This is a genomic window from Micromonospora craniellae, assembly GCF_014764405.1.
Classification (GTDB): domain Bacteria; phylum Actinomycetota; class Actinomycetes; order Mycobacteriales; family Micromonosporaceae; genus Micromonospora; species Micromonospora craniellae.
Map to the genome: position 1 here is coordinate 1,729,465 of NZ_CP061725.1, position 115,343 is coordinate 1,844,807.

Annotated in this window: 103 protein-coding genes, 1 tRNA gene and 3 pseudogenes (1 of these 107 running past the window's edge); 45 read left to right on the forward strand and 62 right to left on the reverse strand. The window is 72.3% G+C overall.

Annotated elements, in window-relative coordinates:
• A protein-coding gene (locus tag ID554_RS07855) for a GNAT family N-acetyltransferase (protein WP_117229393.1) crosses the window boundary here: on the forward strand, positions 1 to 704 show its 3' portion. Its footprint begins 445 nt before the window's first position; 704 of the gene's 1,149 nt are visible here — the last part of the coding sequence; its start codon lies off the left edge, out of view; it ends in the stop codon at positions 702 to 704.
• Positions 701 to 1,810, forward strand: a complete 1,110-nt coding sequence (locus tag ID554_RS07860; RefSeq protein ID WP_117229394.1) for a GNAT family N-acetyltransferase — start codon at positions 701 to 703, stop codon at positions 1,808 to 1,810. The genes ID554_RS07855 and ID554_RS07860 overlap by 4 nt, the downstream gene beginning before the upstream one ends.
• A gap of 93 nt (positions 1,811 to 1,903) precedes the next feature.
• Here ID554_RS07860 and hpf read toward each other — a convergent pair whose 3' ends face one another.
• From hpf to mtrA, 5 genes are all read right to left on the reverse strand, one after another.
• A complete protein-coding gene (hpf, locus tag ID554_RS07865) occupies positions 1,904 to 2,533 on the reverse strand; it encodes a ribosome hibernation-promoting factor, HPF/YfiA family (RefSeq protein WP_117229395.1) in 630 nt (209 codons plus the stop codon).
• Between the two features lie 249 nt (positions 2,534 to 2,782).
• Positions 2,783 to 3,445, reverse strand: a complete 663-nt coding sequence (locus ID554_RS07870) for a ComF family protein (protein WP_117229450.1) — start codon at positions 3,443 to 3,445, stop codon at positions 2,783 to 2,785.
• Positions 3,446 to 3,489: 44 nt separating this feature from the next.
• Entirely contained in the window at positions 3,490 to 5,286 is a 1,797-nt protein-coding gene (locus ID554_RS07875; RefSeq protein WP_117229396.1) for an LpqB family beta-propeller domain-containing protein, read from the reverse strand.
• Positions 5,283 to 7,058: an MtrAB system histidine kinase MtrB gene (gene mtrB, locus ID554_RS07880; RefSeq protein WP_117229397.1), complete on the reverse strand. Its 1,776-nt coding sequence runs from the start codon at positions 7,056 to 7,058 to the stop codon at positions 5,283 to 5,285. Before mtrB ends, ID554_RS07875 begins: the two co-directional genes overlap by 4 nt.
• 12 nt (positions 7,059 to 7,070) lie before the next feature.
• Positions 7,071 to 7,760, reverse strand: a complete 690-nt coding sequence (gene mtrA, locus ID554_RS07885; protein ID WP_117229398.1) for an MtrAB system response regulator MtrA — start codon at positions 7,758 to 7,760, stop codon at positions 7,071 to 7,073.
• A gap of 210 nt (positions 7,761 to 7,970) precedes the next feature.
• Here mtrA and ID554_RS07890 point away from each other — a divergent pair, with 210 nt between their 5' ends.
• From ID554_RS07890 to ID554_RS07910, 5 genes are read left to right on the forward strand one after another with little or no spacing between them, the layout of a single operon-like run.
• The gene (locus ID554_RS07890) at positions 7,971 to 8,816 is read left to right on the forward strand and encodes a hypothetical protein (protein ID WP_117229399.1); all 846 of its coding nucleotides are present in this window, start codon (positions 7,971 to 7,973) and stop codon (positions 8,814 to 8,816) included.
• Positions 8,813 to 9,499 (forward strand): DUF4129 domain-containing protein, encoded by a 687-nt coding sequence (locus tag ID554_RS07895; protein WP_191088750.1) that lies wholly within the window; start codon positions 8,813 to 8,815, stop codon positions 9,497 to 9,499. Before ID554_RS07890 ends, ID554_RS07895 begins: the two co-directional genes overlap by 4 nt.
• Positions 9,496 to 10,863, forward strand: coding sequence for a DUF4350 domain-containing protein (locus ID554_RS07900; protein ID WP_191088751.1), 1,368 nt, complete (start codon positions 9,496 to 9,498; stop codon positions 10,861 to 10,863). The genes ID554_RS07895 and ID554_RS07900 overlap by 4 nt, the downstream gene beginning before the upstream one ends.
• A complete protein-coding gene (locus ID554_RS07905; protein WP_191088752.1) occupies positions 10,860 to 11,846 on the forward strand; it encodes an AAA family ATPase in 987 nt (328 codons plus the stop codon). Before ID554_RS07900 ends, ID554_RS07905 begins: the two co-directional genes overlap by 4 nt.
• Positions 11,843 to 13,153, forward strand: a complete 1,311-nt coding sequence (locus tag ID554_RS07910; protein ID WP_117229400.1) for a DUF58 domain-containing protein — start codon at positions 11,843 to 11,845, stop codon at positions 13,151 to 13,153. The genes ID554_RS07905 and ID554_RS07910 overlap by 4 nt, the downstream gene beginning before the upstream one ends.
• Before the next feature lie 27 nt (positions 13,154 to 13,180).
• Here the strand turns inward: ID554_RS07910 and ID554_RS07915 are convergent, their stop codons facing one another.
• A complete protein-coding gene (locus tag ID554_RS07915) occupies positions 13,181 to 14,149 on the reverse strand; it encodes a stage II sporulation protein M (RefSeq protein ID WP_117229401.1) in 969 nt (322 codons plus the stop codon).
• 41 nt (positions 14,150 to 14,190) lie between these two features.
• On the opposite strand from ID554_RS07915, the gene ID554_RS07920 reads away from it, so the two are divergent.
• Entirely contained in the window at positions 14,191 to 15,267 is a 1,077-nt protein-coding gene (locus ID554_RS07920) for an RDD family protein (protein ID WP_117229452.1), read from the forward strand.
• Entirely contained in the window at positions 15,267 to 15,425 is a 159-nt protein-coding gene (locus ID554_RS07925) for a hypothetical protein (RefSeq protein ID WP_191088753.1), read from the forward strand. Before ID554_RS07920 ends, ID554_RS07925 begins: the two co-directional genes overlap by 1 nt.
• Before the next feature lie 104 nt (positions 15,426 to 15,529).
• On the opposite strand, the gene ahcY is transcribed toward ID554_RS07925, so the two are convergent.
• The 7 genes from ahcY to ID554_RS07960 all read right to left on the reverse strand — a co-directional run bounded on the left by ahcY (position 15,530) and on the right by ID554_RS07960 (position 24,200).
• Positions 15,530 to 17,029 (reverse strand): adenosylhomocysteinase, encoded by a 1,500-nt coding sequence (gene ahcY / locus ID554_RS07930; RefSeq protein WP_117229402.1) that lies wholly within the window; start codon positions 17,027 to 17,029, stop codon positions 15,530 to 15,532.
• A gap of 292 nt (positions 17,030 to 17,321) precedes the next feature.
• Entirely contained in the window at positions 17,322 to 18,485 is a 1,164-nt protein-coding gene (gene manA, locus ID554_RS07935; RefSeq protein ID WP_117229403.1) for a mannose-6-phosphate isomerase, class I, read from the reverse strand.
• A gap of 109 nt (positions 18,486 to 18,594) precedes the next feature.
• Entirely contained in the window at positions 18,595 to 19,791 is a 1,197-nt protein-coding gene (locus ID554_RS07940) for an SIS domain-containing protein (protein WP_117229404.1), read from the reverse strand.
• Complete coding sequence (locus tag ID554_RS07945) at positions 19,788 to 19,970, reverse strand: Trm112 family protein (protein WP_117229405.1); 183 nt, start codon at positions 19,968 to 19,970, stop codon at positions 19,788 to 19,790. The genes ID554_RS07940 and ID554_RS07945 overlap by 4 nt, the downstream gene beginning before the upstream one ends.
• 61 nt (positions 19,971 to 20,031) lie before the next feature.
• Positions 20,032 to 21,411 carry a phosphomannomutase/phosphoglucomutase gene (locus ID554_RS07950; protein ID WP_117229453.1) on the reverse strand — a complete coding sequence of 460 codons (1,380 nt, stop codon included), beginning with the start codon at positions 21,409 to 21,411 and terminating at the stop codon, positions 20,032 to 20,034.
• A 69-nt stretch (positions 21,412 to 21,480) separates the two neighbouring features.
• Positions 21,481 to 22,758 carry a hypothetical protein gene (locus tag ID554_RS07955; protein ID WP_147333513.1) on the reverse strand — a complete coding sequence of 426 codons (1,278 nt, stop codon included), beginning with the start codon at positions 22,756 to 22,758 and terminating at the stop codon, positions 21,481 to 21,483.
• 188 nt (positions 22,759 to 22,946) lie between these two features.
• Complete coding sequence (locus ID554_RS07960; RefSeq protein WP_117229407.1) at positions 22,947 to 24,200, reverse strand: aldehyde dehydrogenase family protein; 1,254 nt, start codon at positions 24,198 to 24,200, stop codon at positions 22,947 to 22,949.
• A 141-nt stretch (positions 24,201 to 24,341) separates the two neighbouring features.
• Between ID554_RS07960 and ID554_RS07965 the strand changes: the two genes are divergently transcribed.
• Complete coding sequence (locus ID554_RS07965; protein ID WP_117229408.1) at positions 24,342 to 25,778, forward strand: gamma-aminobutyraldehyde dehydrogenase; 1,437 nt, start codon at positions 24,342 to 24,344, stop codon at positions 25,776 to 25,778.
• Positions 25,779 to 25,782: 4 nt separating this feature from the next.
• Entirely contained in the window at positions 25,783 to 27,111 is a 1,329-nt protein-coding gene (gene gabT, locus ID554_RS07970) for a 4-aminobutyrate--2-oxoglutarate transaminase (RefSeq protein ID WP_223884487.1), read from the forward strand.
• Between the two features lie 48 nt (positions 27,112 to 27,159).
• On the opposite strand, the gene ID554_RS32370 is transcribed toward gabT, so the two are convergent.
• From ID554_RS32370 to ID554_RS08010, 8 genes and pseudogenes are all read right to left on the reverse strand, one after another.
• Complete coding sequence (locus ID554_RS32370; protein ID WP_191088754.1) at positions 27,160 to 27,591, reverse strand: M15 family metallopeptidase domain-containing protein; 432 nt, start codon at positions 27,589 to 27,591, stop codon at positions 27,160 to 27,162.
• Positions 27,557 to 27,703: a hypothetical protein gene (locus ID554_RS07980; protein ID WP_191088954.1), complete on the reverse strand. Its 147-nt coding sequence runs from the start codon at positions 27,701 to 27,703 to the stop codon at positions 27,557 to 27,559. Before ID554_RS07980 ends, ID554_RS32370 begins: the two co-directional genes overlap by 35 nt.
• 7 nt (positions 27,704 to 27,710) lie before the next feature.
• Positions 27,711 to 28,193 (reverse strand): annotated as a pseudogene (locus tag ID554_RS07985) (saccharopine dehydrogenase NADP-binding domain-containing protein); the annotation flags it as partial.
• Positions 28,193 to 29,611 carry an NAD(P)/FAD-dependent oxidoreductase gene (locus ID554_RS07990; RefSeq protein WP_117229409.1) on the reverse strand — a complete coding sequence of 473 codons (1,419 nt, stop codon included), beginning with the start codon at positions 29,609 to 29,611 and terminating at the stop codon, positions 28,193 to 28,195. The pseudogene ID554_RS07985 and the gene ID554_RS07990, both read right to left, overlap by 1 nt.
• Entirely contained in the window at positions 29,608 to 30,444 is an 837-nt protein-coding gene (locus ID554_RS07995; protein WP_117229410.1) for an ABC transporter permease, read from the reverse strand. Before ID554_RS07995 ends, ID554_RS07990 begins: the two co-directional genes overlap by 4 nt.
• Entirely contained in the window at positions 30,441 to 31,355 is a 915-nt protein-coding gene (locus ID554_RS08000; RefSeq protein ID WP_117229411.1) for an ABC transporter permease, read from the reverse strand. The genes ID554_RS07995 and ID554_RS08000 overlap by 4 nt, the downstream gene beginning before the upstream one ends.
• 22 nt (positions 31,356 to 31,377) lie before the next feature.
• Entirely contained in the window at positions 31,378 to 32,529 is a 1,152-nt protein-coding gene (locus ID554_RS08005) for an ABC transporter ATP-binding protein (RefSeq protein WP_117229412.1), read from the reverse strand.
• Positions 32,530 to 32,531: 2 nt separating this feature from the next.
• A complete protein-coding gene (locus tag ID554_RS08010; protein ID WP_117229413.1) occupies positions 32,532 to 33,716 on the reverse strand; it encodes a polyamine ABC transporter substrate-binding protein in 1,185 nt (394 codons plus the stop codon).
• A gap of 206 nt (positions 33,717 to 33,922) precedes the next feature.
• Between ID554_RS08010 and ID554_RS08015 the strand changes: the two genes are divergently transcribed.
• Positions 33,923 to 34,435: an Lrp/AsnC family transcriptional regulator gene (locus ID554_RS08015; RefSeq protein ID WP_117229414.1), complete on the forward strand. Its 513-nt coding sequence runs from the start codon at positions 33,923 to 33,925 to the stop codon at positions 34,433 to 34,435.
• A gap of 95 nt (positions 34,436 to 34,530) precedes the next feature.
• On the opposite strand, the gene ID554_RS08020 is transcribed toward ID554_RS08015, so the two are convergent.
• Both ID554_RS08020 and ID554_RS08025 read right to left on the reverse strand, forming a co-directional pair.
• Complete coding sequence (locus tag ID554_RS08020) at positions 34,531 to 34,716, reverse strand: DUF397 domain-containing protein (RefSeq protein WP_117229415.1); 186 nt, start codon at positions 34,714 to 34,716, stop codon at positions 34,531 to 34,533.
• A complete protein-coding gene (locus tag ID554_RS08025; protein WP_117229416.1) occupies positions 34,707 to 35,477 on the reverse strand; it encodes a DUF5753 domain-containing protein in 771 nt (256 codons plus the stop codon). The genes ID554_RS08020 and ID554_RS08025 overlap by 10 nt, the downstream gene beginning before the upstream one ends.
• Before the next feature lie 396 nt (positions 35,478 to 35,873).
• Between ID554_RS08025 and ID554_RS08030 the strand changes: the two genes are divergently transcribed.
• A complete protein-coding gene (locus tag ID554_RS08030) occupies positions 35,874 to 37,220 on the forward strand; it encodes an aspartate aminotransferase family protein (protein WP_117229417.1) in 1,347 nt (448 codons plus the stop codon).
• 6 nt (positions 37,221 to 37,226) lie between these two features.
• Positions 37,227 to 38,606: an NAD(P)/FAD-dependent oxidoreductase gene (locus ID554_RS08035; protein ID WP_117229418.1), complete on the forward strand. Its 1,380-nt coding sequence runs from the start codon at positions 37,227 to 37,229 to the stop codon at positions 38,604 to 38,606.
• 311 nt (positions 38,607 to 38,917) lie between these two features.
• Here the strand turns inward: ID554_RS08035 and ID554_RS08040 are convergent, their stop codons facing one another.
• On the reverse strand, positions 38,918 to 39,289 hold the full coding sequence (locus ID554_RS08040; protein WP_117229419.1) for a DUF3499 domain-containing protein: 372 nt from the start codon (positions 39,287 to 39,289) through the stop codon (positions 38,918 to 38,920).
• A gap of 150 nt (positions 39,290 to 39,439) precedes the next feature.
• Here ID554_RS08040 and ID554_RS08045 point away from each other — a divergent pair, with 150 nt between their 5' ends.
• On the forward strand, positions 39,440 to 39,889 hold the full coding sequence (locus ID554_RS08045; protein ID WP_117229420.1) for a metallopeptidase family protein: 450 nt from the start codon (positions 39,440 to 39,442) through the stop codon (positions 39,887 to 39,889).
• 76 nt (positions 39,890 to 39,965) lie between these two features.
• Here ID554_RS08045 and ID554_RS08050 read toward each other — a convergent pair whose 3' ends face one another.
• From ID554_RS08050 to ID554_RS08060, 3 genes are all read right to left on the reverse strand, one after another.
• Entirely contained in the window at positions 39,966 to 40,223 is a 258-nt protein-coding gene (locus ID554_RS08050) for a WhiB family transcriptional regulator (RefSeq protein ID WP_013731688.1), read from the reverse strand.
• Positions 40,224 to 41,168: 945 nt separating this feature from the next.
• Positions 41,169 to 43,718 (reverse strand): bifunctional FO biosynthesis protein CofGH, encoded by a 2,550-nt coding sequence (locus ID554_RS08055; protein WP_117229422.1) that lies wholly within the window; start codon positions 43,716 to 43,718, stop codon positions 41,169 to 41,171.
• Positions 43,719 to 43,800: 82 nt separating this feature from the next.
• Positions 43,801 to 44,823, reverse strand: a complete 1,023-nt coding sequence (locus tag ID554_RS08060; protein ID WP_117229423.1) for a hypothetical protein — start codon at positions 44,821 to 44,823, stop codon at positions 43,801 to 43,803.
• 98 nt (positions 44,824 to 44,921) lie between these two features.
• Here ID554_RS08060 and cofD point away from each other — a divergent pair, with 98 nt between their 5' ends.
• Positions 44,922 to 45,884, forward strand: a complete 963-nt coding sequence (gene cofD / locus ID554_RS08065; RefSeq protein WP_117229424.1) for a 2-phospho-L-lactate transferase — start codon at positions 44,922 to 44,924, stop codon at positions 45,882 to 45,884.
• Positions 45,881 to 46,969, forward strand: a complete 1,089-nt coding sequence (locus ID554_RS08070; protein WP_117229425.1) for a coenzyme F420-0:L-glutamate ligase — start codon at positions 45,881 to 45,883, stop codon at positions 46,967 to 46,969. The genes cofD and ID554_RS08070 overlap by 4 nt, the downstream gene beginning before the upstream one ends.
• Before the next feature lie 75 nt (positions 46,970 to 47,044).
• Here ID554_RS08070 and ID554_RS08075 read toward each other — a convergent pair whose 3' ends face one another.
• Positions 47,045 to 48,034, reverse strand: a complete 990-nt coding sequence (locus ID554_RS08075) for an ArsR/SmtB family transcription factor (protein ID WP_117229426.1) — start codon at positions 48,032 to 48,034, stop codon at positions 47,045 to 47,047.
• Positions 48,035 to 48,359: 325 nt separating this feature from the next.
• Here ID554_RS08075 and ID554_RS08080 point away from each other — a divergent pair, with 325 nt between their 5' ends.
• On the forward strand, positions 48,360 to 48,968 hold the full coding sequence (locus ID554_RS08080; RefSeq protein WP_117229427.1) for an NUDIX hydrolase: 609 nt from the start codon (positions 48,360 to 48,362) through the stop codon (positions 48,966 to 48,968).
• Here the strand turns inward: ID554_RS08080 and ID554_RS08085 are convergent.
• Both ID554_RS08085 and ID554_RS08090 read right to left on the reverse strand, forming a co-directional pair.
• A complete protein-coding gene (locus ID554_RS08085; RefSeq protein ID WP_117229428.1) occupies positions 48,937 to 50,028 on the reverse strand; it encodes a mannose-1-phosphate guanylyltransferase in 1,092 nt (363 codons plus the stop codon). The two genes, ID554_RS08080 and ID554_RS08085, sit on opposite strands and share 32 nt — an antisense overlap.
• 48 nt (positions 50,029 to 50,076) lie before the next feature.
• A complete protein-coding gene (locus ID554_RS08090; protein ID WP_117229429.1) occupies positions 50,077 to 51,222 on the reverse strand; it encodes a glycosyltransferase family 4 protein in 1,146 nt (381 codons plus the stop codon).
• A gap of 151 nt (positions 51,223 to 51,373) precedes the next feature.
• On the opposite strand from ID554_RS08090, the gene ID554_RS08095 reads away from it, so the two are divergent.
• Positions 51,374 to 52,063, forward strand: a complete 690-nt coding sequence (locus tag ID554_RS08095) for a TIGR03089 family protein (RefSeq protein WP_117229430.1) — start codon at positions 51,374 to 51,376, stop codon at positions 52,061 to 52,063.
• A 231-nt stretch (positions 52,064 to 52,294) separates the two neighbouring features.
• On the opposite strand, the gene ID554_RS08100 is transcribed toward ID554_RS08095, so the two are convergent.
• Positions 52,295 to 54,301 (reverse strand): acetoacetate--CoA ligase, encoded by a 2,007-nt coding sequence (locus ID554_RS08100; RefSeq protein WP_117229431.1) that lies wholly within the window; start codon positions 54,299 to 54,301, stop codon positions 52,295 to 52,297.
• A gap of 119 nt (positions 54,302 to 54,420) precedes the next feature.
• The gene (locus tag ID554_RS08105) at positions 54,421 to 54,945 is read right to left on the reverse strand and encodes an acyl-CoA thioesterase (RefSeq protein ID WP_117229432.1); all 525 of its coding nucleotides are present in this window, start codon (positions 54,943 to 54,945) and stop codon (positions 54,421 to 54,423) included.
• A gap of 23 nt (positions 54,946 to 54,968) precedes the next feature.
• Between ID554_RS08105 and ID554_RS08110 the strand changes: the two genes are divergently transcribed.
• Complete coding sequence (locus ID554_RS08110; protein ID WP_117229433.1) at positions 54,969 to 55,622, forward strand: hypothetical protein; 654 nt, start codon at positions 54,969 to 54,971, stop codon at positions 55,620 to 55,622.
• 59 nt (positions 55,623 to 55,681) lie between these two features.
• Here ID554_RS08110 and ID554_RS08115 read toward each other — a convergent pair whose 3' ends face one another.
• The gene (locus ID554_RS08115; RefSeq protein ID WP_117229434.1) at positions 55,682 to 56,845 is read right to left on the reverse strand and encodes an acyl-CoA dehydrogenase family protein; all 1,164 of its coding nucleotides are present in this window, start codon (positions 56,843 to 56,845) and stop codon (positions 55,682 to 55,684) included.
• A gap of 249 nt (positions 56,846 to 57,094) precedes the next feature.
• Here ID554_RS08115 and ID554_RS08120 point away from each other — a divergent pair, with 249 nt between their 5' ends.
• From ID554_RS08120 to ID554_RS08125, 3 genes and pseudogenes are all read left to right on the forward strand, one after another.
• On the forward strand, positions 57,095 to 58,522 hold the full coding sequence (locus tag ID554_RS08120) for a UDP-glucose dehydrogenase family protein (RefSeq protein WP_117229435.1): 1,428 nt from the start codon (positions 57,095 to 57,097) through the stop codon (positions 58,520 to 58,522).
• Positions 58,523 to 58,842: 320 nt separating this feature from the next.
• A pseudogene (locus ID554_RS32985) lies at positions 58,843 to 59,950 on the forward strand (hypothetical protein); the annotation flags it as partial.
• 47 nt (positions 59,951 to 59,997) lie between these two features.
• A pseudogene (locus ID554_RS08125) lies at positions 59,998 to 63,918 on the forward strand (SCO7613 C-terminal domain-containing membrane protein); the annotation flags it as partial.
• A 98-nt stretch (positions 63,919 to 64,016) separates the two neighbouring features.
• Here ID554_RS08125 and purE read toward each other — a convergent pair.
• The 3 genes from purE to ID554_RS08140 are packed head-to-tail and all read right to left on the reverse strand — an operon-like array spanning position 64,017 to position 67,820.
• Positions 64,017 to 64,505, reverse strand: coding sequence for a 5-(carboxyamino)imidazole ribonucleotide mutase (purE, locus tag ID554_RS08130; RefSeq protein WP_117229455.1), 489 nt, complete (start codon positions 64,503 to 64,505; stop codon positions 64,017 to 64,019).
• Positions 64,506 to 64,545: 40 nt separating this feature from the next.
• A complete protein-coding gene (locus ID554_RS08135; protein WP_117229436.1) occupies positions 64,546 to 65,727 on the reverse strand; it encodes a 5-(carboxyamino)imidazole ribonucleotide synthase in 1,182 nt (393 codons plus the stop codon).
• Positions 65,728 to 65,780: 53 nt separating this feature from the next.
• Positions 65,781 to 67,820, reverse strand: coding sequence for a thioredoxin domain-containing protein (locus ID554_RS08140; protein ID WP_117229437.1), 2,040 nt, complete (start codon positions 67,818 to 67,820; stop codon positions 65,781 to 65,783).
• A 227-nt stretch (positions 67,821 to 68,047) separates the two neighbouring features.
• Between ID554_RS08140 and ID554_RS08145 the strand changes: the two genes are divergently transcribed.
• From ID554_RS08145 to ID554_RS08160, 4 genes are read left to right on the forward strand one after another with little or no spacing between them, the layout of a single operon-like run.
• Entirely contained in the window at positions 68,048 to 69,709 is a 1,662-nt protein-coding gene (locus tag ID554_RS08145) for a hypothetical protein (RefSeq protein WP_147333514.1), read from the forward strand.
• A complete protein-coding gene (locus tag ID554_RS08150) occupies positions 69,706 to 70,620 on the forward strand; it encodes a 5'-methylthioadenosine/S-adenosylhomocysteine nucleosidase family protein (RefSeq protein WP_117229439.1) in 915 nt (304 codons plus the stop codon). The genes ID554_RS08145 and ID554_RS08150 overlap by 4 nt, the downstream gene beginning before the upstream one ends.
• Positions 70,617 to 71,447 (forward strand): hypothetical protein, encoded by an 831-nt coding sequence (locus ID554_RS08155; RefSeq protein WP_117229440.1) that lies wholly within the window; start codon positions 70,617 to 70,619, stop codon positions 71,445 to 71,447. The genes ID554_RS08150 and ID554_RS08155 overlap by 4 nt, the downstream gene beginning before the upstream one ends.
• Positions 71,448 to 71,494: 47 nt before the next feature.
• Entirely contained in the window at positions 71,495 to 72,199 is a 705-nt protein-coding gene (locus ID554_RS08160) for an NUDIX hydrolase (protein ID WP_223884489.1), read from the forward strand.
• 32 nt (positions 72,200 to 72,231) lie between these two features.
• Here the strand turns inward: ID554_RS08160 and ID554_RS08165 are convergent, their stop codons facing one another.
• The 3 genes from ID554_RS08165 to mca form a co-directional block, all read right to left on the reverse strand.
• Positions 72,232 to 74,772 carry a putative bifunctional diguanylate cyclase/phosphodiesterase gene (locus tag ID554_RS08165; protein ID WP_223884490.1) on the reverse strand — a complete coding sequence of 847 codons (2,541 nt, stop codon included), beginning with the start codon at positions 74,770 to 74,772 and terminating at the stop codon, positions 72,232 to 72,234.
• Positions 74,773 to 74,951: 179 nt separating this feature from the next.
• Positions 74,952 to 75,245 carry a hypothetical protein gene (locus tag ID554_RS08170; RefSeq protein ID WP_117229442.1) on the reverse strand — a complete coding sequence of 98 codons (294 nt, stop codon included), beginning with the start codon at positions 75,243 to 75,245 and terminating at the stop codon, positions 74,952 to 74,954.
• A gap of 48 nt (positions 75,246 to 75,293) precedes the next feature.
• Positions 75,294 to 76,175: a mycothiol conjugate amidase Mca gene (mca, locus tag ID554_RS08175; RefSeq protein WP_117229443.1), complete on the reverse strand. Its 882-nt coding sequence runs from the start codon at positions 76,173 to 76,175 to the stop codon at positions 75,294 to 75,296.
• A gap of 202 nt (positions 76,176 to 76,377) precedes the next feature.
• Between mca and ID554_RS08180 the strand changes: the two genes are divergently transcribed.
• Positions 76,378 to 76,812 carry a DUF4307 domain-containing protein gene (locus ID554_RS08180; RefSeq protein WP_117229444.1) on the forward strand — a complete coding sequence of 145 codons (435 nt, stop codon included), beginning with the start codon at positions 76,378 to 76,380 and terminating at the stop codon, positions 76,810 to 76,812.
• A 223-nt stretch (positions 76,813 to 77,035) separates the two neighbouring features.
• On the forward strand, positions 77,036 to 77,533 hold the full coding sequence (greA, locus tag ID554_RS08185; protein ID WP_117229445.1) for a transcription elongation factor GreA: 498 nt from the start codon (positions 77,036 to 77,038) through the stop codon (positions 77,531 to 77,533).
• Positions 77,534 to 77,603: 70 nt separating this feature from the next.
• Here greA and ilvA read toward each other — a convergent pair whose 3' ends face one another.
• The 3 genes from ilvA to ID554_RS08200 form a co-directional block, all read right to left on the reverse strand.
• Positions 77,604 to 78,824, reverse strand: coding sequence for a threonine ammonia-lyase (ilvA, locus tag ID554_RS08190; RefSeq protein ID WP_117229446.1), 1,221 nt, complete (start codon positions 78,822 to 78,824; stop codon positions 77,604 to 77,606).
• Positions 78,825 to 78,968: 144 nt separating this feature from the next.
• Positions 78,969 to 80,378, reverse strand: a complete 1,410-nt coding sequence (locus ID554_RS08195; protein WP_117229447.1) for an amidase — start codon at positions 80,376 to 80,378, stop codon at positions 78,969 to 78,971.
• Between the two features lie 16 nt (positions 80,379 to 80,394).
• Complete coding sequence (locus tag ID554_RS08200; protein WP_117229448.1) at positions 80,395 to 81,537, reverse strand: cystathionine gamma-synthase; 1,143 nt, start codon at positions 81,535 to 81,537, stop codon at positions 80,395 to 80,397.
• 98 nt (positions 81,538 to 81,635) lie between these two features.
• Between ID554_RS08200 and ID554_RS08205 the strand changes: the two genes are divergently transcribed.
• The 11 genes from ID554_RS08205 to ID554_RS08255 all read left to right on the forward strand — a co-directional run bounded on the left by ID554_RS08205 (position 81,636) and on the right by ID554_RS08255 (position 92,840).
• A complete protein-coding gene (locus tag ID554_RS08205) occupies positions 81,636 to 81,962 on the forward strand; it encodes a hypothetical protein (RefSeq protein ID WP_117229449.1) in 327 nt (108 codons plus the stop codon).
• Between the two features lie 189 nt (positions 81,963 to 82,151).
• The gene (tnpC, locus tag ID554_RS08210; RefSeq protein WP_191088755.1) at positions 82,152 to 83,600 is read left to right on the forward strand and encodes an IS66 family transposase; all 1,449 of its coding nucleotides are present in this window, start codon (positions 82,152 to 82,154) and stop codon (positions 83,598 to 83,600) included.
• An 81-nt stretch (positions 83,601 to 83,681) separates the two neighbouring features.
• Complete coding sequence (locus ID554_RS08215; RefSeq protein WP_117231069.1) at positions 83,682 to 84,251, forward strand: nucleotidyl transferase AbiEii/AbiGii toxin family protein; 570 nt, start codon at positions 83,682 to 83,684, stop codon at positions 84,249 to 84,251.
• 53 nt (positions 84,252 to 84,304) lie between these two features.
• Entirely contained in the window at positions 84,305 to 84,727 is a 423-nt protein-coding gene (locus ID554_RS08220) for an HIT family protein (protein ID WP_117231068.1), read from the forward strand.
• A gap of 73 nt (positions 84,728 to 84,800) precedes the next feature.
• Positions 84,801 to 85,463, forward strand: a complete 663-nt coding sequence (msrA, locus tag ID554_RS08225) for a peptide-methionine (S)-S-oxide reductase MsrA (protein WP_117231067.1) — start codon at positions 84,801 to 84,803, stop codon at positions 85,461 to 85,463.
• 261 nt (positions 85,464 to 85,724) lie between these two features.
• The gene (locus ID554_RS08230; protein ID WP_117231066.1) at positions 85,725 to 87,509 is read left to right on the forward strand and encodes an N-acetylglutaminylglutamine amidotransferase; all 1,785 of its coding nucleotides are present in this window, start codon (positions 85,725 to 85,727) and stop codon (positions 87,507 to 87,509) included.
• Between the two features lie 2 nt (positions 87,510 to 87,511).
• Complete coding sequence (ngg, locus tag ID554_RS08235) at positions 87,512 to 89,407, forward strand: N-acetylglutaminylglutamine synthetase (protein ID WP_117231065.1); 1,896 nt, start codon at positions 87,512 to 87,514, stop codon at positions 89,405 to 89,407.
• The gene (locus ID554_RS08240) at positions 89,404 to 90,594 is read left to right on the forward strand and encodes an osmoprotectant NAGGN system M42 family peptidase (RefSeq protein ID WP_117231072.1); all 1,191 of its coding nucleotides are present in this window, start codon (positions 89,404 to 89,406) and stop codon (positions 90,592 to 90,594) included. Before ngg ends, ID554_RS08240 begins: the two co-directional genes overlap by 4 nt.
• A 335-nt stretch (positions 90,595 to 90,929) precedes the next feature.
• Positions 90,930 to 91,859 carry a ribonuclease Z gene (locus ID554_RS08245; RefSeq protein ID WP_117231071.1) on the forward strand — a complete coding sequence of 310 codons (930 nt, stop codon included), beginning with the start codon at positions 90,930 to 90,932 and terminating at the stop codon, positions 91,857 to 91,859.
• Positions 91,856 to 92,365 (forward strand): GNAT family N-acetyltransferase, encoded by a 510-nt coding sequence (locus tag ID554_RS08250; RefSeq protein WP_117231064.1) that lies wholly within the window; start codon positions 91,856 to 91,858, stop codon positions 92,363 to 92,365. The genes ID554_RS08245 and ID554_RS08250 overlap by 4 nt, the downstream gene beginning before the upstream one ends.
• Positions 92,366 to 92,513: 148 nt before the next feature.
• Positions 92,514 to 92,840 carry a DUF6506 family protein gene (locus ID554_RS08255; RefSeq protein ID WP_117231063.1) on the forward strand — a complete coding sequence of 109 codons (327 nt, stop codon included), beginning with the start codon at positions 92,514 to 92,516 and terminating at the stop codon, positions 92,838 to 92,840.
• Between the two features lie 133 nt (positions 92,841 to 92,973).
• On the opposite strand, the gene ID554_RS08260 is transcribed toward ID554_RS08255, so the two are convergent.
• Both ID554_RS08260 and ID554_RS08265 read right to left on the reverse strand, forming a co-directional pair.
• Positions 92,974 to 94,344, reverse strand: a complete 1,371-nt coding sequence (locus tag ID554_RS08260) for a cystathionine beta-synthase (protein WP_117231062.1) — start codon at positions 94,342 to 94,344, stop codon at positions 92,974 to 92,976.
• Between the two features lie 82 nt (positions 94,345 to 94,426).
• Entirely contained in the window at positions 94,427 to 94,783 is a 357-nt protein-coding gene (locus ID554_RS08265; RefSeq protein ID WP_117231061.1) for a YkvA family protein, read from the reverse strand.
• Between the two features lie 162 nt (positions 94,784 to 94,945).
• Here ID554_RS08265 and ID554_RS08270 point away from each other — a divergent pair, with 162 nt between their 5' ends.
• The 3 genes from ID554_RS08270 to ID554_RS08280 all read left to right on the forward strand — a co-directional run bounded on the left by ID554_RS08270 (position 94,946) and on the right by ID554_RS08280 (position 98,206).
• Positions 94,946 to 96,004: an SGNH/GDSL hydrolase family protein gene (locus tag ID554_RS08270; RefSeq protein WP_117231060.1), complete on the forward strand. Its 1,059-nt coding sequence runs from the start codon at positions 94,946 to 94,948 to the stop codon at positions 96,002 to 96,004.
• Positions 96,005 to 96,065: 61 nt separating this feature from the next.
• The gene (locus ID554_RS08275) at positions 96,066 to 96,857 is read left to right on the forward strand and encodes an SGNH/GDSL hydrolase family protein (RefSeq protein WP_117231059.1); all 792 of its coding nucleotides are present in this window, start codon (positions 96,066 to 96,068) and stop codon (positions 96,855 to 96,857) included.
• Between the two features lie 89 nt (positions 96,858 to 96,946).
• Positions 96,947 to 98,206, forward strand: a complete 1,260-nt coding sequence (locus ID554_RS08280) for an acetyl-CoA C-acetyltransferase (RefSeq protein WP_117231058.1) — start codon at positions 96,947 to 96,949, stop codon at positions 98,204 to 98,206.
• A gap of 11 nt (positions 98,207 to 98,217) precedes the next feature.
• Here the strand turns inward: ID554_RS08280 and ID554_RS08285 are convergent, their stop codons facing one another.
• The 4 genes from ID554_RS08285 to ID554_RS08300 form a co-directional block, all read right to left on the reverse strand.
• The gene (locus ID554_RS08285) at positions 98,218 to 98,550 is read right to left on the reverse strand and encodes a hypothetical protein (RefSeq protein WP_223884491.1); all 333 of its coding nucleotides are present in this window, start codon (positions 98,548 to 98,550) and stop codon (positions 98,218 to 98,220) included.
• 137 nt (positions 98,551 to 98,687) lie between these two features.
• Positions 98,688 to 99,524 (reverse strand): Bax inhibitor-1/YccA family protein, encoded by an 837-nt coding sequence (locus tag ID554_RS08290; protein WP_117231057.1) that lies wholly within the window; start codon positions 99,522 to 99,524, stop codon positions 98,688 to 98,690.
• A gap of 103 nt (positions 99,525 to 99,627) precedes the next feature.
• A tRNA-Leu gene (locus tag ID554_RS08295) sits at positions 99,628 to 99,708 on the reverse strand.
• Between the two features lie 112 nt (positions 99,709 to 99,820).
• Positions 99,821 to 100,714, reverse strand: a complete 894-nt coding sequence (locus ID554_RS08300; protein WP_191088568.1) for an IS982 family transposase — start codon at positions 100,712 to 100,714, stop codon at positions 99,821 to 99,823.
• Positions 100,715 to 100,792: 78 nt separating this feature from the next.
• On the opposite strand from ID554_RS08300, the gene ID554_RS08305 reads away from it, so the two are divergent.
• Positions 100,793 to 100,933: a hypothetical protein gene (locus tag ID554_RS08305; protein WP_158573868.1), complete on the forward strand. Its 141-nt coding sequence runs from the start codon at positions 100,793 to 100,795 to the stop codon at positions 100,931 to 100,933.
• Between the two features lie 36 nt (positions 100,934 to 100,969).
• Here ID554_RS08305 and ID554_RS08310 read toward each other — a convergent pair whose 3' ends face one another.
• The 13 genes from ID554_RS08310 to eno all read right to left on the reverse strand — a co-directional run bounded on the left by ID554_RS08310 (position 100,970) and on the right by eno (position 112,399).
• The gene (locus tag ID554_RS08310; RefSeq protein ID WP_117231089.1) at positions 100,970 to 102,295 is read right to left on the reverse strand and encodes an NAD(P)/FAD-dependent oxidoreductase; all 1,326 of its coding nucleotides are present in this window, start codon (positions 102,293 to 102,295) and stop codon (positions 100,970 to 100,972) included.
• Between the two features lie 154 nt (positions 102,296 to 102,449).
• Positions 102,450 to 103,004 carry a hypothetical protein gene (locus ID554_RS08315; RefSeq protein ID WP_117231090.1) on the reverse strand — a complete coding sequence of 185 codons (555 nt, stop codon included), beginning with the start codon at positions 103,002 to 103,004 and terminating at the stop codon, positions 102,450 to 102,452.
• Complete coding sequence (locus tag ID554_RS08320; protein ID WP_117231091.1) at positions 103,001 to 104,386, reverse strand: DUF58 domain-containing protein; 1,386 nt, start codon at positions 104,384 to 104,386, stop codon at positions 103,001 to 103,003. Before ID554_RS08320 ends, ID554_RS08315 begins: the two co-directional genes overlap by 4 nt.
• Before the next feature lie 6 nt (positions 104,387 to 104,392).
• Positions 104,393 to 105,400 carry an AAA family ATPase gene (locus ID554_RS08325; RefSeq protein WP_117231092.1) on the reverse strand — a complete coding sequence of 336 codons (1,008 nt, stop codon included), beginning with the start codon at positions 105,398 to 105,400 and terminating at the stop codon, positions 104,393 to 104,395.
• On the reverse strand, positions 105,400 to 105,990 hold the full coding sequence (locus tag ID554_RS08330; protein WP_117231093.1) for a hypothetical protein: 591 nt from the start codon (positions 105,988 to 105,990) through the stop codon (positions 105,400 to 105,402). The genes ID554_RS08325 and ID554_RS08330 overlap by 1 nt, the downstream gene beginning before the upstream one ends.
• Positions 105,987 to 106,715 (reverse strand): DUF4129 domain-containing protein, encoded by a 729-nt coding sequence (locus ID554_RS08335; RefSeq protein ID WP_117231100.1) that lies wholly within the window; start codon positions 106,713 to 106,715, stop codon positions 105,987 to 105,989. Before ID554_RS08335 ends, ID554_RS08330 begins: the two co-directional genes overlap by 4 nt.
• Positions 106,716 to 106,799: 84 nt before the next feature.
• Positions 106,800 to 107,513, reverse strand: a complete 714-nt coding sequence (locus ID554_RS08340) for a uracil-DNA glycosylase (RefSeq protein ID WP_117231094.1) — start codon at positions 107,511 to 107,513, stop codon at positions 106,800 to 106,802.
• Between the two features lie 19 nt (positions 107,514 to 107,532).
• On the reverse strand, positions 107,533 to 108,219 hold the full coding sequence (locus tag ID554_RS08345; protein WP_117231095.1) for a dienelactone hydrolase family protein: 687 nt from the start codon (positions 108,217 to 108,219) through the stop codon (positions 107,533 to 107,535).
• A gap of 118 nt (positions 108,220 to 108,337) precedes the next feature.
• On the reverse strand, positions 108,338 to 109,279 hold the full coding sequence (locus tag ID554_RS08350; protein WP_117231101.1) for a Ppx/GppA phosphatase family protein: 942 nt from the start codon (positions 109,277 to 109,279) through the stop codon (positions 108,338 to 108,340).
• Between the two features lie 53 nt (positions 109,280 to 109,332).
• Positions 109,333 to 109,866, reverse strand: coding sequence for an amino-acid N-acetyltransferase (locus tag ID554_RS08355; protein WP_223884492.1), 534 nt, complete (start codon positions 109,864 to 109,866; stop codon positions 109,333 to 109,335).
• On the reverse strand, positions 109,863 to 110,420 hold the full coding sequence (locus tag ID554_RS08360; protein WP_117231096.1) for a DUF501 domain-containing protein: 558 nt from the start codon (positions 110,418 to 110,420) through the stop codon (positions 109,863 to 109,865). The genes ID554_RS08355 and ID554_RS08360 overlap by 4 nt, the downstream gene beginning before the upstream one ends.
• A 36-nt stretch (positions 110,421 to 110,456) precedes the next feature.
• The gene (locus ID554_RS08365; RefSeq protein WP_117231103.1) at positions 110,457 to 111,086 is read right to left on the reverse strand and encodes an FtsB family cell division protein; all 630 of its coding nucleotides are present in this window, start codon (positions 111,084 to 111,086) and stop codon (positions 110,457 to 110,459) included.
• 29 nt (positions 111,087 to 111,115) lie between these two features.
• Positions 111,116 to 112,399 (reverse strand): phosphopyruvate hydratase, encoded by a 1,284-nt coding sequence (gene eno / locus ID554_RS08370; protein WP_117231097.1) that lies wholly within the window; start codon positions 112,397 to 112,399, stop codon positions 111,116 to 111,118.
• Between the two features lie 221 nt (positions 112,400 to 112,620).
• On the opposite strand from eno, the gene ID554_RS08375 reads away from it, so the two are divergent.
• The gene (locus ID554_RS08375; protein ID WP_117231098.1) at positions 112,621 to 113,310 is read left to right on the forward strand and encodes a hypothetical protein; all 690 of its coding nucleotides are present in this window, start codon (positions 112,621 to 112,623) and stop codon (positions 113,308 to 113,310) included.
• A 3-nt stretch (positions 113,311 to 113,313) separates the two neighbouring features.
• Here the strand turns inward: ID554_RS08375 and ID554_RS08380 are convergent, their stop codons facing one another.
• Positions 113,314 to 114,933 carry a DUF885 domain-containing protein gene (locus ID554_RS08380; RefSeq protein ID WP_117231099.1) on the reverse strand — a complete coding sequence of 540 codons (1,620 nt, stop codon included), beginning with the start codon at positions 114,931 to 114,933 and terminating at the stop codon, positions 113,314 to 113,316.
• Positions 114,934 to 115,343: the final 410 nt, after the last annotated feature.

Below are 115,343 nucleotides of genomic sequence, written 5' to 3' on the forward strand. Positions count from 1 at the left end.
GCATCGACGGTCGGCTGCGGCTGGCCGATCCGGCACCCGGGGGCCGACCGGAGGGCTGGATCGGCTCGCTCTCGCCCGACGAGATCCCGGCGCCAGGTGAGACGGGTCCGGCCGGGCCGGGCACCCTGTCGGCCCGGCGGGCGGCGGTCTTCGGCCGGCCACCGCCCGTCCTGTTCGCCACCAGCGGCGACCACGAGCTGCGGCTGCGGGCGATGGAGGAGGACGACCTCGACGCGATCGAGGCCACCTGCCGCGATCCGGAGACCCGGCGCTGGACCAGCCTCCCGACGGACTACCGGCGGCGGGACGCCGAGTCGTTCCTGGAGTACTGCCGTCAGGCGTGGGCCGGGGGCACCGCCGCCGGTTACGTGATCGCCGACCCGCAGGACCGCTACGTCGGCACGATCGACCTGCGGCTCTCCCCCACCGACCCGCTGCTGGCCGATGTCGGCTACATGACCGCGCCGTACGCCCGTGGCCGGGGCCACCAGACCGCGGCGCTGGCCGCGCTCTGCGCCTGGGGCTTCGCCGTGCTCGGCCTGGCCCGCGTGGAGTGGCGGGCCACCGTCGGCAACGTAGCCTCGCGACGGGTCGCCGAGAAGGTCGGCTTCACCGTCGAGGGCACCGCCCGACGGGCCCTCACCCATCGCGGCACCCGGGTCGACGCCTGGGTCGGCGGCCTGATCGCGGAGGACCTGGCATGACGCCGGGGAGCATCGAGACGGCGGACGTCCGACTGCGCCCGTTCCGTCCGGACGACGTCGCCGACATCGTCGCCGGGTGCGCCGACCCGCTGGTCCAGCGCTACCTCGACGGGCTGCCCAGCCCGTACACCGAGGCCGACGCCCGCTGGTGGGTCACCGAAGGCGCCCCCGCCGCCTTCGCCACCGGCGGCGCCGCGTACGCCATCGCGGATCCCGGCGACGACCGGCTGCTCGGCACGGTCGGGCTGAGTCATGCGATGCCGCAGCGCGCCCAGGCCGAGATCGGCTACTGGGTGGCGCCGTGGGCGCGCGGCCGGGGTGTCGCCACCGCCGCCACCCGGGCCCTGGCGCGGCGGGCCTTCGCCACCGGCGTCGCCCGCCTGGAGCTGGTCACCCACGTCGAGAACACGGCCAGCCAGCGGGTCGCGCTGGCCGCCGGCTTCCAACCCGAGGGGGTACGCCGCAGCGGCGGGCCGGTGCGCGGCGGTGGCCGCCGGGACCTGACCGTCTGGGTACGCCTCGCCGACGATCCGCCCGGACCGTCCCCGCGTCCGCTGCCGGACCTGCCCGACGGCCGGCTCACCGACGGGGTGGTCGTGCTGCGCCCGCTCGGTCCCGACGACGCGGACGACATGTACCGTCTGCACTCCGCGCCGGAGGTGGTGGCCAGCATGGTGCCGCCCGAGCGGCCCACGCGGGACGACGTCGACCGCCGGTGCGCCGGGGCGCAGAGTCAGTGGCTGGTCGGACGGTCCGCTGCCATGGTCATCCGGGACGCGGCCACCGACGAGTTCGTCGGCGGCTGCACACTGATCCACGAACAGCCCGCGAGCCAGGCCATGATCGGTTACAGCCTGCTGCCGGCGTGGTACGGGCGCGGGTACGCCACCCGGGCCGTCCGGCTGCTCACCCGGTGGGGGTTCGACCGCGTCGGGCTGGCCCGGCTCTGGGCGGGCACTCTTCCGGAGAACCTCGCCTCCCAGCGGGTCCTGCAGAAGGCCGGCTTCCGGCGCGAGGGTCTGCTGCGCGGGCGGCTGCCCGCCTCGGAGGGCACCCGGGCCGACTCCACGGTGTACGGGCTGCTCCGCACCGACCCGGCGGACTGAGCCCGCGGGTGGTGACCGGTCACGCCGCCTCCGGACCTGCCGCGCCGCCCCCGGAATCGGACGCTGCCCGATCCGGAGGCGACGGCGGGCCGCTCAGATGTCCAGCGAGATGATGCCGTAGTCGTAGGCGTGCCGCCGGTAGACCACGCTCGGGCGGCCGGACTCCTTGTCCTGGAACAGGTAGAAGTCGTGACCGACCAGTTCCATCTGGAAGAGGGCGTCGTCGACGGTCATCGGCTCGGCGGGGTGGACCTTCTCCCGGGCGATGTGCCAGGGCTGGTCCTCCTCGTGCTCCTCCTCCGGCCGCTCGGCCACCGCGGTGGCGGTGCCGGACTCCGCAGGCGCGGCGAGCGCGGGCAGGTCGGTCACCGGCAGGCCGGCGGTGGCGGCGGCGACCGAGATCGGCGTGTGCCGGCCACGGTGTACGCGACGCCGGTCGGCGGCGCGGCGCAGCCGGGCGTCGAGCTTGGCGATGGCCGCGTCGAGCGCGCTGTAGAAGTCGTCGGTGCCCGCCTCCGCCCGGATCACCGGGCCCCGGGAATAGCAGGTGATCTCCACCCGCTGGCAGTGATCGGCCTGACGCGGATTGCGCTCGTGGAACAGTTCCACATCAACACGAATGAGCTTGTGGTCGTAGCGTTCGATCTTCGCGAGCTTGTCTGCTACGTGCACCCGATAGTGATCCGGCACTTCGACGTTACGGCCCTTGACCACGATGTCCACGTGACCTCCTTGATCGGATGGTCTTCGATCCGAAAACCCCGGTCGCGCGTGGCGGGGACGGCCCCAGTCGGCGTCGACCGGTCAATACGGCTACGCCTCCTCTCACCGCCGGGGGTGGGTGGAATCGCCTTCCTACCCCCGACAGCCAAACGCTAACTCCTGTTTCCCCGGCAGTCACCCCCCGTCGCCAAGACCACCGGGTGATTTCCACAGCTCATACACGAAGGGGTGAAACGGAAACACAATCGGTTACGGTTGGCGCCTTCGCTCGGTCGCGGCGAGCACCACCGCCACCGACGGCGACAACCCGTGCACGGCCAGCACCCGGCTGACCGCCGCCAGGGTGGCCCCGGTGGTGACGATGTCGTCCAGCAGCACCACGCTCGCCCCGTCCGGTGCCGGACCGAGGCCGGGTCGCGCCCGGAACGCCGCCTCGGCGGCGGCCGCCCGCCCGGCACTGTCCAGCGTGACCGAGTCCGGACGCGGCGCGGCGCGCAGCGCCCGGCGGACCCGCACCGGCCAGTCCGCCTCGCGCAACCGGTGGGCACAGTGCCGGGTCAACCGGCCGAGATGGTCGCCGTACCGGGCCCGGGCGGCGGCCGGGGTGTCCGGCACGGGCACCAGCAGCACCGGGCGTACCTGGCCGAGGGCCGCCGCCACGACCTCGGCCAGCAGGGCGCCGAGCGGTCGCGCCAGGCCGTGCCGGCCGTGGTCCTTGTACGCCAGCAGGGTCTCCCGCAACGGCCCGCCGTACGGGCCCAGGGCGTGACAGGACGGCAGTCCGGGTGGGGCGGGTACCGGCCGTACCGGCCCGGGACGCAGCGCGCGTAGCGTGGCGACGCACTCCGGACACACCCCGTGCCGCAGCCCCGACCGGCGTTCCCGGCACCCGGCGCAGTCGGCGGGCAGCACCAGGTCGGTCAGGTCCGCCCAGAGCCCGCCCAGCACGGCGACGCCTAGTAGAGGAAGAAGGGCGCGGTGGGGTTGCCCGGACGCACCCCGGCGGGCGGTGGGGTGACGTCCTGGACCTGGTCCCGCACGATCCGCTCGAACGGGTTGCTGCGGTACGCGACGCCGTTGGCCTCGTACATGAACGAGCCCGGGTACGGGGAGAGTGGCATGGTGGGGTACGCGGCCAGGTGGCTCACCTCGGCACCGGCGTCCTCCCGTAGCGGGGTCTCCAGTGCGCCGTCCACACTGACGTCGTAGATCGCCGGCCGACCCGCCGAGCCGGCCACCAGCAGCCTGTTCTCCGCGCCCCAGTCGACCGCCGTCGACCGGGTCAACGAGGTGACCAGTCGCCGCGCCGGGCCGACCGTGGGCACCCCGCCCTCCCAGCTGATCGCCGCCACGTAGAGGGCGCCGTCGACGATCAGCGCGACCCGGTGTCCGTCCAGTGCCGCCGCGACCGCGCTGACCTGGCCCGGCAGGCCCAGTTGCACCGGCCGCAGCGCCGCCTGGTCGTCGAAGCGATACAGCCGGCCGTCGGCGACCACCAGCCCGTACGGGCGGCCGTGGTCGCTGCGGAGCCACACCGGCCGGCTGATCGCGGTGTGGCCTCGGGTCGGCCCGGTCACGAAGTTCTCCACCACGTCCCGGCCCCGCCCGACGCTCAGCCGTTGCTTCCCGTCCTCGCCGGCCACGACCAGCGCGGCCAGCACGTCGGGGCCGGCCCGGCGCAGCCCGGCGGAGACGATGCCGCGGTTCGCCTCGGCGGCCACCGGGACCGGCCGGTTCGGCTCGCTGGTGACGGCCAGCCCGTGGATCGCCCCGTCGTAGACGCAGTACCGGGCGGTGCCGTCGAGCGTGTACAGCGGGTTCGACGACCGCTGCCCACCCAGGTCGACCACCTTGCGGGACTGGTTCAGAATCTTGATCTCCACGGTGCCTTCCAGCTCCGGCAGGGACCAGGCCAGTTGGGTGGCGAGCTGCTCCAGACGGCCGTCGTCGGCACCGGGCATGTCCAGGTTGACCTCCCACCGGCCGTCGGCGCCGGTGGCATTGTTGATCATCTCGGTCCGGTCGGGCAGTCCGGAGGCGCCGGCCCGCAGCCACTCCGAGGGCCCTGCGGTCAGCCAGCGGACGACCTCGCTGACCCGACGTTCGGCGGGCACCACCGAGGAGAGGTACCGCTGGTCGGGCACCAGCCGGGTGCGGTCGGAGTTCCAGAAGTAGATCGACTGGGCCTGGTAGTACCGGCGCAGCGCCTCATCACTGAGCAGCAGCACGTTGGGCGGGTCGCTGACATAGAAGCCGGCGTCGTCCTGGCCCACCGGACCGGCACTGACCAGCCGGAACTCGTAGGTCGACTCGGTGGCCAGCGGCGGCACCAGCATGCCGTTGGCCCGCAGCAGGCCGACCTGCTGCACGGTGATGGTGACCTTCATGCTGTCGACGTCCGGCTCGATCACCGGGTCGTCGGTCAGGCGTACCACCGACAGCGCCACCTCGCTGCCCTGCCGCTCCTGCAGGCTGGGCTTGTCGGCTGCCGCGATGAACTGCTTCACCCGCTCGTACGCCCGGTCCGGCTCGCCTGCGGCGGCGGCCAGGAAGTTGCGCACGAACGTCTCGGCGTCGCTCCCGCTCGCGGTCCGGGTCGGCGGTTCGGTGCCGCGTCCCAGCGACCAGCTCGCCTCCGCTGCCGGTCCCCGCTGCTCGACCTGCACCTCGGAGTGGTCGGGGATGCCGCAGCCTGCGGTGAGGGTCAGTGCCAGGGCGGCACCGAGCACGCCACGGGCCACCCGACGCCTCACGATCCCACCTCCGCGCGCTGCTCGGGTGCGGGTGGCGTGGCACCGGCGCCGGTCGCCGGCGCCACGGTGAGCCCGCCGGCCGGTCCCGGGCCGATGGCCAGCAGACTTCCGGCGGGCGCACCGCCGAACGGCAGCGTCGCGTCGGCCGGCACCAGACGCAGCGGCGAGGTGGTCAACCGGTCACCGGCCCGCGCCGGCAGGGTGAGCCGGAACTGGGCGCCCTGCCCGGGCGCGCCCCACGCCTCCAGCCAGCCGCCGTGCAGCCGGGCGTCCTCCAGGCTGATCGACAGCCCCAGCCCGGTGCCGCCGGTCTGCCGGGCCCGCGACGGGTCGGCCCGCCAGAACCGGTTGAACACCAGCTTCTCCTCGCCGGGTTTGAGCCCGACGCCGTGGTCCCGGACGGTGAGCGCCACGGCGGTCTCGTCCATCCCCAGCGTGATCCGCACCGGGCGGCCCTCACCGTGCTCCACGGCGTTGCCGACCAGGTTGCGCAGCACCCGCTCGACCCGGCGCGGGTCGATCTCGGCGATCACCGGAGCGGACGGCACGTCCAGCTCGATCGTCACCCCGACCCGCTCGGCCAGCCCGGAGAGCCGGTCCACCACCCGGTGCACCACCGGCACCAGGTCGGTGGGCTCGGCGTCGAGCACCGCGAAGCCGGCGTCGAACCGGCTGATCTCCAGCAGGTCGGTCAGCAGTTCCTCGAACCGGTCCAGCTCGGCCTGGAGCAGCTCGGCGCTGCGGGCCACCGCCGGGTCGAACCCGTCCCGCTCGGCGAAGATCAGGTCGGCGGCCATCCGGACCGTGGTCAGCGGGGTACGCAGCTCGTGCGAGACGTCCGAGGTGAACCGGCGTTGCAGCCGGGACATCTCCTCCAGCCGCAGGATCTGTCGTTGCAGGTTGGTGGCCATCTGGTTGAACGAGGCGGCGAGCAGGGCCAGGTCGTCCTCGCCGTTGACCGCCATCCGCTGGTCGAGCAGGCCGGCGGAGAGCCGCTGGGCGGTCCGGGCGGCGACCCGCACCGGCAGCACCACGAGGCGGGTCACCAGCGCGGCGAGCACCCCGAGCAGCAGCACCAGGGCGACCCCGGTGGCAGCCACCGTGGCCCGCGCCTGGCCGGACGTCACGTCCTGCACCGTCAGCGGTACGAAGTAGTAGAGCTCCACCTGGCCGAACTGGGTCGGCACCGGCGTGCCGTAGACCAGGTACTTCGTGTCGTCGTCACTGGTGAGGCGGCCGGTGACGATCTGGTTGGCCACGTTGCCGTCGGTGACCGCGGTGCGCAGCTCGGGGCTGATCAGCGGCCGGACGTTCGCCGACGGCGAGGTGCGGGGCTCGATCACACCGGGGTAGTTGTCCGCGGTGAGGGCCACCACGACGCCGCTGTTCTGCTGGGGATCACCGCCGGCCAGGTAGTTGACCGTGCCGTCGATCGTCTCCTGGAGCTGGGCCTCCTGTGGCTGGCCGTAGAGGCTGAACTGCTTGGCCGCGTACTCGGCGCCGTTCATCAGCCGGAGCTGGACGTCGGCCTTGGCGTTGTCCAGCAGGATGCTGGTGATCTTGTCGGCGATGAGGTACGCGAACCCGCCCACCAGCAGGCTGGAGACCACCAGGGTGATGGTCACCACGCGCACCTGCAACGAGCGCCGCCAGGTCTGGTGCAGACCGCCGAACAACCGCGAGGCACGGCCGCTGAGCCCACGCCACAACTCCCACGCGGCACCTCGCCGGTGGGACGTCGTGTCGAGATCCGGGAGCGGGGAGTTGGTCACAGTGCGACCAGGCTATCCGGTACCCGCCTTGTAACCCACGCCGCGCACGGTGAGGATGATTTCCGGGCGCTCCGGATCCGGTTCGATCTTGGCACGTAGCCGCTGGACGTGCACGTTCACCAACCGGGTGTCCGCCGCGTGCCGGTATCCCCACACCTGTTCCAGCAGCACCTCGCGAGTGAAGACCTGCCGCGGCTTGCGGGCGAGCGCGACCAGCAGGTCGAACTCCAGCGGCGTGAGCTTCACCTCCTCGCCGTTGCGGCTGACGGTGTGCGCCGGCACGTCGATGGCGATCTGGTTGCCGGGCGGTCCGATGGTGAGCAGTTCCGGTGCGGCGTCCTCGCCCCGTCGCAGCCGGGCCCGCATCCGGGCGACCAACTCCTTGGGCTTGAACGGCTTCACCACGTAGTCGTCCGCCCCGGACTCCAGGCCGAGCACGACGTCGACCGTGTCGCTCTTGGCGGTGAGCATGACGATCGGTACGCCGGACTCCGTCCGGATCGCCCGCGCCACGTCGATTCCGCTCATTCCAGGCAGCATGAGGTCGAGTAGGACGATATCGGGTCGGTTGTCGCGGAACGCGGCCAATGCCCGTTCCCCGTCGGCCACGAAGGAGGGCATGAAACCTTCACTCCGCAGCACGATGCCGAGCATCTCGGCGAGCGCGGGGTCGTCGTCGACCACCAGTACCCGGGCTCTCATGGGGTTAATGTTTCCATCCCGTCAGTTCGGTGGGCTCGGCGTCACCCCGGCACGCTACTGCCGAGGGACGCGCAGTGCCCAGCACCGGCCGGTTGCACCGCTCGCGCGAGCCACCCCGGGCCGGGCCTGCACCCGGGCCGACCGCGCGTGTCAACATGATCCCCGGGTGCGCCGCCGCGCGCCACCACCCACGCCTCCCAGGAGCCGCGCGTGCCCGAAGCAGGCCCCACCGCCGTGCTCCCCGGCCGCCCGCTCACCGTCGGTGAACTCCTCGACTCCGCCGTGCTCCTGCTGCGCCACCACGCCTCGACGCTGCTCCCCCTCGCCGCCGTGCTGGCCCTCGGCGAACAACTTCTCCTGCTGCCCCTGCGTACCGCCCTCGGTGTCGGCCCGCCACTGTGGTGGCTGCCGAACCTCAACGGCCTCGCGGGGTTCTGGCTTCTGCTCGCGTTGGGCGCGGCGACCGAGGCGACGATCATCGTGCTGCTCGGCAACCCGGCCGCCCGGGCCGCCGGTGGCGCGCTGCTCGGTCACCACCACACCGCCCGGCGCCTGATGAGTCCCACCGGTGGCCGCTGGGGCGCGACCCTGCTGCTCGCCGTGCTGGTGGGTGCCGCGATGCTGTTCCTGTCCCTGCTCGGCCCGGCGTGGTTCCTCGGGTGGGCCCTGCTCGGCGCGGTGGCCCCGGCACTCGTGCTCGATCGGGTCACGCCGCCGCGCGCGCTCACCCGCTCCGCCTCGCTCGCGTCGCGGGTCGACGGTCGCGCCGCCGCCCTACGGGTACTCGGCTACCTGGTCTGGTGGATCATCCGGGTCGGACTCGGCTGGGGCCTGTTCCTCGGGCTGTCCACACTCGGCCTGATCGAGGGCGAGGACGCCCTGATCGTCGCCGCGACCCTGCTCTGGGCAGCGGTCAACACGGTCGCGTACGCCGCCCTGGCCTGCTTGGACGCCGTCCTCCATCTGGAGACCCGGATCCGCACCGAAGGGCTGGACATCCGGTTGTCCCGGGTACCGGCCGACGCGGCGGCGGCCACCCTGGCGGTGCGCGGATGAGCTTCAGCCGGTGGTGGACCGAGGCCACGGCGGCGCTCGGCGACCACGTCCCGCTGCCGCTGGCCACACTGTCGCTGGTGCTGGTCACGGCCCTGGTCGCGGTCGGCTGGTACGCCTGGCCCAGCTGGGTGCCCCGGCGGATTCCCCGACTGCGTCGCCGTACCCGAAGTCGACCGGAGCGCACCGAGACGGTCCGCGAGGCGCCAGCGCCCGCCGTCGTCGACGTGCCGCCGGTCGCCGTGCTCGACCTGGCCGACCGGCTGTCCGCTGACGGCCGCTACGCCGAGGCGGTCCGGGAACGGCTGCGCGCCATGCTCCACGAGCTCACGGACCGGCGCGTGGTGGGGATCCGGCCGGGCATGACCGTCGCCGAGGTCGTCACCGCCGCCAGCACCAACCGCCCGCCCGTCGGTCCGCCGCTGTCCGCCGCGGCGGCCATCTTCTCCGAGCTCTGGTACGCCCAACGCGGCGCCACCGTCGACCACGACCATCGAATGCGCGAGCACGCCGCCCGGCTGCGGCACCTGCTCGCCGCCGACGGCCAGGCACCGCCACCCGTGGCCGCCACGACCCGACCGACCGACCCGACCGGCGGATCCGGCCCGGCCCACGAACCGGGCCCAGTCGACGCACCAGGCCCGGCCGACGGGCCAGGGCCCACGTCGAAGGAGACCACGTGGTGACGCCCCGGACCCCCCGCCGCCGGCACCGGGTGGTGATCCCGGTCGTCCTCGGTGCGCTGGTGCTCACCGTCACCCTGGTCAGCCGCGAGATCGACCAACCCGACCAGACCGACCGGGGTTTCCTCTCCCCGGTGTCCACCGGGGACGACGGCGGCAGCCGGCTCGCGGCGAGCCTGACCAGCAACGGCGTCCTGGTGCAGCGGGAGACCGACACCGTCCGGGCGTTGCGGGCCACCCGTGGCGCCCCGGCCACCCTGTTCGTCCCGGCGCCCGAACTGCTGCACCCGCGTACCGTCGACGCCCTCGGTCTGCTGCCCGCCGGCACCCGGCTGGTGCTGGTCGACCCGCCCCGGCGGGTGCTGGACGCCGCCGGCCTGCCGCTGCGGCCCACCGCACGGCGCTGGGCGACGCGCGCCGTCGCACCACACCACGAGGGACGGCCCTGCCCGCTTCCCGAGATGACCGGCGTCGGTGCCGCCGCCGTCACCCGAGCGCGGTACGCGCCGACCGGGGCCGTGGAACCCGTCGAACTCTGCTTCGCCGCCGGCCTGGCCCGACTGCGGGGGCACAGTGAGAGCCTGGTGGTGGGTGCCAGCGACCCCTTCCGCAACAGTCGCATCGACGAGTGGGGGAACCGCGCCTTCGCCACCCGACTGCTCGCCGGCACCGGCCGGGTGGTCTGGCTCAACCTGGACGGTCCCGCCCCACCGCCGCCCGAACCGCCTCCGGGCCCGGCCTCCCCGCCGCCGGACCGGACCGACTCCGGGTACGGCGAGCACGATCACCCGGACGCGGGCACCGGCCACGGCGAGGAGAACGCCCCCGGCGACCGGTCCGGGCAGGACGCCTCCGGTCCCGCCCGCTCCGGGCAGGACGACTCGACCAACCCGCTCTGGTCCGCCTTCCCGCCCTGGTTCTGGGCGCTGCTGCTGCAACTGCTCCTGGCCGCCCTGCTCGTCGGCGCCGGGCGAGCCCGCCGACTCGGCCCGCCGACGCCGGAGCCGCTGCCGGTGACCGTCCCCGCCGCCGAGACGGTACGTGGACGGGCCCACCTGTACCAGCGGGCGCAGGCCCGCGAGAGCGCCGCCGAGACGCTGCGGGCCGCCGCCCGGGCCCGGCTGGCCCGCCGCCTGCACCTGTCCGCAGACACTGAACGCGAGGGACTGACCGCCGCGGTGGCGACCCGTACCGGCACCCCCCGGGAGACCGTCGACCGCCTGCTGCACGGCGCGGCGCCGGCCACCGACCAGGAGCTCCTGGACCTGGCCACCGGCCTGGACCGGGCGGCGTCCGCCGACGGTCCGGCCGAGCCCCGCCCGTCACCCCCCGTACCGCAGCCCCGATCCGAAGGAGACCACCGGTGACCCGACCCGCCGCCATCGCCGACCCACTCGCCGCCGACCCCGCCCGGGCCACGCTGCACCGGTTGCGCGCCGAGGTGGCCAAGGCGGTCGTCGGGCAGGACGCCGTCGTGGCCGGCCTCGTCGTCGCGCTGCTCTGTCGGGGCCACGTGCTGCTGGAGGGCGTACCGGGGGTGGCCAAGACGCTGCTGGTGCGTACGCTCGCCGCCGCGCTGGACCTGACGGCCCGGCGGGTGCAGTTCACCCCGGACCTGATGCCCGGTGACGTCACCGGCTCGATGGTCTTCGACTCGCGCACCGCGGCGTTCACCTTCCGCGAAGGGCCGGTCTTCACGAATCTGCTGCTCGCCGACGAGATCAACCGGACCCCGCCGAAGACCCAGTCCGCGCTGCTCGAAGTGATGGAGGAACGGCAGGTCACCGTCGAGGGCGAGCGCCGCGGCCTGCCCGACCCGTTCATCGTCGTGGCGACCCAGAACCCGGTGGAGTACGAGGGCACCTACCCGCTGCCGGAAGCCCAACTGGACCGTTTCCTGCTCAAGCTGACCGTGCCGCTGCCCAACCGGGACGAGGAACTGGGGGTGCTCCGCGCGCATCACGCCGGCTTCGACCCCAGCGACCTGGCCGGTGCCGGTGTGGGCCCGGTGGCCGGTGCCGCCGACCTCGCCACGGCCCGGGCGGCGGTGAGCCGGGTACACATCGCCGAACCGCTGCTCGGCTACGTCGTCGACCTGTGCCGGGCCACCCGTGCCGTACCCGCGCTGGAACTGGGTGCCTCGCCCCGTGGCGCCACCGGCCTGCTCGGCGCCGCCAAGGCGTGGGCCTGGCTCAGTGGCCACGACCACGTGGTGCCCGACGACGTCAAGGCGATGGCCCGGCCGACCCTGCGGCACCGGCTCCGGCTGCGTCCCGAGGCCGAGTTGGAGGGCGTCGCGGTGGACTCCGTGCTGGACACGGTGCTCGCCACCGTGCCGACCCCGCGATGACCTGGCGGGCGGCGGCGCTGCTCGCGGCGGGTGCGCTGACCCTGCCGCTGTGGCCGGCCCCGTTCGTCGGGGTGGCGGTGATGGCCGGCGCGGTCCTGCTGCTGCTCGTCGTGGACCTCGCGCTCGCCGCGCCGCTACGATCCCTCACCGCCCGGCGCGACGGCGAACGGGCCGTCCGGCTCGGCGGCACCGCCACCGTCGTGCTGCACCTGGGCAACCTCTCCGGTCGGCCGCTGCGCGCCCAGGTCCGCGACGCCTGGGTGCCCTCGGCCGGGGCTCGGCCCGACGTGCCGCCGAGCCGCGTGGTGCGGGTCGCCCCCGGCACGGCGGTGGCGCTGCCCAGCCGACTGACCCCGACCCGCCGGGGCGACCGGCCCGCCGTGGCACTGACCGTCCGCTCGCTCGGGCCGCTCGGGCTGGCGTTCCGGCAGTGGGGCGGCCGACCGGTGACACCGCCGTGGACCCTGCGTGTGCTGCCCCGCTTCGACTCGCGTCGACACCTGCCCGAGAAGCTGTCCCGGCTGCGGGTCATCGACGGCCGGCAGGTCGGCCGGGGACGCGGCGCGGGCACCGAGTTCGACACCCTGCGCGAGTACGTGCCCGGCGACGACGTGCGCTCCGTCGACTGGCGGGCCACCGCCCGGCGGGGTGAGGTGCTGGTACGGACCTGGCGCCCCGAGCGGGACCGACGAGTGGTCTGTGTGCTGGACACCGGGCGTACGTCGGCGGTACGCCTCGGCGACGAGCCCCGGTTGGACGCCTCGATCGAGGCGGCACTGCTGCTCACCGCGCTCGCCACCCGGGCGGGTGACCGGGTCGACGTGTTCGCTGCCGACACCGAGCCCCGGGCGAGGGTCACCGGCGCGGAGCGGCCGGCGCAGTGGAGCCGGCTGGCGCACGCGCTGGCGCCGCTCCAACCAGCCCTGGTGGAGACCGACTTCCGCCTGATCGCTGGCGAACTGCTGCGCCGGCATCGCCCGCGCAGCCTGGTCGTCCTGCTCACCGCGCTGGAGCCCGGCGCCCTCGGCGAAGGTCTGCTGCCGGTGCTGCCCCGGCTGGCCGCCCGGCACCGGGTGGTGGTGGCGGCGGCACAGGACCCGGTGCTGTCCACGCTCGCCACCGGGCCGCCCCGGCAGGTCGAGGACGCCTACGCGGCGGCCGCCGCCTGGCGTACGTTCGCCGAACGTGACCGGCTCACGGCAGCCCTGGCCAACCACGACGTCACCGTCATCGACGTCCCCGCGCCACGCCTCGCCCCCGCGCTGACGGACGCATACCTGCGACTCAAATCCACTGGTCAACTCTGATTCGGCCGGCACCCGCCGACAAGCGCCTCAGTTCCGCATCGCTGGAGTCTCGTCACCGTCGCCCCTGGTCCGGGAGCCGAGGACGAGGACGTACGCCAGGAAGGCGAGCCAGGCCGTGACGCCGACGGCGATTCGCAGAGCCACCGGCACCGGCGCGGGGGTCACGAACGCCTCGATCACCGCCGAGATCGCGAAGACCACCACCAGGCCGAGGGCGACCACGACGCCGTCGCGGCCCGCCCGGGCGACCGCCTGCCCCCGGGTGAGGTGCTCCGGCGGCGCGATCCACGCCCATCCGATGCGCAGCCCCACCCCGGCGGCCACGAACACCCCGGTCAGCTCCAGCAGCCCGTGCGGGGTGATCAGGCCGAAGAAGACGTCCGCCCGGCCGTACCCGACCATGACGCCGCCGACCACACCGATGTTCACCACGTTCTGCCACAGCAGGTACGCCACCGGGACGATCAGCACGCCCGCCGCCAGGCACTTGGCGGCCAGCCAGGCGTTGTGCGTCCACAGGTGGAAGGCGAACGTCGGCGCGGAGAACTCGGTGTAGTAGCCGGCGAAGCCGGACTCCACCAGGTGGGCGGCCTCCGCCTCACCGACGAACGCCGCGGCAGTCTCCGGGTTGTCCGCCACGAACGCGATCAGGGTGAAGGTGAGCAGGGTGAAGGCGGTCGCCACCGCGCACCACCAGGGCGCCGCGCGCCAGACCGCCCCGGGAAAGTCGACCAGTACGAACCGCCGGACGACCGCCCACGAGGGACGGGGCCGGACGGTGAGCCGGGCCCGGGCCCGGAGCACCACCTGGGAGAGCTCGCCGACCAGGGCCGGATCTGGCGAGCGACTGCGCAGCATGGAGAGCTGGGTGGTGGCCCGCTGGTAGAGCGCGACCAGTTCGTCGACCTCGTCGACGGTCAACCGTCGGCGGCCGGAGAGCTGATCCAGCCGGCGCCACTCCCCGCCGTGCTCGGCGACGTACGCGTCGAGATCCACCGCCCACCCCCGTCCGCGCGATCATAGTGTTCACTGTGCGGGTGAGCACAGCAGCACCGCGACCCTGGAGCGCCCCGGCCTGGGGCGACGCCGAGTTGGTCAGCGGTGAGGCGGTGGAGTTGGACGTACGGGCCGCCCGGATCGGCTCCCGGGTGCTCGCGTTGCTGCTCGACGTCGGAATCCAACTGTTGTTCGGCCTGCTGCTGGCCGCGCTGGTCGGGTTGGGGCTGGCCGCCCTGCCGGACGGTGCGATCGACGCGGCCTCGGAGCGGGCGCTGCTCACCATCGGGGTGGTGCTGCTGCTGGTGGGCTACCCGGTGCTGTTCGAGCGGTTCAACCACGGCCGCACTCCCGGCAAGGCGGCGGTGGGGTTGCGGGTGGTCGGCGTCGACGGTGCCCCCGTCGGGATACGCCAGTCGCTGGCCCGGGCGCTGGCCGGGGTGGCCGTGGAGTGGCCCGGTCTGGTGCTGCCGCTGCTGTCCTGGGTGGCCGGGATGACGGTGATGCTCAGCGACACCCGGGGTCGGCGTCTCGGTGACCTGGTGGCGGGCACCATGGTCGTACACACCCGCACCGCGACGCGCTGGCGGCCGGTCCCGGCCCCCGTGCCGGCGTTGCGGGACTGGGCGTACACCCTGGACCTGAGCCGGCTCGATCCGAAGCTGGCGCTGGCCACCCGGCAGTACCTGGCGCGAGCCCACCTGTTCACCGGTCCGGCCGCCGACGACCTGGCGCTGCGCTTGTGGCGGGAGGTCGCCACGGCGGTCACCCCGCCGCCACCGGGCGGACTGCCGGCGGCGGTCTATCTGGCCGCCGTACTGGGCGAACGGCACCGGCGGGCCCGGCACCGGCTCGCCGAGGAGCGGGTGCTCACCGCCGCGCTCTGGCCTCGGCTCGGCCTGCTGCCGGAGGCCGACCGGCCAGTCGGCCCGGCGAGCGCGCCGCTCGGCGTACCGTGGCCTCGGCCCGCCGCCCCCGGGCATCCGGGCGCCGTGGCGCCGGAACCGCCGCCAGCGCCGGTGCCGGCCCAGAGCCGACCGGCGGTACGACCGTCGACGGTCGCCGGGTCCGACCGGACTCCGGTGCCCGATGTCGAGCACACACCTGGGAGGCCGTGATGAGAGGTCTGTTGCCATGGCTGGCTGTGCTCGGGCTGGTGCTGCTGCTCAGTGCGCTGCGCCTGCGCACCCTGGCGGCGGTGGTCTCGCTGACCTGGCTGGCCTGGTGCCTCTGGACCTGGGTCCGGCCCGCCCGCCGCCAGGACCGGCCCCGCTGACCCGCCGGCCCCGCTGACCCGGCCCGAGCGCGCTCGCTCGGGGCACCGACCGTGAACGACCGGGCCGGGTCGACCTCAGGTCGACCCGGCCCGGTACGTGCCGGTCAGTAGCGGTAGTGCTCCGGTTTGAACGGCCCCTCCTGGCTGATGCCGAGGTACTCGGCCTGCACCTTGGTGAGCGTGGTCAGCTTGGCGCCGAGCGCGTCCAGGTGCAGCCGCGCGACCTTCTCGTCCAGGTGCTTGGGCAGCACGTACACGCCGATCGGGTACTCGTCGGTCTTGGTGAACAGCTCGATCTGGGCGATCGTCTGGTTGGCGAACGAGTTCGACATCACGAAGCTCGGGTGGCCGGTGGCGTTGCCCAGGTTAAGCAGACGGCCCTCGGAGAGCACGATGATGGCGTGGCCGTCGTCGAAGCGCCAGACGTCGACCTGCGGCTTGATGTTCTCCCGGGTGACGTCCGAGCGCTTGGCCAGACCGGCCATGTCGATCTCGTTGTCGAAGTGGCCGATGTTGCCGACGATGGCCTGGTGCTTCATCCGGGCCATGTGCTCGTTGGTGATGACGTCGAAGCAGCCGGTGGCGGTGATGAAGATGTCCGCCTGCTCGACCACGTCCTCCAGGGTGGCGACCTGGTAGCCGTCCATCGCCGCCTGGAGTGCGCAGATCGGGTCGACCTCGGTCACCACGACCCGGGCGCCCTGGCCGCGCAGCGACTCGGCGCATCCCTTGCCGACGTCGCCGTAGCCGAGCACGACCGCCATCTTGCCGCCGATCAGCACGTCGGTGGCGCGGTTGATGCCGTCGATCAGCGAGTGCCGGCAGCCGTACTTGTTGTCGAACTTGCTCTTGGTCACCGAGTCGTTGACGTTGATGGCCGGGAAGAGCAGCGTGCCGTTGCGGTGCATCTCGTAGAGCCGGTGCACACCGGTGGTGGTCTCCTCGGTCACGCCCTTGATGTCGGCCGCGATCCGGGTCCAGCGTCCGCCGTCCTCGGCGATCGTGCGGTGCAGCAGACCGAGGATGACCGCGTACTCCTCGGAGTCGGCGGACTCGACCGGCGGCACGGTGCCGGCCTTGGAGAACTCTGCGCCCTTGTGCACCAGCAGGGTGGCGTCACCGCCGTCGTCGAGGATCATGTTGGGGCCGTGCCCGTCGGGCCACGTGAGCACCTGCTCGGTGCACCACCAGTACTCCTCCAGCGTCTCGCCCTTCCAGGCGTAGACCGGGACGCCGGACGGGGCGTCGGGGGTGCCGTCCGGGCCGACCACGATCGCGGCGGCGGCGTGGTCCTGGGTGGAGAAGATGTTGCAGGACGCCCAGCGGACCTCCGCGCCGAGCGCGACCAGGGTCTCGATCAGGACGGCGGTCTGGATCGTCATGTGCAGCGAGCCGGTGATCCGTGCGCCCGCGAGCGGCTGCGCCTCGGCGAACTCACGACGGATCGCCATCAGGCCGGGCATCTCGTGCTCCGCGAGACGGATCTCCTTGCGCCCGAACTCGGCGAGCGACAGGTCCGCCACCTTGTAGTCGCCCTCGGCGAGGGTGCGCGGGCGGGCCTCGGACGACGTTCCGCTGCCGGACGCCGGGAGGGTGCTGGTCATGAATGCTCCTGTCGGACGATGGTGCTGCGCGACCACCCACCTTACGCGCGCTGACCGATGCGGGACGGCCTGGTTGCGGACAGCACACGGGGCGGCCGGTCGTGGACGTGTGCCGCCCAGTCCCGCCCGCCCCGTGCATCCCCCCGGTTTGGTTCCCCCGCGCGTTCTCGGACCTTCGTCGCGATAACGCTGCGCACTCATAGAGTCACACTGAGCCAGATGCGAGTCAAGCGATTTCGGGAAAGTCGGACTTGCCGGTTCGAGTGCGAGGGTGGATCGCGGTCCACCGGGATCAGAGTGATCCGGTCGAGGCGACGTAGATGTCGCCCTCACCGGTCACCGTAAGTGCACCGCCATCAGCCGGCCCCACCGCGGCCCGCCCCCGCCCCAGCGTCACCGGCGCGACGCCGTCGGCGACGGTCACCTCTCCGGTGGTGCAGAGCAGTACGCGCGGTCCCGGCACGGTGAGCCTCACCTCGGGCCGGTCGCCCCCCACGGTCACCCGGTGCAACGCGAAGTCCGGCACCGGCACCGGCCACGTCACCACCCCGTCGGCGACCGGGTGGGACGACACCACCGGCTGGTCGAGCACCTCGAACCGGAGCACCCGGAGCAGTTCGGCCACGTCGACGTGCTTGCGGGTGAGACCGCCGCGCAACACGTTGTCGCTGGCCGCCATCACCTCCACGCCGGTGCCGCGCAGGTAGGCGTGCAGGTTGCCGGCGGGCATCCAGATCGCCTCGCCCTCGGCCAGCCGTACCCGGTTGAGCAGCAGCGCGACCAGTACTCCCGGATCGGCCGGATAGGTCTGTGCCAGCATCGCCACCAGGTCGGCGTCCGGCCCGGTCACCGCCGCCGTACGGGCCGCCGTCACCAGCCCCGCCCGCTCCGCGTCCGGCCAGGTCAGCAGCGTACGGACCGCCTCGGCCAGGCCCGTCGGCCCGGCACTCAACGCGTCCAGCACCGGCCGCAGCTCCGGTACGCCCAACCCGGCCAGCACCTTCGCCGAGATCGCCGGATCCCGGAACCCGCACAGCGCCTCCATCGGCCCGAGCGCCACCAGCAACTCCGGCTTGTGGAACGGGTCGACGTAGTTGCGCGCGCCACCGCTCTGGGCGTACTCGGCGGCGTAACCGGCCCGCGCCTGTTCCGCGTCCGGGTGCGCCTGGAGACTCAGCGGCGCCTCTGCCGCCAGCACCTTGAGCAGGAACGGCAGCCGTACCCCGAACCGGTCGATCGCCGGCTGGCCGAGCCACCGCCCCGGGTCGACGGTCAGCACGTCGGCCAGCGTGGCCGGACCGTCCTCGCGCGCGACGGTGGCCGGCGCGCCCGGGTGCGCGCCCAGCCACAGCTCGGCCTCCGGCCCGTCGCTCGGCACCGGCCGTCCCTGGAGTTCGGCGATCGCCGAGCGGGAACCCCAGGCGTAGTCCTTGATCGGTCCATACAGCAGTTCCACCGGTCAGCTCTCCCGTTGGCCGGACGTCTCCGCCGGTCCCGCATCAGCGTAATAGACGTCCGGCTCCAGGTAGATCACCCGAGCCAGCCGGCTCGCTCGCTACGCCCACTCACTGGTTGGACAGCTCCTTCATCTCAGTGATCGCCGGCACCGCCATCGGGTCCAGGTTGTGCGCCAGCGCCAGATAGATCGACGCGAAGTCGGGCACCGCCACCAGGGACGCCAGTCGTTCCAACGCCGAACCGCCCTCGGCGGTGACCACGTCGCACCGTACGCCACGGCGCTCGGCCAGCGTCTGCACCGCCTCCGCGCGTCGCTCCTCGACCGCGTGCGGCTCGTCGGTGTCGTCCTCGGCGTTCAGGCCACCGTCGCGCAGCAGGACCAGCCGCAGCCGGGTGTCCTCGCTCCCGGAGTCGTCCGGGTCGGCGAAGATGTCCCGCTCCCCCTCGGCGAGACCGCCGAACACGCCGTCGAGCAGACCGACGCGGCCCCGGCCCGCCTCGCCGAGCGCTCCGGTGACCACCGGGTACCGGGCGTTGGCGGAGAGCGTGTCACCGAAGCGACGGGCCGCGACCGAGGCCAGCGGCGACGAGCCCCAGACGATCGGGATCGACCCGGCCAGCGCGAGCGCCAGCGACTTCGCCGGGTTGACGAAGGACTCCGCGGTCGGGCGGCAGCGGTCGGCGTCGGCGTCCAGCCGGGCCGCCGTCTCGGCCAGGTCCGCCTCGTTCACCTTCACCAGGCCGAGGGCCCTCGCGGCCATCAGGACCGGCACGGTGAGCCCCCACAGGCTGGCCCGGGCCGGGGCCCGTCTGGGCACCGGGATGAACGGGGCACGGGCCCGCTCGGCCACCGAGTGCAGCGGCGAGTCCGGCGGGGCCACCGCGACCAGCCGGGCGCCCCGCCGGTGGGCGGCCTCGGCCGCGCCGAGCGCCTCAGGGCTGCGACCGGAGGCGCTGATCGCGATCACCACGTCGGCCGCGCCGACCCAGCCGGGCACACCCGCGCTGCGGTGCGCGATGACCGGCACCGGGCACCGGGGCCCGGCGACGGTGGCCAGCACGTCGCCGGTACGCCCGGCCGTGCCGATGCCGGCGATGACGACCGCCCGGGGACGCCCGTCGTCGCCGAGGACGCCGAGGTTGGCCTCGGCGGCCAGGGCCGCCGACTCGCGCACCTGCGCGCCGGCCGAGGCGGTGTGCCGCAGCATCCCGCCCGGGTCCCGCTCGGCCAACGCCTGCGGGTCGTCGAGGAGCCGGTCGTCGGCGTGGCGGTGGCCGCTGACGCCGGCCGTTCCGTCGATCACGACCGCTCCGCGGGGCCGCGCGCCTCGTCCAGCAGCAGCACCGGCACTTCGTCGCGGACCTCGAAGATCCGGCCGCACTCGGTGCAGGTCAGCGTCTGGGCCGGCGCGTCGTAGTCGAGCGGTGCATGGTGTGTGTCCGGGCAGGCGAGGATTTCCAGCAACTGCGGGTCGAGGGCCATGCGCGGCTCCTTCCACGTGTGCGGCTTCACCGATCGACGGTGCCGACCGGCGCGAGCGATCCTATCGGCGAACCGCGGCGAGCACGTCGTCGCGCAGCGCGGTCATCCGCTCGGCGGTCGGTGCCTCCACGTTGAGCCGCAGCAACGGCTCGGTGTTGGAGGCACGCAGGTTGAGCCAGGCCCCGTCCGGGAAGCGCAGGGTGAGCCCGTCCAACTCGTCGACCTCCGCGTCCGGGTACGCGGCCCGTACCTCGGCCACCTTCGCCGCCTGGTCCCGTACGGTGGAGTTGATCTCACCCGAGGCGACGTACCGCTCGTACTCGGCGGCCAGCGTGGACAGCGGCAGCGGCTGCTCGCCGAGCGCCGCCAGGGTGTGCATCGCGGCCAGCATCCCGGTGTCGGCGAACCAGAAGTCCCGGAAGTAGTAGTGCGCCGAGTGCTCACCGCCGAAGACGGCGTTGGTCCGGGCCATCTCGGCCTTGATGAACGAGTGCCCCACCCGGGCCACCACCGGTTCGCCGCCGTGCTCTCGGATGATCTCCGGCACGGCGCGGGAGGTGATCAAGTTGTGGATCACCGTGGAGCCCGGGTGTCGGGCCAGTTCCCGGGCCGCGACCAGCGCGGTGATCGCCGAGGGCGAGACCGGCTCGCCCCGCTCGTCGACCACGAAGCAGCGGTCCGCGTCACCGTCGAACGCCAACCCGATGTCGGCCCCGTGCGCGACCACGGCGCGTTGCAGGTCGACCAGGTTGGCCGGGTCGAGCGGGTTGGCCTCATGGTTGGGGAAGGCGCCGTCCAGTTCGAAGTAGAGCGGCACGATCTGCAACGGCAGCGCCGACAACGCGGCGTCGCCGAGCACGCTCGGCACGGTGTGTCCACCCATGCCGTTGCCCGCGTCGACCACGACCGTCAACGGCCGGATGCCGGAGAGGTCCACCAACGTGCGCAGGTGCGCGGCGTACGCGGCCAGCAGGTCCCGGCGCTCGGTCGGCGCGGTCGGCGTACCGAGCGGCTCGTCCTTGTCGAGCAGCGCCTGTGCCCGGTCCCGGACCTCGGCCAGCCCGCTGTCCTGCCCGACCGGGCGGGCACCGGCGTGGCACATCTTGATCCCGTTGTACTGCGCCGGGTTGTGACTGGCGGTGAACATCGCACCGGGCAGCCCGAGCGCGCCGGAGGCGTAGTAGACCATGTCCGTCGACGCGAGCCCGATCTCGATGACCGGCCGTCCCTCGGCGCGTACGCCGGTGGCGAAGGCCTCGGCCAGCTTGGGCCCGGAGGCCCGCATGTCGTGCCCGATCAGGACGGCCTCTCCGGGCGGGCCGGCATCGTCGAGCATCTGCGCGAAGGCCGTGCCCAGGGCGCCGGCGACCCGCTCGTCCCACTGGTCCGGCACCGTCCCACGGATGTCGTAAGCCTTCACAATCTGGGACAGATCAGACACCGGTTCCACTCCTCGGCCGCAGGTCGTCAACGCACCTGAGCGTAACGGAGCGTCGGGCCCCGTCCCGACTCAGCCGGAGAGCCCGCGCCCCGGTTCGTCCCGGTCCCCACCGTCCGGCTGCCCCGGCACCGCTCCGGCACCGGGCTGGCCCGAGGTCGGCGCCACCGGCGGAGCCGAGACCGGCGGGCCGACGGGCGGAGCCGAGACCGGCGGGACTGCGGGCGGAGCCGAGACCGGCGGGACTGCGGGCGGAGCCGAGACCGGCGGGACTGCGGACGCCCTGGCGGCCGGTGGCGTCGTCCGGGGTTGGTGGCCGGGCTCCGGCCGGGCGCCGTACAGACCGCCCGACGGGCGCGGAGACGCCGGAGCGCCGTAGACCCGTGGCGTGGCCGGCCGTGCGGTGCCGTACACCTGACCGGGGGACGCGGGCGGCACCGGGCTCGGCGGCATCGGCGGGACGCCCCGGCCAGGAGGCGCCGGCGGCGGGGCACCCGGCCCCGGCGGCACCGACGCGGCGACGTGGCTCGCGCCGGAGCGGTAGGTGGTGCCACCCGGGTTGCGCGGCAGCGGGATCCCGGCCCCTTCCCGACGCTGCCGCCGGTCCTTCCGCGACCGGACGATCAAGAGCCCGATGAGCAGGGCACCGAGGGCGACCATGCCGATGCCGAAGTACATCACCGGCGACCCGCCGGAGGACTGGTTGGCCGTCTGGACGGGGTCGGTCGTTCCGTCGGCGGCCAGCGCCACCCTCGGCGTGGCGGCCACCGTCAGGCCCGGCGCGGTCGACGCGCTCGGGGTCGGCGACGGCGAGGCCGAGCGCGACCGGGACGGCGACGGCGACGGCGCGACCCGCCCGCCGACCACCCGGGACGCCACCGCGACCCGCCCGAGGAGCGCGCCCCGGGCCGTGCTCGCCTCGCCCGTGACGACCAGCCGACCGTCGGGCACGTCGGCGGCGAACGTCACCCGGTACCGCAGCGCCACGCCCCGACGCTCGCAGAGTTCGTCCCGGGCCGGTGCCACCGGCGCGGTGGCCAGCAGGCCCACGTCGCCGGAGACACTCACCGGCACCCAGCGACCGCCCACGTTGGCCTGCACCGCGACCTGGTCGGCCCGTACGCCGGGCAGGCTCAGACCCAGCGCGCCGCGGACCCGCACGCACCCGTCGGTCCGCTTGCGCACCTCCACGGTCACGCCCTGCGCCGACCGTCCGGCGGTGAAGCTGCTGGACGCACGGACGCGCACCCGGTCCTCGTCGGCGTGGGCCGGCACGCCACCGAGCACCACCAGGCCGCCCAGGAACACGCAGAGCGTCGCGAGGCGCCCCGTGTGGCGACGTACCGACATGATCACCCACCGTTCCTCCCCCTGACGAGGGACCGCGGTCAGGCTACTACCGGGGCACGACCTCGGCTGGTCAGCGAGCACCCAGCAGGTGTGCCGCATCACGCTCGGACGGGTGCGCCCGAGGTGTCGCAGCGGGCCACAACCGCACCCGCAGGCGACTCACCCTCGGCAGGAGCGACCGTACGGGTCTACAGCCGGAGGCCGGTGAGGACGGTGACCCGGGGGTCGGTGTAGTCGTCCATGGCGCTGCGCAGCCCCTCCCGCCCCACGCCGCTCCCCTTCACCCCGCCGTACGGCATCTGGTCGGCCCGGTACGACGGCACGTCACCGACGATCACCCCGCCCACCTGCAGCGTCCGCGCCGCCGCGAAGGCGACGTCCAGCCGCCGGGTGAAGACACCGGCCTGGAGTCCGTACGCCGAGTCGTTGACGGCGGCGAAGCCGGCCTCGTCGTCGGTGACGCGGTCCACCACGAGCACCGGACCGAACACCTCCTCGGCACGGACCTTCGCCTCCCGGGGCACCCCGCTCAGCACCGTCGGCGGGTACGTCGCCCCGGAGCGCCGGCCACCAATCTCGATGTCGGCACCGGCCGCCACCGCCTCGTCCACCCATGCCTCCACCCGCCGGGCCGCCTCCTCGGAGATCAACGGACCGACGTCGGTGGACTCCCCGGACGGGTCACCGGTGCGCAGTTGCCGCACGGCCGCGACCAGTCGGGGCAGGAAGCCGTCGTAGAGCCACTCGTGCACGTACACCCGTTGCACGGCGATGCAGGACTGCCCGGCCTGGTAGTTGGAGAACGTGGCGATCCGCTGCGCGGCGAAGGTGAGGTCGGTGTCCTCGGCCCAGTCCGCGCAGATCAGCGCCGCCGCGTTGCCGCCCAGTTCGAGCGTGACGTGCTTGTCCGGCGCCGCCCGGCGTACGGCCGCGCCGACCGGCCCCGAGCCGGTGAACGAGACGACCGGCAGCCGGGGGTCGGTGACCAGCTCGGCGGCGCGCTCGTTGGGCAGCGGCAGCACCGAGAACATCCCGGCCGGCAGCTCGGTCTCAGCCAGGATCTCGCCGAGCAGCAGCGCGGACAGCGGGGTGGCCGGGGCTGGCTTGACCAGCACGGGCGCGCCGACCGCGACGGCCGGGGCGACCTTGTGCGCGACCAGGTTCAGCGGGAAGTTGAACGGGGTGATGGCCAGCACCGACCCCTTCGGCACCCGCCGGACCAGGGCGATGCGCCCGGTGGCGGCCGGGTCGGTGTCGAGCCGTTGCAGCTCGCCGGAGAAGCGCCGGGACTCCTCGGCCGCCGCCGCCACCGCAGACTCGACCTGCTCGGCGGTGGCGAGGGTGGTACGCCCCACCGGCCGGCCGTCGTACGGGTGATGCACGGTCAGCTCGCCGGCACCGTGCGCGGGACGGCCGGCGACGAAGAACGGGGTGGGTTCCACGTATCGCAGCGTAACCCCGGCAGTCGTCCACGGAAACGGTCGCGCCAGACCTTGTCTGCCGCGAATTCAGTAGCGAAGATGGCACGAAGATTGCGATAACCGCCGCAGCGCGGCCCCCGGACCTCTCGGAGTGATCCAGTCATGAGTGACAAGCAGAAGCTCCGCAACTTCGTCAACGGCGAGTACGTCGAGCCGGCCGACGGCGGGTACGCCGACCTGATCGACCCGTGTACCGGGGAGGCGTTCGCCCAGGCCCCGGTCTCCGGCGCCGCCGACGTGGACGCGGCCATGAAGGCCGCCGCGACCGCCTTCGAGAGTTGGCGGGACAGCACCCCGGCCGAGCGGCAGAAGGCACTGCTCAAGCTCGCCGACGCGGTCGAGGCGCGAGCCGCCGACCTGGTCGACGCCGAGGTGCGCAACACCGGCAAGCCCCGGCAGCTCACCGCCGACGAGGAACTGCCGCCGGCCGTGGACGAGTTCCGCTTCTTTGCCGGGGCCGCCCGGCTGCTGGAGGGTCGTTCGGCCGGCGAGTACCTGGCCGGGCACACCTCGTACGTGCGGCGCGAGCCGATCGGGGTGTGCGCCCAGGTCACCCCCTGGAACTACCCGCTAATGATGGCGGTCTGGAAGATCGCTCCCGCGCTCGCCGCCGGCAACACGGTGGTGCTCAAGCCGTCGGACACCACGCCGGTGTCGACGCTGCTGCTGGCCGAGATCGCCGCCGAGTACCTGCCGCCGGGCGTGTTCAACGTGGTCTGCGGTGACCGGGACACCGGCCGGGCCCTCGTCGCGCACCCCACCCCGCAGCTGGTGTCGATCACCGGCTCCACCCGGGCCGGCATGGAGGTCGCCGCAGCCGCCGCCCCCGACCTCAAGCGCACCCATTTGGAGCTGGGCGGCAAGGCACCGGTGGTGGTCTTTGACGACGCCGACGTCGCCGCGGCGGCCGAGGCCATCGCGACCGGCGGCTACTTCAACGCCGGCCAGGACTGCACCGCCGCCACCCGGGTGCTGACCGGCCCCGGCGTACACGACGATTTCGTGGCCGCCCTGACCGAGCAGGCCCGCAACACCCGCACCGGCGCGCCGGACGACGAGGACGTGCTCTACGGTCCGCTGAACAACGCCAACCAGCTCGCCCGGGTGCGCGGTTTCGTCGACCGCCTGCCGGACCACGCCGCGGTGCAGACCGGTGGTGCGCAGGTGGGCGAGCGGGGCTACTTCTACGCGCCCACGGTCGTCTCCGGGCTGCGCCAGCAGGACGAGATCATCCAGGACGAGGTGTTCGGGCCGGTCATCACCGTGCAGCGCTTCTCCGACGAGGACGAGGCGGTGCGCTGGGCCAACGGGGTCGACTACGGTCTGTCCGCCTCGGTCTGGACCCGGGACCACGGCCGGGCGATGCGGATGACCCGGCGGCTCGACTTCGGCTGCGTCTGGGTGAACACCCACATCCCGTTCGTCTCCGAGATGCCGCACGGCGGGTTCAAGCACTCCGGGCACGGCAAGGACCTCTCGGTCTACAGCCTGGAGGACTACACCCGACTCAAGCACGTCATGCACAACATCGAGGGCTGAGCCGGTGAGCGTCGGAAACGAGCCGGGCGCCCCCGTGCCGCAGTCACGGTCGTCGGACGAACTGCACAAGCGCCGGGGCACCGCCGTGGCCCGGGGCATCGGCAGCGTCATTCCCTCCTATGTGCACAGTGCATCGGGCGGCACGGTCACCGACGTCGACGGTCGACAGTGGATCGACTTCGCCGCCGGCATCGCCGTCACCAACGTCGGCAACTCCGCACCCCGGGTGGTCGAGGCGGTACGCGCCCAGGTCGAACGCTTCACCCACACCTGCTTCATGGTCGCCCCGTACGAGTCGTACGTGGCGGTCTGCGAACGCCTCAACGCGCTCACCCCGGGCGCCTTCGAGAAGCGGTCGGCGCTGTTCAACTCCGGTGCCGAGGCGGTGGAGAACGCGATCAAGATCGCCCGGCACGCCACCGGGCGGCCGGCGGTGATCGTCTTCGACCACGCGTACCACGGCCGGACCAACCTGACCATGGCGCTGACCGCGAAGAACATGCCGTACAAGCACCGGTTCGGGCCGTTCGCCGGTGAGGTCTACCGGGTGCCGATGTCGTACCCACTGCGCGACGGCGGACTCGACGGCGCCACCGCCGCCGCCCGGGCCATCGAGCTGGTGGAGAAGCAGGTCGGTGCGGAGAACGTGGCCGCGCTGCTGATCGAGCCGATCCAGGGCGAGGGCGGTTTCGTCGTACCCGCGCAGGGGTTTCTGCCCGCGCTGCGCACCTGGGCGACGGCGGCCGGGGTGGTCTTCGTCGCCGACGAGATCCAGACCGGTTTCTGCCGCACCGGCGACTGGTTCGCCTGCCAGCACGAAGGGGTGGAGCCGGACCTGATCACCCTGGCCAAGGGCATCGCCGGTGGACTGCCGCTGGCCGCTGTGACCGGGCGGGCGGAGCTGATGGACGCGGTGCACGTCGGTGGCCTCGGCGGCACGTACGGCGGCAACCCGATCGCCTGCGCCGCCGCGCTGGCCACCATCGAGACGCTGCACGAGCTGGACCTGGCCGCCGCCGCATGGCGGATCGGCGCGACCATGACGGCTCGACTGCGGAGCATCGCCGCACGCGATCCCCGGATCGCCGAGGTACGCGGCCGGGGCGCGATGCTCGCCGTGGAGCTGGTCCGCCCGGGCACCCTGACCCCGGACCCGGCCGCCGCCTCGGCGATCTCGGCCGCGTGCCACGCCGCCGGCCTGCTCACCCTCACCTGCGGCACCTATGGCAACGTGCTGCGCTTCCTGCCCCCACTGGTGATCTCCGACGCCGACCTCACCCGCGGGCTCGACATCCTCGACACCGCCTTTGTGTTAGGAGGGGTCCCCTGCTAACGCCTCGCGCATAGCAGGGGACCCCTCCTAACGTCTCAGCTCAGCTCCTCACATCTCAGCAGCGCCCAGTACCGATCCCCGTACGACCAGTGCCACCACCCCGTCGGCGGTGCAGAGCGTCAGGTCCACCGCACCACCGGTGCTGTGCGGCGCGACCTCGACCGGCGGGACGAACTTCGTGGTCTCCTCGTACACCCGCTCCGGCGACCAGTCGGGATGCGCCCGCCGCAGCTCGTCGTGATAGCCGGAGAAGATCTCCAACTGCGCCCGGTACGGCCGGTAGCCCTCGATCACCAGCAGGCGCAGCCCGTCGGGCAGCGCGTCCTGCGCGGCCAGCAACCGCTCCGCCACCCCCTTACGCAGTCGCGCGTAGACCCCCTGTTCCACGATGACCAGGTTGTCGTGTCGCAGCGCCTCCTCGACCGCCGCCGCCAGGTCGTCGCCCTCACCGACCCGGGAGGTCCCGATCGAGGAACCCATCCGGGCCGTGTAGCACCGGGAAGACCACGTCCAACTCGGCCTGCACCGAACCCGGCGGGTCGGCCGCGGTGACCAGGGCGGCGCCGCGCCGCCATCCGGCCCGCAACTCCACCGCCGCGGAACAGCTCGTCGGCGGCGTAGCGGGCGAAGACGTCGGAGAGGCCGGGTTCGACACCGATGCCGCACAGCGCCAGCCGCCCGGCCGCCGTCCAATGGTCGGCCGCCGCGAACTGCGCGTCGCCGAGCATGACGCCGGTCTCCTGGTAGGGCCGGGTCGGGTGCGGACGGGACAGCGACATGGCCATGTCGAGGTAGTCGGCGCCGGCCGCGTATGCACCGTCGAAGATCGGCATGACGAAGCGCGGGTCGACCGCGTTGAGCACGTGGGTGATCCGGTGTTCGCGGCAGAGCGCCGCGACCGCCTCCGCCGAGGCGGCGTCGACACCGGCGGCGACGAAGCGGTCGTCCCGTCCGGCGACGGCCCGCGCGGCGCGGGTCTCGTCGTGGTCGGCGACCACCATGCTGTCGAAGAAGGCACGTCGGGCCGCGATGGCGACGACGGCGGAACCGACGCCTCCGGCCCCGATCAGCAGCACACGCATCACGAGTCGAACCCCAGATCGAAGCGATCGAGCGTACGGAGCCACAGGTTGCGCCGCCCCTGTCGAGCGTCGGCGCGGGCCATGGACCAGCGGGTGAGCCCGATGCCGACCGCGCGGGCCGGTTCGGGCGGGAACGGCAGGGGACGGCTGCGGACCAGGTCGAGCTGGGTCAGCGGGCTTTCCACGCCGTCGAGCAGGTCGAGCATCACCCGGGCACCGAACCGGGTCGCCCCGACGCCGAGCCCGGTGTACCCGGCCGCGTAGGCGAGCCGACCGGAGTACGCGGTGCCGAAGAAGGCGCAGAACCGGGTGCTGGTGTCGATCACTCCGCCCCAGCGGTGACTGAACCGGACGTCGGCGAGCTGCGGGAAGGTGGTGAAGAAGTGGCGGGCGAGGGCGGTGAAGGTGGCGTCCCGCTGGTCCAGTGTCGGCGTCATCCGGTTGCCGTAGTGGTAGACCGCGTCGTAGCCGCCGAACAGGATCCGCCCGTCGTCGGTGATCCGGTAGTAGTGGAACTGGTTGCCGGTGTCGGCCAGCCCCTGCCGGTTGCGCCAGCCCACGGCGTCGCGCTGCGCGGGCGTCAACGGCTCGGTCGTCAGCGCGTAGTCGTACACCGGCACGATCCACGCCCGCAGGCGGCGCAGCAGCGGCGGGAACGCGTTGGTGGCCAGCACCACCTTGGTTGCGCGTACCGCACCGGGGCTGCCGTCGGCGGCGACGGTGCGGGTGAACAGCGCGCCGGAGTCCCGGTACAGGCCGGTGACCCGGGTGTGCTCGTGCACCCGTACGCCGAGGTCCACGCAGGCCCGGCGCAGTCCCCAGGCCAACCGCGCCGGGTCGAGCATCGCCACCCGGTCACGGTCCCACAGCCCACCGAGGTACGTCGGCGAGTTCACCTCGGCGCGCACCTCGTCGGCGTCGAGCAGGCTGACGTCGTGCCCGTACCGCCCGGCCAGCGCGGCGTCGGCGGCCAGCCCGTCGAGCTGGTACGGCTCGACCGCCACCGACAGTTCCCCGGTACGCGCGAAGTCGCAGTCGATCCGATGCTCCGCCACGGTGGCGGCGATGGCGTCCAGGTTCTCCCGACCGAGCCGCTCCAGGGTCCCGATCTCGTCCGGGAACCGCTGCACCCCGTTGGCCAGCCCGTGCGTCAGGGACGCGGCGCAGAACCCGCCGTTGCGCCCGGAGGCCGCCCAGCCGCAGGTGCCCGCCTCCACCAGCAGCACGTCCCGCGCCGGATCGGCCTGCTTGGCCAGCAGGGCGGCCCACAACCCGCTGTAGCCGCCCCCGATCACCAGCAGGTCGGCGGTGGCCGGGCCGGGCAGCGGCGGCAACGGGTCGGGGCGTTCCGGCCGGTCGAGCCAGTACGGCGCGCGTACCGCGTCGGCGAGCGCCCGGCCGGTGGACGGCGCGGTCATGACCGGCTGGTCGCCCGGGGAACCGGCACCGCGATCGCCGCCCGGCGTGCCCGCCGACCTCGCAGCATGCTGGCCAGCACCAGCAGCAGCGCGATCGCGAACATGGCGGTGCCGATGACGTTGACCTGCGGCGGGATGCCCCGCTGGGCGGCACCCCAGACGTACATCGGGAACGTGACGGTGGTGCCGGAATTGAAGTTGGTGATGATGAAGTCGTCGAAGCTGAGCGAGAACGCCAGCAGCGCGGCGGCCACGATGCCGGGCAGCACCAACGGCAGCGTGATGCGGCGGAACGTCTGCCACTCGCTGGCGTACAGGTCCATCGCGGCCTCCTCCAGCCGCCGGTCCATCCCGGTCAGCCGCGCCTTGACCGTCACCACCACGAACGACAGGCAGAACATCACGTGCGCGATGACGATGGTCCAGAAGCCCAGCGGCACCGCACCGGCGACGAAGAGGGCCAGCAGCGAGGTGCCCATCACCAGCTCCGGCGTGGCCATCGGCAGGAAGATCAGTACGTTGAGCCCGGACCGTCCCCGGAACCGGTGCCGGACCAGCGCGAACGCCATCAGCGTGCCGAGCGCGGTGGCCGCGACGGTGGCGATGAAGCCGATCTGCACGCTGCGGACCACGGCGTCGCACATGTCGGAGGTGGCGCACGGGTTGCGCCAGTTGTCGAGCGTGAACTCGTGGAAGTCGTACGACAGCCGGTTGGAGGGGCGGTTGAACGACAACGCGCCGACCACGGCGATCGGCAGGAACAGGTAGCCGAGCACCAGCATCGCCACGCCCATCACCCAGTGCCGGGCGAACCACCGGAAGACACGGCTCATAGAACCTCCTCCGTGCCGGCGCGACGCAGATAGACGAAGACCACCGCGAGGATCGCCGACATCAGCAGGAACGACAGGGCGGCGCCCTGCGGATAGTCCAGCCGGACCAGGAACGCCGAGTCGATGACGTTGCCGATCATGTATTGGTTGGGGGTGCCGAGCAGCTCGGCGTTGATGTAGTCGCCGGTGGCCGGGATGAAGAACAGCAGGGTGCCGGCGATCAGCCCCGGCATCGACAGCGGCAGGGTGACCCGGCGGAACGTCTTCAGCGGGCTGGCGTACAGGTCGCTGGACGCCTCCAGCAGCCGGTGGTCGAGCCGCTCCAGGCTCGCGTACAACGGCAGCACCAGGAACGGCAGGAAGTTGTACGTCAGGCCGAGCACCACCGCGATCGGGGTGGCCAGCAGCCGCCCGTCCGGGCCGAGCAGGTGCACGTCCCGCAGCAGCCCGACCACCCAGCCGTTGTCCGACAGGATGGTCTTCCAGGCCAGCGTACGCACCAGGAAGCTGGTGAACATCGGGGCGATCACGCAGACCAGCAGCAGGTTCTTCCACCGGCCGGCCTTCTGCGCGATCGCGTACGCCAGCGGGTAGCCCATCAGCAGCGCCAGCACCAGCGCGATGCCCGCGTACAGGAACGAGCGGCTGAACTGCGGCCAGTACGTCTGCAACGCCGCCGGGTAGTTCCCGAACGCCCAGGTCATCGCGTACCCGGTGGAAAGCGTGCCGTTCGGGTCGTAGAGGCTCGCCGCGGCGAGTTGCACCAGCGGCAGGGCGAAGAAGAGGAACAGCCAGGCCGCGCCGGGCAGCAACAGCAGGTACGGCAGGAGCCGGTACCGCCCTGATCGGGCAGTCGGCGGCGGCGACGCCGGCTGCCCGGAGCCGGTGGGTACGTGAGCCAGCGCGCTCACGCCGTGGTCTCGCTTCGCCGGCTCATGAGGACGCGCCGACCGGCTCGTCCAGGACCGGGGTGGTCCGGTCCTCCTCGTCGGCGCGGCGACCGAGCAGGAAGGCGTGCTGCGGATCCCAGTACGCCACGGCCCGCTCGCCGACGGCGAAGCGCTGCTGCGCCCCGCTGTTGGCGACGAAGACGCTCAGCTCGGTGCCCCAGCCGGTGCGCAGCAGGTACTGCGTGCTCACCCCGACGTAGGAGGCGTCGGTGATGGCGCCTTCGAGATGCTGGTTGCCGGCGGGCACCTGCACGGCCGCCCCGGCCAGGTGCAGCTTCTCCGGGCGTACGCCCAGGAAGACCGGACCCTGGTCGGCGCGGGCCCGCGCCGACGGCACGGAGAACCGCGCGCCGTGCGCGGTGACCAGGAGGTCGCCGCCGTCGGTGCCGGAGACCTCGCCCGCGATCAGGTTGGACTGGCCGAGGAAGTTGGCCACGAACGCGGTGGCCGGGAACTCGTAGATCTCGGCGGGTGCGCCGAGCTGCTCGATCCGCCCGGCGTTCATCACCGCGACCGTGTCGGCCATCGTCATGGCCTCCTCCTGGTCGTGGGTGACGTGCACGAAGGTGATGCCGACCTCGGTCTGGATACGCTTGAGCTCGATCTGCATCTGCCGGCGCAGTTTGAGGTCGAGCGCGCCGAGCGGCTCGTCCAGCAGCAGCACCTGCGGGTGGTTGATCAGTGCCCGGGCCAGCGCGACCCGTTGCTGCTGCCCGCCGGAGAGCTGGGCCGGGCGACGCCGCTCGTACCCGTCGAGCTGCACCAGCGACAGCATCTCGCGGACCTGCCCGTCGACCGAGCGGATGCCGCGCCGCCGCAGGCCGAAGGCGACGTTCTCGAAGATGTCCAGGTGCGGGAAGAGGGCATAGCTCTGGAACACGGTGTTGACCGGCCGCTTGTACGGCCGCAGCCGGGCGATGTCCCGGTCACCGAGCAGCACCTGCCCGCTGGTCGGCTCCTCCAGCCCGGCGATCATCCGCAGCGTGGTGGTCTTGCCGCAGCCGGAGGCGCCGAGCAGGGCGAAGAACGAGCCCTGCGGAATGGTCAGGCTCAGGTCGTCGACGGCGGTGAACGGGCCGAACGTCTTGGTGAGGTCGGCCAGCCTCAGGTCACCGGCCGGAGTGTCCCGCGCCATCGTCACGCTCCGATGACCTGCTGGAACTTGGTCTCGTACTCGCGCTCCTGCTGCTCGTCCAGGGCCATGAAGACGCGGGCCTTGGAGAGGATCGCCTCGTCCGGGAAGATCAGCGGGTTGGCGGCCAACTCCGGGTCGATCTTCTCCATCTCCTCCTGCGCGCCCTGCACCGGGCAGATGTAGTTGACGTACGCGGCGAGCTGGGCGGCGATGGCCGGGTCGTAGTAGTGGTTCATCAGTGCCTCGGCGTTGCCCTTGTGGGTGGCCTTGTTCGGCACGAGCATGTTGTCCGACCAGAGCGTCACGCCGGAGTCGGGCACCACGAACGTGATCTGGTCGTCGTCGAAGCCGAGCTGAATGATGTCACCGGACCAGCCGATGCACGCCGCGATGTCGCCCTTGGCCAGGTCGGGGGCGTAGTCGTTGCCGGTGAACCGGCGGATCTGCCCGGAGTCGACCGCCTTCTTGAGCTTGTTGAGGGCATCGTCGAACTGGTTGGCGGTGAAGTCAGCCGGGTTGTGTCCGTTGGACATCAGCAGCAGCCCCATGGTGTCGCGCATCTCGGTCAGCGCGGTCACCTTGCCCTTGAGGTCGGGGCGGGTGAGCAGCTCGTCGACGGTGCGGATCTCCTTGGTGACCCGCCCGTTGTACGCCAGCCCGGCCAGGCCCGACTGCCACGGGACGGCGAGGTGGTTGTCCACGTCGAAGGGGCGGTTCCGCAGCGACGGCAGCAGGTTCGCCTCGACGTGGGGCAGCTTCGACTTGTCGAGCCGCTGGATCCAGCCGAGCCGGATCATCCGGGCGGCCATCCAGTCGGTGAGCACCATGACGTCGCGTCCGGTGCCATGGCAGGCGGCGAGCTGGTTCTGCACCTTGCCGAAGAACTCGTTGTTGTCGTTGACGTCCTCGGTGTAGGTCACCTGGATGCCGGAGTTGCCGACGAACGCGTCGAGGCTGGGACGCTTCGACGCGTCGTCCTCGTCGACATCCATGTACTGCGGCCAGTTGGAGAAGGCGAGAGTCTTTTCCGTGCCGGACAGGTCCTCGCTGACACAACCGGCCTCGGTCTGCTGCGCGCCGGGGGTGCCGCAGCCGACGAGAGTGCCGCCCGCCGCGAGCAGCGCAGCCGAGCCGAGGGTGCCGGTCAGCAGGCCACGCCGAGTGAGGGGCCGGTAAGCGTTTCGCATGTGACGACTCCTACAGGTCATCGTCGGCGGCGGGACGGGGGTGGGCGCGCCGACGGGAGGGTCAATGGCGATGGACGACTGATCCTGACATGAGGAAACCTGCCTCACAAGGGATTCCGTAGCCGCAATAGCCGTGGACGACGAATTACGCCAGACTGCCGGGTGGCATTAGGCTCAGCGCCGTGACGGACAGGGGGGAGCGCTCGATGACGAACCGGCAGCAGGACAACGGCACCGGCGGACGCCGGGTCAGCGTGCGGGAGGGCGCCAGCCACGCGCTGCTCGACGACGTGGCCAAGCAGATCATCGAACAGCTCCAGCAGGACGGTCGCCGCCCGTACGCCACCATCGGCAAGGCGGTCGGACTCTCCGAGGCGGCGGTACGTCAACGCGTACAGCGGCTGCTCGACGCCGGGGTGATGCAGATCGTCGCGGTGACCGACCCGCTCCAACTCGGCTTCCCCCGTCAGGCCATGATCGGCCTACGCACCGACGGCGACCTGGAGAGCGTCGCGGACCGGATCGCCGAACTGGACGAGGTCGACTACGTAGTGATCACCGCCGGCTCCTTCGACCTGCTTGCCGAGGTGGTCTGCCGCAACGACGAGCACCTGCTGGAGATCCTGCAACGGCTGCGCGCGGTCAACGGAGTGCTCTCCACCGAGGCGTTCGTCTACCTCAAACTCCGCAAGCAGACCTACAGCTGGGGCACCGCCTGAGTGTGCGCCCCCACGCACCTCCGCCCGGTTCGCCCTCGCCCCGCGCGCCCTCGCCCCGCGGAAGGGTCGGCGCGCGGAAGGGTCAGTGCGAGAGGTCAGCGCGGGGGTGTGGTGACGAACGCGCGCCAGGCGTCGGGGGTGAAGGTCAGGGTGCCGCCGGCTCGATCCTTGCTGTCGCGCACCAGGATCCGGCCGGGCAGGTTGTCGGCCACCTCGACACAGTCGCCGCCGTTGTTGCTGCTGCGGGTGGCGGTGCGCCAATGGGCGTCGGTCATGTCCATGTCGCCGCTACCTCCCGGATCAGCTCGATGGACCGGCGACGCGGCAACGCCTCACCGGTGACGCTCTCCCATCTCGCGCCCAGGATAGCAAGGTCGGCACGCTCGGTCACCACCTGACCGCGCAACTGATTGTCCAGATAGGCCGCCTCGTAGCCGTCCGGCGTCCGGGCCAGCACGAACGGCCCGGCCAGGCCGGTATGCCACGGGTTCTCCGCCGGGATCACCCGCACCTGCACGTGCTCCCGCTCGCCCCACTCGGCCAGGTGGAGCAGTTGCCCGGCCATCACCGCCCGGTCGCCGCCCACCCGCCGCCGCAACACCACCTCGTCGATCACCGCCACCAGTTGCAGCGGCACCTCGCGCTCCAGCACCCGCTGCCGGGCCAGCCGCGCCGCCACGATCTCCTCCACCTGCGCCGGCGCGACCAGGCCGCCGGTTGCCAGCACCGCCCGGGCGTACGCCTCCGTCTGGAGCAGGCCCGGCACCAGCAGCGGCTGGTGCGACCGGAGCGAGCTGGCCTTCTGCTCCAGTTGGGCCCACTCCTGGAACCAGGGCAGGTCGCGGCGGCGAAACGGCTCCGGCCAGAGTTCCTTCGACTGGCGGCCGAGAATCGCGGCGACAGCGGCCCGGGTACCCGGGTGCGGGGTACGCCCGTCGGCCACCCAGCGGCCCGCCGTCTTCGGGTCGACGCCGACCTTCCCGGCCAACGACTGGGCGGTCTCGCCCTTGTCCGCCATCGCCAACCGCAGTGTCTCGTTCATCTACCGACCTCCATCCGGGCGTCACGTTGCGCCGCACGCTAGCCACTCTGGGTGGCGCTGTCCGCCCGGTCTCGGCGTGTTGCGGGCAGGACTGTTTCGCGCACCTGAGGTGCGAATGAGATGCCCCTCGAATGCCCTGGACAGCCCCACCGCCCACGCCCACCGCCGCCCTCCGAGAGGACGGGCCGGGAAGAGAGGTGGGGCCGGGGAGGGGGAAGACGCCGCCGGACGGCGGCGATGCGGATTCCGTTGCACTAGGCATAACGGCTCGCTAAATCCGTTGCATCATGGCGTGTAGCCAACCGATTGCACTTGCCTTGGGGCGGCGGGCTGTGGGATAACCGTGGGCAGAGCGGCCGGTGAGACCTGACCGGCCCGAGACCCGATGGGGCTGACATGGCTAACGCCACCGACCACCTCTGGATGCACTTCACCCGGATGGCGAGCTACTCCGCCGGCGAGGTGCCGACCATCGTGCGCGGCGAGGGCGCGTACGTCTGGGATGCTCAGGGTCGCCGCTACCTGGACGGCCTCGCCGGGCTCTTCGTCGTCAACGCCGGCCACGGTCGCACCGAGCTGGCCGAGGCCGGCGCCAAGCAGGCCGGGGAGCTGGCGTACTTCCCGCTCTGGTCGTACGCCCATCCGACCGCCGTGGAGCTGGCCGAGCGGATCTCGGCGCTGGCCCCGGGCGACCTGAACCGGGTCTTCTTCACCACGGGTGGCTCCGAGGCGGTCGAGGCGGCCTGGAAGCTGTCCCGGGCGTACTTCAAGCGGGTCGGCAAGCCCACCAAGCACAAGGTGGTCAGCCGGTACATCGCCTATCACGGCACCTCCATGGGCGCTCTGTCGATCACCGGGCTGCCGGGCATCAAGACGGACTTCGAGCCGCTGGTGCCGGGCGGGATCAAGGTGCCGAACACCAACTTCTACCGGGCCCCGGAGCACGGCGACGATCCGGTGGCGTTCGGTCGCTGGGCCGCCGACGAGATCGGGCGGGCCATCGAGCGGGAGGGACCGGACACCGTCGCGGCGGTCTTCCTGGAGCCGGTGCAGAACTCGGGCGGCTGCTTCCCGCCGCCGCCCGGGTACTTCGAGCGGGTCCGCGAGATCTGCGACGCGTACGACGTGCTGCTGGTCAGCGACGAGGTGATCTGCTCGTGGGGCCGGCTCGGCGAGTACTTCGGTGCTGCCCGCTACGGGTACCAGCCCGACATCATCACCACCGCCAAGGGCATCACCTCGGGGTACGCCCCGCTCGGCGCGATGATCGCCAGCGACCGGCTGATGGAGCCATTCCTCACCGAGACCGGCATGTTCGCCCACGGAGTGACCTTCGGCGGGCACCCGGTCTCCTGCGCGGTGGCTCTGGCCAACCTGGAGGTCTTCGCCCGTGAGGACCTGGTCGGGCACGTACGCGCCAACGAGGCGGCCTTCCGGTCGACCCTGGAGAAGCTGCACGACCTGCCGATCGTCGGCGACGTCCGGGGCGACGGCTACTTCTACGGCATCGAGCTGGTCAAGGACAAGACCACCCGGGAGACCTTCGACGAGGCCGAGTCGGAGCGACTGCTGCGCGGCTTCCTGTCCAGCGCGCTGTTCTCCGCCGGGCTCTACTGCCGGGCCGACGACCGGGGCGACCCGGTGGTGCAGCTCGCCCCGCCGCTGATCGCCGGGCAGCAGCAGTTCGACGAGATCGAGCAGATCCTGCGGAGCGTACTCACCGAGGCCTGGACCAAGCTCTAGGAGGCGGTGGTGGCCTACCGGGACCTGTCGTACTGGCTGTCCACCGTGGACGAGCCGTTGACCCCGCGTCCGCCGTTGTCCGGTGACAGCGTCGCAGACGTGGTCATCGTGGGGGCCGGCTACACCGGGCTGTGGACGGCGTACTACCTCGCCGAGGCCGAGCCGGCCCTGCGGATCGTGGTCCTGGAACGCCAGGTGGCCGGCTACGGCGCCTCCGGGCGCAACGGTGGCTGGTGCTCGGCGCTGCTGCCCACCTCGCTGACCGGGCTGGCCCGGCGGCACGGCCGGGACGCCGCGATCGCCATGCAGCACGCCATGTACGACACGGTCCGCGAGGTCGGCCGGGTGGTCGCCGCCGAGGGCATCGACTGCCACTGGTCGTACGGCGGCACCGTGCTGCTCGCCCGCAGCGAGCCGCAGGTGCAGCGGGCCCGGGCGACGGTGGCGGAGGCGCGGGAGTTCGGCTTCGGGCCGGCGGATCTGGACCTGCTCGGCCCGGCGGAGGCCGTCGCCCGGTGCGGTGCCACCGGGGTACGCGCCGCCACCTACACGCCGCACTGCGCGGCGCTGCACCCGGCGCGCCTGGTACGCGGCCTGGCCCGCGCCGTGGAACGCCGGGGCGTGACGATCCACGAACGCACCCCGGTCACCGAGATCCGGCCCCGCGCGGCGGTCACCCCGGCCGGCACCGTACGCGCCCCGGTGGTGATCCGGGCCACCGAGGGCTACACGTCGGCGCTGACCGGGCACCGGCGGGCCCTCGCCCCGGTCTACTCACTGATGATCGCCACCGAGCCGCTGCCCGACGAGACCTGGGCCGAGATCGGGCTGGCCGAGCGGGAAACCTTCTCCGACCACCGGCACGTCATCATCTACGGCCAACGCACCGCCGACGGCCGGCTCGCCTTTGGCGGGCGGGGTGCCCCGTACCACTTCGGCTCGCGGGTCCGGTCCGACTTCGACCGGGAGCCACGGGTCTTCGCCGCCCTCCGTCGTTCGCTCGGCGACCTCTTCCCGGTGCTCGGCCCGGACGTGCCGGTGACGCACACCTGGGGCGGTCCGCTCGGGGTGGCCCGGGACTGGGCGGCCTCGGTCGGCTACCACCGTGCCGACGGGCTGGGCTGGGCCGGCGGGTACGTCGGCGACGGGGTGGGCACCAGCAACCTGGCCGGTCGTACGCTGGCCGACCTGATCCGGAACGAACCGACCGAGCTGACCCGCCTGCCCTGGGTCAACCACCGCTCGCCCCGATGGGAGCCGGAGCCCCTACGTTGGCTCGCGGTCAACGCCGGCCTCCGCCTGATGCTCTCCGCCGACGAACGCGAGTCCCGCACCGGCCGCCCTTCCCGCCGCGCCACCACCTTCTCCCGACTCCTAGGCCACTGACCACCCCGCTCCCACCCCACCCCGCTCCCACCCCACCCCGCTCTCACCCCACCCCGCCTCGCCCCACCCCGCCCCGCCTTGACGAGTTGATCAAGAAGTTTGGTCGGCCCAGGCGCCAGGAATTGACGCAAACTTCTTGATCAACGCCGCAGGGCGCGGGCGTGCGGGGAGCGCGTGGGGGTGGGGGTGGGGGCGGGGGGCGGGGGGCGGGGGGGCGGGGGGGCGGGGGGGGGGGGGGGGGGCGGGGGGAGTCCTTGTCGCTCCGCTTCGCGAAGCGGCCCTAATCGGGAGGAAGTAGGTCTACTTCCGAGTTAGTGGGTGGGGGGGATTACGCGGAGGTGGCCTCGGCGGGACGAGGTGGTGGGGGGTGCGGCCTGCTGGTTCTGGGCGTCCTGTGGGGGGCGGGGGGCCGGGCGGGCGGCTTCGCGGACGGCCTCGGCGAGTGCGACCAGGTCGTCGGTGGTGGGCGGCGGGGGCTCGAACTCGCCCTCGTGCCGGACGACCTCCCAGCCGCGCGGTGCGGTCAGGCTCCGGGCGTGCGGCTCGCACAGGTCGTACGTGTGCGGCTCGGCGAAGGCGGCGAGCGGACCCACCACGGCCGTCGACTCGTTGTAGACATAGGTCAGCGTGGCGACCGCTTGCCGGGGGCAGCCGTTACGGGAGCAGCGCCGTGGTGACCTCACGGGCGCAGGGTATCCCCATTACCGGGTCCGGCGCACCGGTTCGCGTTACGACACGCCCGTCTTGGTGATCACATTTCGGCCCGGCGGCACGGCGCGCCCGGTAGCGGCGCTGATGCGGGCAGGGGCGCGATGGCGGCTACCCTTTGGCTCATGACGAGTCCGGAGAACCGCCGCCCCGGCCCCGGCCGGCGGGCGCACCGCGACCGGCACGGGCGCGGTCTGCGTGGGCGGCTGGTGCCGGCAACCGTGCCGTTGGCGCGTACCAAGGCGGAGATCTTCGACGATCTGGTGCTGGACACCGTCGAGACGCTGGAGCGTCGCTTCGCCAAGGAACTCGCCGGGGTGGAGTTCGCCGTCGAGGACGTCCCGCCGGACCTCAACGTCTACGACACCGACGTGCTGGAGGACGGCGAGGTGCCGCTGGCCCGGCTGCTGCCGGGTCGGCCGGGACGCCAGGAGGTGCCACCCCGCATCGTGCTGTACCGGCGTCCACTGGAGTTTCGGGCGATGGACCGCGAGGACCTCGCCGACCTGGTACACGACGTGATCATCGAGCAGGTGGCGAACCTGCTCGGCGTGGACCCGGACGAGTTGGCCTGACCCGACCGCCGTGACCCCCCACGGCGAATCGTCACCTCCGGGGCGGGACGTCCCCCGACCGTCCCTTCCCGACGACTCAGGCTGCTCGCCGCTTGAGCTTGCGCCGCTCCCGCTCGGAGAGCCCACCCCAGATCCCGAACCGCTCGTCGTGGCCGAGAGCGTATTCGAGGCATTCGGTCTTGACCTCGCATCGCGAGCAGATGCGCTTCGCTTCGCGGGTCGAGCCGCCCTTCTCGGGAAAGAACGCCTCCGGGTCGGTCTGCGAGCACAGCGCTCGCTCCTGCCACTCCGGCGCGTTTCCGAGCAGGTCGGCCGCCTCGAGCTGGCCGTCCATCAATTGCCTCCTTGTCGCGCACCGGCGCCATCGCCGCTGCAACCCCCCACGCGAAAGGCGTGCTTGTCCGTCCGGTCCCGTTTTGCTGCGGTTCGTGCGAACAACCCCATTCAAATTACACGCGTGTAATGCGTGCGGCGTCAAGCCAAACTTGATAATGGAGTCGCCCTCCCGACACGCACCCGGTCTCGCCCTGCCCTATCGATTCAGACCCCGGCCGAGTAACGCCCTCTCCGGCGAGTTGCCCGAGTTTTCTCCCGTGGCGTGCGGCCCGGGACAGGGGTGATCACGCCCCGCGCCGACCTCCGGGAGGCCACCCGTCAAGATCGGTTGATCTTGACCCGCAAGGTTAGCCCGACTTCGCCGGGACCGCCCGTCGAGCGGGTTGACGACGACCACGCCCCGTCCACATCGTGGACGAGACACGGTCACGGGAAGGCTGAAGCGGCCAGCCCGAAGGCGCGGAAAGGCTGGTGGGCCAGGTGAATCGGCGACAACCCCACCGGCCACCCGAACCGTACCGACGGGCGTATCGCCGTCCCACCAGACGGTATAGGTACCTACCGGTAGGTCCGGGTAGACCGCACTGTGGAAGGTGCCGTCAAGCACCTGGCCGCTCACGTACGACGGAGTGGGTCCGCGGCTCGCCGTCGTGGCCCGGCCGGCTGACCTCAGGTTGGGCAACCCACTGTCCACCACCGAGGTCATCGTGCCGATGCGGGTCAGACTGTAGAACCGCCGCCGGTTTCCGTTCTCGCTGTCCAGCGAATCGATCGCCCCCGTGCGGTGGAGAGAAACGTTCGGATTCGTGATTTCGGTGGTGGATTCGAAACGGTAGGTGACGTCCGGCTGACCGCCACCGCTGTATGTGAAGACATGACGGACCCACCTCACTGGGCAGAAGTGTGCATTGGACGGACGGCCGGGGCGCGCGAAGGTTCGACGTCAGGAGCCGACGTGACCGTACGCAGTCGTACGCCTACGAGCCGGGCGGCCCGCTGCCGCCGCGATCGCCCGCAGTTGCTCCTCGGTCCGCGCCGAGCCGTTGCCGGAGCCGGCCATCCGCGAGATGGTCTCCTCCATCAACGTGCCGCCCAGGTCGTTGCAGCCGCTGCGGAGCATCTCCGCCGTGCCCTCGTCGCCCAGCTTCACCCAGGAGCACTGGATGTTGTCGATCCGGCCGTGCAGCAGTACCCGGGCCATCGCGTGCACCACCCGGTTCTCCCGCCAGGTCGGCCCGGGACGGGCGATGCCGGCCAGATAGATCGGGGCGTTGGTGTGCACGAAGGGCAGCGCCACGAACTCGGTGAACCCGCCGGTGCGGTCCTGCACGCCGGCCAGCACCCGGAAGTGCGCCAACCACTGCCCGGGATGGTCCACGTGGCCGTACATCATCGTGGAGCTGGACCGGATGCCCAGCTCGTGGGCGGTGCTGACCACCTCGACCCAGGCGGCGGTCGGCAGTTTGCCCTTGGTCAGCACCCAGCGCACCTCGTCGTCGAGGATCTCCGCCGCCGTGCCCGGGATGGTGTCCAGCCCGGCCTCACGCAGCCCGGACAGCCACTCCTTGACCGGCACACCGGCCTTCGCGGCAGCGGTGGCGATCTCCATCGGGGAGAAGGCGTGCACGTGCATCTGAGGCACCCGCGCCTTGATCGCCCGGACCAGGTCGGGGTAGATGGTGACCGGCAGCTTCGGGTCGATGCCGCCCTGGATGCAGACCTCGCCGGCACCGGCCTCCCACGCCTGGAGCGCCCGGTCGGCGACCTGCTCCACCGACAGCCGGTACGCGTCGGCGTCCCGCTCCCGCTGGGCGAAGGCACAGAACCGGCAGCCCACGTAGCAGACGTTGCTGAAGTTGATGTTGCGGTTGACGACGTAGGTGACGTCGTCGCCGACCGCGTCCCGGCGCAGCTCGTCGGCGCTGCGGCAGAGCTGGTCCAGGGCCGGGCCGTCCGCGCCGAACAACGCCAGCGCGGCGTCGGCGTGCCGGGGTTCCAGCAACGCCGCCGGGTTCTCGGCGACCAGCCGCAGCCCGGCCCGCAGGTCAGCGTCGCCGGAGCCGGCGGCAGCCGACCGACCGGCCCCCGGAGACGGGCCGGCGTCCGACGGCGGTACGGCGACCTTGGCCGCCACCTCCGACCAGTCCCCGTAGACGTGGTCGAAGTCCCCCCGCCGATCCTCGGTACGCCCCGTGAGGTCGATGCCGACGTGCAGGTCGGTCCGCCCGCCGAAGGTCTCGTCCGGCTCCTGCCAGGGGCGGCCGACCGGACGGGCCGACTCCACGGCGAGCCCGGTCACCGGCTCGGCGAGCGCGGTGACGTGCGGCAGCAGGCGCGGATCCAGCCACGGCTCACCGGCAAGGACGTACTCCGGGTAGACGGTCAGCCGCTCGCGCAGCTCGAACCCGGCGGCGGCGGTACGCGCCGCCAACTCGTCAAGCTGCGGCCACGGACGTTCCGGGTTGACGTGATCGGGGGTCACCGGTGAGACGCCACCCCAGTCGTCGATGCCGGCCCGCAGCAGCAGGTCGTACTCACCGGCGATCAGGTTCGGCGGCGCCTGGATGCGGGCCTTCGGGCCGAGCAGCAGCCGGGCCACCGCGACGGTGGCCGCCAGGTCGTGCAGTTCCGCGTCCGGCATCCCGCGCATCGCGGTGTCCGGCTTGGCGCGGAAGTTCTGCACGATCACCTCCTGGAGGTGGCCGTACTCCCGGTGCGCCCGCCGGATGGCGAAGATCGCGTCCACCCGCTCGGCGGGCGTCTCGCCGATGCCGATCAGGATGCCGGTGGTGAACGGGACCCCGACCCGGCCGGCGTCGTCGAGCACCCGCAACCGCACCGCCGGTTCCTTGTCGGGCGAGCCGTAGTGCGGGCCACCCGGCTTCGACCAGAGCCGCGTCGCGGTGGTCTCCAGCATCATCCCCATGCTGGGCGCGACCGGCTTGAGCCGGTGCAGCTCCGACCAGGAGAGCACGCCCGGGTTCAGGTGCGGCAGCAGGCCGGTCTCCTCCAGCACCGCCACCGCGCAGGCCCGCAGATAGTCCAGGGTGGACTCGTAGCCTCGCTCGTCCAGCCACTGCCGGGCCGCCGGCCAGCGCTCCTCCGGCCGGTCACCGAGGGTGAACAGCGCCTCCTTGCAGCCCTGGGCCGCACCGGCGCGGGCGATGGCGAGCACCTCGTCGCGGTCGAGGAAGGCCGCCGGCAACCGGTGCGGCACCGTGGCGAACGTGCAGTAGTGGCAGCGGTCCCGGCAGAGCCGGGTCAACGGGACGAAGACCTTCTTCGAGTACGTGACCACGCCCGGCCGGCCGGCGTCACGCAGGCCGGCGTCACGGATCGCCCCGGCGATGTCGAGCAGTTCCGTGAGGGCGGCGCCACGGGCGCCCAGCAGTACGGACGCCTCGTCGACGTCGAGCGCCCGGCCGGTGGCGGCCCGACGCAGGGCCCGCCGCACGCCCGCCTCCGCAGGCCCAGGCTCGCTGCGATCAACCATCCGCCCAGCCTAGGCGCTGTCGCCGGGCGCACACCCCCCACGTGGGCAACCGCACCCGGCCGCCCGGCTCGTCGTACGCCCGTCAGACCGACTTGTCACCAGGGTCGATCCGCTGGGTGCGGTCGCCCTCGCCCGGCGGCGGCACCGCCTGGCCCGGCTCGGTGCCCTGGCGCGGGATGGTCTGGGTCGGGTCGGCCGACGGGGGCTGCCCGAACGGCGGCACCGCCGGTGAGGTCGGTGCCGGCGACTGCGGCGGCACGACCGGCTGGCCGTGCGGCGGCCAGGTGTGCGGGGCGGACGGCGGCCCACCGGGTGCCTGGCCCGCCACCGGCCACCCCGGCTGCTCCCCGCCCGGCTGACCGCCGGGGTACCCGCTCGGCTGCTGGCCACCGGGGTACCCGCTCGGCTGTTGTCCGCCCGGGTAGCCGGCGGGCTGGCCTCCGCCCGGGTAGCCGGCCTGGCCGGGGTAACCGCTGGGCTGCTCGCCACCGGGCCACCCACCGGCCGGACCGGGCTGCTGCTGCCACCCACCCGGGTAGCCACCGGGCTGTCCCTGGTTGCCCTGGATGCCCCAGCCCTGCTGCGGGGTGCCGTACAGGCCGGGCTCCTGCTTGGGCTTGGGCACGTGGTAGAGCCGCCGCCAGACGGTCCAGACCACGTACGCCGCCGCGCCGAACAACGCCACCCAGCCCGCCCGGGTGATGGCGCCGGTCAGGGCGTCGAAGATCTGCGCCTCGGCCAGCCGGCCGACCGTCCAGATCAGCAGCGTCAGGCCGCCGAGCACGACGCTGACCGCGTACTCGATCAGGGCCACCTGCGTGATCAGCTTCGCTTTCGCCACGACCGGGGCCAGATGGGTGGCGAGCAGCACCGCCAGCAGCGGCAGCACGATCGCCTCCAGCCCGAGGAAGGCGAAGAACGCGCTGCCCGCCCGGCCGGTCACCGTGCTGTAGGCGCCCTGGGGCGTGATCAACCGGATCAGCGCGACGAAGAGGAAGACGGCGTTCGCGCCCAGAAGCACGAGGGCGACGAGTTCCCGAAGCGGCCCGGTCACCTGACGGGCCGGGGTCGGTTCGGTGGGCGGATGCTCCACGGGGCTGGTCACGAACTCTCCCTGAGGGCGAAAGCGGACAGATGCCGACGTGAGCCTAGTCTCCCCGGACGACTGGCTGACGAAGGCGTCACGTAGGCGAGGATGGGCTGATGCGTGTCGTGGTTCTGACCGGGGGAATCGGGGGTGCCCGGTTCCTGCTCGGTGTGCGGGCCTACGCCCGTGAGGTGGGCGCCGAGGTGACCGCCGTGGTCAACGTCGGCGACGATCTGCGCCTGCACGGGCTCCGGGTCTGCCCGGACCTGGACAGCGTCCTGTACTCCCTCGGCGGCGGGGCCGACCCCGAGCGCGGCTGGGGCCGGACCGGCGAGAGCTGGACGGTCAAGACCGAACTGGCCGCGTACGGCGCCGAGCCGAGCTGGTTCGGGCTGGGCGACAAGGACCTGGCCACCCACCTGGTACGCACCACCATGCTCGACGCCGGATATCCGCTGCACCAGGTCACCGACGCGTTGGCGACCCGCTGGCAGCCCGGCGTACGCCTGCTGCCGGCGACCGACGACCGCCTGGAGACACACGTGGTGGTGACCCCGCCCGACGACGCCGGCGGCGACGGGCAGCGGGCGATCCACTTCCAGGAATGGTGGATCCGGTACCGGGCCCAGCTGCCGACGCACCGGTTCGTCTTCGTCGGCGCGGAGGCCGCGAAGCCGGCACCCGGCGTGACGGAGGCGATCGCCGGTGCCGACGTGGTGCTGGTGGCGCCGAGCAACCCGGTGGTCAGCATCGCGCCGATCCTCGCCGTGCCCGGCGTGCGGGAGGCGCTGGCCGGCACTCCGGCACCGGTGGTCGGGGTGTCGCCGATCATCGGTGGCGCCCCGGTGCGCGGCATGGCGGACCGCTGCCTGGCGGTGGTCGGCGTGCCGTGCAGTGCCGCCGGGGTCGGCGGGCTGTACGGGAGCCGGACCACCGGTGGCCTGCTCGACGGATGGCTGGTCGCCGAGGAGGATGCGGGCACCCAGGTGCCGGACGTGACCGTACGCGCGGTGCCGCTGCGGATGACCGACGAGGCGGCGACGGCGACGATGGTCCGCGCCGCAGTGGAGTTGACGTGAGACTGGAGATCCTGCCGGTGCCGGGCATCGGCCACGTGACCGAGGGCGACGACCTCGCGGCGCTGATCGGGGGCGCGGCACCGTGGCTGCGCGACGGCGATGTGCTGGTGGTGACCAGCAAGATCATCTCGAAGGCGGAGGGACGGCTGGTGGACGTACCGGCCGACGGCCCCGACCGGCAGGCCGCCCGGGACGAGGTGCTGGCCTCGGAGACGGTCCGGGTGGTGGCGTCGCGCGGCCCGACCCGGATCGTGCAGACCCGGCACGGCTTCGTGATGGCGGCGGCCGGCATCGACGCCTCGAACGTCGACAAGACCCGGCTGGTGCTGCTCCCCGAGGACCCGGACGCCTCGGCCCGCGCACTCCGGGCCGGCCTGCGAGCCCGCAACGGCGTGAACGTCGCCGTGATCATCAGCGACACCATGGGTCGGCCGTGGCGCAACGGGCTCACCGATGTCGCCCTCGGCGTGGCCGGGATGGACGCGATCCGGGACCACCGGGGCGAGGTCGACCCGTACGGCAACGAACTGGTGCTGACCCAGATGGCCGTGGTCGACGAACTGGCCGGCGCGGGTGAGCTGATCAAGGGCAAGTGTGACCAGATGCCGGTCGCGGTGGTCCGGGGCTACCTCACCGCCGGGCGGGACGACGACGGCGACGGTGCCCGGGTCCTGGTCCGGGACGCGTCGATGGACCTGTTCTCGCTCGGCACCGCCGAGGCCCGGGCGGCCGGGCTGGCCGAGGCCGCGCACCTGCCGGACCGCCCCGGCGAGGTACGGCCCGACCCGGCGGTGGTCGCCGCAGCGATCGCCTCGGTCATCGACGTCGTCGCGCCCGGCACGGTGTTCACCCAGGTCGTCGACGACGACGTACGCGCCGGCCTGGTCAACACCGTGCCCGGCTGGCCGGACCGTGCCACCGGCCTGGTGCTCTGCTCGCCGCCCACCCCGGTCGGCCCGGTCCAACTGGTCCGTTTCGGCACCGACGTGCAGCGACTGCGGACCGCCCTCGCGGCTCACCACGTCCCCACCCAACTACTCCCCCCGCCGCCGGCCACCACCGCTGCCGCCTCCCTGGCCCTCTGAGGGCCCGACGCCGGTCCCCGCCAGTCAGGGGACGCCGGTCCCCCGCCGGACGAGGGCCGACGTCGGTCCCGCCGGTCAGGGGTTGAGCAGGGCGCGCCCCAGCGGGGTGGGGGTGTGCAGGACGGTGTTGCGGTCGCGGTGGCTCACCAGCAGGCCGGCGTTGCGCAGCACGGCGGTGTGCTGGCTGGCCGCCGCCGCCGAGATGCGCAACCGTCGGGCCAGTTCCCCGGTGCTGCACCCGCCGTCGCTGGCGGCGAGCACCGCGGCCCGGGTCCGGCCGAGCAGCGCGGCCAGCGCCTTCCGGCCGGCGCCGGTCCCCTCGGCCACGCCGGCGACCAGCCCACCCAGCCGGTCCACCGGATAGACCAGGACCGGCGGCAGCTCCGGGTCGACCAGCGCCACCGGTGTCCTCGCACAGAAGAACGACGGCACCAGCAGCAGCCCCCGCCCCGACAGGTGCAGTTCCCGGCTGTTCGGATAGTCGGGGATGTGCAGTACGCCGGACTCCCAGCGCACACCCGGCCGCAGGGAGGTCAGCAAACCCTCGATCCCACCGTCGAGCATGGCCCGCGCCCGCCGGTTCCGGTCGGCGTCCACCGCCGCCTGGACCTGCTCCCAGTAGGGGCCGAGAGCCAGGTCACGGTAACGGGTCATGGCGTCGGTCAGCTCGTCCAGCGCGCGCGGCTCGCCCCGCGCGAGGGCCTCCGCCCCGGTGGGCACGCCCCGCCCGCTGGCCAGCCGGCTCAGATCGCGGTGCAGCAGCGTCGCGGGGGTGTGCCGCAGCGCCTCCATCCCGGCCTCGAACCCGCCCACGCTCTCGTACGGGGTGAGGAAGTCCGGGAAGTAGCCATGCGACGGGTTCACCGTCAGCAGCAACCGCAGGCCGTCGGCGTCATCCTGCCGGCGCAGGCCACGCATGACCTCACGCCGCCAACCGGCGAGCAGTGGGTCCCGGCTACGCCCGGGCAGCAGGTGCAGGCTCAGCACCACTTCCCAGATCGGATCCGCCGCCGGAGCAACTCTGGTCCGGAGGATGTCCTCGCCGGAGAAATGGATCTTCAGCATGGAACGACTCCCCGTCACCCGGCTGAGGGACGCCCGGCGACGCTTGGCACTCTACCTGGGACATACCGCCTTGGTCTGTTAAGCGTGGGCTAAAAGACCTCGACTCCCACCACCCGGGTCCGCCATGCTCTGCGTGCCGCAGGGACAGCACGTGCCGCCCCTGCGGAGTCCGGAGCCGGGGGCAGGCACGGCCGGGTGGCACTACACGAGGGTCTGCGGGCTCACCACTTCCGCAGGGGTGCCGCCCGGTCGTCAACCGTCCCGCCCCGCATCTCCCCTCCCACCCGCCCGTACGCTGTGCGGGACGGAAGGAGGGACCGTGCGGATGCCTCACGCAGCGGACGAGCGCACGCGGGCCCCGGAGGACGGCTGGCCCGCACTGCACGCCGACGCGTCGGCGACCCTCTCCGGCTGGACGCCCACCAGCACGGACGCCGCAACCGCCCGGGCCCGTACCCTCGACCTGCTGACCGCCGGACCGGTCGCGATCAGCCGCGCGCACCGGGCCGGGCACGTCACCGCCAGCGCCCTGCTGTTCGACGCGACCGGCACCCGGGTGCTGCTCTGCCTGCACCGCAAGTTCCACCGCTGGGTGCAGCTCGGCGGCCACTGCGAGTCGGGCGACCGGACGCTGGCCGGGGCCGCGCTCCGCGAGGCGACCGAGGAGTCCGGCATCACCGGGCTGCGGGTGGACCCGGTGCCGATCGACGTGGACGTGCACGAGGTCGGCTGCCAGGGCGGCTCCCTGCACCACGACGTACGCTTCGCCGTCTTCGCCCCGCCCGGCGCGGTGGAGACGGTCAGCGCGGAGTCCGAGGCGCTCGGCTGGTTCCCGCCGGAGCAGCTACCGCAACCGCTGGCCGGCGGGACCGCTCGGCTCATCCCGCCGGGACTGGCCGCGTTCAGACGAGCCGGTCCTCCCCCCGTGCCTTGAGTTCGTCCACGATCGCCTTGACGTCCTGGGCGCGCCCGCGCGGGCAGACCAGCAACGCGTCCGGCGTGTCGACCACGATCAGGTCGTGCACGCCGATGCCGGCCACCACGCGTCCGGACTGCGGCACCACCACACAGCCGCTGCTGTCGCGCAACAGCACCTCGGTCTTGACGTCCCCGCCGAGCACCACGTTGCCGTCGTCGTCGGTCGGCAGCACCTCACCGAGCGTGTGGAAGTCTCCCACGTCGTTCCAGCGGAAGTCGCCCGGCACAGTGGCGACCCGGCCGGCGCTCGCCGCGCCCTCCATCACCGCGTAGTCGACCGAGATCTTCGGCAACGTCGGCCAGACCGCGCCGAGCACGTCGTCCTGCTCGGGCGTGCCCCAGACGGCCGCGATCGCGGTCACCCCGGTGTGCAGGGCGGGCTGCTGGCGGGCCAGTTCGGCGAGGAACGCCGACACCCGCCAGACGAACATGCCGGCGTTCCAGAGGTACCGGCCGGACCGCACGTACGCCTCGGCGACCTCGGCGTTCGGCTTCTCCTTGAACTCGACGACCGGACGCATCAGACCGTCGCCCACCGGGTCGCCGGTCTGGAGGTACCCGTAACCGGTCTCCGCCCGGGTCGGGGTGATCCCGACGGTCATCAGCAGACCCTGCTCCGCGCCCCGGATCGCCGCCTGGACCGTCTCCACCCACTGCTGCGGCTGGCCGATGAGGTGGTCCGCCGCGAACGAGCCCATCACCGCGTCCGGGTCCCGCACCGCGATCACCGCCGCAGCGAGCGCGATGGCCGCGCAGGAGTCACGCGGCGACGGCTCGATGAGGATGTTCTCCCCCGGAAGGCCGGTCAACTGGCGGGCCACCGCCGCGGCGTGCGCGGCCCCGGTGACCACCATGGTCCGCGCCGGGGTGGTCAGCGGCGACGCCCGCTCCACCGTCGCCTGGAGCAGTGACGCCGGGGTGCCGGTGAACGGGTGGAGGAACTTGGGGTGGCCGGAGCGGGACAGCGGCCACAACCTTGTGCCGCTGCCACCTGCCGGAATCACGACATAGATCACCTGGACATCATGCCCGAACCGTCCGCCGCAGGTGCCGGGTTGCCGGCGTCAGGCCCGCACTCTGGACCAGGCGGCGACGTGCACCTCGGCGCTCGACTCCCAGGTGAACTCCTTGGCCCGGTCGAATCCGGCCTTGGCCAGCACCGACCGGCGCGGCTCGTCGTCGAGCAGCGACGCCAGGTCGGTGGCGATCTGGTCCGGGTCCTCACTGGTGTACGCCACCGCGTCGCCACCCACCTCGGGCAACGACAGCCGGGGCGTGGTGAGCACCGGCGCGGCGCACGCCATCGCCTCCAGGACCGGCAGACCGAAACCCTCCCCGTAGGACGGATAGGCGGCCACCAGGGCACCACCGAGGAAGCCGGGCAGGTCGGCGTAGCGCAGGTAGCCGGGGCGCAGCAGCCGCAGGTGCGACGGCACCTCCGCGGCGGCGCGGTCGATGTCGTCGTCGTGCCCCTGACCACCGGCGATCACCAACGCGGGCGGATCCTCCCGGTCGGCGACCGCCCGCGCCCAACCACGGATCAGGTTCGGCACGTTCTTGCGCGGCTCCTTCGCGCCATGGAAGGCCACGTAGCTGCTGCCGCCCAGGCCCAGCCGGGCGCGTACCCGGGCCTTCTCCTCGTCGCCGGGGGCGTGGAAGGCGTCGTGGTCGACACCGTGGTAGGCCACGTCGATCCGGGTCGGGTCGGCGTCCAACAGCCGGATCAGCTCGTCGCGGGTCGCCTTGCTGGGCACGATCACCCGGTTGGCGCGGCGTAGCGAAGTCTTGATCGCGCTGCGGAAGAACGTCCGGCGGGACTTGTCGTAGTGCTCCGGCTCGGTGAAGAAGGTCGCGTCGTGCAGGGTCACCGTGACCGGGCAGCCGGCCCGCAACGGGCAGGTGTAGAAGGGCGAGTGGAGCACCTCGGCGCCGACCTGCTGGGCGAGCAGGGGCAGGCCGGTCTGCTCCCAGGCGAGCCGGGCGGGACGGTGCGCGACGGCGGCGGGAGCGGGGACGATCTCCGCTCCGGGCAGCATCCGGCGGTAGCGATCCAGGTCGGTGCGGAGACTGACCACGACCAGTTCCACCGCCGACCCGCACACCTTCCCGAGGGCGCCGAGCAGGCCGTCGACGTATCTACCGACGCCCCCGCGGTCGGCGGGGACACTCGTGGCGTCGATGAGCACGCGGGGCGGGCGACCGGCGGTCACTGGGCGACTCCTTGTGGTGGCGGGACTGTGGGGAACGACACTTCGGGCAAGCCTACGCCGGTGCCGAGTACGGACGCTGACTCCGACCCGACGGTTCGCCGACTTGTGACTGTCATCGAGTACGGCCCGCAGCGGCGTATCGTTCGCGCCGATGGCCGACAACATTGCCCGCGTCCTGTCCGACGCGATCGCGACCGACCCGACCCGTCCTCTGCTCACCTGGTACGACGACGCGACCGGCGAGCGCACCGAACTCTCCGGGGCCACCCTGGCGAACTGGGTGGCCAAGACGGCCAACCTGCTCGTCGACGAACTGTCGCTCGGGCCCGGCGCCACCGCGACGGTGCTGCTGCCACCACACTGGCAGACCGCCGCAGTGCTGCTCGGCTGCTGGTCAGCCGGCCTGACCGTGGTCGATCGGCCGGGCGGCGTGGACGTCCTGTTCGCCACCGCCGACCGGGCCGCCGAGGCGGACGCCTGGTCGGCCGTCGACCGGTACGCGCTCGCCCTGCACCCGTTCGCGCTACCGCTGCGGGAGGCGCCGGCCGGTTTCGCCGACTACGTCACCGAGGTACGCGCGCACGGCGACCACTTCGGGGCGTACCCGCCGGGCGGGCCGGATCACGTCACCCTGCGTGAACGGGCGACCGCCCGAGCGGCCGAGTTGGGCATCTCGCCCAGCGAGCGGGTCCTGATCGACGTGGACGCCCTGCCCGACCCGGTCGACTGGCTGCTGGCCCCGCTCACCGCCCGCGCGTCGACCGTCCTCTGCGCCCACCCCGACCACGCCCGCCTGCCCGCCCGCGCCACCACCGAGAAGGCCACCCGCACCCTCCCCTGACCCCCCCCCGCCCGCCCCACCGTGCCGCCCCGTCGACCGTCCCGGCACTCCGCACATCGCCCTTTCCTCCGTCGATCATGGAGTTGTGGCTGACGTTCCGACCACATTCACCCCTTCGCCCTCGCCCCAAGTCCATGATCGACGGAGTCGGCGGCATGCGACGGGCGCGGGATCTCGTTGATCAAGAGGTTTGCGTCGGGGTCGGGCGGGGTTTTGACGCAAACCTCTTGATCAACACGGCGGGGTGGGGGTGGGGGTGGGGGTGGGGGTGGGGGTGGGGCGGGATTGGGCGAGGGTGGCGAAGGCGGTCAGGGAGTCGGGGTTGGCCAGGGCGCCCTTGGCGGCGGCCTGGTCGACCGGGGTGCCGGTGAGGATCTTCTTGACCGGGACCTCCAGCTTCTTCGCTGAGAGGGTGCGGGGCACCGCGCGGACCTGGTGGACCTCGTCCGGCACGTGTCGGGGCGAGAGGGCGGTCCGCAGCTCGCGGCAGATCGTCGCACGCAGATCGTCATCGAGGGTCAGGCCGTCGGCCAGCACGACGAAGAGCAGCAGCTCACCGGCACCGCCCTCGTCGTCCTCCAGATGCACCACCACCGAGTCGACGACCTCGTCCAGTCCCTCCACCACCGAGTAGAACTCGGCGGTGCCCAGCCGTACGCCGCCCCGGTTGAGGGTGGCGTCGGAGCGGCCGGTGATCACGCAGCCGCCGCGCGCGTTGATGGTGATCCAGTCGCCGTGCCGCCACACTCCGGGGTAGACGTCGAAGTACGCCTCCCGGTAGCGCGTCCCGTCGGGGTCGTCCCAGAAGCCCACCGGCATGCTCGGCATCGGCGCGGTGATGACCAGCTCGCCCAGTTCGCCGATGACCGGGGTGCCGTCGGCCGAGCGGGCCTCCACCTTGGCGCCGAGCGCCCGGCAGGCGATCTCACCGGCGTGCACCGGCAGCAGTGGCACCCCGCCGACGAAACCGGTGCACACGTCGGTGCCGCCGGACAGCGACTGGAGTTGCAGGTCGGTGCCGACCGTCTGGTACACCCAGGTGAAGCCCTCGGCGGGCAGCGGCGCCCCGGTCGAGCCCAGCCCGCGCAGCGCGGACAGGTCGGCGATCTCGCGTGGCACCAGGCCCGCCTTGCGACAGGCCAGCAGGTACGGCGCCGAGGTGCCGAAGTACGTGGTGCCGGTCTCCTCGGCCAGCCGCCACAACCCGTCCAGGTCCGGGTGGCCCGGGTTGCCGTCGAACAGCACGATCGTCGCGCCCACCGCTGGACCGGAGGCCAGGAAGTTCCACATCATCCAGCCGGTGGTGGTGAACCAGAAGAACCGGTCGGCCGGACCGAGGTCGTGGTGCAGGGCGAGCATCTTGAGATGCTCCAGCAGGATGCCGCCGTGCCCGTGCACGATCGGCTTGGGCAGCCCGGTGGTGCCCGAGGAGTAGAGCACGTACAGCGGATGGTCGAACGGGACCGGGGCGAACGTCGCCGGCTCGTCGGTGGCCGCCGCCAGATCGGCCCAGGAGAGCGCGCCCGCCGGGGCCGGGGCCGACGGGTCGAGGTAGCCGATGCTCACCGTGTGCCGCAGCGACGGCAGCGCGGCGCGGATCGCGGCCACCTCGGTACCCCGGTCCACCGGCTTGTCGCCGTAGCGGTAGCCGTCCACCGCGACCAGCACGGTCGGCTCGATCTGCTGCCAGCGGTCGGTGACACTGCGGGTGCCGAACTCCGGCGCGCACGAGGAGAAGATCGCACCGAGGCTCGCCGTGGCCAGCAACAGCACGTACGTCTCGGGGATGTTCGGCGCGTACGCGACCACCCGGTCGCCGGCACCGACGCCGAGCCGGCGCAGCCCGGCGGCCACTCGGCAGACCTGTTCCCGCAGCTCGGCGGCGGTCAGTGTGACCGGGGCGCGGGTCTGCGAGTGCGCGATCACCACGGGGTCGTCGTCGGCCCGGCCGGGCATCCGCAGCACGTTCTCGGCGTAGTTGAGCGTGGCGTCGGGGAACCACCGCGCCCCCGGCATGTCCCGCGCGGCCAGGGTGGCGGTCGGCGGAGTGTGCACGACGACCTCGAAGTGGTCCCAGATCGAGCGCCAGAAGGCGTCCAGGTCGGTGACCGACCACCGCCACAGCGCGTCGTAGTCGGCGAACTCCAGCCCCCGGTTCTCGGCCAGCCACCGCAGGTACGTCCCGATGCGTGAGCGCTGGAGCACGTCCGCCGGCGGCGTCCACAGCACGTCCGTCACTGGTCCACTCCTCCCCTGGCCCGGCACGACACTGTGCGGTGGGCCGTGGCGTCATCTTACGGAAGGGCACCTTGTTAACGCCTGCGGTAGTACCGGGGTCCCCTGCTGACACGAACCGCTCAGCCGGACTCGCCCCGCGCGTCCTGAATGGCGCGGCGGCGGGCCAGCCGGTGGGCGCGGCGGATCTCCGCCTCCCGCCAGCGACGTTCGTCCTCCGGCGTCTCCGGCAGCACCGGCCGCACCAACCGTGGCGCGCCGCCCACCTCGACGCCGACGAAGACGAGGTACGCGGTCGCCACGCCCACCGGCTCCGTCTCGGCCGAGTCCCAGCGCTCGGCCATCACCCGTACGCCGACCTCCATCGACGTCGACCCGGTCCAGTTCACCTGGGCGTACGCGTGGATCAGGTCACCGACGCGGACCGGCTCGGAGAAGACGATCTCGTCGATCGCGGCGGTGACCGCCGTACCTCCACTGTGTCGGGCTGCCGCGGCACCGGCGACGTCGTCCACGAACTTCATCAGCACCCCGCCGTGCACGGTGCCGTAGAGGTTCACGTCGACCGCGGTCATGATCCGGCTGAGGGTCACTCGGGAGTACGACGTCGGCTTGCCCTGTGGTGCGGCGGAGGGGTGCTCGGTCATGGCGGAAACGGTACGGTGCGCGGATGCGACATCTGTGGAGCTTCCTCGCCGGGCTGGTGGTGGCACCGGTCACCTGGGTGCTGGTCACCTTGGGGCAGGACGGGTCGGCCGGCACGGTCAACCGGTGGGTGGAGATCGGCACTTCGAACACGGCCAACCTCATCGAACCGGCCGTCTATCTCGCCGTTGGCGGAGTCGTGTTGGGCCTGCTCGGCACACTGCGCATCTCACCGCTCGGCCCGCTGGTGGCCGGGCTGCTGCTGATCACCCCGTACGTCGGGCTGTTCGTCGCGCCGTTCCGGGTACGCGAGCGCATCCCGGCCGACTGGGAGTTCCTCGGCGACCCGCTGCCGCTGCGGCTGCCGGTGCAGAACGGCACGCTGTTCCTGATCGGTCTGCTGCTGCTGATGGCGACGTTCAGCGGCCAGCGGTGGCGGCGCTGGCCCTGCCCGGTGCCCGCGCCGGTGGCACCGGCCGAGGCGCCGACGCAGGACCTGCCGCTGACCGAGTGGCCGCCGCCCCCGGCGGCGGCGGAACGGGACACCGAGCCGTTGAGCCTGGGCCACCCGGACCCGGACGACACACCGACCGAGCCGCTGCCCCGGCGAACCAGCGGGACGTCGCCCTGGTCGGCGCCGCCGGGCAGCCTGCCGCGACGGGACGACGCCACCACCTGATCGTACGGACGACAGAGGGCTCCGCCCGGTGGCCGCGCGCCGCCGGGCGGAGCCCTAGCTCAGTCCTTGAGCAACTGGCGGGCCATCACGATGCGCTGCACCTGGTTGGTGCCCTCGTAGATTTGGGTGATCTTGGCGTCCCGCATCATCCGCTCGACCGGGTAGTCCCGGGTGTACCCGTACCCGCCGAGCAACTGCACCGCGTCGGTGGTGATCTCCATGGCGGCGTCCGAGGCGAAGCACTTCGCCGCCGCGCCGAAGTACGTCAGGTCGGCGTCACCGCGCTCCGACTTGCCGGCTGCGGCGTACGTGAGCTGTCGGGCCGCCTCCAGCTTCATGCCCATGTCGGCGAGCATGAACTGCACGCCCTGGAACTCGGCGATGGCCTTGCCGAACTGCTTGCGCTCGGCGACGTACCCCTTGGCGTAGTCGAGCGCGCCCTGCGCGATGCCGACCGCCTGCGCGGCGATGGTGACCCGGGTGTGGTCCAGCGTCTTCATCGCGGTGGCGAAGCCGGTGCCCTCGGCGCCGATCATGCGATCCGCCGGGATCCGCACGCTGTCCAGGTAGACCTCGCGGGTCGGTGAGCCCTTGATGCCCAGCTTCTTCTCCGGCGCGCCGAAGCTGACGCCCTGATCGGACTTCTCGACCACGAAGGCGGAGATGCCCCGGGAGCGCGCGGTCGGGTCGGTGACGGCGAAGACGGTGTAGAACTCGGACACACCGGCGTTGGTGATCCACCGCTTCACGCCGTTGAGCACCCAGTGATCGCCGTCCCGCACCGCCCGGGTGGTCATCGACGCCGCGTCGCTGCCGGCCTCCGGCTCGGAGAGGCAGTACGAGAACATCCCCTCACCGGCGGCGACCGGGGTCAGATAGCGGCGCTTGAGGTCGCCGGAGCCGGCCAGCAGCAGCGGCATGGTGCCGAGCTTGTTCACCGCCGGGATCAGCGACGACGAGGCGCAGGCCCGGGCGACCTCCTCGATCACGATCGCGGTGGCCAGCGCGTCGGCGCCCGCTCCGCCGTACTGCTCCGGGATGTGCGGGGCGTGGAAGTCGGCGGCCCGCAACGCGTCGTAGGACGCCGTGGGGAACTCACCGGTCTCGTCGGCCTCGGCGGCCTGCGGCGCCACCTTCGCCACACAGACCTCACGAACGGCTTCCCGGATCGCCTGGTGCTCCTCGGGCAACCGATACACATCGAACGACTGCTCTGCGGGCATGCTGGCCCCTCCCCTTCAGCGCTACTATGCGCAAGTCTGTAGCGTCACCTGGACGGCCATCGCGCAGACTGAAGGATATCCACCACCGCCCGAGCCATGTTACCGGCGCGTAGGCTGAGGCCGGGACGGCGCATGGACGCCGCTCGGCGATGATGGAGCACAGACAGCAGAACCCCCTCCGGTGCCCCACCAGGCACCGCAGCGGACCGCGACGCGACCAGCGCCGCCAGTGCGAGCGGAGAGACAGGCGTGACCATCCCGTACCCGAACACCCAGCCGATGCCCGCCATCGCCTCGGTGACACCCCCCTCGGGTGCCTCCCGACCTCGGGTGACCTTCCTGGGCACTGGCTATCTCGGCGCGACCTACGCCATCTGCTACGCCGAACTCGGCTACGAGGTGCTCGGGTTCGACGTCGACGCCGACAAGATCGCCAAGCTCAACACCGGTGAGGTGCCGATCCACGAGCCCGGCCTGGACGAGCTGCTCCGGCGCAACCTGGCCGCCGGGCGGCTGCGGTTCAGCACCGACATCGCCGAGACCGCCGACTTCGGCGACGTGCACTTCATCTGCGTCGGCACCCCCCAGCGCGCCGACGGCATGGGCGCCGACCTGTCGTACGTCGAGGCGTCCGTCACCGGCCTGGCCCAGCACCTGACCCGCAAGGCCCTGATCGTGGGCAAGTCCACCGTCCCGGTCGGCACCGCCGAGTGGGTGGAGCAGCTCGTGGGCAAGCACGCCTCCGCCGACCTGGGCGTCGAGGTGGCCTGGAGCCCCGAGTTCCTCCAGGAGGGCTTCGCCGTCGACGACGTGCTCCGGCCGAACCGGATCGTCGTCGGCGTCAAGAGCGAGTGGGCCAACGGCATGCTCTACGCCGCGCACAAGGGCGTGTTCGACCTGGCCGCCACCGAGGACCGCGAGGTCCCCCTGGTGGTCACCGACTTCGCCACCGCCGAGCTGGTCAAGGTCGCCGCGAACGCCTTCCTGGCCACCAAGATCTCCTTCATCAACGCGATGGCCGAGGTCTGCGAGGCCGCCGGCGGCGACGTCACCCAGCTCGCCAAGGCCATCGGGTACGACCCCCGGATCGGCAACCGCTTCCTCCAGTCCGGGCTCGGCTTCGGCGGCGCCTGCCTGCCGAAGGACATCCGCGCCTTCCAGGCCCGGGCACAGGAACTGGGCGCCGGCGAGGCGCTGCGTTTCCTGCACGAGGTCGACCTGATCAACCTGCGTCGGCGGACCCGGGTGCTCCAACTCGCCGCCGACCTGCTCGGCCGCCGCTCCGGCCCGGCCGGCCCGGACCTGTCCGGCACCCGGATCGCCGTCCTCGGGGCGACGTTCAAACCCAACACCGACGACGTACGCGACGCGCCCGCCCTCGCCGTCGCCGCGCTGCTGCACAAGGCCGGCGCCGAGGTGCACGTCTACGACCCGCAGGGCATGGAGAACGCCCGCCGGGCGGTGCCGGAGCTGATCTGCGAGCCGGACGTCAACGCGGCGGTCGCCGGCGCCGACCTGGTCTGCGTCCTGACCGAGTGGGCGGACTTCCGCAACGCCGACCCGAGCGCACTCGGCGAACTGGTCACCGGGCGGCGTGTGGTCGACGCCCGCAACTGCCTCGACTCGGCACTGTGGACGCAGGCAGGGTGGGAGTATCGGGGGATGGGGCGGCCCTGATCTGCTCTTTGGGTCTTTGGTTGCGGTGGGGGTTTTCCGCAGCCTGGGTGAGCCGGTCCATCCCGGGGGTGGGGTGGGGCTGAGGGGGCGTGGGGCTGGTCGGGTCGCGTGGGGCTGGGTGGGTGGGTTTGATCTTGAGGGGTGCGTGACCCGCCGACAACGGTCGAATTCCTGGGCCGCATTGGGCATGCTGCGACAGTGGGAATCCACACTGCGGGTGGAGGGGTGTCGTGGCGACCTTTCAGTGCTCCTCGTGCGGCCAGGAGATCAAGCCGGCCGTCCGCTGCCCGCGCTGCGGCGCCCACCAGCCACAATGGGCCGAGCACCTGGCGGACATCGAGCGGTCCATCGCGGAGATGAAGGCCCGCGAGGCCGCCATCGCCAGCGAGCAACGGCGACTCGCCTCGAAGATGCAGGCCGCGCTCTTCCAGCGGGACATCCTCGCGCACGCCGGCAACTCGGGTGACGAACGTCTCAAGCGGTCCGGTCGGTCGCACCGCGTGCTCCGCCGCCGGCCGTCGCGTACCGCCCCCGGCGACGACACCACCGCTGCGGCCTCGGCTCCCACGACCGACCGCACCACCCCGCCGCCCCGCCGGCAGCCCGCCGACCCCGCCACCGGACCGACGCGCACGCCACCGGCCGACGACAGCACGACGGCCCGTACGTCACCTGTCGACGGCGGACCGACGCGTAGGCCACCCGGCGACGGCACCGGCGGGCCGGCCCGCAAGCAACCCGTCGACGGCAGGCGCAGGCCACCCGGCGACGGCAGCAGCCGGGCGACGCACGGCCCGGGCGGCGGGACCGCACCGCCACGGGTGCCCCGGCAGGGGGCCGGCTTCGGGGCGGACGACCCGCCGCCGGACGCACCGGTCTGGTTGGACGCCGACGACCCCGAGCACCCGCCGGAAGCCTCCTCGCGCGAGGTGCAGAACATCCCGCTCGGGCTCGGCGCGCTCCTGCTCGGAGTGGCCGCAGTGGTCTTCGCCGTGGTCGCGACCAGTTCGATGGACGCGCTGACCCGGCTCGGCATCCTGCTGCTCGCCACCGTCCTCATGCTGCTCGCCCCGCCGGTGCTGGTCCGCCGTGGACTGACCTCCACCGCCGAGACCATCGCCGCGGTGGGCCTGCTCCTGGTGCCACTGGCCGGGTACGCGCTCTGGACCGTCGACGCCATCGGTGCCGGTGGCGCCTCCGGCGCGGTCTTCGCCGGAGTGATCTTCGCGGTCGCCGCCGCCGTCTCCGTCGGGTACGCCGGATGGACCCGGCTGCGGGCGCCCCGCTTCGCCACGGTGCTGGCCGCTCAGCCGGTGGTGCCGCTGCTGGCGTACGACCGGATCAGCGGCCCGGTGGGCTGGGCGCTGGTGCTGACCGTGGTGGCCCTGCTCGATCTCTGGCTGGCCCGCTCCCCGGTCACTGTGGAGCAGCCGCTCACCGACGAGCCGACCCCGGCCCCGCCCGGCCGGACGAACCCGCCACGCCAACGGCAGGACGAAGGGCGGCCCGAGGGTGCGCCGGAGGAAGCCGGCGAGGTGCTGGACCCGACCGGCACCGGGCGTACCGCCCCGCCGACCCGGCCGGTACCCGGGCTGCGGGAGCTGACCTGGGTGCTGCACGGCGTCGCGGTCGCGGTCGCCATCGCGTACGCGGTGACCGCCCTGTTGCAGGCCACCACCGTGCCGGGCGCCACCGGGGCCGGTCTGGTGCTGCTGCTGGCCGCCACCGTCTGCCTGGCCGGGACGCTGGTGCTGCGGCGTCCACCGCTGCCCGACATCGGCGCGGGTGTGCTCACCCTCGCCGTCATCGGCGCCCTCGGCCGGATCGCCTCGGTGGCCCTGCCCGGCCGCGCCCTGCTGCTGATCGCGGCCGTCATCACGGTCACCGGCCTGGCCGTCCGGGCGGTGCCGGAGTCCGCCCGCCGTGGCCCGCAGCTCGCCTCCGCGATCGCGTTGACGGTCACCGGGGTGCTGGTCGCCGGCGGTGCCCTGCGTGCCGGGCTCGCCCCGATCCAGGCCGCCCTGCCGGCCTGGGCGGCGGACCTGGACCGGTACCCGGCCGAGCTGGCCGCCGCGGTCGGACCGGCCGCCTGGCAACTCGCCACCAGCGCCTTCCTGCTGACCGTTGCCGCCGTGCTGGCCCTGCCCCCGGAGATCCGCCGCGAGTTCGCGGTGACCGGTGCGGCGCTGACCGCGCTCGCCGTACCCGCCTCCTTCGGGCTGTCCTGGGCGTTGGCGCCCTGGCCGATGGTGCTGACCGCGATCGGGATCGGGGCGGTCGGCCTCTCCGCCCGTACCCCCCGGGCCGCCCTTGCGCACGCGGTGGCCGCCACCGCCGCCGGTCTGGCCGGTGCCGGTGCCGCCCTGGCCCGCCCGGCGTCGACCGCCGCCGTGCTGCTCGCCCTCGTGCTGGCCGGCATCCTGATCGCCGCCGCGCCCCGGATCCGGCTCGCCCCGGCGACGGCCGACACCGTCTCCGCCTGGGCCGCCGGTGGCGCAGCCTTCGCCCTGCCCGGAGCGGTCGCGGCCTTCGTCGCGGCGACCCTGCCCGCCGGCCCGGTACTCACCCCGGCCGCGCTGCGGGAGGTGACCGTGCCGGTGCTGGCGGCCAGTTTCCTCGCCGTCTGCGTCACCCTCGGCTACGCGGCCATCGTCCAGGTGTCCCAGCGGCATCTCCCGATGCCGTTGTCGGTGGGTACCGGCCTCGGCGCGCTGGTGGTCGCCGCCGCCGGCTTCGGCGCCCCGGGCGCCACCGTGGCCGATGCCTGGGTGAGTGCGCTGCTGCTGGTCTCCGCCGTGCTGATCTTCCTGGCCCCGTCGATCGACAGCGGCCGTCGCGCCGACGCCACGATGGACGGCTCCGACCTGGCCGCCGCAGCGGTCACTGCGGCGTTGGTCGCCACCCTGCTGCGGATCGGCGCGGTGCTGGCACCGGGCGGCCAGCTCGCGGTCGCCGCCGCACTGGTCCTGGTGGTCTCGGTGGCCGCGCGGGCCATGCCGGAGCAGTGGCGGCGCGGACCGGTGCTCGGTCTCGCCGTCGGCGGGGTGCTGATCGGGCTGCTGGCCGGGTGGATGGCGCTGCGCGGTGGCGTGGGTGTGCTGGCCACCCCCGGGCCCATCTGGAACGGTGACCTCACCGGCTGGCCCGCCGCCCCGACCGGGGGTACGACGTGGCAGGGCCCGATCGCACTGCTGCTGCTCGCGCTGGCGGCCGGCATCCTGCTGCCGCCGCCCTGGAGGTACGACGTCTCCGGCGTGGCGGTGGTGCTCGCCACCATCGGCGCGCCCGCCGCGTTCAACCTGGGCTGGTGGTCACCGGTGGTGATCGGTGCGATGGTCGCCGCCGTCCTCGGCATGGCCGCAGTCGCCTCCGTCGACCCCCGGGCCGGACTGTCCCGGATCACCGCCGCCGGGGTGGTGGCGCTGCACGCCGCCGGTGCCGGTCTGGTCCGGCCGTGGACGACCGCGCTGGCCCTGGCCAGCGTGGTGCTGATCGGCGCGGTCGTGGCGGCGCTCGCCCGGTCGATGGCGGAGCCGCTGGTCGACGACATCCACGTCGAGGGGATGCCGCCGCACCTGGCGCAGATCGGCGGCGCGGGCATCGGTGCCGCGCTGCTCGCGCTGCCAGGTGCCACAGCCGCCCTGGCCGTCGAGTTCGGCCACCCACCCGAAGTGGTGCTGACCGCCGGCCTGGCCGCGTCCAGTCTCGGGTTGGCCGCGACCGCCGCGGTCCGCCGCCAGGTGCCGCAGTACCTGCCCTGGGCGAGTGCCGGAGTGGTCGGCGGGGCGAGCGTGACCGCGCTGGCCGCCGTACCCATGCACCTGCCGGTCGGCGTGTACGCCGCCGCCGCAGCCCTGCTCGGGGTACTCGCCGAACTGGTCCGGGGAGCGACCGAACCGCCGGTCGGCGCGGCCCAGCCGGTCCGCCGGTGGACGGTCCTGCTGGACGGTGCCCTGCGCCGGCTGCCCGACGACGGCGTACGGCGTCGGTGGCGGGTCAGCCCTGCCGCCGGGGCACTGGCGGCCGCCGCCCTGCCGGTCATCCTGGCGCTGGTCTCGATCGCCCCGGCGCTGCTGGCCGCACTCGTCGACCCGCACGGCACGCTCAACCGCATCTGGCAGGGGCCACCACCGGAACTGCTGAATCCGCCGCCGGCCGCGGTCAACCCCACCCATGTGCTCACCGCGCTGCTGCTCACCGTGACCGCGGCCCTGGCCGCCACCGGGTTCAGCGGCGGCCGGCGTACCCGTGCGGTGCCGGTGGTGCTGCCCGGCGCCGCGGTGACCCTGCTGATCGCCCCGGTCGCGCTCGGCAGCGGCTGGCCGGCGAGCACCCTCTCGGCGCTGGCCGTGTTCGCCATCTCGATGCTGGGGCTGGCCCTGACCCCGCCACCGTCCCTGGTGGAGCGGGCCCGCTCGATCCGGCTGGCCCGGGTCCTGGTGTTCGTGATCGGGCTGGCCGCCGGTGGGGCGGGTCTCGCCGGCAGCCTCGCCACCCGGGAGCTGACCCTGTTCACCCTCGCCGGTGGGGTCGCGGTCGGAGTGGTCGCCGCCCTGTACGGCACCACCTCCCGGGCGCGCATCCTCGGCTGGCTGTTCGCCTCGTTCAAGGCACAACTCCTGGTGCTCACCGCCGGACTGGTGGCCGGGCTCGCCCCGGTCTGGTCGGCGTTCGGCGTACTCGCCGTCGGTGCGGCCCTACAGGTCTTCGCGGCAGTCCTGCCCCGCTTCCGTCGCCCCGAGGCGCGGCGCGAGGCGGCGACGGTGGAGTGGAGCGGGTACGCCGCCGCGCTCATCGCGCTGGCGCTGGCCTTCGACTCGCCCCGGCACATCGCCGCCCTGCTGGCCGCCTGGGGCGCGGTCCTCGGGCTCGCCGCCATCCGGCCAGGTCGCCGGCCGGTGGAACGCCGCATCCTGTTCTGGGGTGTGGTGGTCTGCGAGATCACCGCCTGGTGGATCCTGATGTGGGTCGCCGACGTGGCGCTGCCCGAGGCGTACACGCTGCCGTTCGCGGCGTTGGCGCTGCTGGTCGGCGTGCTGGAGGTGCGGCAGCGGGCCGACCTGAGCAGCTGGGTGGCGTACGGGCCGGCGCTGGTCGCCGCCTTCGTGCCCACCCTGGCGATCGTGCTGGCCACCGACTCCAGCACGCTGCGGCAGGTGCTGCTGCTGCTCGGTGCGGTGGCGGTGCTGGTCTTCGGCTCCATGACCCGTCAGCAGGCACCGGTGATCGTCGGCGCGGTGGTCACCGCCATCGCCGCCGTGCACGCCCTGTTCAGCCTCGGGCCGTGGCTGGTGCTGATCCCGGTCGGCATCCTGCTGCTCGTGCTCGGCGCCAGCAACGAGCGCCGCCGCCGCGCCCAGGAACGCCTCCAGACGGCTCTGCGCGGCATGCGGTGAACCTGAGATGTAAGGAGGGGTCCCCTGCTAACGCCTCGTGTATAGCAGGGGACCCCTCCTAACACGGCTCTCTACACGAAGCACTGAACACGGCACCCCTACAGGGAGGCGCGCAGGGCGGCGTCCTTCTCCGCGACGAGCTGCTCCAGATCCGCCTGGTACGCCGACATCCGATCGACCAGCGCCGGGGCGCCGGTGCCCAGGATCCGCACGGCGAGCAGCCCGGCGTTGCGTGCGTTGCCGATCGACACGGTGGCCACCGGCACGCCCGCCGGCATCTGCACAATGGACAGCAGTGAATCCAGACCGTCGAGGTGCTTCAACGGCACCGGTACGCCGATCACCGGCAACGGCGTGACCGAGGCGATCATGCCGGGCAGGTGGGCGGCGCCACCGGCACCCGCGATGATCACCTTCATGCCCCGACCAGCGGCGGCCCGTCCGTAGTCGATCATCTTCACCGGGGTGCGGTGCGCCGAGACCACCTCGACCTCGTACGGCACCTCGAACTCGGCGAGCACGTCGGCTGCCGCCCTCATGGTCGGCCAGTCCGAGTCGCTACCCATGATCACACCGACCGTGCTCACGTCGTTCTCCCTCTCGTTCACGAACTGCGGGCCCACACGGTCACTCCGTACCGTCGCGGAGCCAGCGGACGGCCCGGGCGGCCCGGGCGCGTACCTCGTCCAGGTCGTCGCCGAGCACCGTGACGTGCCCGATCTTGCGGCCGGGACGGACCTGCTTGCCGTACAGGTGCACCCGGGCGGTCGGTTCGGCGGCGAAGAGGTGGTGCAGCCGCTCGTCGATGGACATGCCGCCGGGCTCGCCGCCGAGCACGTTCGCCATCACGACCACCGGCGCGGTCAGCGCGGTGTCGCCCATCGGGTAGTCGAGCACCGCCCGCAGGTGCTGTTCGAACTGCGACGTCCGGGTGCCCTCGATGGTCCAGTGCCCGGAGTTGTGCGGGCGCATCGCCAGCTCGTTGACCACGACGCGGCTGCCGCTCGGGGCCGCCGGATCGGCCACCTCGAACAGCTCCACGGCGAGCAGGCCGACCACGCCGAGCGCGGTGGCCAGGTCGATGGCGAGCTGCTGCGCCGAGACCGCCAGCTCCTCGTCGAGGTCGGGTGCCGGTGCCAGCACCTCGACGCAGATACCGTCCCGCTGCACCGTCTCCACCACCGGATAGACGGCGACCTGACCGAACGGCGAGCGGGCCACCTGCACCGCCAGCTCCCGGCGCAACGCCACCCGCTCCTCGACGATGAGCGTGGTCCCGCCGTCGAGCAGGGTCCGCACCAGGTCGTCGGCGACGGCGGCGTCGGCCACCGGCCACACACCCCGGCCGTCGTACCCACCCCGGGCCGCCTTGAGCATCACCGGCCAGCCCACCTCGTCACCGAAGGCCACCACGTCGGCCGGGGTGGTGACGGGGCGCCAGGCCGGATTGGGCGCGCCGAGTGTGCCGAGCCGCTCCCGCATGACCTGCTTGTCCTGGGCGTGCACGAGTGCGTCGGCCGGCGGGAACAGCTTCACCCCCTCACCGGCGAGGGTGCGGATGTGGGCGGTGGGCACGTGCTCGTGGTCGAAGGTGACCACGTCGCAGCTCTTGGCGAAGGTGCGCAGCGCGGCCAGGTCGGTGTGGTCGCCGTACTGGACGTCGGCGGCGACCAGCGCCGCGCCGTCGTCCGGGGTGAGGGCGAGCACACGCAGCGACTGACCGAGAGCGATCGCGGCCTGGTGGGTCATCCGGGCCAACTGGCCGCCACCCACCATGCCGACAACAGGCAGACCGGTACGGGAATCCATAGCGGCGCCAGCCTATCCGGGCCGGTCGGGGCGCCGGCCGGCGGTCACCGGTGTCAGCGCAGTTGTGCCACCAGGTCGTCGACGCCGCTGACCGGCCGTTGGCAGACGAAGCCCCGGCAGACGTACGCGGCGGGTCGGCCGTCGAGCAGCGGCCGACCGGCCAGCAGCGGCACCCCCGACTGGTCGGGCTGCCCGGCGACGATCACCGCGCCGGGCGGGGCGTGCCGGTACGCCGCCGCGACCAGCGGGTCGTTCGCCGGGTCCCCGGTGACCACGGCGATCTCGGACGGGCCGGCGAGCAACGCCTCGCCGACGGTGGACGCGTACCCGGTGAACCGGGCGTGCCGCCCGACGATCGGCGCGACGGTGGCCAGTGCCGCCTCGGCTGCCTCCCGGTACCGGTTCTCCCCGGTCAGAGCCGCGTAGCTGACCAGGGCGGCGGCGATCGCGGAGCGACCGGAGGGGGTGGCGTTGTCGGTCGGGTCGGCGGGCCGGGTCACCAGTTGCTCCGCGTCGTCGGCGGTGTCGTAGAACGCCCCGCCGGGTGCGGCGAAGTGCGCCAGGGCGGCATCGAGCAGTTCGCCGGCCAGGTCCAGCCACCGCCCCTGGCCGGTCACCTGGTGCATGGCGCAGAACGCCTCGGCCACGCAGCCGTAGTCCTCCAGCACGCCGGCCGGCTCACCGACCCGGCCGTCCCGGGAGGCGCGGCGCAGCCGCCCGTCCACCACGTGCACCCGGGCCAGGTGCTCGGCGGTCTGGCGCATCGCGCCGTCGGCGACGATGACGACCCCGTCGAGCAGGTTCGCCTCGCCCTCGGTGCCGATCCGCCCGGCGGTCTCGACGAGCCGGACGAACTCGGCGAGCGCGGTGACGGCCAGCCCGTTCCAGGAGGCCACCACCTTGTCGTCGCGGGCCGGCTGCGGTCGGGTGTCGCGCACGGCCAACAGCCGACGGATCACGTCCTGCCAGCGGGCGCGTACCTCCGGGTCGGCGTCGTCGACGTCCCGGGCCAGCCGGAGCACGCTCCTGCCGTGCTCAGAGGTGCCGGATTCGGTGACGGCGAACAGGTCGGCGGCCCAGCGGCCGTCCTCCTCACCGAGCGCCTCGACCAGTTGCGTCGGGGTCCAGGCGTAGGTGAGCCCTTCGACGCCCTCGGTGTCCGCGTCCAGCGCCGAGGCGAAACCCTGGCCGGGGCGGTGCAGCTCGTCGGCGAGGAACCGGGCGACGTCCCGGGCCACCCGTAGCGCCAGCGCATCGCCGGTGAGCCGCCAGAGCTGGGTGTAGACCCGCAGCAGCAGGGCGTTGTCGTAGAGCATCTTCTCGAAGTGCGGCACGGTCCAGTGCTCGTCCACAGCGTACCGGGCGAAGCCTCCGGCGAGCTGGTCGTGGATGCCGCCCCGGGCCATCGCCTCGCAGGTGTGCCGGACGATCTCCAGGCTCTGCGGCGAGCCGGTGCGCTGGTGGTGCCGCAGCAGGAACAGCAGGTTCATGTGCGGCGGGAACTTGGGGGCACCCCCGAAGCCGCCATGGGTCTCGTCGTACTCGGCGGCCAGTTGGTCGGCGGCGGCGTCGAGCAGGTCAGCGGTGAGTGGGGCGGTGGGTCCGCCGACGGCCTGGGCGCCGCCGATGGCCTCCACCACCGCGACGCCCTGACGCAGTACGGCGTCGCGCTGGTCCCGCCAGGCGGTGCCGATCGACTCCAGCAGGCGGACGAAGTTCGCCCGGGGAAAGTACGTGCCGCAGAAGAACGGGGTGCCGTCCGGGGTGGCGAAGACCGTCATCGGCCAGCCGCCCTGACCGGTCATCGCCTGGGTGGCGGTCATGTAGACGGCGTCGACGTCGGGCCGCTCCTCGCGGTCCACCTTGATCGACACGAAGCCCTCGTTGAGCAGCGCGCCGACGCCGGCGTCCTCGAACGACTCGTGCGCCATCACGTGGCACCAGTGGCAGGCGGAGTAGCCGACCGAGATGAGCACCGGCACGTCCCGCCGCTTCGCCTCGGCGAACGCCTCCTCGCACCAGGGCCACCAGTCGACCGGGTTGTCCGCGTGCTGGAGGAGGTACGGGCTGGTGGCATCCGCGAGTCGGTTCACCAGACGACCATATCCAGCCGCCGTGGTGGCGGCAGGGCCTCCTCCGGGTGCGGACGCCGTCCGCTAATCGTCCCATTGACATGAAGTCACCTCACCACGTAGCGTCAACTTATCGTCAGTCAAACATAAAGCGGTCCGACCGTGCAGTCGACGAAGACCTGCCGACGATCGGCCCTCCTCACCCGCCCTGCGCCCATCAGGCTCACGATCGCCCTTGGACGGACGTCATGACCCATGCACAAGCCAGCGCACCTCCGGAAACCCCGTCCACCCCGCCGCCGGCCGTGGTCTCCAACGCCACCCGGCATCTCTGTGCAGGTGCATACCTCGACGAGCAGTTCCTGCGGACCAGCCTCAACCAGGTCTACCGCCAGGACCGCCGCTTGGTCGCCCCGTCGTACGGCTTCGATCTGGTCGCCGTGCTCGGACACTGCCTTCAGGCGCGCCGGCTCTTCACCATCAGGGACGCGGTGATCGTCGGCACCGTGGTGTTCAGCGCCTGCGTCGCACCTCCCGCATTCATGCTCACGCTCACCGTCCTGATCTCGCTCTACCTGACCACCTCGGCTCTGCGGCTCATCCAGGAGATCTCGCGAGAGTTACGCCAAGGCCGGTCCGCCAGCGCGGGCCTCATCATCGGGCGGGTCCTGCTCGTGATCTTCCGTCTGATGGTCGCCGGTGCGCTGCTCGTGCTGCTCGTGCCTGTCGCCCTCACCTTCGCCCTCGGCTCCGCGATCAGTGGAGCCTCCGACGCCACGACCGTCCCCGGCGCAACCGGAGCCGTCCTGCTGCTGATACTCGGGCTGATCCTCGCTCCACCGGTCGTCGCGAGTCTGGCCCGGCAGAACCGGCTCGATGCGTTCGCTCCCGGACTGACCCCCGCCCCGCCGTCCCGCTCGGCCCGCTTCGACGACATCAAACGGCAGGAGAGCGGCAACACCGTCGTCTACTCCGGCTACCGGCCCTTCGTCGGCGCCGGGTATCCCTGGAAGAGCTGGGGTCTCGCGCAGCGGCTGGTCCGTGCCGCCAGCCCCCTACCGGAACTGGCACCGGAGGGTGAGCGGGAGTTCACCAGCGCCCCGTTCACCGCCGAGCAGTTGGTCGGCCACCTGCGCGACGAACTCACGGCTCTGACCACAGAGCCCGCAGCGGAGCGGCAGATTCCCGGGCTGACCGTCAACGACCGGATATTCCTGGCCGGCACCGAGGTCGCACAGCTCGTGCCGTACACGCCCCCCGCACACGTTGCGGAGATCATCCGTAATCCGACCGGGCCGGCTCGTCACTACCTGGTATGTCAGGTGGTCTCCTGGCGGGGTGAACTGGTCACCACCGTGCACGTTCACGTGGCGGTGCAGGGGAAGTCGCTCTACATCGAGTTCACCTCGACGGCGCTGCCGCCCTGCGACGACCGCTATCGAGTGGTCGACCAGGTTGGCGGCACCGGGCGGGAAGCGTACCTGCGGGCCGGCGTGTGGGGCTTGCTGGACGCCCCGACGACCATCGGTCGAGCCCCGGTCAACCTACTTCGCGTCGGCCTGGATGCCCTCCTCAGCGCCGACTGGATCCGATCCGACCGGAGCATACGTGTCGGCTACGACTACGGCGCCGCGGTGAGCGTCCGGGAAGCCGGTACCGCGCCAGACACTCGCAGCCACACCCAGACCCAAGAAATCGACAAATACCAGCGGATCATCGAGCGTCGACTACTGGCGGCCGTGCTCGACTTTCTCGACCGCCGGGGCGTGGACACGGTCGAGTACCGCCAACGGGCGCTCACTGTCCTCAACGCCGGTGCGGTGGTCACGAACGGCACGTTGACGGTCCACGGAGACGTGAGCGCCACCCAGACCAACGGAGGACAGCCCGGCTCAGGAGGCGGTCGATGAACCTGTCCTCGGTCTCGAACAGCGGCATTGTGGCCAGCGGCGGCACCATCTCGGTGGGCGGAAACGTCAGCGCGGAGCAGCACCTCCACCACGGCACCGCGCCGGGCTCGACCGGCTCCGCCGATTCCGTCCGTCGCCGCGCCGACGTGGCGGTCCTCACCGTGCTGCGGGAAGAGATGGCCGCCGTGGCCGAGGTACTCAGCCGCGCGCCGGACCATTGGGTGGATCGGGCGTACGGGGGCGCTGCCGTGCACCGGGCCACCGTCTCCACACCAGAGGGACCACTACGCGTGGTGGCCACCCAGGCCCTCGAACCCGGTACGCACTCTGCCCTGATCGCCTTCCGGGACCTGTGTCAACGTTTTGCTCCGCAACTCGTCCTGCTGGTCGGGATCGCCGGGGCGGTGCGGGCCGACGTGGAGATCGGCGACGTGGTCCTTGCCGACGAGGTGATCTGGTACGACAGCCGACGGGAGACCGAGGACGGCCCCAAACGGCGAGGTCGGATCCAGGCGACCGCACCTGTGCTCCGGCGCCGGGTCAACGACTTCCTGGTCCGTCACGGCACGCTCTTCCAGCTCGAACCGGGGCGGAGCCATCGGATCCACCGTGGACCCGTCGGCTCGGGCAACGCGGTGGTGACCGACGCAGGTTCGGACATCCGTGGATGGCTGGTCGAGGTCCACGAAAAGGTCCTCGCGGTGGAGACCGAGGCAGGCGGGCTGGCCCAGGGCTTCTACGAGGCAGTGGACGGAGCCCGCCCGCTGCGCGGATGGATGACCATACGGGGCATCTCCGACCATGCCGACCGGCAGAAGGGCCATCGTGACCACGAGCTTGCCTCCCGGCATGCGGCGGCGGTCCTGGAACGGCTCCTGCCCTTCCTGAGACTGGCACCGGAAGAGTCATGAATCACGCCGACGACCAACGCACGGCCTCCGTCGGTCCCCGTCGAGCGGCGTTGCCCCGTCGCCTGACCGCTCGGGAGTTGGAGACGTTCCTCGTCTCCGGTACGGCGTTGGTCGTCGGCCTGCTCGGCCTGCTCGATGTCACCGGACCGAAGGTGGTGGCCGCGGCCACCCTGGCCGTTCTCGGTGTGATCACCTTCGAACTGCTGACCGGTCATCGACGGCTGCGGCGCATCGAATCCGGACTACGGTCGGTGGCTGGCGGCCTCAGCGGCGACAGCGTGAGTTCGATGGACCGGGTGCTCACCGTCGCGGTTCCCGGCGGCGTGACGCCAATGGTCAACGCGCGGGATATCCGGCTGGTCGGCGTCAGTCTGAGTCGGACCGTTCGCAACCATCTCGACGAGCTGCGACAACAGTTGCTCGCCGGCGCCACCGTCCGAGTGGCTTTGATAGATCCGGCCAGTTCGGCGCCGGAGGAGGCGGCCCGGCGCAACGGCCTCGGTGCGGCGGCCGGGGGAAACATCTTCGCGCACCGCATTCAGCCCACCATCGACCTACTTGACTATCTTGCCACCGAGACGGGCGGCGCCGGCCGGTTGGAGGTCCGGCTGCTGCGGTTCGTGCCCGCCTTCGGCATGGTGCTGGTCGATCCGACCGAGCCGACCGGACGTATCTCGCTCGACATCTACTCTCACCGCCCGGACGGACGAGAGGCGACAGTTACCCTCCGTGCAGAACGTGACCCGATCTGGTATCACCACTTCCTACAGGAGTTCGACCGGGTGTGGGCTGGTGGTCGGGTCCAAGACGGGCGGCCGCTCCTGTGATCAGGATGCCTGCGCAGGCCACGGCAGGCAGAGCTACGCTTCCGGATGTGCCGGACCAGCCTACCGTTTTCCGTATCGCCATCGACCTGACGATCCTCACGATCCGTGACGGCCAGCTAGCGGTCCTGCTGATCGAGCGCGGCAAACCGCCGTTCGAGGGACAGTTGGCCCTCCCTGGCGGCTTCGTCCGCTCTGGTGAGGACCTGCACGACACCGCAGTGCGGGAGTTGTCCGAGGAGACCGGACTTGAGGGACGTAGCCTGCATCTGGAGCAGGTCCGGACGTACGCCACGCCTGGACGGGACCCGCGAGGCCCGATCGCCTCGGTGGCGTACCTGGCGATCGCACCCGACCTGCCGACCCCGGTGGCCGGTACCGACGCGGCCCGGGCCCACTGGGAACCGTTGGACCTTGAGCGGCTGGGCTGCGGATGGCTCGCCTTCGACCACGACGTCATCCTCCGACACGCGCTAGAACGGGCTCGTGCCAAGCTGGAGTACTCGCCACTCGCGGCTGCCTTCTGCGGCGAGACCTTCACGATCGGCGAGTTGCGTGCCGTCTACGAGGCCGTCTGGCAGGTACGCCTCGACCCACGAAACTTTCACCGCAAGGTGACCGGGGTGGCCGGCTTCGTGGTGCCCACCGGGGAGCGTCGCTATCCCCCCACCGGTCGCCCCGCCGGCCTCTACCGGCGGGGGAACGCGACCCTGCTGTACCCGGCGATGCTGCGTCCGGGCGGCAGCCGGCGCTAGCGATGCGCCACCACGGGGGTTGGCGGGACAGGTCAGGAGGCGCCGTCGGCGCGCAGCGGCAGGACGTTGGTGGGGCTCTGGCGGGACAGCGAGCCGAGCACCGCACCGATCTTGTCGGCGGGCATCGGCTTGAAGAAGTGGTAGCCCTGGGCCGCGGTGCAGCCCAACTCGGCCAGAGCCGAGCGCTGGGCGGCGGTCTCCACGCCCTCGGCCACCACCCGCAGCCCCAGTTCGTGGGCCAGTCCGACGGTGCTGCGGACGATCGCCGCCGCCTCCGGCGAATCCGCCATCCGGAGCACGAACGACCGGTCCACCTTCAACTCGTCGACCGGGATCCGGGCGAGGAAGGCCAGCGACGAGAAGCCGGTGCCGAAGTCGTCGACCGCCAACTGCACACCCATCGACCGGAGCGCGCTGAGCACCTGGTCGATGATCTCCAGCTCGCTCATCACCACCGTCTCGGTGATCTCCAGGACCAGCCGGTCGGCCGGCACCTGGTGCCGGCGCAGGGCGTCGGCGATCTCCGTCGGCAGGCGGTGGTCCAGCAGACTGCGGGCGGAGAGGTTGACCGAGATCGGGATGTCCAGGCCCTCGCGGGCCCAGCCGGCCGCCACCCCGAGCGCCTTGTCCAGCACGTACCGGGTGAAGGTGCCCAACTGCTCGCTGTTCTCCACCGGCCGGATGAAGTCGGCCGGACCGAGCAAGCCCCGACGCGGGTGCCGCCAGCGGATCAGCGCCTCCACCCCGGTCGGCGCACCGGTGGCCAGGTCCACGGCCGGCTGCAACACCAGCACGAGCTGGTCGTCGGCCAGCAGCGCCTCGCGTAGCTCGGCGAGCAGGGCGAGTTGGTCGGTGCTGGCCGCATCCCGGGAGCTGTCGTATGCCGCCACGTTGCCGCCACCGGACTTGGCCTGGTACATCGCGATGTCGGCCCGGCGCAGCAGCTCGGTCAGGTCGGCGGTGCCGGCCGACGCCACCACCACGCCCACGGACACCTCGACGGACATGCGTACCCCGGCCACCTCGGTCGGCGCGGCCAGCCGCTCGGTGATCTCCCGGGCCTGCCGCAGCGCGTACGCCATCGGGGCGGTGCGGTCGCCGAGTACCGGGACCGAGGTCAGCAGCAGCGCGAACTCGTCGCCGCCGAGCCGGGCGAGCAGGTCGCCGCCGCGGGTCAGGGTGCCCAGCCGGTTGGCGGTCAACCGCAGCAGCTGGTCGCCGGCGGCGTGCCCGAGCGTGTCGTTGACCTCCTTGAACTGGTCGATGTCGAGCAGCAGCAGGGCCACCGGGTGGTCGTGCGTGAGTTTCCGCAGCGCCTGGTCGCCCTGGCCCAGCATGGCCGTCCGGTTGACCAGCCCGGTCAGCGGATCGTGCACCGCTTCGTACGACGAGCGCGCGGTGACCACCCGCAGCTCACGATGGGTCGCCGCGTCGTGCAGGGCGGCCGACAGCGCCTCGGCGAAGGCGGCCAGCGCGTACCGTTCCCGCTCGGTGGCGGGGGCCGTCCGGGGCAGCCGTACGCGCAGCCGGCCGACCCGGGTCTCGCCCACCGAAAGGTCGCGGAGCAGTTCGTCCGGGTCGGGTTCGGTGTCGCCGGGTGGCGCGATCTCCCGGTCGACCACCTGACCGCTGGGGTCGCCCCGGTAACGGCGCCAACGACCGTCGCCCCGGACCACCTCCACGTCCACGATCTCCGCCTCGAACACGGTGAGCGCGCCGGTCACCCCGGCGATCGCCACGCCGCGCTCGTCGAGCTGGTTGAGCGCCGCCGTCGCCTCCGCGAACGACCGCCAGGTGCGCCGTTCACGCTCGTCGCGCAACCGTTGCCGGTAGGTCTGGTGGAGCAGCCACAGCGGCACGGGCAGCAACACCAGCCACCGGGGGTCGAACTCGATCAGGGCCACCACGATCAGGCCAGCGACCACGTTGCCGACGAACATCAGCAGCTTGCCCCGCAACGCGGCCAGCAGTGGGCGCCCGATCGGCATGCCGTGCCGCAGCGCCAGCATCACCCCGCCCAGCCAGGCACCGGCCAGCAGGTAGGTGAGGGCACCGGCGGCGAGGGCGAGGGCGAGGGCCGGAGTCGGGGCGGCCAGCATCGGCGCGCCCAGCGCGGTGGTGACCGACACCGCCAGCGCGACGGCGGCGGTCTGCGATCCGGCGATGCGGACGACGTCCCAGCTGGATCTGCCGTCGTCCACCACGGACAGGATCGTCCAGGCCAGGATCATGCCGATCAGGGCCGCGCCCGGCAGCCATCCGGGCGGCACCAGATAGAGGCAGACGATCAGCGCGGCCTCGGCCCAGGTGATGGAGACCACCCCGGCGGCGGCCCGGAACCGCAGGCGGGCCAACTGCGACAGAGCGAAGAGTGCGACCGCGATGCCGAAGCGGGTCAGCCCGTCGAACGGCCCGAACGGGTCGTCGGCCGGCAGGCGTACCGGCACGCTCAGCCCCACCACGGCGGCCACCACGGCGGTGAGTCCGACGGCGACCGTCAGCAGGTGCACCCCGACCGGGGTGCGACGGCCCTCGGGCCGGTCGAGCGGTTGACCGGCCCTGCCGGAGGTCACCGACCCACTCCCGACGGGCGGGAACAGGGCGCGCGAAGGGCGGAAACGACTGCGATGGTCATCGGCGCCCCCTCCCGCGCACGGCATGAGGACTTCCGGTCCTCCCGGCGGAAGGCTAAGCCAAACCGGATGGTCGCAACAGGGGGCGACCATCCGGTTCAGCGTGAATCATGCCCCGATCAGGCGTCGCGACGCTGCTGACGCCGGTTGGGAGCGTCACCGGATGAATCCAGCATCACGTTCTCATCTGTCGGATCACTGACCGTTTGCTGCGCGGTGCCCGACTCGACTACGGGCTCCTGACCGGGGAACCGGTCGGGCAGCCGGCGCAGCCGGGCGTTCATGTTGCGGATCAGCAGCACGGTCGCGGTGCCCAGGACGAGGATGAGGAACAGGCCCATCGGACCGGCCAGGCCCCCCGTGCGGGTGTCCCCGAAATTGTTCTGGGCGAGCACCTGTGCGACGGTCAACATGGGATTCCTCCGGAGTGCGATGTCCGACCAGGGTAGCCCGCCGCCGGATCAGCGGGCATGCGCCGTCTCCCGGATGCCGGCGAACAGGTCCGACTCGGGCAGCGGCGAGTCGACCAGCGAGCGTACGAGCTGGAAGTCCTCCGTCGACCAGGCGCGCTGTTGCAGCTCCATCGGCACCTGGAACCAGAAGCCGTCCGGGTCGACCTGGGTGGCGTGGGCGCGCAACGCGTCGTCCCGGACCGGGAAGTACTCGGCGCACTCGACCCGGGTGGTGATCCGGGGGCCCTTGTCCGGCCGGTCGTCCCAGCGGGTGAGCCACTCCGCGTACGGTGACTCGGCACCGCCGGCCAGGATCGCCTCGTGCAGGGCGAGGATCTTGCCCTTGGAGAAGCCGATGTCGTAGTAGAGCTTGAGCGGCTGCCACGGCTCGCCCAGCTCGGGGTAGCGCTCCGGGTCACCGGCCGCCTCGAAGGCCGCCACGCTGACCTTGTGGCACATGATGTGGTCCGGGTGCGGGTAGCCGCCCTCCTCGTCGTACGTGGTGACCACGTGCGGACGGAACTGCCGCATGAGGCGTACCAGCGGACCGGCGGCCACCCCGACGTCCTGGAGCGCGAAACAGCCCTCGGGCAGCGGCGGCAGCGGGTCGCCCTCGGGCAGTCCCGAGTCGACGAAGCCCAGCCAGGCCTGCTCGATGCCGAGGATGGCGCGGGCCGCGTCCATCTCCGCCCGCCGGATGTCGGCGATGTTGGCCCACACCTCGGGCCGGTCCAGCTTGGGGTTGAGCACGCTGCCCCGCTCGCCGCCGGTGCACGTGACCACCAGCACGTCCACCCCCTCGGCGACGTACTTGGCCGTGGTCGCGGCACCCTTGCTCGACTCGTCGTCGGGATGCGCGTGCACGGCCATGAGCCGGAGTTGTTCTGCCACGGTCGGCGCTCCTCGTCTATGCCCACCGGCGGCCCGCGGGTCACACCGTTGACCTGCCGGAATCCTCCCCCGTCGCGGTCCCGGCCCGTGCCGGCCTGTCATATTTGACACCAGGAAACAGCAATGCCCGGTCGGACAGGAACGACGGCCCTCTGTCATTCTTGCCGATGGGCCCGACGACAACGCCAGGAGATACCCGCCGGTGACCGAGACGCACGCCACATTTGCATCGACCACCCCGGTTTTCCCGCCCGGCCGGTACGGCCGCCGCCGTACGCCGGGACGCCGCCGGCAGCTACTGACCACGCTGCTGGTGGTCACGGTGCTGGTGGCGCTCACCGCTGTCTCGTTCCGGCTCTACCGGCAGTACGGCGACCCGGCCTACGACGCCCAGGTGATCACCTACGGCGAGATAACCGACCAGCAGGTGGTGGTCAACTTCCGGGTGAATCTGCCGGAGGGCGGCGCGGCGGTCTGCGTGCTGCGCGCCCGCGACCACGCCGGGGCCGAGGTGGCCCGCGAGGAGGTCCCGGTGGCCGCCGCCGACGGGCAGCGCAGCGTCACCGTGCGGCACCCGCTCGCCACCAGCGCCCGCCCTTTCATCGGCGAGGTCGTCCGCTGCCGGCCGGCGGCCTGACCCACCGGTGAGGCAGGCCGAACCCACCCAGGAAAACGGCCCGAACCCACCGGGACGACGGTCCGAACCCACCCGGCCTGCGGCGGCGGGCCCATCGTCGGATCACCGGGCGGCCCGGGGTCGCCCGGTGCACGGACGTGATCACCGACACTCCTTGTCGTACGGCACTGGTAACTTGGAGGTTCACCTGTCAGCCAGCCCGCACAACCGAGGAGGACCGCCTGTGTCCAATGGCAACGAGGCGCCCGCCACCTGGCTGTCCCAGGACGCCTACGACCGCCTGAAGGCCGAACTCGACGAGTTGATCGCCAACCGGCCGGTCATCGCCGCTGAGATCAACGCACGGCGCGAGGAAGGCGACCTGCGCGAGAACGGCGGCTACCACGCCGCGCGTGAGGAGCAGGGCAAGGCCGAGGGGCGCATCCTCTACTTGAAGGAGCTGCTCCGCACGGCCCAGGTCGGTGAGGCGCCGACCGTCGACGCCGTAGCGCCCGGGATGGTCGTGACGATCTACTTCGACGACGACGCCGACGACACAGAGACCTTCCTGCTCGGTTCCCGGGAGATCGCCGCGACCACCGATCTCACCGTCTACAGCCCCGAGTCGGCCCTCGGCCAGGCGATCCTGGGCGGCAAGGCGAGCCAGGCCTGCACCTACACCGCGCCCAGCGGCGCGGACATCAAGGTGACCGTGGTCAGCTTCGAGCCGTTCTCCGGCTGAACGACCCGCCGGCCCGGCAGCGTCCAGGGCCGGCCATCCCACCAGCCCAGAGGCGTGACACCGTGCGGTGTCACGCCTCTGGCGCAATGGAGACCTGGTAGCCGCTGGCCCGCAACGCGCTGATCAACGTGTCAGAATGCTCCACACCCCGGGTCTCCACCGACAGCGCGACCTCGACCTCACCGAGACGCAGGTGCGGGTTGGCACGCTGGTGCTCCACATCCACCACGTTGGCCCGGTGCTCGGCGATCTGCCCCAGCAACGAGGCGAGTTGCCCCGGCCGGTCCGAGCAGCGGACGGTCACCCGCAGGTAGCGCCCGGCCGCCGCCAGGCCGTGCTCGATGACCCGCATCATCAGCAGCGGGTCGATGTTGCCACCGGAGAGGACCGCCACCACCGGTGGCTCCACCTCGACCGCTCCGGCCAGCAACGCGGCCACGCCCACCGCGCCGGCCGGCTCCACCACCTGCTTGCCGCGCTCCAACAGCATCAGCAGCGCCCGGGAGATGTCCTCCTCGGTGACCGTGACGATCTCGTCGACGAGTTTGCGGACGTGGGTAAAGGTGACGTCGCCGGGGCGACCGACCGCGATGCCGTCGGCGATGGTGCTGAAGGCGGGTAGGCGTACCGGCTCGCCGGCCACCAGTGACGGCGGGAAGGCCGCCGCGCCCGTCGCCTGCACCCCGATCACCCGGACGTCGGGGCGGAGCGCCTTGGCGGCCACCGCCATCCCGGAGACCAGCCCGCCGCCGCCCACCCCGGTGACGATCGTCCTGACCTCGGGGCACTGCTCCAGGATCTCCAACGCCACCGTGCCCTGCCCGGCGATCACGTCCCGGTGGTCGAACGGGTGGATCAACACCGCGCCGGTACGCTCGGCGAACGTCTGCGCCGCCACCAGGGATTCGTCCACCGTGGCGCCGACCAGCTCCACCTGCGCGCCGTACCCCTTGGTGGCCACCACCTTCGGCAGCGGCGCGTTAGCCGGCATGAAGACGGTGGCGTGCGCGCCGACCAGGCCGGCGGCGAGGGCCACCCCCTGCGCGTGGTTGCCGGCGCTGGCCGCCACCACCCCCCGCTGCCGCTCCGCCGCCGACAGCCGGGAGATCCGCACGTACGCGCCGCGCACCTTGTACGACCCCGCGCGCTGGAAGTTCTCGCACTTGAGCCAGACCGGCCCGCCGAGCGCCGCGCTCAGCGGACGGGAGGGTTCCAGCGGGGTGGTGCGGGTGACATCGGCGAGCAGTTCCCGCGCCGCCCGCACGTCGTCCAGGCTGACCAGTTCCGTCATGCCCCGATCGTGCCACCCGCCCCACCGGGGTTCCCTGGCACCCGGATCGGCGTGGACACCGACGGCTGCACGTCCGACGGAGCGGGGGCCGGGGCGGCCGGCGGGATGGCCCGCCGCGCGCGTCGACCTAGCCGGTACGCACGGTCACGCGGTGGCCGGCGACCCCGTTCCGACGCGCGGATAGCCGGGGGCGTGGCGGGGCCACGGGGCGGCCATCTCGAACTGGCCGGCGACGCCGAGCAGCAGCAGCTCCGACCCGGGCGGCCCGACGAGTTGCACGGCCAGCGGCAGGCCGTCCGGGCGGCGACCCACCGGCACCACCAGCGCGGGCAGCCCGGCGATGTTCCACGGTGCCGCGTACGGGGCGTACCGGATGTTGACCAGCATGTTGGCCTGCCAGGACCGGGCCGACCAGCTGGTGGCCGGCGGCGGTGCGCTGGCCAACGCCGGGGTGAGCAGCAGGTCCACCGAGTGGTCGGTGAAGAAGCCGATCGACCGCTCGCGCCAGGCGAGCCGGTCGGCCTCCCGGACGTACCCGCGCCGCCAGGCCCACTCCCCGAACGTGACGTGCCGCCGGCTGCGGGGTTGCAGGTCACGGCGGTCGATCCCGGCGGCCCGCACGTCGGCGGCGGCAGCGGCGAACCAGGTGGCGATGCCCTGCAACCCGAGGGCGGTCGGATAGACCGGGTCGGCCGGGACGGCATCGTGCCCGGCGGCGGCGAGCAGTCGACCGGCGGCGGCGACCGCGTCGCGGTTCGGCGCGTCCGGCGAGACCCCGCGCACCGGGGAACGCAGCGACACCCCGACCCGCAGCCGCTGCGGCGGGACCAGCTTCTCCTGGGCACGGCCGGCGAGCACCTGGAAGCCGACCGCCGCGTCGGCGACCGTGGTGGCGAGCATGCCGTGCTCGGTCAGCCCGAACCAGTCCTCCGCGCCGAGCTGGCAGGGCACCACGCCCCGGCCGGGCTTCAGACCGACCAGGCCGCAGCAGGCCGCCGGGATGCGGATCGAGCCGAGGCCGTCGTTGCCCTGGGCGATCGGCACCAACCCGGCGGCGACCGCCGCCGCCGCGCCACCCGACGAGCCACCCGGGGTACGCCCCAGGTCCCAGGGGTTGCGGGTGACCGCGGTGCTGTCGTCGGTCGCGCCCCACAGACCCAGCTCGGGCATCCGGGTGACGCCGAGGATCACCGCGCCCGCGCCGCGCAGCCGGCGGACCACCTCGTGGTCGGCCTCGGCCACCGGGGTACGCACCGCGGCCGAACCGTTCCAGGTGGGCACCCCGGCCACCGGGGTGTTCTCCTTGACCGCCACCGGCACCCCGGCCAGCGGCAGGTTGCTCAGGTCCTCCTGCTCGTCGACCTTCTCCGCCTCGGCGACCGCCTGCCCGCCGCGTACCGCCCGGAACGCGGCGAGGTCGGTGTCGGCCTTCGCGAGGTGGTCGAGATGGTCGGCCAGGACCTGGGTGGCGGAGACGTCGCCCCGCCGTACGCCTCGGGCGATCTGTTTGGCGGTCGCCCCGACCCAGGTCGGCATGATGTCCTGCACGGCCACCCTCCAAAGCCAGCGGTCAGCCCAGCGCCTGCTCCAGATCGGCGAGCAGGTCTTCGACCGTCTCGATGCCGACAGACAGTCGCACGAGATCGGAGGGAACTTCAAGCGGCGAGCCGGCAGCACTGGCGTGTGTCATCCGACCCGGGTGTTCGATCAGGGATTCCACCCCGCCGAGGGACTCCGCGAGCACGAAGAGTCGGGCCCGGTTGCAGATCTCGACGGCGTGCTCCTCACCACCGGCCGCCCGGAACGAGATCATGCCGCCGGACCGGCGCATCTGCTTGGCGGCCACCTCGTGACCGGGGTGCGACGGCAGGCCCGGATAGAGGACCTCCCGCACCTTGGCGTGCCCGTCCAGGTAGCCGACGATCCGTTCGGCGTTGTCGCAGTGCCGGTCCATCCGTACCCCGAGGGTCTTGATCCCGCGCAGCGTCAGCCAGGCGTCGAACGGGCCGTTGACCGCGCCCATGGCGTTCTGGTGGTAGCGCAGTTCCTCGCCGAGCCCGGCGTCGGCCGCCACCAGCGCCCCACCGACCACGTCGGAGTGGCCGCCGACGTACTTGGTGGTGGAGTGCACCACCACGTCCGCGCCGAGGCCGATCGGCTGTTGCAGGTACGGCGAGGCGAACGTGTTGTCCACCACCAGCAGCGCCCCGGCGTCGTGGGCGACGGCGGCGAGGGTGGCGATGTCCGCGATGCCGAGCAGCGGGTTCGTCGGCGTCTCCAACCAGACCACCTTCGTGGTGCCGGGCCGGATCGCGGCCCGCACCGCGTCCGGGTCGGAGACCTTCGCCGGGGTGTACGTCAGCCCCCATCGCTGCGCCACCTTGGCGAACAGCCGGTACGTGCCGCCGTACGCATCGTCCGGGATCACCACGTGGTCGCCGGGGCCGCAGACGGTCCGCAGCAGGGTGTCCTCGGCGGCCAGACCGCTGGCGAAGGCGAGACCGACCGGTCCGCCCTCCAGCGCGGCCAGGCACTCCTGGAGCGCGTCCCGGGTGGGGTTGCCGGAACGGCTGTACTCGTATCCGAGCCGGGGCGCACCGACAGCGTCCTGGGCGTAGGTGCTGGTCTGGTAGATCGGTGGGATCACCGCGCCGGTGCGGGCCTCCGGGTCCTGGCCGGCGTGGATCGCGAGCGTCTCGAAGCCGTGGGTCATGACGCAGACGTTAGTCCTCCCCCGCATCCCAGCGTATGGGAGCCGACTCACCGAATCGCCCGGCCCACGATGTCGGACCTGTGGGCGATACTGGGCGGGTGAACTCGACCAAGACCCTGCCATCCCGCTTGATCGGCGCGGCCGAGCGCGTCCCGCCCTCGCTGTCGCTGCTGACCGGGCCGGCTGAAGGTCGCGTCGCCCTGCCGGTGCGGCTGGCATGGTCCGGTCTGACCGAGTTCGACGTGGGCGACGCACGGCAGCGTCTGACGCTGTATCGCACGTTGTTGGACTGCGGCCAGCGTGAGGACATTGTTCGCTATGTCAACGCCACCCTGCTGTGTGCCGACTGGCCCCGGATCCGGCGGTTGACTTCCCGACGCCTGGTTGCCCTCTGGGAGCGACAGCTCCCCGAGCTGGCCACCTGACCAATGGACGAACTGCATCGGCGGTTGTTGCGCCTCGGCTTCGACGCCGGCAATGATCTCGGCTTGGTTCTTGCAGGTGGCTACGCTCTGTCAGCGCACGAGCTGACCAACAGACCTTCACGCGACGTAACTGGATAGGTGTCGTTGATCTTTCAGAGGTGTTTGGCCGGGGTGGGTCGTTGACCGTTCGTGCCCGCCGATCCTTCGCAGCCGTCGTATGAGCAGCTGCTTGCGCTGAACGCGGACCTGTTCGCCCGGTTGGATCAGGCGCTCGGGCGGATCGCGGAGCTGGAGGCTGACCTCAGTACGGCGAAGTGCCGGATCGCTGATCTGGAAGCCCAGCTGAAGCAGTCGTCGAAGAACTCCTCGAAACCGCCGTCGACGGACGGGCTGGCCAAGCCGGCACCCAAATCTTTGCGCGGTAGGTCCGGGCGGGGGCCGGGGCGCCCGGCCGGGCAGCCCGGCGCCACTCTGGAGCAGGTCGCCGACCCCGACGTCATCGTGCGGCACACCCCCGAGGTGTGCGCGGGCTGCGACAACGATCTGGCCGGCGCGGCCGAAGTGTCCGTGACCCGGCGGCAGGTGTTCGACATTCCGGAACCGACGGTCGTGGTGACCGAGCATCAGATCGTCACCCTCGCCTGCCCGTGTGGACATCGCACCACCGGCATCGGGCCCGCCGAGGCCACCGCGCCTGCCGTGTACGGGCCGCGGATCGCCGCGATCGGGGTCTACCTGTTGCACGGGCAGTTCCTGTCGATCGGCCGTACCGCCGACGCGCTGCGGGACCTGTTCGGCCTGCCGGTCGCGGCGGCCACGGTCACCGCCTGGGTCAAACGCACCGCCCTCGGCATCATCGAGCAGGTGCTGCCGGTGATCCGCGACCGGATCCGGCAGGCGCCGGTCGTGCACTTCGACGAGACCGGGATGCGCGTCGAAGGCCGTCTGGCCTGGCTGCACTCCGCGTCCACCGGCACCGACGTGCTCCTCACGGCGCACCGCAGACGCGGCGCCGCCGCCATTGACGACGCCGGTGTCCTGCCCGGCTTCACCGGTGTCGCCGTGCACGACGCGTGGGCGCCATACGACACCTACACCAGCGCCAACCACGCCCTGTGCAACGCCCACGTGCTGCGTGAACTGGCCTACGTCACCGACACCGCCACCGGCCCCACCGCCGACCTCGCCACCCAAGCCATCAACGCGCTGCGCCGGCTCAACCGCCTGGCCGACGACGCCCACACCGGGCAGGACACAGCGAACCCGGACGCCCTACGCGAGCAGCAGCACCTGCTGCGCTCCGCCGTCGTGCTCGGCGCGCAGGCCACCGCCGGCCGCGACGGCAAACTCCAGCGCAAACACCACGCCCTGTTCGTCCGGCTCCGCGACCGCCGCGACGACTACCTACGATTCGTCACCGACCCGGCCGTCCCCTTCGACAACAACGCCGCCGAACAGACCATCCGTATGCCGAAACTACGGATCAAGGTCTCCGGAAGCATGCGCACCATGACCGGCGCCGAACACTTCGCCGCCATCCGCAGCTACACCGCCACCGCCATCCGCCAAGGCAACAACATGCTCGACGCCCTGATCCAAGCCGTCACCGGAAACCCCTGGATCCCCGCCACCACCTGAGCAAATCGGCGTACACGCATACCCGATGTTCCAGCACCTATCCAGTTACCACGCGACATCGACTTCGCAACCGCGACCGACATGTCGCTGTCGACGGTGGCCGAGCGGCTCGCAGACGCCTACGTCACTGCCGGCTTCACCGCTCGCATAATCGAGGCCACCCCGCGCATGGCTCGACTTGTGGTGTCCGCAGAAGCGACAGCGTGCGAGGTCGATCTTCTGAAGGAGGCGATCGGGCCACCCGCGCAACTCACCATCGGTCCTGTCCTCGCCTTCGAGGACGCGGTCGGGCTCAAGGTGCGCGCACTGCACGACCGCGCAGCCCACCGGGACTACATCGACATCCGCGCCGCCAACGGCCGACTGAACTGGCATGAACTCGAGTCCTTGGGGGCGCGGCACACCGTTGCTTTCTCCATGGAGGAGTTGGCCGACCGGCTTGGCGGCGTTCGCGAACTCGATGACGAGACGTTCATGTCCTACGGGCTCAGCGAGGACGACGTAAAGGCGCTGTGCGGGTGGGCGATTGCCTGGGAGGCGGATACTCGGTCCCGGTTGGCGAACGGGGAAACCGGCCCGATCGGCGTTATTGAGGACGAGTGGGATACCTACCTCGATCCACCTGATGCTGCTGGCGGGCCAGCAGGCTGATGCTGCGGGTGGCACGGCAGGCAGAGCTTCGCCGCCGGGCATAACCTGAGCCGATGGCGGGATGCGTGTTCTGCGGGATCGTCGCGGGCGAGGTGCCGGCGTTCCGGGTGGTCGACACCTTCGACGGCGTGGCGTTCCTGGACACCCGGCCGGTGTTCAAGGGGCACGTGCTGGTGGTGCCCCGTACCCACCTGGTCACCCTCGCCGACCTGCCGCCGGAGTCGCTGGCCGGCTACTTCGGGCTGGTCCGGCGGCTCACCGTCGCGGTGGAGTCCGGGCTGGGCGCGGGTGGCACGTTCGTGGCGATGAACAACAAGGTGTCCCAGTCGGTGCCGCACCTGCACACCCACGTGGCGCCCCGGACCAAGGGCGACGGCCTACGGGGCTTCTTCTGGCCGCGTACCCGCTACGCCGACGACGCCGAGGCGACCGCGTACGCCGAGCGTGTGCGGCGCGCCGTGCCGGACGGGGCCTGACCCCGGGTGGTGCGGGTAAGGAAGTGAGGTCCGCCGGTGTTGCACGCGGGGAAGGTACGAAAGGAGTTCCACCGTGTTCCTCCGCCGCATGAAGGCCGAGATGATCTCCCCCGACCGGGCACTGCCCGGCCGCGCGATCGCGATGCCGGTCGCCGACCGGCACGAGGTGCTCGGGACCCCGCTGAAGGGGCAGTTCCCCGAGGGCTCGCAGGTCGCGGTGTTCGGTATGGGCTGTTTCTGGGGTGCCGAGCGGTTGTTCTGGACCCTGCCGGGCGTCTACACCACCTCCGTCGGCTACGCGGGTGGTTACACCCCGAATCCGACCTACGAGGAGGTCTGCTCCGGTGGGACGGGGCACGCCGAGGTAGTCCAGGTCGTCCACGACCCCGCGACGATCAGCTACGAGGACCTGCTCAAGGTCTTCTGGGAGAACCACGACCCGACCCAGGGCATGCGTCAGGGCAACGACGTCGGCACGCAGTACCGCTCGACGATCTACGTCACGACCGACGAGCAGCTCGCCATGGCCGAGGCGTCCCGGGAGGCGTTCGCGCCGATCGTGGCCCACGCGGGCAAGGGCGAGATCACCACGGAGATCGACCGGTTGGGTGACTATTTCCTTGCTGAGGACTACCACCAGCAATACCTCGCACCGACCAAGAACCCGAACGGCTACTGCAACCACGGCCCGAACGGGCTGAGCTGCCCGGTCGGCGTCGCGCGTACCGCCGGCTGACCCTTCTCGCGTGCCGGCTCGCCCACCGGACGGGCCGGCACGCACAGCGCCGCGCACCGCGATGGTCCACATTGCGGTGCTCGTCACAGTCGCGCGGATGGGCACGGGTGACAACCGGTCGGACAGGGGGCACTGGCCGCCCACCTCGGTCGGGAGATGTCGACCGGTCGGCCGCGCGGGCGCGGATTCTAGCAATCCTGTTACACGACCGTCATGGTCTCAACAGGCGAATCGCAACATCCTCTGGCAGCATGGGCTGGCATGTGCGGACTGGCTGGGGAGTTCCGACGGGACGCGTCGCGTGCCGACATCGGGACGGTGGAGCGAATGGCCGCCACGATGTGCGACCGGGGGCCTGACGGTGGTGGCGTGTGGGCTCAAGGGCCGGTCGCCCTCGGCCATCGCCGCTTGAAGATCATCGACTTGTCGGCCGCCAGCGGCCAACCCATCGTCGACTCGGCCGCCGGCCTGACCGGCGTCTTCAACGGCTGCATCTACAACTACCGCGAGCTGCGCGCCGAGTTGGCGGCCAAGGGCCACCACTTCTTCTCCAGCGGCGACAGCGAGGTCGTGATCAAGGCGTACGCCGAGTGGGGGCTCGACTTCGTCGACCACCTGATCGGCATGTTCGCCGTGGCGATCAGCGAGCGGGACAGCGGTCGCCTGGTGCTCGCCCGGGACCGGCTCGGCATCAAGCCGCTCTACCTGGCCGAGTCGCCCGGCGTGGTGCGCTTCGCCAGCACCCTGCCCGCCCTGCTGGCCGGCGGCGGCGTGGACACCACCATCGACCCGGTCGCGCTCGCCCACTACCTCAGCTTCCACAGCATCGTGCCGCCGCCGCGCACCATCCTGCGCGGCGTCACCAAGCTGCCCCCGGCCACCGTCCGCGTCTACGAGCCCGACGGCGCCACCCACGAGCGCGTCTACTGGGACCCGTCCTTCCTACGCCGGGGCGAGCACTCCGGCTGGTCGGAGAAGGACTGGCAGGACGCGCTGCTGGAGTCGCTGACCACCGCCGTCCGGCGGCGGATGGTCGCCGACGTGCCGGTGGGCGTGCTGCTCTCCGGCGGCCTGGACTCCAGCCTGGTGGTGGCGCTGCTCGCCGGTGAGGGGCAGCGCGGGCTCTCCACCTTCTCGATCGGCTTCGACGCGGTCGGCGGCCGGGAGGGCGACGAGTTCCGCTACTCCGACGTGGTCGCCAAGACCTTCGACACCGACCACCACCAGATCCGGGTCGCCGCCCAGGACCTGGTGCCGCCGCTGGAGGCCGCCGTCTCGGCCATGAGCGAACCCATGGTCAGCCACGACTGTGTCGCGTTCTACCTGCTCAGCCAGGAGGTCTCCCGGCACGTCAAGGTGGTCCAGTCCGGTCAGGGCGCCGACGAGATCCTGGGCGGCTACCACTGGTACCCGCCGCTGGCCGCCGTCGAGCGCGGGCAGGCCCTCGATACGTACGCCCGGGCCTTCTTCGACCGCGACGCGAGCGGCCTGGCCCAGGTGCTCAACCGGGAGTGGCTCACCGACGCGGACCCGGCGCGGGAGTTCGTCGCCGCGCACCTGGCACGGGCCGGCGCGCAGACCGCCGTCGACGCCGGCCTGCGCCTCGACACGCAGATCATGCTCACCGACGACCCGGTCAAGCGGGTCGACAACATGACCATGGCGCACGGGCTGGAGGCCCGCGTGCCCTTCCTGGATCACGAGTTCGTCGAACTGGCCGCCGCCTGCCCGCCGGAGCTCAAGCTGGCTCAGGGCGGCAAGGGGGTGCTCAAGGAGATCGGCCGCCGGGTGCTACCGCACGAGGTCATCGACCGGCCGAAGGGCTACTTCCCGGTCCCGGGCCTCACCCACCTGGAGGGCAAGCTCCTCGACCGGGTACGGGACGCGCTCTCCGCGCCCGAGGCCCGCCGCCGCGACCTGTTCCGCACCGATTACGTCAACGCCCTGCTCGACGCCCCCAACGCCGAACTGACCCCGTTGAACGGAAACAAGCTGTGGCAACTCGGACTCCTGGAAATGTGGCTCCAGAGCCACGGAATCGACTGACCGTGACCGACACCCTGGCGACCGGGGTGGCCCGGACCGACCGAGGTCGAGGCGCGGGACGACGGTACGAGCGGGTCGGGCCGGGCGGTGATCCGATCGCCGCGAACACCAGCGGCGACGTCACCGACGACGACCGTGCCGGCGGTGACGAGGGCGTCATCCTCGACTGCGGGTGGGGACGGCTGGTCTTCGGCCAGACCTTCGCCGACCAGGCCGCCGTCGCCGACGTGCTGCGCTCCGAGGCGGCCGGCGCCCGGGACATCTGCATCTATCTGCGGGACCCGCACGTGCTGGTCTCCCGGCTACCCGACGAGTTGTTCATCGACCCGTCGCTGACCTTCCGGCTGCCGCTGGGCGGGGCCCGGCCGGGTCCTCGTCGCGCCGCCGGGACGACCGAGGAGGCCGGCAACGCCGACACCCCGGCCGCCGTGAACGGGCGCGGCGAGCTGCCCGGGGTACGCATCCGCCGGCTGCGCGACGCCGCCGACGCGGACGCGGTCAACCGGATCTACGCGGCCAACGGCATGGTCACCGCTCCGGTCGACGTGCTGGTCGACAACGCCGCCACGGACCGTTTCCTGCACCTGGTGGCAGAGGCGGTGACCGGCGAGATCGTCGGCACCATCACCGGTGTCGACCACGTGGCGGTCTTCGGCGACCCGGACAACGGGGCCAGCCTCTGGTGTCTGACGGTCGACTTCAACCAGGCGCCACCCGGCACCGGCCAGGCGCTGATCACCGAGCTGGCCGGCCGGCTGGTGGCCCGGGGGCGCGCGTACGTCGACCTCTCCGTGCTCGCCGAGAACGCCGGGGCGGTCCGCCTCTACGAGCGACTCGGCTTCTATCGCACCGCCACGCTCTGCGTGAAGCGGAAGAACCCGATCAACGAGCGACTGTTCCTGCCGGCCATGCCGGCCGGCTACGACGAGCTCAACCCGTACGCGAAGATCGTCGCCGACGAGGCGATGCGCCGGGGCATCCGGGTGGAGGTGACCGACGCGGCCTGGGGCGAGCTGCGGCTCACCAGCGGCGGCCGGACGATCCTCACCCGGGAGTCGCTCTCCGAGCTGACCTCGGCGGTGGCCATGAGCCGCTGCGACGACAAGCGGGTCACCCGTCGGATCCTGACCGAGGCCGGCCTGTCGGCGCCGCGCGGGCGGACCGCCACCGGTGACGCCGCCGACGCCGAGTTCCTGGCCGAGGTGGGCCACCTGGTGGTCAAGCCGGCCCGGGGCGAACAGGGCAACGGCATCACGGTCGGCGTACGCACCGGCGAGGCGCTGACCGCCGCCGTCGAACTGGCCGCCCGGTTCTGTCCCGAGGTGCTGCTGGAGGAGCTGTGCACCGGTGAGGACCTGCGCGTCATCGTGATCGACCACGAGGTGGTGGCCGCCGCCGTACGCCGCCCCGCCTCGATCACCGGCGACGGGGTGCACGACATCACCGAGCTGATCGAGCGGCAGAGCCGCCGTCGGGCCGCCGCCACCGGTGGCGAGTCCCGCATCCCGCTCGACGACATGACCCGGGACGTGGTCGCCGAGGCCGGGTACGCGCTGCACGACGTGCTGCCCGAGGGGCAGGTGCTGGCCGTACGGCGCACCGCGAACCTGCACACCGGGGGCACCATCCACGACGTCACCGGCGAGTTGCACCCGGTGATCGCGGAGGCGTGCGTGGCCGCCACCCGGGCGCTGGACATCCCGGTCACCGGTCTCGACCTGCTGGTGCCCGCGCCGGACCGGCCGGAGCACGCCTTCATCGAGGCCAACGAGCGGCCCGGGTTGGCCAACCACGAGCCCCAACCCACCGCCGAACGCTTTGTGGACCTGCTCTTCCCCGGGACTCGGGCACCGCAACGGCTGTGGACGCCGGCCGGTGCGGCACCATCTGGGGCATGACCGTACGCAAGACCACTCCGCTCCCCATCGACCTCGACTACCTGCGTCGGGTGATGGTCGAGCTGTTGGACATTCCGAGCCCGTCGGGACGCACCGACCACGTGCAGCAGTACGTCGGTGAGCGCCTGTCGGCGCTCGGCATCCCGTCGACGCTGACCCGCCGGGGCGCGCTCAGCGCCTGCCTGCCCGGCCCCCGGGAGACCGGGGCGGACCGGGCGATCGTGGTGCACACCGACACCATCGGCGGGATGGTCAAGCGGCTGAAGGAGAACGGCCGGCTGGAGTTGAAGCCGATCGGTACGCACAGCGCCCGGTTCGCCGAGGGCGCCCACGTCCGGGTCTTCACCGACGATCTGGACCGGGTGGTCACCGGTCAGGTGCTGCCACTCAAGGCCAGCGGGCACCGCTACAACGAGGCGGTGGACGAGCAGGGCATCGGCTGGGATCAGGTCGAGGTACGCGTCGACGAGCCGGTGGACGACATCGCCGGCCTGCGGGCGCTCGGCATCGACGCGGGCGACTTCGTGGCGTTCCTGCCCAACCCGACGGTCACGCCCAGCGGCTACGTCAAGTCCCGGCACCTGGACGACAAGGCCGGGGTGGCGGCGGTGCTGGCGGCGATGAAGGCGATGGTCGACGCGGGGGTCAAGCCCGCCGTCACCGCGCACCTGCTGGTCACCGTGACCGAGGAGATCGGCCACGGCGCGTCGCACGGGCTCGACCCGGACGTGGCCGAGATCGTCTCGGTGGACGCGGCGGTGGTCGCCCCTGGGCAGCAGTCCCGGGAGAACGCCGCCACGCTGGCGATGGGCGACGGGGTGGGGCCGTTCGACTACCACCTGACCCGGAACCTGGCGGCGATCGCCCTCGAACACGACGTCGACCTGGTCCGCGACGTCTTCGACTACTACCGCTCGGACGTGGCGGCGGCGGTCGAGGCGGGCGCGCACGCCCGGGTGGCCCTGCTCGGTTTCGGTGTCGACGCCACCCACGGCCACGAGCGCACCCACCTGGACGGGCTGCACCACCTGGCCCAGTTGCTCTGTCTCTATCTCCAGAGCGACCTGGTGTTCCCCGAGTGGGACGCCGAGCCGGAGGGCGACCTGGCCGACTTCCCGTCGCTGGCGGTGCAGCCGGCCAGCGCGGACGGCCCCCGCAAGGGCCCGATCGGCATCGCCCAGGACTGAACGGGACGCCGGCACGGGCCCGCCCCGATCGATGTGATCGAAATCCGTTGCCGGTGCGGCCGCCGCTGGATAGCGTGGCGGTACACGTGAAAGGAGGTGGTCCAGACTTGTATAGCAATCGGACTCGTGAGGTGGCTGTCCGCTAGCCGCTGTCCTCGACAGTGACCGTCTGTTCCGCAGGCGGGCAGTAAGAAGCGTCGAGACCGTGTGGCAGCGGTGCGGCGAATCCACGACAAGCCACCCGACCCCCGGGGTGCCGACCCAGTCCAGTCGGCCCGCGTCCGCGCGGAAACCCCGGGGGTCGCCCTTTGTCCGGGTCAGCACTGGAGGTCGCCGTGTCGATGCGCGAGCTGGTGGTGCTGGGGACGGCCAGCCAGGTGCCCACCCGGGCCCGTAACCACAACGGGTACGTGCTCCGCTGGGACGACGAGGTGATCCTCTTCGACCCGGGTGAGGGCAGCCAGCGGCAACTGCTGCACACCACGGTCACCGCGACCGACCTGACCCGGATCTGCGTCACCCACTTCCACGGCGACCACTGCCTCGGCCTGCCCGGCACCATCCAGCGACTCTCCCTGGACCGGGTACAGCGCGCGGTGGCGGTGCACTTCCCCGCCGAGGGCGCCGAGTACTTCGCCCGGCTGCGGCACGCCAGTTCCTTCCACGAGACCGCCGAGCTGGCCGTCACGCCGATCGAGGCGGACGGGCAGCGCATCGCGCTGCGCTGCGGCACGCTGGAGGCCCGCCGACTGCGGCACCCCGTCGACACGTACGGCTATCGGCTGGTGGAGCCGGACGGCTGCCGGATGCTGCCGGAGAAGCTGGCCGCGTACGGCGTCGACGGGCCGGCGGTCGGCGAGTTGCAGCGCGTCGGCCACCTCGACCGGGACGGGCGACGCGTCACCCGGGAAGAGGTGAGCGTGCCCCGCCCCGGGCAGCGGTTCGCCTTCGTGATGGACACCGGCCTGTGCGACGGGGTGTACGCGCTGGCCGAGCACGCCGACCTGCTGGTGATCGAGGCGACGTTCCTGGAGTCGGAGGCGGCACTCGCCGCCGAGGTCGGGCACCTCACCGCCGGCCAGGCCGCGCGGGTGGCGGCCGAGTCAGGGGTACGCCGACTCGTGCTGACCCACTTTTCCCAGCGCTACGCCGACCCGCACCGCTTCGCCGAGGAGGCGCGCCGGCACTTCGACGGCGACCTGGTGATCGCCGAGGATCTGACCACGATTCAGGTGCCGCCCCGCCGGGTACCCTCGACTGGGTGACTGTCACGTTGCGTGCCGCAACCGTCGACGATCTGATGGTGGTGGGCCGGCTCCACCAGCGTTCGCGGGTCGCCGCGTACTCGTCGTTCCTGCCGCCGGAGGCGTTGGCCGACCCGAGCCCGGAGGCGTTCGGCGAGTACTGGGCGGCGCGGTGGCCGTACGAGCGGGCCGACCACCGGATGACGGTCGCCGAGCGGGACGGCCGGCTGGCCGGCTTCAGCTACCTCGGCCCGGACGACGAGGGCGAACCGGCGGCCGGGCTGCTGCACGCCATCCATCTGGAACCGGCCGAGCGTGGTCAGGGCGTCGGCCGCGCGTTGATGGTCGACGCGCTGGACGACATGCGGGCGCGCGGCTGGCAGCGCGCGATGCTCTGGGTGATGCGGGACAACACCCACGCCCGCCGCTTCTACGAGCGCGGTGGCTGGCAGCAGACCGGCGTCGAGCGGGACGAGGTCGTCGGCCCCGTCAGCACCCCCCAGCTGCGCTACGCCCGCGACCTGTAGGGAACAGCCCCTGCCAGCGGTCGACCGTGCGAATCGACCGCTGTTCGCCTAGCTGGGCCCTGCGTCGTCGGGTTGACCTCAAGTCCAGATCAACTCTTGTGGTCAGACCTCGCTCGACGTCTCCTGATCGACGAGGAGGAATCTTCTCATGACGGTTGCCTGGGCATACATCTACGAGCATCCGGGTAGCGACCCTGTCGGCGACCGGGTCGTGCTCGACCGCGACGGCCAACGCACCTACCTCGCGCCCGTGCCGGACCCGTCGAAGGCCCCTGCCGTCGCGGCGGACCTGTTGGCCGAGGGGGTCGCGCTGATCGAACTCTGCGGCGGTTTCCCGCTGACGGCGGCGGCTCGGGTGGCCGAGGCCGTCAGCGGGAGGGTGCCCGTCGGCCACGTGACCTTCGCGGTGGACTCGGTACGCGGCGCGGCGCAGTACGGTGAATTGTTCGAGGCCGAACAGCCTCAGGCCGACTGACCGCCGCGAGCCGGTGGGCCAGGCCCTGGGCAGGGCCGTCGACTGTCGTCTCGATGGCCAGCGGGTGGGCGGCCAGGCAACGTGATGATCGTTGCCTGGCCGCCCCGGCGGTGACCGGTCACTCTTGTGCGCCTCAGCGGGTGCCGAGGTGGGCGAGCAGGTCCTGGCGGGTGAGGACGCCCTTCGGCTTGCCGTCAATCAGCACCAGCGCGGCGTCGGACTTCTCCAGCAGATTCACCGCCTCGCTGACCGGCTGACCACCACCGATCATCGGCAGCGCCGGCCCCATGTGCCGCTCGATCGTGTCGTGCAGCTGGGCCTGGCCGGTGAAGAGTGCGTCCAGCAGGTCCTTCTCGGCGATCGAGCCGGCCACCTCGCCGGTCACCACCGGCGGCTCGGCCTTGAGTACCGGAAGCTGCGAGACGCCGTACTCGCGCATGTAGTCGACCGCGTCGCGGACCGTCTCGGTGGGGTGTACGTGGACCAGTTCGGGCAGCTGGCCCGGCTTGGCGGCCAGCGCCTGCGCCACCGTCGGCTCCGAGCCGGAGTTGTCCAGGAAGCCGTAGCGGGCCATCCAGGCGTCGTTGAAGATCTTGGACAGGTAGCCCCGACCGCCGTCCGGCAGCAGCACCACGACGACGTCGTCCGGCCCGGCGGCGCGGGCGACCTCCAGCGCCGCCACCGCCGCCATCCCGCAGGAGCCGCCGACCAGCAGTCCTTCCTCCCGGGCCAGCCGCCGGGTCATCTCGAAGGACTGCTTGTCCGACACCTCGATGATCTCGTCGGCCACGCCTCGGTCGTAGGTCTCCGGCCAGAAGTCCTCACCCACCCCCTCGACCAGGTACGGCCGGCCGGTGCCGCCGGAGTAGACCGAGCCCTCCGGGTCCGCACCGATGACCTTGACCTTGCCGTCGGACGCCTCCTTCAGATAGCGCCCGATGCCGGAGATGGTGCCGCCGGTGCCCACGCCCGCGACGAAGTGCGTGATCCGGCCCTCGGTCTGCTTCCACAGCTCCGGCCCGGTGGTCTCGTAGTGCGAGCGAGGGTTGGCCGGGTTGGCGTACTGGTTGGGCTTCCAGGCACCGGGGATCTCCCGGGCCAGCCGGTCGGAGACGTTGTAGTAGGAGCGCGGGTCCTCGGGCGCGACGGCGGTCGGGCAGACGACCACCTCGGCACCGTACGCCCGCAGCACGTCCTGCTTGTCCTGGCTGACCTTGTCCGGGCAGACGAACACGCACCGGTAGCCCTTGAGCTGCGCCACCAGGGCCAGCCCGACACCGGTGTTGCCGCTGGTCGGCTCGACGATGGTGCCGCCGGGCCGGAGGATGCCGGCGGCCTCGGCGTCCTCGACCATCCGCAGCGCGATCCGGTCCTTGACCGAGCCGCCGGGGTTGAGGTACTCCACCTTGGCCAGCACGGTCGCCTCGACGCCCTCGGCGACGGTACGCAGCCGCACCAGCGGGGTGTTGCCGATCATCTCGACGACGTTGTCGTAGTACTGCACCTCGTTGTGCCCTTTCCTCCGGCGCCGGCGCCGGAGGCCGGGCAGGTGACTCGCGTGATTCCCGCGCCCAGGGTACGTCGGGTCAGGGCACCACGTGCCCCGGGATCACGGAGCCGCCCCGCGCCTCCCACTCCAGGAAACGCTCGGTCTCGGCCAGCACCGCGCCGGCCAACCAGGTCACCATCACCGCGTCGTCGATCAGCCCGAACACCGTCAGGAACATCTCCGGTACGGCGTCGATCGGCGAGACGATGTAGGCCGTGGCCGCCGTCATCATGGCCAGTCGCATGCCGCCGTCGTACCGGCCACGGGCGGTGGCCGCGATCATCCTGGGCAGCGCCCCGATCCGTGCGCCGAGCGACGGGCCACCCCGGGCACCGGATGTCAGCGCCCGGCCCAGGGCCACGAATGCCGCACCCCGCTTCAACGTCTTAGCCATCGTCGTGCTCCTCTCCATCGTGCAGCGTGACGACCCGGCGCAACCTCCACGATCCGTCACACGACGCCACAGCGCCAAGTACCCAGATCGGTCGTTCTCCAGGCACCTGCGCAGAGTCGCCGACGACAGCGAGCCGTCGTACCCGCGCGTTAGTGTCGCTTCATGGGGGTGGTTGATTCCGTCGTCCCGGATCGTCCGCGCTGGCAGCATGCGCGGCGGGTGGCCCGCGTCGCGGCGATCGGCACGGGTGCCACGGTGGCCGCCGCGGCGGCCACCACCGGAGTGCTGTTCGGCCAGGCCCGGCAGGCCCGACGGACGATCCCGATGGCCGAGGCGCCACCACCGCGCTGCGACGGGGTCTACGGTGCGAAGTTCCCGGGTCCGCCGGTCACCGTGGTGGTGCTCGGCGACTCCTCGGCCGCCGGCTACGGCGTGCACCGCCGCCGCGAGACGCCCGGCGCGCTGCTGGCCACCGGCCTGTCCCGGCGGCTGCGACGGCCGGTCCGGCTGCACCGTTTCGCCGTGGTCGGCACCATCTCGGCGGGCCTGCGCTTCCAGGTCGAGGCGGCCCTGGAGTGTGACCCCGACGTCGCGGTCATCCTGATCGGCGCCAACGACGTGACCAACCGGACGCCGCCCGCCCTGGCCATCCGCCATCTCGCCGAGGGGGTCCGCGCGTTGCGTGCGGCCGGGGCCGAGGTGGTCGTCGGCACCTGCCCCGACCTGGGGGCGATCCGGCCGATCCAGCCGCCGCTGCGATGGCTGGCCCGCCGGTGGAGCCGGCAGCTCGCCGCCGCCCAGACCGTCGCCGTCGTCTCGGCGGGCGGCTGGACGGTCTCCCTCGGTGACCTGCTCGGTCCCCGGTTCGACGCCGAGCCGAGCCGGATGTTCGCCTGGGACCGGTTCCACCCGTCCGCCGAGGGCTACGCGGCGGCCGCCGCAGCCCTCCTGCCGACGGTGGTCTCCGCACTCGGGCAGGGCGCCGAACGCGGGCCTTCGCGCCCGCGTCCGGAAGGCGTACGGTCATTGCCGAAGGCCGCTCGGGAAGCGGCCCAGCATCCGGGAACGGAGGTCAGCGGCGCGCGGGTCCGCGGCAGCGAGAGCGGGCCGGCCGGCCGATGGGCGCGGCTTCGCCGCCGGGGCTTCTTCGGGGGCGGCACGACGCCACAGCCGTCCTCCGCGATCGACTCCGGCTCACCCGCAGTGGAGGGACTCAGATGACTGAGCGGATCAGGCAGCAACACGGGCGACGGTGTGCCGGCACTCGCCGGGGAGTGACACGATGACCGGGCTGTCCCCCGGCGCCCGGGTCGCCCGCACCGCCGCCGTCTCCCTGCTCGCCAGCACGCTCGGTGGTGCCGCCGTCCTGGCCGGACAGGCCGTGGCGGCACGCAACCGCCGCTACGCCCAGCCGGAGCTGGGGCTCGCGTTGCGGGCCACGGTCGGCCGCAGCGACGCACCGGTGCTGCGTCTGGTGCTGCTCGGAGACTCCTCGGCGCTCGGCGTCGGGGTCGACCGGCTGGGCGACACCATCGGCGGGCAACTGGCCGAACTGCTGGCCGAGGGGCCGACCGGGCGGCAGGTGCACCTGTCCAGCGTCGGCGTCTCCGGGTCGCGCTCGACCGACCTGGCCACGCAGGTGGCGCGGGCGCTGCTCGGCGAGCGGCCGGACGTCGCGGTCATCCTGGTCGGCGCGAACGACGTGACCAGCATGCGCCGCCCGGCCGACGCCGCCGCCTACCTCGGGGCGGCCGTGCACCGGCTGCGCCAGGCGGGCGTCGAGGTCGTCGTCGGAACCTGTCCGGACCTGGGCGCGGTACGCGCGATCGCCCCTCCGCTGCGTCAGGTCGTCGGTCTGGTGGGGCGCTGGGTCGCGCGGGCGCAGACCGGTGCGGTCCTGGACGCCGGCGGCACGGTGGTCGACCTGGCCACCGAGACCGGTCCGGTGTTCCGGGCCGACGCGGGGACGTTCTGCAATGACGGCTACCACCCCTCCGCCGACGGCTACCGGCTCTGGGCGCACGCCCTGCTTCCGGCCCTGGTCGCCGCCGCGAGGGTCACGCCTCGCCGCTGACCTGGATCGATCGGATCTGCCCGGCGGGGTGACATTTTCCGACGATGGAAAACTTTCGCTGCAAGTTACCAGCGAGTTAGCGTGGGCCCATGCCGATTGAGTCGTCCCGCGACGCCGTCATCGTCGCCACCGCCCGCTCCCCCATCGGCCGGGCCCACAAGGGTTCCCTCCGCGATGTCCGGCCGGACGACCTCGCCGCCACCATCGTGCAGGCCGCCCTGGACAAGATCCCCCAGCTCGACCCGCGCGAGATCGACGACCTCTACCTGGGATGCGGCCTGCCCGGCGGCGAACAGGGTTTCAACATGGCCCGGGTGGTCGCCGTACTGATGGGCCTCGACGGCCTGCCCGGCGCCACGACCACCCGCTACTGCGCCTCCTCCCTGCAGACCACCCGGATGGCGATGCACGCGATCCGCGCCGGTGAGGGCGACGTCTTCGTCTCCGCCGGGGTCGAGACCGTCTCCCGCTACGCCCGGGGCAACTCCGACGTCCTCCCCCCGGAGGCGCAGGCCCTGCTGGGACGCTGGGAGAACCCCCGGTTCACCGAGGCGCGCCAACGCTCCAAGGGCCGCACGGAGGCGGGCGCCCCGGTCTGGACCGACCCCCGCGAGCAGGGCACGCTGCCCGACGTCTATCTGGCCATGGGGCAGACCGCCGAGAACCTGGCCCAGGTGCACGACGTCAGCCGCGCCGACATGGACGCCTTCGGCGTGCGCAGCCAGAACCTGGCGGAGAAGGCGATCGCCGACGGCTTCTGGGCCCGCGAGATCACCCCGGTCACCACGCCGGACGGCACCGTGGTCGGCGCCGATGACGGCCCGCGTGCCGGAGTGACGCTGGAGGCCGTATCCGCACTCAAGCCGGTGTTCCGGCCGGACGGGCGGATCACCGCCGGCAACTGCTGCCCGCTCAACGACGGCGCCGCCGCCGTGGTCGTGATGAGTGCCCAGCGGGCCGAGGAACTGGGAATCACCCCGCTGGCCCGGATCATCTCGACCGGTGTCACCGCGCTCTCGCCGGAGATCATGGGGCTCGGCCCGGTCGAGGCCAGCCGGCAGGCCCTGGCGCGGGCCGGCATGACCATCGACGACGTCGACCTGGTGGAGATCAACGAGGCGTTCGCGGCCCAGGTGATCCCGTCGTACCGGCAGCTCGGCATTTCCGAGGAGAAGCTGAACGTGGCGGGCGGCGCGATCGCCGTCGGTCACCCCTTCGGGATGACCGGCGCCCGGATCACCGGCACGCTGCTGAACGCGTTGCAGTGGCACGACAAGACCATCGGCCTGGAGACCATGTGCGTCGGCGGTGGGCAGGGCATGGCGATGGTCCTCGAACGCCTGAACTGACGCGGGACCTGCTAGAGCGCGGTGCGGGTCGCGGCCACCTCGGTGGCGGCCCGCGCCAGCGCCCCGCCGGTCGGGGCGACGGCCAGCAGATCGGCGGCGACCACCCGGAGCTGGTCGGGCAGAACGAGGTCGTTGCCGAGCCGGGGCACGGTACGCCGGGGTTGCCCCTCCGCGTCGGCGGCCAGGTTGGCGATCTCCTGGACCAGCCGGTGCACCAGGTCGGCCCGGGACACGTTGCCACGGGAGGCAGTGGCCGACCACCGGGGCTGCTGCCAGTGCGCCACCTGCCGCACCAGCAGTTCCACCCCCTGCCCCACCTCGTCCCGCCCCTGCGAATCGCCCATCCCCGCACTGTACGCACCGCGCCGGAGCAAGCGATCATGCCCGCCGACGGCGGAGTTCCGGGCAACGCGGGGTGGCCACGAACGACGGCGCCCGCCCCGGGCGGGGCGGGCGCCGGTCGGTCGCTGGGCGGCGATGATCAGTCGTCGCCTTGGAAGTAGCTCAGCAGGCGCAGCATCTCGATGTAGAGCCAGATCAGGCTGACCAGGATGCCGAAGGCGGCGACCCAGGAGTAGCGCTGCGGCAGGCCCATCCGGACGCCGTCCTCGACCTCCTTGAAGCTGAGGATGAAGCTCAGCGAGGCGACCACGATGCAGACGATGCTGAACCCGATGGCCAGCGGGCTGCCGTCACGCAGACCGGTGTTCACACCGAACATCGCCAGCACCAGGTTGATCAGCATGACGGCGAAGAGACCCGCCATCACGGCGACCATGCCCTTGACGAACTTCGGCGTCGCCCGGATGACCTTCGCCCGGTAGAGCATGGTCATCACGAAGAAGACACCGAAGGTGGCAGTCACCGCCTGGATCACGATGCCGTCGTACAGCGACTCGAAGAACTTGCTCACCGCGCCGACGAGCACACCCTGGACCAGCGCGTACGCGACGACCAGAGCCGGGTTCGCCATCTTGGAGAACGAGATGATCATGCCGAGGACGAGGCCCACGACGGCGGCACCGATCCAGGCGACGCCGAGCAGCGCGTCCGGCACCAGCACCCATGCGGCCGCACCGGACACACCGACGATGGCCAGGAGCATGACCGTCTTGACCACCACGTCGTCGATCGACATGGTGGTGGCCGCCGGCGGCGCGGACGGGAAGCCCGGCGCACCGGGGTAACCGGCCTGCGGCGGGTACTGCTGCTGGGGGTATCCGGGCTGGCCGTACGGCCCGGGCGGGGCGTACCCGGCGGCACGCTCCCGCTCGGCCGCCTGACCGAGCCGGGCGAGCACCGGGTTCGAAGTCTTCACTCTCTGGCCTCCCTAAGGGGGTCGTGGCACGTCAACGCGCGCTACAAGAGTAAACGTCCGGAGCAGCACGGTGTCGATCGGAATGCTGAGGGAACCCTGAGAGTGCCCGGGGCGGGGGTCGAACCCGCACGCCTTGCGGCAGCCGCTTTTAAGGCGGCCGTGTCTGCCGTTCCACCACCCGGGCGGGTGACCCCGACGCGCCGACACGCGTGGTGCAGTGCCACGGTAGCGGGTTCCCGCCCGCTGCGGCGTCCCGTGCCGAGCACCCGCACTAGACGAGTTGTTCCGAATTGCGGTCAGTGGTCGTAGGCGATCAGTGACCGGGTGACGGGTGCGCCGGTCTTGTTGTTGTGCCAGATCGCCGCGGTCATGGCGAGGAGGCGTTGGGCGACCCGGACGGCCACACCGTCGAAGGTTCGTCCGCCGTGTTGTTCCAGGTCAAGCTGGCCTTTGAGGGTGTCGTTGACCGACTCGATCAACTGGCGGACCTTCTTGAGCATCGGCTCGCCGTAGCGGGCCTTCTCCTTCTTGCGGGACGGGCGCAGCAGTTCGATGCCCTGCTCGGCCAACTGCCGCTCGAATGGCTTGGAGGCGAATCCCTTGTCGCTGATCAGCAGGATCCTGTCGTGCTCTGCCACCACGCCGGCCTCGACGTCCAGCATCGCGGCGAGGACCTCTCGCTCGCCGATCTTCGGGTTCGCGAGGGCCCACAGGATCGGCATCCCGGTCGGGGTGCAGACCAGGTAGAGCCGGAGTCCCCAGAAGAAGCGGGAATGGGAGGCGCAGTAGCCGTATCCGGCCCAGCCGGCGAGGTCTGAGCGCTGGGCGGTGGGGCGGGACATGCCGCACGGGATGGGGGTGGAGTCGACGATCCAGTGGTGGTCGAACCAGAAGTCACTGTCGCGGGCCAGGTCCCGGATGACCTTTTTGATCAGCGGCAGGGCAGCGCGGAGCCGTTTGTTGTAGCCCGGCCGCTGCGGCAGGTAGGGAAACCAGGGGCGCAGGTGGATACGGGCGTAGCGGATCCAGTGCGCCTCAGAGCGGGCACCGAGCAGGACCTGCGCCACCGCGAGGCATACCAGTTCGGAGTCGGTCAGTAGCGGCGGCCGTCCCCGCCACCGGGGGGTGCGGATGCTGTCGTCGATCTTCACGTACAGTGCGGTCAAGAGGGTATCCAGGTCTTGCGTCACACCATGATCTTGGATGCCCTCTCTTCATGCCCAGACATCGACCCCTGACTTCGGAACTACTCGTCTAGGGTCGAGGCCGTGAGCAGCGTCGCACCCACCGCACGCGAAAACGGCGTGTCCGAGAGGGCGATCCGCACCATCGGCGTCGCCGACGGCATGTTCAGCCCGCACTACTTCTCGGCCGGGCTGAGCACCGGGCCGGCGGAGTACAACGCCTGAGCCCGCGCGGCCGGTGGGCCGCGCGGGCTCGGACCACTACGCCTTGGAGCCCGGGTAGGACGCCTCGGCGAACTCCTCGCGCGGGTCGTGCAACTGACCGAGGGCGACCACCTCACGCTTGAGGAAGAACGCCAGCGTCCAGTCGACAACCACCCGGACCTTGCGGTTGAACGAGGGAATACGGCTCATGTGGTACGTCCGGTGCATGAACCAGGCCGGCCAGCCGGTCATCTTGACGCCGTAGACCTGGGCCACGCCCTTGTACAGGCCGAGGCTGGCCACGCTGCCGGCGTGCTTGTGCTTGTAGTCGACCGGCTGCCCGCCACGGACCACCGCGACGATGTTGTCGGCCATCCGCTGGGCCTGGCGTACCGCGTGCTGGGCGCTCGGCGAGCAGAAGTTGCCCGGCGGCTTGGTCAGGTCCGGCACGGCGGCGCAGTCCCCGGCGCTCCAGGCGCCCTCGACCACCCGGTCACCGTCGACCACCTGGAGGGTGGGCCGGCAGGTGACCCGACGCCGCTCGTCGCGGGGGAAGTCGGTGGCGTCCAGCATCGGCGCCGGCTTCACGCCCGCCGTCCAGACGATGGTGTCGGAGCTGAAGCTGTCCCCGTCGGAGAGCGTGACCACCCCGTCGACGCAGGACTCCAGGCGAGTGTCCAGCCGGATGTCCATGTCCCGCTTCAGCAGCTGCTGCACGGTGTAGGCACCCATGTCCCGGTCGACCTCGGGCAGCACCCGTTGGGTGGCCTCGACCAGCACCCACCGCATGTCCGACACCTTCAGCTCCGGGTAGTACTTCAGGGCGTGCCGCGCCATGTCCTCCATCTCGGCGAGCGCCTCGATGCCGGCGTACCCGCCACCGACGAAGACGAAGGTGAGAGCGCGGCGGCGTACCTCCGGGTCGGTCGTCGCGGCCGCCACGTCCAACTGCTCCAACACGTGGTTGCGCAGATAGATGGCCTCGCCGATGGTCTTGAAGCCGATGCCGTGCTCGTGCAGGCCGGGAATCGGCAGGGTCCGGGAGACCGAACCCGGGGCGACCACGACGTGGTCGTACGCGATCTCACGCGGCGGGCCGATGATCGGCTGCACGGTGGCGGTCTTGCGGTCGTGCTCGATGCGGGTCACCGCACCGGACACCACCGTGCACCGCCGTAACTCGCGGCGCAGCGGCACCACGGAGTGCCGCGGAGAGATGTTCCCTCCCGACGCCTCGGGAAGGAACGGCTGGTAGGTCATGTGCGGCTGCGGGTCGACGACGATGACCTCGGCCTCACGGGAGCTGAGCTTCTTCGACAGGCGCAGGGCCGCGTACAGCCCGACGTGCCCGGCACCCACCACAAGGATCCGCTTCGGATTCACGCTTACATCCTTCCCCCGGCAGGGGCGGTCATCCCGCTCGCGGCACCCTTCTGTGACCGAGCACAACCTCAGTGTGACCCGCGCTACCGCAGGGACGAACCCGAACGGATCACCGGGCCACCGCAGCCCACGGCAGTCCCGCCGAGACCGCCGTTCACCTGCGTCTCAGCAGCCAGGCCAGCATCGCGGTCAACCCGACGACCACCAGCAGACCGGCGATCGTGACCGGCAACCGTCCGGTGCCGTCGCTGCCGACCCGGGCCAACTCGACCAGCAGCACCCCGAGGACCGATGTGGCGAGCACCACTGCGCCCGCGCGTGTGAGCCAACCCACGACCAGGTCCGGGTCCACCGCCGCGTCGTACGGCAGCAGCGCCGCCAGGGCGGCCAGCGTGTGCGCGAGATAGAGCAGCGCCGCCACGCCCAGCAGCCGCCACAACGCGATCGGTCGCTCGTGCAGGTCGGTGGCGAGCACCCACCCGGCGACCGTGACCAGCGCGGCGAAACTCGGCCAGAACCGGTGCGGCGACACCGCGGGCGCCACCGCGACCACGGCCAGCGCACCGAGCGTCTGTCCCTGGAGCATCTGGACGGGATACGACAGGAGTAACCCGGCGAACGTGGCGAGGAAGACCCCGAGACGCACCAGGATCGGGGCCAGGGTGATCCGACCGGCCGCCGTGCGTACCGCCTTGAGCCGCCCGATCACCGGCCACCCACCCGGGGCGCGGTGGCCAGCCGGGCCACATCCCGCAACACCTGGTCGAGGCTGCCCGCACCGGCCCAGGGCACCACCGGCACCCCGTGTTCGCGGAGCTGGGCGATCATCGTGTCCCGGTCCAGCCGCCACAGCCGGTACGCCACCTCGGACCAGCCCCGGTCCTTGGGCGGGTTCAGGTCGGCGGGCAGGGTGTCCACCGCGACCACGAACCGTCCCGACCGGGCCAGCCGGGCCAGCATCTGCGCCGACCGCTCCTCCAGCAGCGGCGTGAGCACCACCACCAGGGCGTCGGCGGAGAGCACCTGCGGCCCGAACACCTGGTCGTAGGGCTCGTGCGGGGAGGACTGCGCCTTCACGTCCAACAGCCACTCCAGCACCGTCAGGTACTGGCGTCGTCCGGTGGCCGGGCGCAGGCGTCGGGCGCTCGGGCCGTACTCCAGCAGCGCCACGCGGTCGCCCCGATGCAGGTAGTGCTCGGCGATGGCGGCGGCGGCCCGGACCGTGGTGTCCAGCACCGAGGCGGTGCCGGCGATCCCGCCGGAGCGGCCCGCCTCGGCGAGCACGTCGAGCAGCACCACCACCTCGGCGTCCCGGTCGGAGAGCGTGGACGCCACGTGCAGTTGCCGGGCCCGCAGGGACACCCGCCAGTCGATGCGGCGCAGCCGGTCGCCGGGGGCGAAGATCCGGACACCCGCCAGCTCACCGCCCTCACCGGGCCGGCGCGAATGGTGCGCGCCGACCAGGCCGGCGGCCCGGGGCATCGCCTCGACCGCCTCGAACGGCTCGGTCTTCGGGTACACCTTGGACCTGATCGACTCGGCGAACACGGCACGGGAGGTCAGCAGGCCCTGCGCGGCGGCGACCCGGGCACCTGCCGGGCCGATCCGGTGCCGCCCCCAGCGCAGCGCGGTGCCGGAGAGTTCCAGGTCGACCGCAGTGCCCGGGGCGACCGAGGTGACGAAGGGACGATCGGTCGGGGCGGGACGCCGGCCGGCGGGCGAGCCGCCACCGGCCACGGCGCCACCGGCGAGAGCCGCCCGGGTCACGCGCAGCCAGGGCGAGATCCGGGTACGCAGCACCGCCACGTCGTACGGCACGCTGCCCGGGTTGCCGACACTGACCGTGCCGCTCACCTCACCACCCTCCACCAGGTGCGCCTCGTCAGCACTGATCCACACCTGCGGCAGATCGGTAGGACGACGACGTAGCGCGTACGCGGTGCCGAGCGCGAACGGTACGGCCAGCACGACCAGGTCGACCCGGCCCAACAGCACCGCGGCGGCCAGCAGCAGGCCGGTGAGCAGCACCGCCCGGCCAAGCGCCGCGGTGGGCGTCCAGCTGGGCGGGGCCGGTCGGTCCGGAGCGGTCACGACGGGTCAGTGTCCCGGTCCACCGGCGGCGTGACTGGGCAGCGCCCCACTGGCGGGTGCGGGGGTGCCGTCGAGGACCTCGCCGACAACGAAGGACGGGTCGACCCGGCGCAGCCACATCTCCGGCCGCAGCGTGATCCGGTGCGCCAGCGCCGGTGCCGCGACGTCCTTGACGTCCTCCGGCACCACGTAGTCCCGGCCGGAGAGCACGGCCCGTACCCGGGCCAGCAGCAGCAGCGCCAGCGAACCTCGCGGCGAGGCACCGACCAGCACCGACGGGTGTTCGCGGGTGGCCGCGGTCAACGACACGATGTACCGGCCGACCGAGTCCTCCACCACCACGTCCTCCAACGCCGCCTGCATGGCGCGCAGGGTGGCGGCGTCCACCACCGGCTTGATCTCGGCCTCCTCGCGGCGGCGGGCCATCCGCCGGCGCAGCACCTCCCACTCCTCCTCGTGCTCCGGGTAGCCGAACGACACCCGCAGCAGGAAGCGGTCCAGCTGCGCCTCCGGCAGCGGGTAGGTGCCCTCGTACTCGATCGGGTTGGCGGTGGCGAGCACGTGGAAGGGCTCGTCCAGGCGGTAGGTGACTCCCTCCACCGAGACCTGCTTCTCCTGCATCGCCTCCAGCAGGGCGGACTGCGTCTTCGGCGGCGTCCGGTTGATCTCGTCGGCCAGCAGCAGATTGGTGAAGACCGGACCGGCCCGGAAGGTGAAGTCGCCGCTGCGCTGGTCGTAGAGGAACGAGCCGGTGACGTCGGCGGGCAGCAGGTCCGGGGTGAACTGGAGACGGCGGAAGTCCAGCCCGAGCGCCTGGGCGAAGGACCGCGCGGTGAGCGTCTTGCCCAGGCCGGGCAGGTCCTCCAGCAGCACGTGCCCACCGGCGAGGATGCCGGCGAGGACCAGTTCCAGCGAATCCCGCTTGCCGACCACGACCTGGCCCACCGCGTCCAGCACCGCCCGGGCGAGGCGGCCGACCTCGGTGGGGGGCATCGTCTGGCCGACGTCGTTCATCAGATCTTCTCCAGTTCGGCGACGATCGCCGCGAGATCGCGCGGCGAGGGGGTACGGCGGGGCGGGGTGTCCAGGAACGTCGACAGTCGCTCGCCCAGCAGGGCCCGGGCCCGGCCGGGATCCGACTCGCGGGTCACGCCGTGCTTGAGCCGCAGCCGCTCGTCGGCCAGCTCGGCGATGCGGGGCAGGATCAGATGGGAGAAGCGTTCGGGCTGGGTCTTGGACCACTCCAGGGGAAGTTCCCAACCGTTGATCGCGGTACGCAGCGCGTCCCGGGCGTCCCAGTTGTACATCCCGTCCTCCTCCCCGTCCTGCTGCGGTCGCGCCACGGCCGGTCCCGAGCGCGGCGGCGGGGCGAGGGTGGCGACGATGCGGCGTACCGCGAGCACGGTGACCACTCCGGCGACCAGCACCACCAGGGAGACCCGCAACCCGACTGCCCGCAGGCCGGCGACCAGGACGACGGTCGCGGCGGCGGTGACGGCGAGGAAGGCCACCACACTCCGCAGCCACCCGCCCCGGAGTGGTTCGTGCTGGACCGGTCGTTCCTCCTCGAAGCTGAGCAGGTCGTCGATGCTGGTTCTGCTCACGCCACCACCTGGTCCCGTTCGACCGTGGCCGCGAGTTCGCCGCGCAACCGGCGCAGGGCGGCGCGGGCCTGGTCGCGGGTGCGTTCGTCGACCGGCCGGGTGGCGTAGCGGGCCTCGCGGTAGACGTGCGCCAGCTCGGCCAGCACGTCGGCGCTGACGATCGCGGGCACGCCGTTGGCGGCGTCACCGCGCAGCAGCCGGGTGACCAGGTCGGTGGGGGTGTCGCCGGCCAGTCGGGGCACCCCGACACCGGCGGCGGCCTCTTCGAGGCGGACCCAGCAGGCGATCACCGCGGCCCTCGGGTCGGTGTCCCGGTCGTCCAGGTCGACCAGGCCGGCGTCGACGGCGGCGACCACCTCGCGGGCGGTGCCGGCGGCGCTGCGCCGGGCCGGGCGCGCGGGCAGTGTCCGGGTGACCCGGCGGGCCATGCCACGGATCACCGTCCAGGCGAGGTAGCCGATGACTCCGAGCAGGACGATCCCGAGCAGCGCCAGCGCCACCGTGCCGAGCCAGGACGGGACCTCGGTCCGGGTCTGCTCGGCGGCCTCACGGGGCTCGGCCGGGATCGACGGACGCGGATCGTCGGTCGGGTACTCCAGGACGAACGGGGCGTCCTCCACGGCCGGCGGGATCCGGCTCGCGCCGATCGACGAGTGCGCGGCGGCCAGCGTGACGAGGGCGAGCAGGCCGATCACCGCGGTGACGGGCCACCACTTGCGCAGCAGGTCCACTCCGACCTACCTTCGCTCCACCAGGGCGTACGGCGGACTCGTCTGCGTCACGTCCGCCATCTCCACCACCCCGCAGCGTCAGTCCAACCCGGCCAGTCGTTTCGCCCGGACGAACACGTCGTCCAGCATTCCTGGTGTCAGCCGTCCGGTGAAGGTGTTCTGCTGGCTGACGTGGTAGCAGCCGAGCAGTTCCGGTACGGCCGTGCCGGACCAGTGTGCCCCATGGCCGAACGAGGGTCGCGGGCCGGGCGGACGGACGCCGTACACGTCGCGCGCCACCGGCCACCACGCGGCCCAGGCGAAGGCGCCCAGCGCCACCACCACCCGCAGCGTCGGCCGCAACAGGTCGACCTCCCGGTGCAGCCAGGGCGCGCAGGAGTCCCGCTCGGCCGGACTCGGCTTGTTGTCCGGCGGGGCGCACCGCACGGCCGCGAAGATCCGCGTGTGCCGCAGCGCCAGCCCGTCGTCGGCGGCCACGCTGGTCGGCTGGTTGGCCAGACCGGCGCGGTGCAGCGCGGCGAAGAGCACGTCACCGGAGCGGTCACCGGTGAAGACCCGGCCGGTGCGGTTGCCGCCGTGCGCGGCCGGGGCCAGACCGAGCACGGCGATCCGGGCCTCGGGGTCACCGAAGCCGGGCACCGGCCGACCCCAGTACTCCTGGTCGCGGAAGGCGGCGCGCCTGGTCCGCGCCACCTCCTCCCGCCAGGCGACCAGCCGGGGGCAGGCGAAGCAGTCGACGACGGCCGTGTCGAGGTCGACCAGGTCGGCCGCCCGCGTGGCGCGGGCGGCCACGCCCGCCGGGGTACGCGACTCAGCCAAGCTTGGCCCGGAACAGTTCGAGCGTGCGGGCCCAGGCGCTGGTGGCGGCACGCAGGTCGAACTTCTCCGGCCGGTCCTCGTTGAAGAAGGCGTGCGCGGTGCCCGGGTAGTCGTGCAACTGGCAGGTGCCACCGGCGTTCTCGATGGCCCGGCGTACCGCCTGGACGCCGGGGTCGGTGGAGGTGCCGTCCGCCTCGGAACAGTGCACGAGCGCGTCCTTGCCGGCGTAGTCGCTCCACTCGGGACGCATGCCCTCCCAGGGCAGCCGGGGGTAGAACGCGGCGGCGGCGACGATCCGTTCGGAGTGGCTGGCCGCCCAGAGCGCCAGGCTCGCCCCGGCGCAGAAGCCCGCACAGCCGACCTTGCCGGCCACCTCGGTACGCCCGGCGAGGTATTCGGCGGCCACCGCGATCTCCCGGGCCGCCTCGTCCATCTGTGGCCCGTTCAGCAGCTGCCGGGGCTCGCTCGGCTTGCCCGCCGGCTCGCCGTGCCGGAAGTCCGGTGCCAGCGCGACGAAGCCCGCCTCGGCGAAGCGGTCCACCACCGACCGGATCTGTGGCACCAGGCCCCACCAGTCGTGGATGACGATGACCGCGGGGCTGGCCGTCCCGGTGGCGGGCACCGCGAGGTACCCCTCGACCGCACCCCCGTCGCCACGGTAAGTAACCATTTCGCCCATCGGCCCATCCTCCTAGCGGTCAGTCATCGTTGGCTGGTCGCACGTGTCGGTAGCCTGCCACGCGGTGACCATCGCGAGGAAGATGCGGGAGCAGTGGTGTTCACCTCCCGTTCGCGACTCAGGCCACAGGTTGTGCCAGGCTCCAGGCGATGCCGTCGAGGATGTCGTGCTCGGAGGCCACGACCGAGTCCATGCCCGCCCGTTCCATGATCACCCGAAGGACGAGCGCGCCCGCGCCGATCACGTCGGCCCGGCCCGGGTGCATCACCGGGATCGCCAACCGCTGCTCCCGGTCCGCCGCCAGCAGCTCGGCGGTCACCTCCGCCACCCGGTCGTACGACACCCGGGCGTGATGGATGCGGGTCGGGTCGTACCCGGTGAGGCCCTCGGCGATCGCGACCACGGTGGTGACCGACCCGGCGAGCCCGACCAGCGTGGCCGCCTCGCGTCCCGGCACCACTGCCAGCGCGCGGTCGACCGCCACCGCGATGTCGGCCTGCGCGGCGTCGATCTCGTCCACCCCGGGCGGGTCCCCGTGCAGGTGCCGCTCGGTCATCCGGACGCAGCCGATGTCCATCGAGATCGCCGCGTCGACGCCGCTGTCGCGGCTGCCGACCACGAACTCGGTGGAGCCGCCCCCGATGTCGACCACCAGGTACGGCGACCGCGCGTCGGACGGCAGCCCGCGCACCGCGCCGGTGAAGGAGAGCCTGGCCTCCTCGTCCCCGCTGACCACCTCGGGTGCGACGCCGAGCGTCTGCTGCACCATGGTCCGGAAGTCGGCGGCGTTCTCCGCGTCCCGGGTGGCCGAGGTGGCGCACATCCGGACCCGCTCGGCGCCCAGCTTCTCGATCTCCGCGGCGTAGTCGGCGAGCGCGACCCGGGTCCGCTCGATCGCCTCGGGGGCGAGCCGGCCGGTGGCGTCGACGCCCTGGCCCAGCCGGACGATCTCCATCCGCCGGGACGCGTCGACGAGCGGTGCGGACGGCCCGGCCGACGGGTCGGGCAGGTCGGCGACCAGCAACCGGATCGAGTTGGTGCCACAGTCGATGGCGGCCACACGCGTCGTCACGACGGTCACCCTACAGTGGCGCGGCGACCGGGGTCCCGGCGTCAGAGCCGCAGCAGCATCCGGGTGTTGCCCAGCGTGTTCGGCTTGACCCGCTCCAGGTCGAGGAACTCGGCGACCCCCTCGTCGTACGAGCGCAGCAACTGCTCGTACACCGGGTGTGGCACCGGGGCGCCATCGATCTCGGTGAAGCCGAACGAGCCGAAGAACCGGGTCTCGAAGGTGAGTACGAAGATCCGGGCGATGCCCAGGTCCCGTGCCGCCTCGATCAGCTCGGCCACGATCCGGTGCCCGATCCGCCGACCCCGGCAGGTCGGGTCGACCGCCACCGTCCGGATCTCGGCCAGGTCCTCCCACATCACGTGCAGCGCGCCGCAACCCACCACCACGCCGTCGGTGCCCCGGCTGGCGACCCGGAACTCCTGCACATGCTCGTAGAGCGTGACGGTGGCCTTGCTGAGCAGCCGGCGGTCGTCGGTGTAGGTGTCGATCAACCGGCGGATCGCCCGTACGTCGGTCGTGCGGGCGGGCCGGACCAGGATGTCGTCGGCCCCGTCCGGAGTGGGCTCGTCGCTCACTCGGTGTCCGGCACGTCGACGCACCGGCCCGCCGCCCACCAGGGCTCGACCAGGTCCAGGGTCTCGTCACCGAACGGGTTCACGCCGGGCCCGGCGCCGAGTGCGTGACCGAGGTGGACGTGCAGGCACTTCACCCGGCCGGGCATCCCGCCGGCCGAGATGCCGGCGATCTCGGGGACCTCGGCGATCGACTCCCGCCGGGCGAGGTAGTCCTCGTGCGCGGCCCGGTAGCGGTCGGCCAGCTCCGGGTCGGTGGCCAACCGGTCGGCCATCTCCCGCATCAACCCGGCCGACTCCAACCGGCTGCACGCCGCGGTGGCCCGGGGGCAGGTGAGGTAGTACAGCGTCGGGAAGGGGGTGCCGTCGGCCAGCCGGGGCGTCGTCTCCACCACGTCGGGCAGGCCGCACGGGCAGCGGTGGGCCACCGCCCGGGTCCCGCGCGACGGGCGTCCGAGCTGCGCGGCCACCGCGGCCAGGTCGGCCTCCGTGGCCGGCTCCCGCTTCGGTGGGGGTACGGAGGCCGCCGCCGGCTCCTGCGGTGGTACGACAGTCACGGTGCCATCTCTCGTTCGGGCGGGGGTGATCGGTGCTCAGTCGACGGTCGGGGTCGCATCGGCGGCGCGCACGCTCGACCAGAGGGTGTCGTACCACGGGTCTACGGAGGTCGGCGTCGCCGGGTCGGTGCCGCCCGCGTCCCGGGCGGCGCCGGCCGGGTCGTCGAGCACGAGCACGAGCTTCTCGCCGGGCCGGCCCATGAAGAACCGCCGTCGGGCCTCGGACTCTATGAACGCGTCGTCCTGCCACTTCTCGGCCTTCTCGGTCAGCTCGGCGATCAGCTTGCGCTGGGCGTCCTGCGAGGCTTCCATCCGCTCGATGTCGGCCTGCTGGTCGAGGTAGACCCGGACCGGGTACGTGTAGGCGAGGGCGAGCGCGATCAACACCGCGACCAGCACGGTGGCCCGGCCGGTGAGTCCTCGGGATCGGGGTGCGGAGAGCCGGGTGACGCCGCCTGCGGCGGTACGCCGGGCCGCGGCGGGCCGCTTGGCGGAGCGTACGCCCTCCGCGCCGCGGGCGGCCGACGGCGCCCGGCCGGCGGTGGTACGCGACTCGGCGCGGACACCTCCGCCGTCCCGGACCGCGCCCCGGCCGACGCCGGGCCGACCGGTGCGCCCCGGCCGGCGGGCCGGACGTTGACCACCCGGCGTGCGGCGCTGCTGCATCACACCCCTCCCCCGAGGTTCACCACCCGTCAGACGGAACGGTAACGCGGGAAGGCGCCCGCACCGGCGTACCGCGCCGCGTCGGCCAGCTCCTCCTCGATGCGCAGGAGCTGGTTGTACTTGGCCACCCGGTCGGAGCGGGCCGGGGCACCGGTCTTGATCTGGCCGCAGCCGGTGGCCACCGCGAGGTCGGCGATGGTGGTGTCCTCGGTCTCGCCGGAACGGTGGCTCATCATGCACGTGAAGCCGGCCCGGTGGGCCAGGTCGACCGCGTCCAGGGTCTCGGTCAGCGAACCGATCTGGTTGACCTTCACCAGCACCGCGTTCGCCGCCCGCTCGGTGATGCCCCGGGCGATGCGCTGCGGGTTGGTGACGAACAGGTCGTCGCCGACGATCTGGACCCGGTCACCGATCGCGGCGGTCAGCGTCTGCCAGCCGGTCCAGTCGTCCTCGGCCAGCGGGTCCTCGATCGACACGATCGGGTACGCGTCGGCGAGCTTGGTGTAGTACTCGCTCATCTCCTCGGCGCTCTTGGCGACGCCCTCGAACGTGTAGCGCCCGTCGGCGAAGAACTCGGTGGCGGCCACGTCCAGGGCGAAGACGATGTCGGTGCCGAGCGTGTAGCCGGCCTTCTCCACCGCCTCGGCGATGAGGTCGAGAGCGGCGGCGTTGGTGGGCAGGTTCGGGGCGAAGCCGCCCTCGTCGCCGAGCCCGGTCGACAGGTCCTTCTTCTTCAGCACGGACTTGAGCGCGTGGTAGACCTCGGCGCCGGAGCGCAGCGCCTCCCGGAAGCTCGGCGCGCCGATCGGCGCGATCATGAACTCCTGGATGTCCACGTTGCTGTCGGCGTGCGCCCCACCGTTGAGGATGTTCATCATCGGCACCGGGAGCAGGTGGGCGTTCGGCCCGCCCAGGTAGCGGAAGAGGCTCAGCCCGGCACTGCCGGCCGCCGCCTTGGCCACCGCCAGCGAGACGCCGAGGATGGCGTTGGCACCCAGCTCGCCCTTGTTGTCGGTGCCGTCGATGTCCAGCATCTTCTGGTCGATCACCCGCTGCTCGCTGGCCTCGTACCCGATGAGCTGGTCGACGATGCGGTCCTCGATGTTGGCGACCGCCTTCTCCACTCCCTTGCCCAGGTAGCGGCCCTTGTCACCGTCGCGCAGCTCGATCGCCTCGAAGGCGCCGGTCGAGGCGCCGGAGGGCACCGCCGCCCGGGAGATCGTGCCGTCGTCCAGTCCGACCTCGACCTCGACCGTCGGGTTGCCCCGCGAGTCCAGGATCTCCCGAGCCTCGATTACCTCGATGGTTGCCACTGAGTCGCTCCTCGTTCGTGTCGTCTCGTGCGGTATGGGCCGCGACGGTGCGGCTGAGGCAGGTGTTGAACGCAGCGTATCGGTCCCCGTTCCTCCGCACCGCGACCGGGCGGGCCACGACCCGCTCTGTGACCGCCGACGGGTCGGACATTCCCGAATTCTCGTGCGTCAACCGGCAACGAGTTTGCACGAGCGGGACCTGATCGATCAGGCTTGGCGCCATGCCCGCCGCCTCGACCACCCTCCGTACGCTCGCCGTGTCGGTCATTGCGTTGCTCACCGTCACCGGCTGTCAGGCTCTGGACGACGCCGGACGGGCCATGGGACGGGCCGACGTGGTCAACGATCTCGCCGCCCGGATCGATCGGGCGCTGGAGTTGACCTACTCGGCGCAGTACCAACTCTCCGGCGGGCGTACCGCGTCGATCAACCAGTCCCAGGACCCGGCCCGGTCCGCGTACGAGTGGCCGGAGGGCAAGTTGACGGTCACCGCCGAGGCGACCACCCGCTGCGAGGCCGACGAGGGTCGGACGGTCTGCACGCTCGAAGCCCCTCCCGCCCCCAACAGCAAGCCACCGGTGGTCGTCTTCGCCGCCGCCGAACGCGAGGGCCTGGTCACGCCCCCGCTGGTGATGGGCCTGCTGACCAGTGCCGCACTGGACCCCGGCGCGGTCATCACCCAGCGCGAGAACACCATCGCCGGGCACCACGCCACCTGCGTCGACGTACGGCAGACCGCCGAGAGCTTCAACGCCTGCGTGACCGCCGAGGGCGTGCTCGGCAGCTTCACCGGCCAGGTCGACGGCGTGCCGGTGGAGTTGGCGCTGAGCCGCTACCAGGAGCAGGTCGACGGCGCGGCGTTCGAGCTGCCGCCGGGCGCGGGTGTGGTGGACCACCGGCCCGCCATCTGAGGCTCAGATCCCGAGCAGGGTACGCAGATGGCGCGGGGGCGGGCAGTTGTGCGCCAGCATCTCGTCGTGCCAGTCCCGTAGCGCCACCTCGGACGGGCGGGCCCGGGCGATGTCGGCCACCTCCGCGTACCCGACGAAGTACGTGGAGAGTTGCGCCGAGGTGAGCAGCGAGCGGCGCCACTTACCGGCCGCCTCGCCCTCCTCCTGGAAGCCCCGCCCGGTCAGCAGCGCCATCGCCTCCGCCTCGGGCACCTCCTCGGCGTGGACCAGGTGGTCCAGCAGCGCGTTGAGGGTCATCCGCAACTGCATCTTGAGCTGCTGCAACCGCACCGATAGCCCGCCGAACCCGTGGCCGGCCATCAGTTCCTCGGCGTAGACCGCCCAACCCTCGACGAACGGGCCGGACCGCGTCAACGCACGGACCCGGGTTTCGCCCCGGTGGCGGCGGGCGTGGGCGAGCTGGAGGAAGTGACCGGGCATCGCCTCGTGCACGGTCAGGTTCCTGATCATGTGGTCGTTGTACTCGCGGTAGAACGATTCCACTCGATGCTCCGGCCAATCCGCCGGGGTCGGCGCGATGCAGTAGAACGTGGGCAGATCGGCGGACTCCAACGCGCCCGGCGCATCGCAGTAGGCCACCGCGACGCCGCGCGCGAACTGCGGCATCACCTGGATCACGCAGGGGTCGTCCGGCACGGTCACCAGGTCGTGCGCGCGGACGAAATCGCTCGCCTCGTCCATCGTGATCGAGGCCAGGTCGACGATGGTGTGGTCGTCCGGATGCTCGGCGGCGAGCAGGTCGAGCGCGCGGCGTACCGTCTCGTCGTCGGCCGGACCGCCGACCAACTCGACCGCTGCCGCGCGGATCTCCTCGCCGACCCGGTCCAGGTTGGCCCAGGCCCGCCGTTGGATCTCGGCGGCACCCAGTTCGGTGTCGAGGGTGTGCCACAGGCGGGCCTCCCAGCGAAGCCGTCCCAACCGTGGGTCCCGACCCGGCCCGTCGTCGGCGGCCAGCCCGGTGCGCAGCCAGGCGACGAACTCCTCCAGCGCGGCGATCGCCCCGGTGGCCGCCGGCTCGATCCGATCGGCGAGCGCGGGTGCCTGCGCGAGCAACGCCGGCACCTCGTCCCGGACCAACGCGGCGGTGCCGGTGAACTGCCCGACCGCCGTCTCGGCGTGGATCCGGGGCATGTCGCGCAGCGTCGCCCGTGCGGTGGCCAACGCGTCCGGTACGGCGGCGAGCCGACCGGCGAGCGCGGTCAGCCGCTCCTCGACCGGCGCGTACGGCCGGGCGACGAGGGCGTGCAACAGCGGACCGGGACTGTGCGCGAGCGGATCCCACTCGTGCGCCCGGATCTCGGTCAGCTCGAACAACTCCCGGTCGACCGCCGCCGCCAGCAGTGCGTGGTCCACCTGCTCCTCGACGTCGCCCGGGTCCGGGTCGATCTCGCACAGCACGCTGGCCGCGTCCACAAGCATCGCCCGGTCGGCCGCCACCGCGTCGGCGGAGAGATCCGGCAACCGGTCGTCGTACCGGTGGTCTCCGACCGAGGTGGCCACCCCCGGCCGACTGACCAGCAACGCCTCGACGATCCGCTCCGCCACCACCCCGAACGTCTCCACCCCCCGACCCTAACCACCCCACCGATCCCCCGCCCCCCACGCCGTTGAGCCCCGCCCACCGCAAGCGGGCCACCCACCCCGGTGATCAAGGAGTTTGCGTCGCGCCGACCGGTCTCCTCGACGCAAACCTCTTGATCACCGAGCCACGCCACCGCCCGGCGGTCGGGGGTATGTCGCCGGTAGCGCGGCGGGCCCGCCCCGGGTCGCGCACCACGGAAGAGATGGGCGACCCGGGGCGGGCGAAAGGTAGGAGTTACATGGATGGGTCGACCGGAACCGGGGCAGGTGCCCCGGCTACCCATCGCCTGGTGCGGTGGGCAGGCCGATCCTGGAGGAACGCCTACGCGCGCTCCGCATGTGCTGCACTGACTGCCGGGAGGCATGTACGGACTCCTTCAGGGAAGCGGTAG

Coding starts and splice junctions, on each gene's coding strand:
- ID554_RS08145 (WP_147333514.1), top strand. CDS start 68,048: ATGACCCATGCACAAGCCAGCGCACCTCCGGAAACCCCGTCCACCCCG.
- ID554_RS07895 (WP_191088750.1), top strand. CDS start 8,813: ATGAGCTTCAGCCGGTGGTGGACCGAGGCCACGGCGGCGCTCGGCGAC.
- ID554_RS08045 (WP_117229420.1), top strand. CDS start 39,440: ATGACGAGTCCGGAGAACCGCCGCCCCGGCCCCGGCCGGCGGGCGCAC.
- ID554_RS08155 (WP_117229440.1), top strand. CDS start 70,617: ATGAATCACGCCGACGACCAACGCACGGCCTCCGTCGGTCCCCGTCGA.
- ID554_RS08030 (WP_117229417.1), top strand. CDS start 35,874: ATGGCTAACGCCACCGACCACCTCTGGATGCACTTCACCCGGATGGCG.
- ID554_RS08345 (WP_117231095.1), bottom strand. CDS start 108,219: ATGGGCGAAATGGTTACTTACCGTGGCGACGGGGGTGCGGTCGAGGGG.
- ID554_RS08015 (WP_117229414.1), top strand. CDS start 33,923: ATGACGAACCGGCAGCAGGACAACGGCACCGGCGGACGCCGGGTCAGC.
- ID554_RS07910 (WP_117229400.1), top strand. CDS start 11,843: ATGACCTGGCGGGCGGCGGCGCTGCTCGCGGCGGGTGCGCTGACCCTG.
- ID554_RS08115 (WP_117229434.1), bottom strand. CDS start 56,845: ATGCCCGCAGAGCAGTCGTTCGATGTGTATCGGTTGCCCGAGGAGCAC.
- ID554_RS08215 (WP_117231069.1), top strand. CDS start 83,682: ATGTCGCTGTCGACGGTGGCCGAGCGGCTCGCAGACGCCTACGTCACT.
- ID554_RS07955 (WP_147333513.1), bottom strand. CDS start 22,758: ATGTCGGTACGTCGCCACACGGGGCGCCTCGCGACGCTCTGCGTGTTC.
- ID554_RS08240 (WP_117231072.1), top strand. CDS start 89,404: ATGACCGTACGCAAGACCACTCCGCTCCCCATCGACCTCGACTACCTG.
- ID554_RS08325 (WP_117231092.1), bottom strand. CDS start 105,400: ATGAACGACGTCGGCCAGACGATGCCCCCCACCGAGGTCGGCCGCCTC.
- ID554_RS08020 (WP_117229415.1), bottom strand. CDS start 34,716: ATGGACATGACCGACGCCCATTGGCGCACCGCCACCCGCAGCAGCAAC.
- ID554_RS07925 (WP_191088753.1), top strand. CDS start 15,267: ATGAGAGGTCTGTTGCCATGGCTGGCTGTGCTCGGGCTGGTGCTGCTG.
- ID554_RS08170 (WP_117229442.1), bottom strand. CDS start 75,245: ATGTTGACCGTCGCACAGGTGCTCGCCCAGAACAATTTCGGGGACACC.
- ID554_RS08280 (WP_117231058.1), top strand. CDS start 96,947: ATGCCGATTGAGTCGTCCCGCGACGCCGTCATCGTCGCCACCGCCCGC.
- ID554_RS08135 (WP_117229436.1), bottom strand. CDS start 65,727: ATGGATTCCCGTACCGGTCTGCCTGTTGTCGGCATGGTGGGTGGCGGC.
- ID554_RS08275 (WP_117231059.1), top strand. CDS start 96,066: ATGACCGGGCTGTCCCCCGGCGCCCGGGTCGCCCGCACCGCCGCCGTC.
- ID554_RS08080 (WP_117229427.1), top strand. CDS start 48,360: ATGCCTCACGCAGCGGACGAGCGCACGCGGGCCCCGGAGGACGGCTGG.
- ID554_RS07990 (WP_117229409.1), bottom strand. CDS start 29,611: ATGACCGCGCCGTCCACCGGCCGGGCGCTCGCCGACGCGGTACGCGCG.
- ID554_RS08220 (WP_117231068.1), top strand. CDS start 84,305: ATGGCGGGATGCGTGTTCTGCGGGATCGTCGCGGGCGAGGTGCCGGCG.
- ID554_RS07945 (WP_117229405.1), bottom strand. CDS start 19,970: ATGGCCCTCGACCCGCAGTTGCTGGAAATCCTCGCCTGCCCGGACACA.
- ID554_RS08150 (WP_117229439.1), top strand. CDS start 69,706: ATGAACCTGTCCTCGGTCTCGAACAGCGGCATTGTGGCCAGCGGCGGC.
- ID554_RS08095 (WP_117229430.1), top strand. CDS start 51,374: ATGGCCGACAACATTGCCCGCGTCCTGTCCGACGCGATCGCGACCGAC.
- ID554_RS08050 (WP_013731688.1), bottom strand. CDS start 40,223: ATGGACGGCCAGCTCGAGGCGGCCGACCTGCTCGGAAACGCGCCGGAG.
- ID554_RS08230 (WP_117231066.1), top strand. CDS start 85,725: ATGTGCGGACTGGCTGGGGAGTTCCGACGGGACGCGTCGCGTGCCGAC.
- ID554_RS07860 (WP_117229394.1), top strand. CDS start 701: ATGACGCCGGGGAGCATCGAGACGGCGGACGTCCGACTGCGCCCGTTC.
- ID554_RS08010 (WP_117229413.1), bottom strand. CDS start 33,716: ATGCGAAACGCTTACCGGCCCCTCACTCGGCGTGGCCTGCTGACCGGC.
- ID554_RS08255 (WP_117231063.1), top strand. CDS start 92,514: ATGACGGTTGCCTGGGCATACATCTACGAGCATCCGGGTAGCGACCCT.
- ID554_RS08265 (WP_117231061.1), bottom strand. CDS start 94,783: ATGGCTAAGACGTTGAAGCGGGGTGCGGCATTCGTGGCCCTGGGCCGG.
- ahcY (WP_117229402.1), bottom strand. CDS start 17,029: ATGACCAGCACCCTCCCGGCGTCCGGCAGCGGAACGTCGTCCGAGGCC.
- ID554_RS08075 (WP_117229426.1), bottom strand. CDS start 48,034: ATGCTGAAGATCCATTTCTCCGGCGAGGACATCCTCCGGACCAGAGTT.
- ID554_RS08270 (WP_117231060.1), top strand. CDS start 94,946: ATGGGGGTGGTTGATTCCGTCGTCCCGGATCGTCCGCGCTGGCAGCAT.
- ID554_RS08110 (WP_117229433.1), top strand. CDS start 54,969: ATGCGACATCTGTGGAGCTTCCTCGCCGGGCTGGTGGTGGCACCGGTC.
- ID554_RS07965 (WP_117229408.1), top strand. CDS start 24,342: ATGAGTGACAAGCAGAAGCTCCGCAACTTCGTCAACGGCGAGTACGTC.
- ID554_RS08200 (WP_117229448.1), bottom strand. CDS start 81,537: ATGACCCACGGCTTCGAGACGCTCGCGATCCACGCCGGCCAGGACCCG.
- ID554_RS07995 (WP_117229410.1), bottom strand. CDS start 30,444: ATGAGCCGTGTCTTCCGGTGGTTCGCCCGGCACTGGGTGATGGGCGTG.
- ID554_RS32370 (WP_191088754.1), bottom strand. CDS start 27,591: ATGGGTTCCTCGATCGGGACCTCCCGGGTCGGTGAGGGCGACGACCTG.
- ID554_RS08025 (WP_117229416.1), bottom strand. CDS start 35,477: ATGAACGAGACACTGCGGTTGGCGATGGCGGACAAGGGCGAGACCGCC.
- ilvA (WP_117229446.1), bottom strand. CDS start 78,824: ATGACGGAACTGGTCAGCCTGGACGACGTGCGGGCGGCGCGGGAACTG.
- ID554_RS08005 (WP_117229412.1), bottom strand. CDS start 32,529: ATGGCGCGGGACACTCCGGCCGGTGACCTGAGGCTGGCCGACCTCACC.
- mtrA (WP_117229398.1), bottom strand. CDS start 7,760: ATGAGAGCCCGGGTACTGGTGGTCGACGACGACCCCGCGCTCGCCGAG.
- ID554_RS08105 (WP_117229432.1), bottom strand. CDS start 54,945: ATGACCGAGCACCCCTCCGCCGCACCACAGGGCAAGCCGACGTCGTAC.
- ID554_RS08365 (WP_117231103.1), bottom strand. CDS start 111,086: ATGCAGCAGCGCCGCACGCCGGGTGGTCAACGTCCGGCCCGCCGGCCG.
- ID554_RS08055 (WP_117229422.1), bottom strand. CDS start 43,718: ATGGTTGATCGCAGCGAGCCTGGGCCTGCGGAGGCGGGCGTGCGGCGG.
- cofD (WP_117229424.1), top strand. CDS start 44,922: ATGCGTGTCGTGGTTCTGACCGGGGGAATCGGGGGTGCCCGGTTCCTG.
- ID554_RS08285 (WP_223884491.1), bottom strand. CDS start 98,550: ATGGGCGATTCGCAGGGGCGGGACGAGGTGGGGCAGGGGGTGGAACTG.
- ID554_RS08375 (WP_117231098.1), top strand. CDS start 112,621: ATGCCCGCCGCCTCGACCACCCTCCGTACGCTCGCCGTGTCGGTCATT.